The organism is Pseudomonas sp. B26(2017) (assembly GCF_002113045.1).
In the GTDB taxonomy this organism is placed as follows: Bacteria; Pseudomonadota; Gammaproteobacteria; order Pseudomonadales; family Pseudomonadaceae; genus Aquipseudomonas.
The window spans coordinates 230,687-325,224 of the sequence record NZ_NEJJ01000007.1; the positions used below are offsets into that span (position 1 = coordinate 230,687).

The following is a 94,538-nucleotide window of genomic DNA, read 5'->3' on the forward strand; positions in this document are numbered from 1 at the left end:
TCGTTCCCGGCCCTGATGCTGGCCCCGGTGAACTTCGACGCCCTGTACGCGCAAGAGCTGCAGCGCATGCAGGAATCCGGCGAGACTCCGACCGTTCAGTAAGCGGTGGATGCAACAACGAAAAAAGCGCCGTTACAGGCGCTTTTTTCTTGGGCGATCGTTCTCGCGTTGATCGTTCCCATGCTCTGCGTGGGAATGCCTCTGGGGACGCTCCGCGTCCAGTGACGCGGAGCGTCACGGGCTGCATTCCCACGCGGAGCGCGGGAACGATCCAGGACTGGCGCGTTACTTGAAGTCGTTCTGCCGCCACGCTTCGTATACGGCCACTGCCACGGTGTTGGACAGGTTCAGGCTGCGGCAGCCTTCGCGCATCGGCAGGCGCAGGCGCTGTTCGCCCGGCAGGGCGTCGAGCACCTCCGGCGGCAGGCCGCGGCTTTCCGGTCCGAAGATGAACGCATCGCCCGGGACGAACGCGGCATCGTGAAACGGCCGCGAGCCCTTCGTGGTGAAGGCGAACAGCCGTGGATGACCGAGGCTTTCCAGGCAGCTGGCCAGGTCGGCGTGGCGTTGCAGCGTGGCGTACTCGTGGTAGTCGAGACCGGCACGACGCAGGCGCTTGTCGTCCATCTCGAAGCCCAGCGGTTCGATCAAATGCAGGTGGCAGCCGCTGTTGGCGCACAGCCTGATAACGTTGCCGGTGTTCGGTGGAATTTCCGGTTGAAAAAGGATGACGTGAAACATGCACGGCTCCGAAGGTAAAGATGACGCGCATTCTACGCCGCAAGCGGATCCGCGTTCGAAACTATTCCCGCGGGTGATGGCTTCGCTGGCGATTGTCGGTGTGATGGTCGGGATGATGATCGGCCGTTTGACCACGCCTGACCCGACCGTTTTACAGCAGGTCGAGGTGATCGATGGGGGGCTGGCGGTCTGGTTCAACAACGAGCCGAAGCTGCACGGCGAGATCGTCGATGGCAGCGTTGCGTTGCTGTTCGAGGCCGAAGGCAAGGTGCAGAAAGGACAGCTCAAGTTCAACGGCAAGGACGTGAACTGGCGGACACGCTTGAGTGACGGGGGATTGTTGCTGACGCTGGTGGCGGCGCGGCCGCTGCAGGGCGACTGGGCCGGCCAGGCGGTCGATGACCGCTGGCGGCTGGAGATCCATCTCCGGGAGCAATAAAAGAGGGAATCCCCGGCCTGCCTGTACCAAGGTTCCCGAAACGGGCGGGCTCATCGCATCGCGTTCTGAGCCGGTGTAAAGAAGGAACCCCTGACCTGCCTGTATCAAGGGCCCCAAAAGGGTGGACTCGATGAGTCCGGTGTAAAGAGGGGAATCCCCGGCCTGCCTGTACCAAGGCCCCCGAAAGGGTGGGTGAATCGAATCACCTGATGGAGTTATTGCAGGGGGCGTGCCAGGTTTTCTCGTTTTGAAACAAAAAAGCCCGACACAATGACGAAGGCCCTGTAATACGGGGCCTTCGTCTTTTCACAGGATGGGATTTTCAGCGGTTTTCAGTGCAAGCCTGAGCCATTGGCCGTGCCCGATTACGGGTCACGGTGCCTTGCGGCGGTGCAGACTGGCGCTCAATCTCAGCCTTCATCACCCTCATCGTCATCCCCGCCATCAACCTTCATGCCGAGCTCCTTGATCTTGCGGGTCAAGGTGTTGCGGCCCCAGCCCAGCAGCACCGCAGCGTCACGACGACGCCCGGCGGTGTGCTTGAGTGCGGTCTCGATCATGATCCGCTCGAACGCCGGCACCGCGCTGTCGAGCAGGCTCGACTGACCGCGAGCCAGGGCCTGGTCGGCCCACTGGCGCAGCGCCTGTTCCCAGTTGGTCACCGGCGCCGAGTCTTGCGGCAGGCTCAACAGTTCCGGCGGCAGGTCGCTGATATGCACCTCGCGCCCGGACGCCATCACCGTGATCCAGCGGCAGGTGTTTTCCAGCTGGCGCACGTTGCCCGGCCATGGCAGGTTTTTCAGGTATTCCTCGGTCTCGCTTTTCAGCAGCTTCGGCTCGACCGCCAGTTCTTGCGCGGCGCGGCTGAGGAAGTGCTTGGCCAGGGTCGGGATGTCTTCGCGGCGATCCGACAGGCGCGGGATGTGGATGCGGATCACGTTGAGGCGGTGGAACAAGTCCTCACGGAATTTCCCGGCGTGAACCAGGGTTTCCAGATTCTGGTGAGTCGCGGCGATGATCCGCACATCAACCTTGACCGGCACGTGCCCGCCAACGCGATAGAACTCACCATCGGCCAGCACCCGCAGCAGTCGGGTCTGGGTGTCTGCCGGCATGTCGCCGATTTCATCGAGGAACAGCGTGCCGCCGTCGGCTTGTTCGAAGCGGCCGCGACGCAGGTTGGCCGCGCCGGTGAACGCGCCTTTCTCGTGGCCGAAGAGCTCGGATTCCATCAGGTCTTTCGGAATCGCCGCCATGTTCAGCGCGATGAACGGCGAGGCCGCGCGCGGGCTGTGGCGGTGCAGGGCGTGAGCCACCAGTTCTTTACCGGTGCCGGATTCGCCGTTGATCAGCACGGTGATGTTGGAATGGCTCAGGCGCCCGATGGCGCGGAACACTTCCTGCATCGCCGGCGCTTCGCCGATGATTTCCGGGGTGCGGGTCAGGGGCGGAGCGACTTCCAGGCCCTGTTGTTCCTGGGCGTGCTGGTTGGCGCGCTTGACCAGCGACACCGCTTCGTCAACGTCGAACGGCTTGGGCAGGTACTCGAACGCGCCGCCCTGATAGGAGGCGACAGCGCTGTCCAGATCGGAGTGAGCGGTCATGATGATCACCGGCAGCCGCGGGTGCTGCTCGCGGATCCGCGCCAGCAGGTCCAGGCCGCTGGCGCCGGGCATGCGGATATCGGAGATGATCACGTCCGGCTGCTGGCGTGCGAGGCGGCTCATCACGCCATCGGCACTGTCGAAGCTCTGGGTGGTCATGCCTTCCTGTTGCAGGGCTTTTTCCAGAACCCAACGGATAGAACGGTCGTCATCGACGATCCACACGGTTTCACTACGGCTCATGTCGATGTGGCTCCTTGTTCCAGTGGCAGAAAGATCGAAAACGTGGTGTGGCCTGGATGGCTGTCACATTCGATCAGGCCCTGGTGCTGGCTGATGATGTTCTGGGTGATGGCCAGGCCCAGCCCGGTACCGTCCGGACGGCCGCTGACCATGGGAAAGAAGATGGTTTCCTGGAGTTCCGCCGGAATGCCCGGGCCGTTGTCGATGATCTCGATCTTGGTCACCAGACGATGGCGGACGTGGCCGATGGTGAACTGGCGCATGGCGCGGGTACGCAGGCTGATGCGGCCCAGGCGCAGCTCGTTCTGGCTGCTGATGGCCTGCATCGCATTGCGCACGATGTTCAGCACCGCCTGAATCATTTGTTCGCGGTCGATCAGGACGTCGGGAATGCTCGGGTCGTAATCGCGCACCAGCGTGATGCAACCCTGGCTTTCGGCCTCGACCAGTTGGCAGACGCGCTCCAGCACTTCGTGGACATTGCACAGGGCCAGCGACGGCAGTTTGTTCGAACCGAGCATGCGGTCGACCAGATTACGCAGGCGGTCGGCCTCTTCGATGATCACGTTGGTGTAGTCGCGCAGGCTGTCTTCCGGCAGCTCCCGGGCCAGCAATTGCGCGGCACCGCGGATACCGCCCAGCGGATTCTTGATCTCGTGAGCCAGGCCGCGCACCAGCATCTTGCTGGTTTCCTGCTTCGACAACTGCGCCTCTTCCTTGGTGATCCGCAACAGACGGTCACGGGGATGCACTTCCAGCAGGAGCAGGGTCGCGCCGTTGCTGAGGATCGGCGTCACCGCGTAATCCACGGTCAGGGTCTGTCCGGTGAGAGCGGTGAGCATCGCTTCGCGCTTGGTGAACGGATGCGCCTGCTCCACCGCCTGGCGCAACGAGTTGAGCGCCTCGGTGGACTCGGTGAACAGCTCGCTGATGAACTGGCCATGGCTGCGCTGGCCGCTGATGGCCAGCAGCATCTCCGCCGCCGGGTTCATGTACTCGAGGCGCAATTCGCTGTCGAGCAGGATGGTAGCGGTGGTCAGGTTGTCGAGTAGCAAGCGATGCAGTGCGTCACTGATGGTCATGAGGACCTCTTTTGGAGCATGGCGCGCGCAGGGATACAGCGCTGATGCGAGGAAAATGCAAAAACCAAACCAAGGCTCCGAAAAGAAGCGTTCAACCCCTGAAACGGGCGTTTGACGCTCGTTTGCGTGGCAGTCAAACCGCTCTGGCGGGTACTTTCGAACCAAAATGGGTTGGAATGTGAGTACGGTGCAGCGTATTGCACCAATATAGTGCGCAAAGCTGAACGGCGTCAGAAGAAACGCAGGAAAGGGTTTTTCGGTTCGGCGGGTTTGTCTTTCAGCGGGCATTCCGGACGCACGCCATAGTCGGCGCTGACGCACGGTTTGACCTGACGCTTCTGGGCCAGAGAGATGCGTTGCATGTGGAACGGCTGGTTGGCGGTTTTCTCCACGGTTCGGCCCTGAGCGTCGAGGATCTCGACCGACAGATTGTGGCTGCCGCGATCGATATTGCTCAGCGGGAACACAGGACTCAGACCTGGTTCGCCGACGGCTTTGCCATCCAGCAGCAAGCGATACAGATGACCTCTTTGCAGGCCCGGCTCGCTGGTGACGCTGACGATCAGTTCGCCGGCGCTGCTGCGAATGGTCGCGTCCGGCTCGGGGATCAGCACGCGCAGCATGTCGTAGTGGAACAGCGGTGGTTCCGCAGATTTCTTCGACGGCGTGATCGTGGCGGCGCTGCTCGGATTCGAGGCCATGCGATTGCTGGTGGCCAGCGGCACGCGCTTGGCGTTGCCACGCGGCTGATCGGTGTAGACGCGATTGCCCTGTGCGTCGATGTAAGTGAACGCCTCGGCCGATGCGCCGAGCGCGATCAACGACAGGAACAAGGCAATCAATCCCCGCGTCATGGCTTGTGCACCCGCTGCACGGTGAACACTACCGCCGGACTCTGCTGAATGATCGCCTCGCCATTGATTACCTGCACCGCCAGCCGATGCTCGCCCCGGTCGACGTTCACCAGTTGCAGGATCGGCACGTTGCTCGGCTGGCCATAAGGCGCATCGTCCAAAAGCAGGCGCAATTGATGCGGCGGTTGCAGACGCGGCTTGATCAGCACACTGACCGTGAAGGTGCCGTTGTTGGCGCGCAGGGCTTCCTCGGTGGGCAGGCCGGTCAGCTCCAGCACTTCGTAGGCATTGCGCGCAGGCTCACGACTGACCGTATCGGTAGACGGCGCATTCGGTGCCTGAGGCTGGACGCTGTTGAGCGGCGGCAACTCCACCGCCTGCGCCTGCACGCCGTCCGGCGCGTGATCGCTGTACACCGTGTTGCCGCCGGCGTCGGTGTACTTGTAGATCTGCGCGGCGACGGGCAGGGCGATCAGCAGCAAAATATAGAGAAGGGTGCGACCCATGAAATCGACCGAAAACGAAAACGATGGGATGCAGCATAGGACAGTGGAGCGGGGAAGGCTCGGATGGAAAACATCCGGCCAATAAAAAAGGCCTCCTGAAGGAGGCCTCTCTTTTGTCACGCCGCGTAGCGCGGCGCTACCGGATCAGCAGCTGTAGTACAGCTCATATTCCAGTGGGTGTACGAAGGTGCGGACCTTGATTTCTTCTTCGGATTTCAGCGCGATGTAGGCATCGATGAAGTCGTCGGAGAACACGCCGCCCTTGGTCAGGAACGCACGGCCCTTGTCCAGCTCTTCCAGAGCTTCTTTCAGGCTGCCGCAAACTTGCGGGATTTCTTTCGCCTCTTCAGGCGGCAGGTCGTACAGGTTCTTGTCGGCAGCATCGCCTGGGTGGATCTTGTTCTGGATACCGTCCAGACCGGCCATCAGCAGTGCTGCGAAAGCCAGGTACGGGTTGGCAGCCGGATCCGGGAAACGTGCTTCGATACGACGGCCACGCGGGCTGTTGACGTAAGGAATACGGATCGAGGCGGAACGGTTGCGAGCCGAGTAGGCCAGCATCACCGGAGCTTCGAAGCCTGGCACCAGACGCTTGTAGGAGTTGGTGGCCGGGTTGGTGAAGCCGTTCAGGGCCTTACCGTGCTTGATGATGCCGCCGATGAAGTACAGGGCGGTTTCGGACAGGCCGGCATAGCCTTCGCCAGCGAAGGTGTTCTTGCCGTCTTTGGCGATGGACATGTGCACATGCATACCCGAACCGTTGTCACCGTACAGTGGCTTCGGCATGAAGGTCGCAGTGCGGCCGTAGGCATCGGCCACGTTGTGTACAACGTATTTCAGAGTCTGAACTTCGTCAGCTTTCTTCACCAGGGTGTTGAACTTGACACCGATTTCGTTTTGACCGGCGGTTGCCACTTCGTGGTGGTGAACTTCAACGGTCTGACCCATCTCTTCCAGTGCGTTGCACATGGCGGTACGGATTTCGTGGTCGTGGTCGAACGGCGGAACCGGGAAGTAGCCGCCTTTCACGCCTGGACGGTGGCCCTTGTTGCCGCCTTCCACGTCCTGGTCGGACATCCACGAGCCTTGCTCGGAGTAGATCTTGAACATCGAGCCGGAGATGTCGGACTTGAACTTCACTTCGTCGAAGATGAAGAACTCAGGCTCGGGACCGGCGAATACGGTGTCACCGATACCGGTGGTCTTCAGGTATTCCTCGGCGCGACGGGCAATGGCACGTGGGTCGCGGTCGTAGCCCTGCATGGTCGAAGGCTCGATGATGTCGCAGACCAGGATCAGGGTCGGTTCTTCGGTGAACGGGTCCAGAACGGCGGTTTCGTCGTCCGGCATCAGGATCATGTCGGAGGCTTCGATGCCTTTCCAGCCAGCGATGGAGGAACCGTCGAACATCTTGCCCGCTTCGAAGAAGTCGTCTTCCAGCGCATCGCGAGCCGGCATGGTCACGTGGTGCTGAGTGCCTTTGGTGTCCGTGAAGCGCAGATCAATCCACTTGACGTCATGATCTTTGATGAGTTGAACCGACTTCGACATAGTGTCCTCCGGGTGGCTTAGGGCGGGTAGTGGATGCCCTTAAATGTTGGTGATGCCGGCGCGAATACTCTGCCAAGGCAACCTGCCTCACAAGGGAGCAAATTGCATGCCAGTGCCCCAGCATGGGTTTTTTGCCCCAAATTCACGCTTCTAAAGATCGAAAGCGCCTTAATGGCGAAAATCTCGCCCTTTAATGTAGCGTTCAAATCGAAAAATGACCCGTTTTGGTGCGCGCAAAACCTTCTGCACATTAACTGGTTAAACCTTGAGCAATTTCCGCTATAATCCGCGCCCCCCTTTTTCGGCTGGCCCTGCGCGCGCTGTTTTCATGAAACTAATCGTTAAAGTCTTTCCCGAGATCACCATCAAAAGCCGACCTGTCCGGACGAAATTCATCCGCCAGCTGGCCAAGAACATCCGCACCGTGCTCCGCGACCTGGACCCGGCCGTGGTGGTGAACGGTGTGTGGGACAATCTCGAGCTGGAAACCCGCGTCACCGATCCCAAGGCCCTGAAGGAAATGGGCGAACGCCTGACCTGCATGCCGGGCATCGCGCACTTTCTGCAGATCGACGAGTACCCGCTGGGCGACTTCGACGACATCACCGAGAAGTGCAAGCAGCACTACGGCGACGCGCTGGCCGGGAAGATCTTTTCGGTGCGCTGCAAGCGTGCAGGCAAGCATGCGTTCAGCTCGATGGACGTCGAAAAATACGTCGGCAGCAAGCTGCGCCGTGAATGCGGTGCCGCGGGGATCGACCTGAAAGCGCCGGAAATCGAAGTCCGTATCGAAGTTCGCGACAAACGGTTGTTTGTGATCCACAGCCAGCACAATGGCATCGGCGGCTACCCGCTCGGTGCGCTGGAACAGACGCTGGTATTGATGTCCGGCGGCTTTGACTCGACGGTTGCCGCGTACCAGATCCTGCGCCGCGGCCTGATGACGCATTTCTGCTTCTTCAATCTGGGCGGTCGTGCCCACGAATTGGGCGTAATGGAAGTCGCGCATTTCATCTGGAAGAAGTACGGCAGCTCGCAACGCGTGCTATTTGTCAGTGTCCCGTTCGAAGAAGTGCTGGGCGAAATTCTCGGCAAGGTCGACGACAGTCATATGGGCGTCGTATTGAAGCGTATGATGTTGCGCGCAGCGTCGAGCATTGCCGAACGCCTGCACATTGATGCGCTGGTCACCGGCGAAGCGATTTCCCAGGTGTCGAGCCAGACGTTGCCGAACCTGTCGGTCATCGATTGCGTTACCGACAAACTGGTGCTGCGACCGCTGATCGTCGCCCACAAGCAAGACATCATCGACACGGCCGACCAGATCGGTACCGGTGATTTCGCCCGGCACATGCCGGAATACTGCGGCGTCATCTCGGTCAACCCGAAGACCGCCGCCAAGCGTGGCCGGGTCGAGCACGAAGAGCAGGAATTCGACATGGCGGTGCTCGAGCGTGCGCTCGCAAACGCCAGACTGGTGCCGATCGATCGGGTGATCGACGAATTGGGCCAGGATTTGCAGATCGAAGAAGTCAGCGAAGCGCTGGCCGGTCAGATCGTCATCGACATCCGCCACCCGGATGCCGCCGAGGATGACCCGCTGGAACTCGCCGGCATAGAGGTACAGACGATGCCGTTCTACGCAGTGAACGCTCGTTTCAAGGAACTGGACCCTACTCGCCAGTACCTGCTGTATTGCGACAAAGGCGTGATGAGTCGCCTGCATGCCCACCATTTGCTCAGTGAGGGGCATGCCAATGTGCGCGTTTATCGACCGAGCTAAGTGCCCGGGGCTGTTTGCCTGTGGCCTGCGTCACCGGCCCCCCGACACCGCCGTCAAGCTGTAACGGCCATGCCGGACACTACTGCTAATCGCTGCCAGGACTTGTCAGCAAACCGAATCCTCTGATCGAGATACACAAGTGATCGAAAATCTACGTAACATCGCCATCATTGCCCACGTTGACCACGGTAAAACCACCCTGGTAGACAAACTCCTGCGTCAATCCGGCACCCTGGAGCGCAACGAGCTCAACGACGAGCGCGTGATGGACTCCAACGACCAGGAAAAAGAACGCGGCATTACCATTCTGGCGAAAAACACCGCCATCAACTGGAACGGCTACCACATCAACATCGTGGACACCCCGGGCCACGCCGACTTCGGCGGCGAAGTAGAGCGCGTCATGTCGATGGTCGACTCCGTGCTGCTGCTGGTTGACGCTCAAGACGGCCCTATGCCGCAAACCCGTTTCGTGACCAAGAAGGCGTTCGAAGCCGGTCTGAAGCCGATCGTCGTGATCAACAAGGTCGACCGTCCGGGCGCGCGTCCTGACTGGGTTCTGGACCAGATCTTCGACCTGTTCGACAACCTGGGTGCCACCGACGAACAGCTGGACTTCAAAGTCGTCTACGCCTCGGCCCTGAACGGCATCGCCGGTCTGGACCACACCGAAATGGCCGAAGACATGACCCCGCTGTACCAGTCGATCATCGACAACGTTCCAGCGCCGGCCGTTGACCGTGACGGTCCGTTCCAGATGCAGATCTCCGCACTGGACTACAACAGCTTCCTGGGTGTGATCGGCGTTGGCCGTATTGCCCGTGGCCGCATCAAGCCGAACACCCCGGTCGTCGCCATCGACACCGAAGGCAAGCGCCGCAACGGTCGTATCCTGAAGCTGATGGGTCACCACGGTCTGCACCGCGTTGACGTCGAAGAAGCCCAGGCTGGTGACATCGTCTGCATCAGCGGTTTCGACGAGCTGTTCATCTCCGACACCCTGTGCGACATCAACACTGTCGAAGCGATGAAGCCGCTGACCGTCGACGAGCCAACCGTTTCCATGACCTTCCAGGTCAACGACTCGCCGTTCTGCGGTAAAGAAGGCAAGTTCGTGACTTCCCGCAACATCAAGGAACGTCTGGACAAAGAGCTGCTGTACAACGTTGCCCTGAAAGTTGAAGAAGGCGATTCCGCCGACAAGTTCAAGGTATCGGGTCGTGGTGAGCTGCACCTGTCGGTACTGATCGAAACCATGCGTCGCGAAGGCTTCGAGATGGCTGTGGGCCGTCCTGAAGTGATCATCCGCGAAGTGGGCGGCGTGAAGCAGGAACCGTTCGAAAACGTGACCATCGACATCCCTGAAGAGTCCCAGGGCAAGGTCATGGAAGAAATGGGTCTGCGTAAGGGCGACCTGACCAACATGTCCCCGGATGGCAAGGGCCGTGTGCGCCTGGAGTACAACATCCCGGCTCGCGGTCTGATCGGTTTCCGTAACCAGTTCCTGACCCTGACCAACGGCGCAGGCATCCTGACCTCGATCTTCGATCGTTACGACACCATGAAGTCCGGTCACATGTCCGGCCGTCAGAACGGTGTTCTGGTATCGGTTGAAACCGGCAAGGCACTGACCTACTCCCTGGAAACCCTGCAGGCTCGTGGCAAGCTGTTCGTGGAACACGGTCAGGAGATCTACAACGGTCAGATCGTGGGTCTGAACAGCCGTGACAACGACCTGGGCGTCAACCCTACCAAGGGCAAGAAGCTCGACAACATGCGTGCTTCGGGTAAAGACGAAACCATCGCTCTGGTTCCACCTGTCCGCTTCACTCTGGAGCAGGCTCTGGAATTCATCCAGGATGACGAGCTGTGCGAAGTGACGCCGAAGTCCATCCGTCTTCGCAAGAAGATCCTGGACGAAGGCGAGCGCACCCGCGCTGCCAAGAAAGCCAAGGCATAAGCTTTAGCCAGGCTTGAAAAAAACGCCCCCGGTCGAGAGACCGGGGGCGTTTTTGTTTGTCCGGGATTTGAATATCGCGTTCGGCGTCTGGGACGCGGAGCGTCCCGGGCTGCATTCCCACGCGGAGCGTGGGAACGATCAAGCAGGATCAGAAGCGTTCGATCGACCGCGAATTCTGCACCCGCTCCACTTCCTTTGGCTTGTAAGCGCAATATCCCGGGCGCGGGCCGATTTTCGGGTGGTTGCGGCAGGTGTCCGGGCGCTTGTCATAAATGGTGCACAGCCGGCTCTTGCGATCCAGGTAGTAGCAATCGTTGTTGCTCATGCGCTGGAGGGTGAAGATCCCCGACTTCTGGTTGAAGCGCTCGACCAGACCTTCCTTTTGCAGACGCTTGGCGATGTTCTTCGGCGGGTCGCCCAGTTCGAACTCGTCGACCACACCGATACGCACCAGATCCTTGATCTTGACCTCGACCGGCAGCGTGCAGCAGCTGGAGACGCACGAGCCGCACATCGGGGCCGAATATTTGGCCCAGGTATCGAGACGGTCGATCTCGGCTGCGGCGATCAGGTTGGGCTTCATCATCGGTGTTTACCAGGCGTGTGCATCAGGGCGCGCGATCATACCGGGACTGGTGGATTTTTGAACAACCTTTCGCCAGATTTTTTCTTCATGCGCAAGCATCGTCCAACAATTCGGCACGGCCCCTGCATTCATTAAGGCATTGCCCAAGGTATTGCCGGACGAAGTCTCACTCTCACGAAAAACTGCCGAACCAGAGCCCCTACCGTCGGTCAGACCGTCTAGGCTCTGACAATTCCCCGCTCGCTCGAGGTCCTATCGATGACTCAAGAACCACTAGTTCGCGAAGCAGAGGTGGCCGCATTCCGCGACGCCGTCCTGACCAAACTCACCTACGCGGTGGGCAAAGACCCGGATCACGCCTTCGACCATGACTGGTTCGAAGCCATCGCCCTGGCGGCGCGCGATCACATGGTCGAGCACTGGATGGACCACACCCGGCAGATCTACCGCAAAGGTCAGAAGCGGGTGTATTACCTCTCGCTGGAATTCCTTATCGGCCGCTTGCTGTACGACAGCCTGAGCAACCTAGGTCTGCTGGACGTCGCCCGTGAAGCGCTGACCGAACTGGGCGTCGATCTGGAGCGCATTCGCATCCTGGAGCCGGATGCGGCGCTGGGCAACGGAGGTCTCGGACGGCTGGCGGCGTGCTTCATGGAAAGCATGTCGACCCTCGGCATCGCCGGCCACGGCTACGGCATTCGTTATGAACACGGGTTGTTCCGCCAGGCCATCGTCGACGGCTGGCAGCAGGAACAGACCGAACACTGGCTGGATTTCGGCAACCCCTGGGAGTTCGAGCGGCCAGAGGTGGTCTATCCGATCGGCTTTGGCGGCAGCGTCGAGACCGTGACCGACAGCGAAGGCAAATCGAAACAGGTCTGGCATCCGGCGGAAACCGTGCGGGCCATCGCCTACGACACCCCCGTGGTCGGCTGGCGCGGGGCGAGCGTCAACACCTTGCGTCTGTGGCGGGCCCGGGCCATGGAAGACCTGCACCTGGAGCGCTTCAACGCCGGTGACCACCTGGGCGCCGTCGCCGAAGTGGCCCGGGCCGAAAGTATTTCCCGCGTACTTTACCCGGCGGACAGCACCGAAGCCGGACAGGAACTGCGCCTGCGTCAGGAATACTTCTTCGTCGCTGCATCGCTTCAGGATCTGCTGCGCCGTCACCGCAACATGCACACCTCGGTGCTGACGCTGGGCGATCACGCGGCAATCCAGCTCAACGACACGCACCCTTCGATCGCCGTCGCCGAACTGATGCGCCAACTGGTCGACGTCTACGACGTGGCCTGGGATGCGGCATGGCAAGTCACTGTCGATACGCTGTCGTACACCAACCACACGCTGCTGCCCGAAGCGCTGGAAACCTGGCCGGTGGGGCTGATGGAACGCATGCTGCCGCGGCACATGCAGATCATTTACCTGATCAACGCCCAGCACATCGATTCGCTGCGGGCCAAGGGCATCCACGATTTCGACGTGCTGCGCGCGGTGTCGCTGATCGAGGAAGACAACGGTCGCCGGGTGCGCATGGGCAACCTGGCGTTCCTCGGCTCCCACAGCGTCAACGGGGTGTCCGGGCTGCACACGCAACTGATGCGCAAAACCGTGTTCGCCGAACTGCACAAGCTGTATCCGGAGCGGATCAACAACAAGACCAACGGCATTACCTTCCGCCGCTGGCTGTACCAGGCCAACCCTGAACTGACATCGATGCTGGTCGATTCCCTCGGCCCGGACGTCCTGGATAACCCGGAACAGCGATTGCTCGATCTTGAGCCGTTCGCCGAACAACCCGCCTTTCGCAAAGCCTTCGCCGAGCAACGGTTGCACAGCAAAAAAGCCTTGGCGTACCTGATTCATGAAAGGCTGGGGATCGCGGTCAATCCGGCAGCGATGTTCGACGTGCAGGTCAAACGGATTCACGAATACAAACGTCAGTTGCTCAACCTCATGCATACGGTCGCGTTGTATCAGGCGATTCGCGCCGAGCCGGAAATCGACTGGGTGCCGCGCGTGAAAATCTTCGCCGGCAAAGCGGCGGCGAGTTATCACCAGGCCAAGCTGATCATCAAACTGACCAACGACATCGCCCGGGTGGTGAACAACGACCCGACCGTGCGTGGGCTGCTGAAAGTGGTGTTCCTGCCCAACTACAACGTCAGTCTGGCGGAAAGCATCATTCCTGCGGCGGACCTGTCGGAGCAGATATCCACTGCCGGTTTCGAAGCCTCGGGCACCAGCAACATGAAGTTCGGCCTCAACGGTGCGCTGACCATCGGCACCCTCGACGGTGCCAACGTGGAAATGTGCGAAAACATCGGCGCCGAGCACATGTTCATCTTCGGCCTCAGTGCCCAGCAGGTCGAAGCGCGCAAGCAGAACCACGAGTTCAGCGCCTTGCCGGATATCGCTGCGTCCCATCGCCTCAACGACGTGTTGCAGGCGATCCGCAGCGGGGTGTTCTCGCCAGACGACACGTCGCGCTACACCGGACTGATCGATTCGCTGGTGGATTACGACCGGTTCTTCGTCTGCGCCGATTTCGATTCGTACTGGGAAGCGCAGATGCGCGTCGATGCGCTCTGGCACGACGCCAATAACTGGTGGCGTTCGGCGGTGCTGAACACCTCGCGCATGGGCTGGTTCTCGTCCGACCGGACGATCCGCGAGTACGCCACGGATATCTGGAAGGCACTGGAGTAACTTTTAGCGACAAATGTGCGCCCGGCCCCACGATTGTTGGGCCGGGCCGATATACTGAGCCTTGGTTTCGCCCCGCCACGGGGCTGCTCAGGGATATCGACCATGCAATGGATGTTCATGTTGATCGGGCTTTTGCTCGGCTGGCTGCTCGACGAGTCGTTCAGCGATGCGCTGTTGGGCGCCTTGCTCGGGCTCGCCATCGGACAGGCGATGCGCATCGCGCGGCTCGGTTCACAGGCTGCCGAGCAACAGCGTCAGCTGGATCACGCGAAGATCGCGTTGCAGGGCGTCGAACAGCGTCTGTTTCTGCTGGAGGGCGCTCCGGCACATTCGCCGGCACCGGCGAGTGTCGCACCGGCCAGCGAAACGCTCGTTGAGCCTGTCACGGTATTTGAACAACCCTCTGGCGCAGAACCCGAGCTGATCTGGGAGCTGCCACCCGAACTCGAACCTGTCGCCGTCGCCGCCAGCGAAGCTGATCAGCCGCTGCCGGTCGATGCCTGGCGCCCGGAGCCCGTTACCCGCGAACCATCACCGCCTGCCGAACCTCGTGGCCCGAACCTTATCGAGCGCGGCATCAGGGCTGCGCGCAACTGGCTGTTCGGTGGCAATACCGTGCTGCGGGTCGGTGTGGTGCTGTTGTTCTTCGGTCTGGCCTTCCTGCTGCGTTACGCCACCGAAGGCATGGTGGTGCCGATCGAAATGCGTTACGCCGGGGTCGCAGCGGCGGCGCTGGGATTGCTGGCGCTGGGCTGGTGGTTGCGCCATCGCAACAACAGCTACGCCTTGATGCTGCAAGGTACCGGGATTGCGGTGTTGTACCTGACGGTGTTTGCGGCGATGCGTCTGCACCCGCTGCTTGATCCGTCTGCTGCGCTCGGATTGCTGGTGGCAGTGACGGTGTTTTCGGCCATTTTGGCGATCACTCAGGATTCCCTTGCCCTGGCCTGCGTCGCCGCGCTGGGCGGTTTCGCTGCGCCGATCCTGACTTCCACCGGCGCCGGTAACCATGTGGCGCTGTTCAGTTATTTCGCGCTGCTCAACGCCGGCATTCTGGCCATCGCCTGGTTCAAGGCCTGGCGCCTGCTCAACCTGATCGGCTTCATTGGCACCTTCGGCATCGGTTTCGCCTGGGGCCTGCGTTCGTACACGCCGGAACTGCTGTGGAGCACAGAGCCGTTCCTGATTCTGTTCTTCCTGATGTATCTGGTTATCGGCCTGCTGTTCGCCCGGCGCAAGCTGCTGGACATGCCGGACGCCCCGGCAGAAAGCGATCGCGAGGCGCTGCTGCACTGGTCGGCGCGCAAGGGTGATTACGTTGACGGCACCATGCTGTTCGGTCCGCCGCTGGTGGGTTTCGGTCTGCAATTCGCATTGATCCAGCATCTGGAATTCGCCGCCGCGTTCAGCGCATTGGCGCTGGGCATGATTTACATGACCCTCGCCCGGGTGCTGATGGGCGGCCGGGCGTTGCTGCTGGGCGAGACTTGCCTGGCGCTCGGGGTGATCTTCGCCAGTCTGGCGATTCCGCTGGGGCTGGATGCGCGCTGGACCTCTGCGGCCTGGGCGGTAGAGGGCGCGGGGATTTTCTGGCTGGGCTTGCGTCAGCACCGGCCGTTGGCCAGGGCCTTCGCGTTGCTGCTGCAACTGGGCTCGGCGCTGGCGTTTCTCAGCCAGTTACGCATTGGCCAAAGCAGTCTGCTCGACGGTGCGCCGTTGGGCGCATTGATGCTCGGCGCGGCGTTGCTGTTCAGTTTCTATCAATTGCGCAAGGCGTCGCCGGAGCAGACTTCGGCGTGGGAGCGTCAGGGGCAGCCGGTGCTGGCGAGTCTGGGGCTGACGTTCCTTTATCTGCTGGCACCGCTGTTCTTCTTCACGCAGGGCACGGCGATCAGTTGGGCATTGGCCGGACTGGTGACCTTGTTCGTTGGCTTGCGCCTGCAATCGCGCACGTTCCTGTTCTGCGCATTTGCCGTACAACTGCTCGGCGGGGTGTTGTTCCTGCTGCGCCTGCAAGGAGCAGGCGAGGATTCGGCGGCCGTGTTCAGCGCTGGCTGGAGCGGTTTGCTCAGCGCCTCTCTGATTGGTCTGGCGTTGATCGCCGGCATGCTGCTGGCGGCGCGTGACGAAATGGTGCGCAGCGATGTGCGGCTGTTGCGCGGTTTGTCGGTGGTGCTGCTGGCGGGGCTGGTGCTGGTCAATCTGGCGGTGTTGTTCGTGCTGCCGTGGCAAACCGCGAGTGCGGTGTGGGCGGCCAGTGGCTTGCTGATCATCTGGCTCAGTCTGTACCTCAGGCAGCGCGTGAGTTTTGTCTTCGGTCTGTTGTTGCAGTTGATCGGCGGCGCGGCGTTCTTGCTGGCCGGCCCCGAGTTGCTCGGGCCGTTGTCCAGCGAAGGCCTGCGACCGCTGGCCCATGGCGGTTTCTGGACGCCGCTGGTGCTGGGGCTGGCGGCGATGATCGGGGCGTGGCGCCTGCAACTGGGCAATCACGCGTCGGCGTTCGATGTGCTGAGTTTGCAGCGGTTGTCCGAAGTGTTGCTGGTGTGGGGCGCCGGTTGGTGGGCGCTGGCGTGGGTCAGTGAAGTGCTGCGGTTTGCGCCGCTGAATGTGCAGGCGACGCTGTTGCTGCTGGTCGCCGCGCTGAGCGTCGTGTTGTGGACGCTGTTGGCCTCGCGCCTGAACTGGCCGTCGCTCGGTCTGCTCTGCACCCTGCTGATGCCAGCGGCCGGTTTGGTGTTGCTCGCCGCGTGGCATTCGCGTTATCACCCGGCGGCGAATTTCGGCTGGCTGGCGTGGGCGGCGGTGTTCGTCGTGCATTTCATCAGCCTGCGGCGTCTGGCGCCCATGCTGCCGGCGCGGGCCTTGAGCATGGCGCATGTACTCGGTTGCTGGCTGCTGATCGGCGTGCTGGCGCTGGAATTGCGTTACGGCCTGCTGCTGTTGTCCGAGCAATACAACGCCTGGCGCTGGCTGGGCTGGGCGATTCTGCCAAGCGTGTATCTGTTGCTGATGGCCGCGCCGCGCAACTGGCCATGGCCGGTGGCGGCGTTCCCTCGTGAGTACCGTTTGTACGCGGCGGCGCCGCTGGCGGTGCTGATGCTGGTCTGGTTCTGGCTGGCCAATGGCATCAGCGATGGCAACGCCGAACCGCTGCCTTATGTGCCGCTGCTCAACCCGCTGGAATTGGGTCTGCTGTTTGCGTTGTTCGGTGTTTACGTCTGGTCGCGCAGCGCTGTTGCCGAGCTGTCGATCCGCCAGGATTACGCGGCTTACGCCACGCAACTGATTGCCGGTGTTTCGCTGTTCGCCTTCTGCACCGCGCTGGTCACCCGCGCCGCGCACCATTGGGCGGGGATTCCGTTCGAGCTGGATCTGCTGCTCGAATCGATGCTGGTGCAGGCCGGGTTGTCGATCGTCTGGACGCTGATGGCGCTGGGGCTGATGATCGGCGGGCACCTGCGCCATCGCCGCGAAGTATGGCTGATCGGCGCGGCGCTGATTGCGCTGGTGGTGGCCAAACTGATTTTTGTCGAATTGAGCAACCGTGGCGGACTGGCCCGGATCGTCTCGTTCATCGGCGTCGGCGTGTTGCTGCTGGTGGTGGGCTACTTTGCGCCGCTGCCGCCCAAACGCGCCGAAGCTGCACCGGCGGCGGACAAACCGGCCCCGGAAACCGAAGGAGTGTCGTCTTGAGTCGCAAGCTTAATCTCGGTTGGCTGTTGCTGGGGGTGGCCATGACGGCCGGCGCCCAGGAAAAACCGGCGGACTTCGCCGCGCAGGTGCCGTTGTCGGTCAGTGGCGCAGGCCCGTGGTATCGCCTCGAACTGCCGCTGAGCGTGCAGTTGCAGGCACGTCAGACCGATCTCAGCGATCTGCGGGTGTTCAATGCCGCCGGAGAGCCGCAGGCCTATGCCCTGGCCCGGGAATCAGCACAGACCCGCGACGACGGCCAGTTACATGACGTGAAGTGGTTCCCGCTGTACAACTCGGCGGATGCGACCGAGCGCGCGCCGAGCGTTCGCGTGCAATCCACCACCACCGGCACGCTAGTGGAAGTGCAGCCGTCCAGCCAGCTCGAAGCCGGTGAAGAAGTGCTGCGTGGCTGGCTGCTCGACGCCAGTGCGATCAAGGCGCCGTTGCAGCAACTGATCCTCGACTGGACCAGCGAGCGCGACGGCTTCCAGCGTTTCAGCATCGAGGCCAGCGACGACTTGCAGCACTGGCAAGCCTGGGGCGAAGGCCAGGTCGCGCGCCTGACCTTTGCCGACGAACGGGTCGAGCAACATGAAGTGGCGCTGCCGGGGCAATCGGCGCGGTATCTGCGTCTGCTGTGGGATTCCCCGGCCTCGGCGCCGGAGCTGACGTCGGCACAACTGAAAAGCAGCGACCCGCGTCACCTGCCGCTGCCATTGGTCTGGTCGCCGGCGCTGGCGGGCAGCAGCGGCAAGGTCGGGGAATACACCTGGCAGTTGCCGATGGGGCTGAACATCGAGCGGGTGCAGGTCGAACTGAAGCAGGCCAACAGTCTGGCGCCGGTGACGTTGTCGGGACGTCGCGAAAGCAGTCTGCCGTGGCAACCGCTGAGCAGCGGTCTGCTCTATCGCCTGACCCAGAATGGCCAGGACGTGCTGCAGAACGAATTGCAGCTTTACGGCCAGACCGTGCAGCAGTTGAAGCTCACGGTCGACGAACGCGGCGGCGGCCTCGGCGAACAGGCACCGAGCTTGAAATATGCGGTGCGCGCCACGCAGGTGATCTTCCTTGCCCGTGGTGAAGGGCCGTACAGCCTGGCGCTGGGCAATCCGACCGTGAAGACGGCGAACCTGCCGCTGACCACGCTGATTCCCGATTTCAAACCGGAGAAACTGGCCACGCTGGGCAAGGCCGCGGTGCAGGGCGAAGCGCTGGCGACCCAGACTTCGACGGCCACTGCGGCAGCGACCAGCGACACCAACTGGAAGAAATTCGGCCTGTGGGCGGTGTTGTTGCTCAGCGTGCTGTTTCTGGCGGCGATGGCCTTCAGTCTGCTGCGCAAGCCACCGGCCAAATCCTGAATAAGACGGGTGTGGTCGCTACACTCGTCGGGTTTCCAACTACGCTGAATCCGGTGCCTGAACTCTCCAGGTCCGATCACGTCTGATAGCAGGAATTGCACTCGACGCACGTTACCGGGCGTCATTGCTCGCTACGGTTTCAGACTCCCTGTAAACTGCGCGGGTTTTTAGCCCCCCATTCCACCGGAGCCGTCCATGTCCCGCGTTACCCTGAGTCGCTATTTGATTGAGCAGACCCGCAGCAACAACACTCCTGCCGATCTGCGTTTCCTGATCGAAGTGGTGGCGCGCGCCTGTAAGGAAATCAGCCACGCCGTGTCCAAAGGCGCCCTGGGCGGCGTTCTGGGCAGCATGGGCACGGAAAACGTGCAAGGCGAAGTGCAGAAGAAGCTCGACGTGCTGTCGAACGAAATCCTGCTCGAAGCCAACGAGTGGGGCGGTCACCTGGCCGGCATGGCATCCGAAGAAATGGACAACGCCTACCAGATCCCGGGCAAATACCCGAAAGGCGCCTACCTGCTGGTGTTCGACCCGCTGGACGGTTCGTCGAACATCGACATCAACGCCCCGGTCGGCACCATCTTCTCGGTACTGCGTTGCCCGAACGAATACCTGAGCCAGAACGAAGCCCTGAACGAAAAGGCCTTCCTGCAGCCAGGTACCCAGCAGGTCGCGGCCGGTTACGCGATCTACGGTCCGCAAACCATGTTGATCCTGACCCTGGGCAACGGCGTGAAGGGCTTCACCCTGGACCGCGAAATGGGCAGCTTCGTCCTGACCCACGAAGACATCACCATTCCTGAAAGCACCCAGGAATTCGCCATCAACATGTCCAACCAGCGTCACTGGGAAGCTCCGGTACAGCGCTACGTTTCCGAACTGCTGGCCGGTGAAGAAGGCCCGCTGAAAAAGAACTACAACATGCGTTGGGTCGCGGCGATGGTGGCCGACGTGCACCGCATCCTGACCCGTGGCGGTCTGTTCATGTACCCACGCGACAGCCGCGAGCCGTCCAAGCCGGGCAAGCTGCGCCTGATGTACGAAGCCAACCCGATGTCGTTCCTGGTGGAACAGGCAGGCGGCGCTTCCACCGACGGCCACCAGCGCATTCTCGACATCAAGCCTGAAGGCCTGCACCAGCGCGTAGCGGTGTTCCTCGGCTCGAAAGAAGAAGTCGCCCGCGCCACGGCTTACCACAAGGAATAAACCATGACCGCGCCCTGGCAGCCGTTGCTCGATTGGTGGTTCGGTCATGCCGAATCAGCCACTGAAGTTTCGGCGCAACAGGGCAAGTTGTGGTTTGGTAAGACAGACAGCCAGGACCTCGAAGCGCGTGAGCGTTTCGGGGTCTTTGTCGATCAGGCCCTCGCTGGCGGATTGACCGAGTGGACGCAACGTCCCGAAGGTTGGCTGGCGGTGGTGCTGTTGCTCGACCAACTCCCGCGCATGATCTTTCGCGATACACCCAAGGCTTTTTCCGGTGATCTACGGGCCCAGAAACTGGTTGCTCAGGGGATTGCTGCAGACTTCGATCGGCAGTTGAAACCGATCCAGCGACTCTTCATCTACCTTGTCTTCGAACACTGCGAAAACCTCGCGGTGCAGAATGAAGCCGTCTCGCGATTCATCGAACTGGTGGCAGAACAGCCGGAGGCGGAGCGCGGGGTGTTTGCCGACAACCTGGATTATGCCGAGCGGCATCAGAAGGTGATTGCCCGGTTTGGCCGGTTTCCGCATCGCAATGCGGTGTTGGGGCGGGAGTCTACGGTGGAGGAGTTGGAGTTTCTTTCGCAGCCGGGGTCGAGTTTCTGAGCTGCATCAGACTCAGGGATTGCCTTGAAGCAAACGCTTCATCAAGAGTGCAGGCAGGTTTTTTCTCGTATCGGCGATGATATGGATATAAATAGTCTGCTCTCGGACTTCATAAATAATGCGATTCAAACCAGAGATGACTTGCCGATATTGACCAAGGTTCAGTCTTTCTATTTCTTCGGGAATGGATCCTGAATAGGGTAAGGATGCGAGACTGCGAATAGCGACCTTCAAGCTGGCATAAGTGCTATGCCAGGTTTGAGGTGAGAACTGTTTGATGAGGTAGGTGCGAAGATCTTTGAGATCTGTTTCGGCGGACTGAAGAATAACGACCTTCAAACTCATTGGGGGTCGATCCTGTCCAGCTCTGCGAAAACGTCTTCAACGTCCCTGTACTTGCCTTCCTCAATTTCTCGATTTCCCATGGCAAGCAGTTTGAGCAGAGCCATTGTTTCTTCCTGCTCTTCAAAACTCTTGACGTCCATGACTACAAGCTTCGCTTCACCGTTCTGGGTTATCACCAGCGGCTCACGGCTTTCGCTAATCGTTTTGACGATTTCGGCGGTATGGCTTTTCAGGTAACTGATGGGTTTGATCTGGGATGAAAGCTTCACGGGCTGCGCCTCGCTCAGTGGACTAGGACCGAGTTTAGTCTTAATTCAGTCCTGAGTCAGGCCGAGGTGACAAGCGTGTTGTTCCGTCTTCGCGGGTTTACGCGCGAAGACAGCTTCGGACGCCTTAGATCCGGAAACTACCCACCAACTGCTTCAACCGCGCAGCCTGCTGCTCAAGATCCGCACAAGCGCGCAACGTCGCCTGCAAATTCTCGACCCCTTCCTGGTTCAGCGTGTTGATCTCGTTGATATCAACGTTGATCGACTCGACCACCGCCGTCTGCTCTTCGGTCGCGGTCGCCACCGACTGGTTCATGCCGTCGATTTCGCCGATGCGCTGGGTCACGCTGCCCAGACGTTCGCCGGCCTGGTTGGCGATGCCGACGCTGCTTTCGCTCTCACGCTGGCTCTCGGTCATGATGCCGACCGCCTGACGCGCACCGACTTGCAGCTCTTCGATCATGTTCTGCACTTGCTGCGCCGAATCCTGGGTGCGATGCGCCAGGTTGCGGACTTCGTCGGCGACCACAGCGAAACCACGACCGGCTTCACCGGCACGGGCTGCTTCAATGGCCGCGTTGAGCGCCAGCAGGTTGGTCTGCTGGGAGATGCTGGTGATCACTTCCAGAATCTGCCCGATGTTCACGGTGTTGCTGTTCAGGGTTTCGATGTTGCCGCAGGAGTCGCTGATCTTCGCCGACAATTGCTGCATCGCGTGGATGGTTTTATCCACAACCTGCTGGCCGTCTTCGGCCAGGCTGCGGGCGTCGCTGGAGTGTTGCGAGGCGAGGGCGGCGTTCTGGGCGATTTCCTGGGCGGCGGCGCCGAGCTGGTTGATCGCGGCGGCCACGCTGTTGGTGCGCGAGGCCTGCTGGTCGGAGTTGAACATCGACGAGTTGGACGCGGCGACTACGCGCAGTGCGACTTCGTTGACTTGCCCGGTGGCTGACGACACTTCGCGGATCGAGGTGTGAATGCGCTCGACGAAACGGTTGAACGACAAGCCCAGCGCACCGAATTCATCGTGGCCGTGGATGATCAGGCGTTTGGTCAGGTCGCCTTCGCCTTCGGCGATGTCATGCATGGCGCGGCCCATGGTCAGCAGCGGCTGCATCAACACACGGATCAGCATGCCGAGCAGGGCGATGATGATCACCACGGCGATGACCATGGCGATCAGCGCCGAGGTACGGAATTCGCTGAGCATCGAGAACGCGGTGTCCTTGTCCAGCACCAGCGCCACGTACCAGTCGGCCGACGGTACGCCGTTGACGTGGGTGAAGGAGATCAGTTGGGTCTTGCCGTCGAACTCGACTTCCTTCAGGCCCGGGCTGACTTTCGGCGCACCGTTGGGATAGGCCTCGGCCAGAGTCTTGAGCACCAGTTTGCTGTCCGGGTGGATCAGGATCTTGCCGTCGGCACTGACGATGAACGCGTGACCGTGGCCGCCGAAGTTCAGTGAGTTGATGATCGCGCTGACACTCGACAGATCAATGTCGGCGCCGGCCACACCGATCATCTGGCCCTGGCGCTGCACCGGCGTGGCCACGGTGATCACCAGTTTGCCCGACGAGGCGGCGATGTACGGTTCGGTGACGATGGTCTGTTGCGCAGCATTGGCTGCCTTGTACCAGCCACGGGCGCGCGGGTCGTAATCCGGCGCACGGTTGCCGGCCGGGACCGAGAACATCACGCCGTCGGCGCCGCCAAAGTAACTGAGCTGGAAGTTGCCGGTGTAGGCGGGCAGGTCGATGATGCGTTTCAGGCTGGCCGGAGTGTTGCCGTCGGCGACGACCTGTTGCGCCATCGATTGCAGCAACTGGATGCGGCTTTCCAGCCAGGTCTGGATGTTGCTGGTGGTCAGGCTGCCCAGTTCCTGCATCGACGCTTTGGTGCTGCTTTGCAGGGCTTCGCGCTGGCGATAGTCGTTGAACAAAATGAAACAGGCGAATGCAACGGCCACCACGAGGGCGGCAGCCAACAAGATCTTGTGGCTGAATTTCATGTTTCTGGTCATTAAGGGAGCTACCGCGAAGGGGCTGGTCAAGAAAGGGCGGCAATTTGCCACACTCTGGGGCTTTGCGCTGCTCTTATTTCGACCGCCGCGCGCCAAAGATTAGGCGCCTTTTGCGAAAGGCGACGAAATGCTCAACAGCTTTACAAACTGTCTGATTTATCGGCGAAAGCCGGACGAGCGGGTTAACAAATAGCCGGCCTGCCAGGGAACCAGACAGGGGTTTTCTCTTCTAAGCTTCTGGTTGGCGCCATGCCATCCCCCTTCCGCTCCAGGAGTTACACCATGTCGCTGCGATCTATCGCCCTGCTGTCGTTTTGCGTGCTGTTGGCTGCATGCAGCAAGGTCAATCAGGAAAACTATTCGAAGCTCTCGGCCGGCATGGCCAAGGCTGAAGTCGAGACGCTGCTCGGCAAGCCCACCGATTGCTCGGGCGCGCTCGGCATGTCCAGTTGCACCTGGGGCGACAAGAACAGCTTTATCAGCGTGCAGTACGCCGGTGACAAAGTGCTGATGTTTTCCGGCCAAGGCCTGAAGTAAACCGGGGCTCCGCGCCCACGGGAGAAAAACAATGAAGCGGTTATTGCTTGTCCTTTTGGCCGGCCTGGTATTGGCCGGCTGCGCCACGTCCGGTGAAGATCCGCTGGCGCCGAAGACGGTCAACAGTGTCAATCTCAAGCGTTACCAGGGCACCTGGTACGAACTGGCGCGTCTGCCGATGTATTTCCAGCGCAATTGCGCACAATCCGAAGCCCGATATTCCCTCAAGCCCGACGGCAATGTCGCGGTGTACAACCGCTGCCTGACGGCGGACTGGACGTGGGAAGAAGTCAAAGGCACGGCTTATCCACAGGTGCCGGGCAAGACCGACAAGTTGTGGGTCGAGTTCGATACCTGGTTCTCGCGTCTGATTCCGGGTGTGGCGAAGGGTCAGTACTGGGTGCTGTACGTCAGCGATGACTACAGGACCGCTCTCGTCGGCGACCCGAGTCGCCGCTATCTGTGGCTGTTGTCGCGCACGCCGACCGTCAACGGTGTAGTGCGTGAGGAACTGTTGAGCAAGGCGCGCCAGCAGGGTTACGACACCACGCGCCTGATCTGGCGTACGTCGGATCAGCAGATGGCCAAGACGTCCAACTGACTTCTCCTGTTCTGATCGTTCCCACGCAGAGCGTGGGAACGATCAGTAACAGAAGTTTGTGTCAGCCCAAAAGCTCTCGCAGGACCTGGGTAAAGGCGCGATTGCTGTCCTCCTCCCCGGCATGTCGCCCCTCGCGCACAACCCACTGACCGTTGACCAGCACATCGCGCACCTGACGGTCGCCACCGGCAAACAGCCAGCGATTGAGAATCCCGTCACCACTGGCCGTGGCCAGGTATGGATCGCTGCCATCGAGCACAATCCAGTCAGCCCGCTTGCCGACTTCCAGCGCACCGATCGGTTGGCCCAGCGCCTGAGCACCACCGTCGAGCGCCGCGTCATACAGCGTGCGCCCGACCATCGGCTGATCTGCGCCATACAAGCGGTTGCGCCGCTGATCGCGCAGGCGTTGGCCGTATTCCAGCCAACGCAATTCTTCCACCACGCTCAATGACACATGACTGTCTGAGCCGATGCCCATGCGCCCGCCCTGCGCGAGGAAATCCACCGCCGGGAAAATACCGTCGCCGAGGTTGGCCTCGGTGGTCAGGCACAGACCGGCGATGGCGCGGCTCCTGGCCATCAGCGTGACTTCTTCCGGATTGGCGTGGGTCGCGTGCACCAGGCACCAGCGCTGATCGACTTCGGTGTTTTCATACAGCCATTGCAGCGGGCGGCGACCGCTCCAGCTTAGGCAGTCGTCCACTTCTTTCTGTTGTTCGGCAATGTGGATGTGCACCGGGCATTGCTTGTCGCTGGCTGCCAGCACTTCGCTGATCTGCTGCGGGGTGACCGCGCGCAAAGAGTGGAAGCACAGGCCCAGCGACTGCGCCTTTTGCTGCGCGAGCAGGGGTTGCAGGCGCGATTGCAGTTTCAGGTAGTTTTCGGTGCTGTTGATGAAACGGCGCTGACCTTCGTTCGGCGTCTGGCCGCCAAAACCGCTGTGGCTGTAAAGCACAGGCAGCAATGTCAGGCCGATGCCGGCGGAACTGGCGGCCTGGCTGATGCGCAATGCCAGCTCGGCCGGGTCGGCGTACGGCTGGCCGTTGTTATCGTGGTGGACGTAATGGAATTCGGCGACCGAGGTGTAACCGGCCTTGAGCATTTCGATGTACAGCTGGCGGGCAATCACCCCGAGCTGGTCGGGGCTGATTTTTCCGACGAGCCGATACATCAGATCGCGCCAGGTCCAGAAACTGTCGTTGGGGTTGCCGGCCACTTCCGCCAGTCCCGCCATCGCTCGCTGGAACGCGTGGGAGTGCAGATTCGGCATCCCTGGCAGCAGCGGACCGCTCAGCCGTTGGGCGCCATCTGCGGTGGAATCGGCCTGGATTCGGGTCAACACGCCATCGGCGCTGACCTCGAGACGTACATTGTTGGCCCATCCGTTAGGCAGCAGCGCGCGTTCGGCAAAGAAGGCGGACATGGTTCGGCACCCCATCGTGTGTTATTTGTATATACATATACAGACGTTTGCCTGCCCGGTAAACTCCGGCAAGCTAGCAACTTTCATCCAATGAACAGGGATCCACCGTGCCGACTCCGCCTCCAGTCTCCCCGTTGGCCGCGAACATGGGCGACAGTCCGGCGCCCTTGTACGCCCGCGTCAAACAGATGATCACCCAACAGATCGACAGCGGTAACTGGCCGCCGCATTACCGCGTACCTTCGGAAAGCGAGCTGGTCAGCCAGTTGGGCTTCAGCCGCATGACCATCAACCGCGCGCTGCGGGAAATGACCGCCGACGGCCTGTTGGTGCGCATGCAAGGCGTCGGTACTTTCGTCGCCGAACCGAAGAGCCAGTCCGCGCTGTTCGAAGTGCACAACATCGCCGACGAAATCGCCTCCCGTGGCCATCGCCATACTTGCCAGGTGATCACCCTGGAAGAAGAGGCCGCCGGCTCCGAGCGCGCACTGGCGCTGGACATGCGCGAAGGGCAGAAGGTCTTTCACTCGCTGATCGTGCACTACGAAAACGACATTCCGGTGCAGATCGAAGACCGCTTCGTCAACGCGCTGGTCGCTCCGGAATACCTCAAGCAGGACTTCACCCTGCAAACGCCTTACGCCTATCTGAACCAGGTCGCGCCGCTGACCGAAGGCGAGCACGTGGTTGAAGCGATCCTCGCCGAAGCGTCCGAATGCAAATTGCTGCAGATCGAAAAAGGCGAGCCATGCCTGCTGATCCGCCGTCGTACCTGGTCGGGTCGTCAGCCGGTGACGGCGGCGCGCCTGATCCACCCCGGTTCCCGTCATCGTCTGGAAGGTCGGTTCCATAAATGAAAGAGTTGAAGGTTCTACGCGCCGAAGGCTACCCGCGCATGCCGTGGAAAAACGGCGGCGGCAGCACCGAGGAAATCACCCGTAACGCCGGCGCCGGCCTCGACGGTTTCGGCTGGCGTCTGTCGATTGCCGACATCGCCGAATCCGGCGGTTTCTCGACCTTCGCCGGTTACCAGCGGGTGATCACGGTATTGCAGGGCGACGGGATGTCCCTGTGTGTCGACGGCGACGATACCCGGCCGTTGTTACCCCTCGACCCGTTTGCCTTCAGCGGCGAGAGCCAGGTGTCCTGCACCTTGCTCGGCGGCGCGATCCGCGACTTCAACCTGATCTACTCGCCGCAGCGTTACAGCGCACGCCTGCAATGGCTGGACGGCGAACAGCGGTTTTTCAGTTCGGCGAGCACGGTGCTGGTCTTCAGCGTCAGTGAACGGCTGGAAGTCACGGTCGGTGGCGGCGCCTCGCAACTCGGCCGCCATGACTGCCTGCAACTGGACGGTAACACCGGTTTGACCGAGATTGCCGTCAATGCCGGTTGCTGCGTGATCGAACTGTCTGCGCGCTGATTCTCTCTACTGCTCGTTCGCGCCAGAGTGTGGGAACGATCTAACGATCAACGATCAAAAACCGCTGCTTTGAAAGCAGCGGTTTTTTTTCGTCCCGACGTTCCCGAAATGCGCACCAACTTGTTACCGAACGCCCCAGCGTGGCGCAAAGCCACGCTTTCGTAACAACCTGTCGCTGTCCTCAATCCACCCCGCGAAAAAATTCATGAACGCCGGAGCCCTTGATTCAGGCGCTCTGCAGACCTGTCCTGGATTTTTGTTGAACGGTCCTCCAACAAGTTGGCCGCTTGATTGCATATGCTTGTATGTACAAGTAAAGACGTATGCGTATGAGTCGATCGAGACTCTCCGCAGCGTCCACTGATTCGCTTGTCGCGCACTGAGGCGCACAGGCTGCTTGCCCACTGCCAGGGTTGGTTTGAATTGATCGCTGAGGAGTCTTTTTCGTGACTGACAACAAAACCACTACTTCTTCATTCACAAAGCATCGTGACGTCGAAATCCGCGCCGCCCGCGGCAACAAGCTGACCGCCAAGAGCTGGCTGACCGAAGCGCCGCTGCGCATGCTGATGAACAACCTCGACCCGGAAGTCGCCGAGAACCCGAAAGAGCTGGTGGTCTACGGTGGCATCGGCCGCGCCGCGCGTAACTGGGAGTGCTACGACAAGATCGTCGAGAGCCTGACCAACCTCAACGAAGACGAAACCCTGCTGGTGCAATCGGGCAAGCCGGTCGGCGTGTTCAAGACCCACAGCAACGCCCCGCGCGTGCTGATCGCCAACTCCAACCTGGTTCCGCACTGGGCGACCTGGGAACACTTCAACGAACTCGACGCCAAAGGCCTGGCCATGTACGGCCAGATGACCGCCGGCAGCTGGATCTACATCGGCAGCCAGGGCATCGTCCAGGGCACCTACGAAACCTTCGTTGAAGCCGGTCGCCAGCACTACAACGACAACCTCACCGGCAAGTGGGTACTGACCGCCGGCCTCGGCGGCATGGGCGGCGCGCAGCCACTGGCCGCAACCCTCGCCGGTGCCTGCTCGCTGAACATCGAATGCCAGCAGATCAGCATCGATTTCCGCCTCAAGACACGCTACGTCGACGAGCAGGCCAAAGACCTCGACGACGCGCTGGCCCGCATCGCCAAATACACCTCTGAAGGCAAGGCGGTTTCCATCGCCCTGTGCGGCAACGCCGCTGAAATCCTTCCGGAACTGGTCAAGCGCGGCGTGCGCCCGGACATGGTCACCGACCAGACCAGCGCCCACGATCCGCTCAACGGTTATCTGCCGGCCGGCTGGACCTGGGACGAATACCGCGCCCGCGCCAAGACCGAGCCAGCCGCTGTGGTCAAGGCCGCCAAGCAATCGATGGCCGTTCACGTCAAAGCCATGCTCGACTTCCAGAAAATGGGCGTGCCAACCTTCGACTACGGCAACAACATCCGTCAGATGGCTCAGGAAGAAGGCGTCGAAAACGCATTCGATTTCCCGGGCTTCGTTCCGGCCTACATCCGTCCGCTGTTCTGCCGTGGCATCGGCCCGTTCCGCTGGGCTGCACTGTCGGGTGATCCGCAGGACATCTACAAGACCGACGCCAAAGTCAAAGAACTGATCCCGGACGACGCCCACCTGCACAACTGGCTGGACATGGCCCGCGAGCGCATCAGCTTCCAGGGTCTGCCGGCGCGTATCTGCTGGGTCGGCCTGGGCCTGCGCGCCAAGCTCGGTCTGGCGTTCAACGAAATGGTGCGCAGCGGCGAGCTGTCGGCACCGATCGTGATCGGTCGCGACCACCTCGACTCCGGCTCGGTCTCCAGCCCGAACCGTGAAACCGAATCGATGCAGGACGGCTCCGATGCCGTCTCCGACTGGCCGCTGCTCAACGCGCTGCTGAACACCGCGAGCGGTGCGACCTGGGTGTCCCTGCACCACGGCGGCGGCGTCGGCATGGGCTTCTCCCAGCACTCGGGCATGGTGATTGTCTGCGACGGTACCGACGAAGCGGCCGAGCGTATCGCTCGCGTTCTGCACAACGACCCGGGCACCGGTGTCATGCGTCACGCCGATGCCGGTTACCAGATCGCCATCGACTGCGCCAGGGAACAAGGGCTGAACCTGCCGATGATCACCGGCAAATAAAGGGCTTTGGCTTTGTGTGGGAGCGAGCTTGCTCGCGAAGAGGCCGGCACATTCAGTATCTGTGCTGACTGACAAATCGCTTTCGTCGGATCGCCGCCCGGAGCAAGCTCGCTCCCACAGAAAAGCTGCCCTACAGAAGCTTAGTGAACAATCAAAACAATCCACAGAGGTTGAATCATGGCAGGCAACACCGATCGTGCAGGCAGTAAACCGTTGATCGAAAGGCGTTCGATCGACTACATCCCGGAAGCGGAAAGACACGGTCGTCTGTTCAGTCAGTTCACCCTGTGGATGGGTGCCAACCTGCAAATCACCGCGATTGTCACCGGGGCCCTGGCCGTGGTGCTGGGCGGCGATGTGTTCTGGTCGTTGATCGGTCTGCTGATCGGTCAACTGCTGGGCGGAGGGGTGATGGCGCTGCACGCGGCACAGGGGCCGAAGCTTGGCCTGCCGCAGATGATCTCCAGCCGGGTGCAATTCGGCGTCTACGGCGCGGCGATCCCGATCGTGCTGGTGTGCCTGATGTATCTGGGCTTCACCGCCACCGGAACCGTGCTATCGGGTCAGGCGCTGGGCCAGTTGTTCGGGGTCAGCGACACCGTCGGCATCCTGCTGTTCGCCAGCGTCATCGTGGTGGTCACGGTGCTCGGCTATCGGGTGATTCACTGGATCGGCCGGATCGCCAGCGCCATTGGTGTGATCGCTTTCGTGTACCTGTTCAGCCGTCTGATGAGTCAGGTGGACGTCGGCGCACTTCTTGAAATCCGTCACTTCAGCTGGAGCAGTTTCCTGCTGGCGGTGTCGCTTGCGGCCTCCTGGCAGATCGCTTTCGGCCCGTACGTGGCGGACTACTCGCGCTACCTGCCGAGCAAGGTGTCTTCGGTGAAAACCTTTTTCGCCGCCGGTGCCGGTTCGGTGATCGGCGCGCAGGTGGCGATGATCCTCGGTGTGTTCGCAGCCGCTTCGGCCAACGGGCAATTCGCCGGGCATGAAGTCGCTTACATCGTCGGTCTGGGCGGGACCGGTGCCACTGCCGCGCTGCTGTATTTCAGCATCGCGTTCGGCAAGGTCACCATCTCCACCCTGAACTCCTACGGCAGCTTCATGTGCATCGCGACCATCATCAGCGGCTTCCGTGGCCACCTGACGGTCACCCGGATGCAGCGCCTGGTGTTCGTGCTGGTGATCGTCGGCGCAGCGACCCTGATTGCGCTGCTCGGCCAGCATTCGTTCCTCGGTGCGTTCAAGTCCTTCATCCTGTTCCTGCTGGCGTTCTTCACGCCGTGGAGTGCGATCAACCTGGTGGACTACTACTGCATCACCCGCGAGCGCTACGACGTACCGGCGCTGGCGGATCCGAACGGTCGCTATGGCCGCTGGAACATCCTCGGTATCAGCGTTTATGTGTTCGGGGTGCTGGTGCAACTGCCGTTCATTTCCACCAAGTTCTATACCGGTCCATTGGTAGCGGCCCTGGGGGATGTGGATATTTCCTGGATCATCGGTCTCGTGCTGCCCGCAGCGCTGTACTACGTCTGCGCGAAAAAATGGCACGGCACCGTACCCGATCGACTGATTCTGCCCGTCGAGCAGAACAGCGTTGTACAACCTAAAACAAGCGGGGCCGGTCGCGCTGCGGCGCAGGCCTGATTTGGACGTGGACAGGGCTGGATGCCTCTTGACTGCCGTAAGCCAATTCATGATTAGGAGCGTCACAACAATGAAATCGAACAAGACCCTGCTGACCACATTGCTTTCCATGGGCCTGCTGGCCAGCGCTGGCGCGACACAGGCCGCCGGCTGGTGCGAGTCCGGCAAACCGGTGAAATTCGCCGGCCTGAACTGGGAAAGCGGCATGCTGCTGACCGACGTTCTGCAGGTGGTGCTGGAGAAAGGTTACGACTGCAAGACCGACAGCCTGCCGGGCAACTCCATCACCATGGAAAACGCCCTGAGCAGCAACGACATCCAGATCTTTGCCGAAGAATGGGTCGGCCGCAGCGAGGTCTGGAACAAGGCCGAGAAGGCCGGCAAGGTCGTCGGTGTCGGCGCCCCGGTGGTCGGTGCAGTGGAAGGCTGGTACGTGCCGCGCTACGTGATCGAAGGCGATGCCAAGCGCAAGCTGGAAGCCAAGGCGCCGGACCTGAAAAACATCGCCGACCTGGGCAAATACGCCGCCGTCTTCAAGGACGCCGAAGAGCCTTCCAAAGGCCGCTTCTACAACTGCCCGGCCGGCTGGACCTGCGAGCTGGACAACAGCGAAATGCTGAAAAGCTACGGCCTGGAAAACAGCTACACCAACTTCCGCCCGGGCACCGGCCCGGCGCTGGATGCGGCCGTGCTGTCGAGCTACAAGCGTGGCGAGCCGATCCTGTTCTACTACTGGACACCAACCCCGCTGATGGGGCAGATCGACGCGGTGAAACTGGAAGAAAAACCGGGCGTCGACAAGACCGTGACCATCAAGGTTGGCCTGTCCAAGACCTTCCATGACGAAGCCCCGGAACTGGTGGCCGTGCTGGAAAAGGTCAACCTGCCGATCGACCTGCTGAACCAGAATCTGGGCCGCATGGCGAAGGAACGTATCGAGTCGCCAAAACTGGCGAAAATCTTCCTCAAGGAACATCCTGAGGTCTGGCATGCGTGGGTGAGTGAAGACGCTGCCAAGAAAATCGACGCGGCGCTGTAGGTCGAATTCCTCCCGGCCAACCGAGAGGCGGGCCGGGGTATTCGCCGCAATCGCTTGATTGAGTTTCCTGATTGAGAGCCGCTTATGTTTCCCGAAAGCTTTACCTTTTCCATCGCCGACTGGGTCAACGGTTGGGTCGATGCGCTGGTCACCAACTACGGCGATGTGTTCCGCCATATCTCCGACACCCTGCTGTGGGCCATCGTCAATCTTGAAGGCCTGCTGCGCGCCGCGCCGTGGTGGTTGATGCTGGCCATCGTCGGTGTCGTGGCCTGGCACGCAACGCGCAAAGCCGTGACCACCGCCGTGATCGTCGGTCTGTTGTTCCTGGTCGGCGCTGTCGGTCTGTGGGACAAGTTGATGCAGACCCTCGCGCTGATGATGGTGGCGACGGTCATTTCGGTGCTGATCGGCGTACCGCTGGGGATTCTCTCGGCGCGCAGCAATCGCCTGCGTTCGGTGCTGATGCCGCTGCTCGACATCATGCAGACCATGCCCAGCTTCGTGTACCTGATTCCGGTGCTGATGCTGTTCGGCCTGGGCAAGGTGCCGGCGATTTTCGCCACCGTGATCTACGCCGCGCCACCGCTGATCCGCCTGACCGATCTGGGCATCCGCCAGGTCGACGGCGAAGTGATGGAAGCCATCAACGCCTTCGGCGCCAACCGCTGGCAGCAACTGTTCGGCGTGCAACTGCCGCTGGCCCTGCCGAGCATCATGGCCGGGATCAACCAGACCACCATGATGGCCCTGTCGATGGTGGTGATTGCCTCGATGATCGGCGCCCGTGGCCTGGGTGAAGACGTGCTGGTGGGCATTCAGACCCTCAACGTCGGACGCGGCCTGGAAGCCGGTCTGGCGATCGTGATTCTCGCAGTGGTCATCGACCGCATTACCCAGGCTTATGGTCGGCCACGGCATGAGGTGAGCAAATGAGCAACGCAACCGTGAGCAAGATCGAAGTCAAAAACGTCTTCAAGATTTTCGGCAACCGTGCCTCGGACGCTCTGGCGATGGTCGGCCAGGGCAAGACCAAGGATCAGGTGCTGAACGAAACCGGTTGCGTGGTCGGGGTCAATGACTTGTCCCTGAGCATCGGCACCGGCGAGATCTTCGTGATCATGGGCCTGTCCGGCTCCGGCAAATCGACGCTGGTGCGCCACTTCAACCGCCTGATCGACCCGACCAGCGGCGTGATCCTGGTGGACGGCGTGGACATCCTGCAATACGACATGGAAGCGCTGCGCGAATTTCGCCGGCACAAGATCAGCATGGTGTTCCAGAGCTTCGGCCTGCTGCCGCACAAGACCGTCCTCGACAACGTTGCCTACGGCCTGAAAGTGCGCGGCGAGAGCAAGCAGCTGTGCGCCGAACGCGCGCTGCACTGGATCAACACCGTGGGCCTCAAGGGCTACGAAAACAAATACCCGCACCAGCTCTCCGGCGGCATGCGCCAACGTGTGGGCCTGGCTCGCGCCCTGGCGGCGGACACCGACATCATCCTGATGGACGAAGCGTTCAGTGCACTCGATCCGCTGATCCGCGCCGAGATGCAGGACCAGTTGCTGGAGCTGCAAAAGACCCTGCACAAGACCATCGTCTTCATCACCCACGACCTCGACGAGGCCGTGCGCATCGGTAACCGCATCGCGATTCTCAAGGACGGCCGCCTGATCCAGGTCGGCACGCCGAAAGAGATCCTGCATTCGCCGGCGGACGAATATGTCGACCGGTTCGTGCAGCGCCGGGCGGCGGTGGTTTAAAGGTTTTACGGCAGGCTCGTTCCCACGTCGAGGCGTCGAACCGTCTGCGTGGGAATGCATACCGTGACGCTCCGCGTCACCATTGCGCAGGACTCCAGTCTTGCGTTGAGAGCGGGACGCGGAGCGTCCCAAGCGGCATTCCCACGCAGAGCATGGGAACGATCAAGTCCAAGAGGTTTTAGATGTCCCAGGCTGAAAAAATCGTTATCGCCGACGCTCCGATGCGTTGGCAGGATGTGGTCGCAGTCGCCCGTCACGGCGCGCAGCTCGAGCTGTCGGCGCAGACCTGGGCGCGCATTGAAAACGCACAGGGCATCGTCCAGCGCATCGTTGCCAGCGGCGAGCGCGCCTATGGCGTGAACACCGGTCTCGGTGCGCTGTGCAACGTTTCGCTGAAAGACGAACAGCTCAGCCAGCTGTCGCGCAACACCTTGCTCAGCCATGCCTGCGGCGTCGGCCCGGTACTGACCGATGAGCAGACGCGCGCGATCATGTGCTCGGCGATCCGCAACTACAGCCACGGCAAATCCGGTATTCATCGCCGGGTGGTCGAGGCGTTGCTGGCGCTGCTCAATCGCGGCATCACCCCGCAAGTGCCGTCCCAAGGTTCGGTGGGTTACCTGACCCACATGGCGCACATAGGTATCGCGCTGCTGGGTGTGGGTAATGTCAGCTATCGCGGGCACGTGATTTCCGCGCAGCAGGCGCTGGCCGAAGAAGGCCTGCAACCGGTGCAACTCGGGGCGAAGGACGGTTTGTGCCTGGTCAACGGCACGCCGTGCATGACCGGTCTCGGTTGCCTGGCGATTGCCGATGCCACGCGTCTGGTGCAATGGGCCGACGTGGTCGGCGCCATGAGTTTTGAAGCGCAGCGCGGTCAGATCACCGCGTTCGACGCCGAGATCATCGCGCTCAAGCCACACCCGGGCATGCAACAGGTCGGCGTCAATCTGCGTGCGCTGCTCGATGGCAGTGAAGTGATTGCGTCGAGCAAAGGCATTCGCACTCAGGATGCGCTGAGTATCCGCTCGATCCCGCAGGTGCACGGCGCCGCTCGCGATCAACTGCAACACGCGATCAAACAGATCGAAACCGAACTCAACGGCTGCACCGACAACCCGTTGCTGCTGGGCACGCCGGACGACTTCCGGGTGATGTCCCAGGCCAACCCGCACGGACAGTCGGTGGCGCTGGCGGCGGATTTGCTGGCGATCGCGATGGCCGAAATCGGCTCGATTGCCGAGCGGCGTCTGGATCGCCTGATCAACCCGCACGTCAGCGGTCTGCCGGCGTTTCTGGTGGCCAATCCGGGGGTGAACTCCGGGATGATGATCGTGCAATACGTCGCCGCGTCGCTGTGCGCGGAAAACCGCCAGTTGGCGCAACCGGCGGTGCTCGACAACTACGTCACTTCGGGTTTGCAGGAAGACCACCTGAGCATGGGCACCAACGCCGCGCTGAAGCTGCATCGCGCACTGGAAAACTGCACGCAGATCCTCGCCATCGAATACCTGTTGGCGGCTCAGGCCTTTGAATTCCTCAAGGAACAACGCTTCGGCGCCGGCACCGATGTGGCATGGCGACTGCTGCGCGAGAAGGTTCCGGCCTACGATCAGGACCGTTGGCTGGCGCCGGATATCGCCGCTGCCGCGAGCGTGTTGAAAGACCCGGAATTGCTGCACCACGTACTGCCGAATTTGCACTGACAATTACCCATACCAGCGTGCCAAGGCGCGGATCGTCCAAAAGACGAGAGGCGACGGATAACGGAATGCTCCGGAGCGACTGGTAGTTAATAACAATCTCTCAAAAGGAGCATTTAAATGACTGCGCTGAACCTGATCCCCGGCCAACTGAGCCTGGCCCAACTGCGTGATGTCTATCAGCAACCGGTCAAGCTGACTCTCGACAACAGCGCCTCGGCCCAGATCGAAGCCAGCGTCGCCTGCGTCGAGCAGATCCTCGCCGAGAACCGCACCGCCTACGGCATCAACACCGGTTTCGGCCTGCTGGCTTCGACCCGCATCGCCAGCGAAGACCTGGAAAACCTGCAGCGTTCGCTGGTGTTGTCACACGCCGCCGGCGTCGGCCAGCCGATCAGCGATGAGCTGGTACGTCTGATCATGGTGCTCAAGGTCAACAGCCTGAGCCGTGGTTTCTCCGGCATCCGTCGCGTGGTGATCGATGCGCTGATCGCGCTGATCAACGCCGAGGTTTACCCGCATATTCCGTTGAAAGGTTCGGTTGGTGCCTCCGGTGACCTCGCGCCATTGGCGCACATGTCGCTGGTGTTGCTGGGCGAGGGCAAGGCTCGCTACAAGGGCGAGTGGATGGACGCGACCGAGGCGCTGAAAGTCGCCGGTCTGACCCCGCTGACGCTGGCGGCGAAGGAAGGTCTGGCGTTGCTCAATGGCACTCAGGTTTCCACCGCATTCGCTTTGCGTGGTCTGTTCGAAGGTGAAGACCTGTTCGCCGGTGCGCTGGCGCTGGGCGGCCTTACAGTTGAAGCGGTGCTCGGTTCGCGTTCGCCGTTCGACGCCCGCATCCACGCCGCCCGAGGCCAGAAAGGCCAGATCGACACCGCCGCCGCTTATCGCGATCTGCTCGGCGAGCGCAGCGAAGTGTCCGATTCGCACCAGAACTGCGAAAAGGTTCAGGATCCGTACTCGCTGCGCTGCCAGCCGCAAGTCATGGGCGCCTGCCTGACCCAGTTCCGTCAGGCTGCCGAGGTGCTGGTCATCGAAGCCAACGCCGTGTCCGACAACCCGTTGGTGTTCGCGGCCGAAGGCGACGTGATTTCCGGCGGCAACTTCCACGCCGAACCAGTCGCCATGGCCGCTGACAACATGGCCCTGGCCATCGCCGAAATCGGTTCCCTGAGCGAGCGTCGCATCTCGTTGATGATGGACAAGCACATGTCGCAACTGCCGCCGTTTCTGGTGGCCAATGGTGGTGTGAACTCCGGCTTCATGATCGCCCAGGTGACCGCTGCGGCCCTGGCCAGTGAAAACAAGGCGTTGTCCCATCCGCACTCGGTGGACAGCCTGCCGACTTCTGCCAACCAGGAAGACCACGTTTCAATGGCTCCGGCCGCCGGCAAGCGCCTGTGGGAAATGGCCGAGAACACGCGCGGGATTCTCGCGGTGGAATGGCTGGCGGCGGTGCAGGGGCTGGACCTGCGCAATGGTCTGAAGACCTCGGCCAAACTGGAGCAGGCCCGAGGGATTCTGCGTCGCGAAGTGCCGTTCTACGAGAAGGACCGCTTCTTCGCGCCGGACATCAATGCGGCGACTGAACTGCTGGCATCGCGGGTTCTGACCGAACTGGTTCCGGCGAAACTGCTGCCGAGCCTTTAACCCCACCACTGATCGTTCCCACGTCGAGGCGTCGAACCGTCCGCGTGGGAACGATCACAAGACGAGGACTTGGGATGAAAACCCTCTGGCAACACTGCCACGTCGCGACCATGGCGCAAGGCGTCTACTCGATCATCAAGGATGCGGCCATCGTGACGTCCGGTGCGCTCATCGAGTGGATCGGCCCGCGCAGCCAATTGCCGTCCGGCGAATACCCGGCGGTCAATGACCTGCAAGGCGCGTGGGTCACCCCCGGCCTGATCGACTGCCACACCCACACCGTGTTCGGCGGCAACCGCAGCGGCGAATTCGAGAAACGCCTGCAAGGCGTTAGCTACGCCGAGATCGCAGCGGCCGGTGGCGGCATCGCCAGCACCGTGCGCGCCACCCGTGAAGCTTCGGAAGACGAGCTGTTCGCCAGCGCCGCCAAACGCCTGAAAAGCCTGATGCGCGACGGCGTGACCACGGTCGAAATGAAATCCGGCTACGGTCTCGATCTGGCCAGCGAGCGCAAGATTTTGCGGGTCATCCGTCGCCTCGCCGCCGAACTGCCGATCAGCGTGCGCAGCACCTGCCTGGCCGCTCACGCCTTGTCGCCGGAATACAAGGATCGCGCTGACGATTACATCGATCACATCTGCGCCGAAATGCTCCCGGCGCTGGCCGCCGAAGGCCTGGTGGATGCGGTGGATGCGTTCTGCGAATACCTGGCGTTCTCCCCGGAGCAGGTCGAGCGGGTGTTCATCACCGCGCAAAAGCTCGGTCTGCCGGTGAAGCTGCACGCCGAGCAATTGTCGTCGCTGCACGGCTCAAGTCTGGCCGCGCGCTATCACGCGTTGTCCGCCGATCACCTGGAGTTCATGGACGAAGCCGACGCCATTGCCATGGCCAAGTCCGATACTGTCGCGGTGTTGTTGCCGGGCGCGTTCTACTTCCTGCGTGAAACCCAGTTGCCGCCGATGGAAGCCCTGCGTAAACACAAGGTGAAAATCGCCATCGCCAGCGACCTCAATCCCGGCACTTCGCCGGCGCTGTCATTGCGCCTGATGCTGAACATGGCCTGCACCTGCTTCCGCATGACCCCGGAAGAAGCCCTGGCCGGCGCCACGATTCACGCGGCGCAAGCCCTGGGCATGGCCGAGACCCACGGTTCGCTGGAGGTTGGGAAGGTCGCGGATTTTGTCGCCTGGCAGATCGACCGCCCGGCGGATCTGGCGTACTGGCTGGGTGGCGAACTGGACAAACGCGTCGTGCGTCACGGCGTTGAATCAAGTCTGTAGGAGAGCGGTTGTGGATAAGGTTCTGAACTTCAAACAAGGTCGCGTACCGCTGCTGATCAGCATGCCCCACGCCGGTGTGCGCCTGACCCCGGCGGTCGAGGCCGGGTTGATCCCGGACGCGAAAAGCCTGCCGGACACCGACTGGCACATTCCGCAGCTTTACGATTTCGCCGCCGAACTGGGCGCCAGCACGCTGGCTGCCGAGTATTCGCGGTTCGTCATCGACCTGAACCGGCCATCCGACGACAAACCGCTGTACGCCGGCGCCACCACCGGTCTGTATCCGGCGACGCTGTTCGATGGCATTGCGTTGTTCAAGGAAGGCAAGGAGCCGTCGAAAGAAGAACGTGCGACGTATCTGGAGCAGATCTGGACGCCGTATCACCGCACCTTGCAGCAAGAGCTGGCGCGGCTGAAGGCCGAATTCGGTTACGCGCTGCTGTTCGATGCACACTCGATCCGCTCGATCATCCCGCACCTGTTCGACGGCAAACTGCCGGACTTCAACCTCGGCACCTTCAATGGCGCCAGCTGCGATCCACAACTGGCCACGCAACTGGAAGCGATCTGCGCCCGCCACGACGCTTACACCCATGTGCTGAACGGACGCTTCAAGGGCGGCCACATCACCCGTCACTACGGCAACCCGGCCGATGACATCCACGCCGTGCAACTGGAACTGGGCCAGTGCACCTATATGGAAGAGTTCGAACCGTTCCGCTACCGCGCCGATCTGGCGGAGCCGACGCGGGTGGTGTTGAAGGAGTTGCTGCAGGGGCTGCTCGCCTGGGGCAAAAAACACTACAACTGAGTCTGCTCTGATCGTTCCCACGCTCTGCGTGGGAATGCAGCCCGTGACGCTCCGCGTCACTGGACGCGGAGCGTCCCTTGAGGCATTCCCACGCGGAGCGTGGGAACGATCTGCAGTGAGTGAGCGGTCTGGGGGCGCAGCCAAACAGTCGCCACTGTGCAAATCCCGGTCGCCACAGTTCGTTTTTCCGTCTCGTCTGCTGCGTAATGTTTCGGCCACGGTGCAAGAAGACACCGATCCGAACAATAACCCGCTGCCGCACGAGACGATCCCACATGAAAAAACTGTTCATTCGTTGTGCGTTAATCCTCACCAGCAGTGCGCTGCTCAGCGCCGGCGCCATGGCTTCCGACGATGCTTCCTGCAAAACCGTGCGCATGGGCGTGGTCAACTGGACCGACGTGATCGCCACCAGCGGCATGGCCGACGTGCTGCTCAACAGCCTCGGTTATGAAAGCAAGCAGACCAGTGCGGTGCAGCAAATCATCTTCGCCGGCATCCGCGACAAGCGTCTGGATATCTTCCTCGGCTACTGGAAACCGGCGATGGACAAGAACATCGCGCCGTTTCTCGCCGCCAATCAGGTCAAGGTCATGGACAAGCCAAGTCTGGCGGACGCCCAGGCGACGCTGGCCGTGCCGGACTACGTCGCGGCGGCCGGGCTGAAAACCTTCGGCGACATCGCGAAATTCAAGGATCAGCTCGGCGGCAAGATCTACGGCATCGAGCCCGGCAGCGGCGCCAACACCACGATCAAGACCATGATCGAAACCAACCACTTCGGCCTGAAGGATTTCAAGATCATCGAATCCGGTGAGGCCGGCATGCTCGCTGCCGTGCAACGAGCGGTGAACCGCAAGGAATTCGTGGTGTTCGTCGGCTGGACCCCACATCCGATGAACATCAACATGAAGATCACCTACCTGACCGGCAGCGAAGACGTCTACGGTCCAAACGAGGGCGCCGCCACCGTCTCCACCGTCACCGCGCCGGACTACGCCGAGCGCTGCCCGAACGTCCATCGACTGCTGGAAAACCTGACCTTCACTGCGGCTCAGGAAAGCCAGTTGATGGTGCCGATCATGGAGCGCAAGACACCGCAGGAAGTGGCCAGGACCTGGCTGCGTGAGCATCCCGAAGACCTGCAACGCTGGCTGGCGGGGGTCAGCAGTTTCGATGGCAAGGATGGCGTGGCCACGGTTCAGGCCAGCCTGAAAAACTGATGGGCACTTATCCACTCTCGCCGTCGATGGCGGCGTTCGTCGCCAGGACCGAAGGCTTTGCCAGCGATGACAGCAGCCTCGGCGGGTTGCGCAAATCCTATGATGAGATGTGCCGCGCCTTCACGCCGGAACGGCCGGCGGGGCTGGAGGTGGTGGATTTCCAGTTGAGCGGGGTGGCGGTGCGTTCGTATCGCCCGCCCGTCCAGCCACCGGCCAGTGGCTGGCCGTGTGTGTTGTACCTGCACGGCGGCGGTTGGGTGGTCGGCGGGCTGGATTCCCACGATTTCATCTGCTGCGAGCTGGCCATGGCGCTCGGGGCGATGGTGGTCGCGGTGGATTATCGGCTGGCGCCGGAGCATCCGTTCCCGGCCGGTTTCGAGGATTGTCTGAGCGTCTGGCGCGCATTGCGCAGCGGGCCGTTCTGGTTCGATCCCGGACGGATGCTGGTGGCGGGCGACAGCGCCGGGGGCAATCTGGCGTCGGCGTTGTGCCTGGCGCTGCGCGATGCCGGCGAGCCGCTGCCGGGCGCGCAGGTCTTGATCTATCCGGGGCTGGGTGGCGACGAGCAGTTACCGTCTCGCAGCGAATGCGCCGATGGGCCGTTGCTCGCCAGCAGCGATGTCGATTGCTATCACGCCTTGTACCTGCGCGGCACCGCGCAGCCGAACGCTTATGCGATGCCGTTGCTGGCCGAGGACTTCGGTAGGTTGCCCCCGGCCTGGATCGCGGTGGCGCAGTTCGATCCGCTGCGTGACGACGGCGTGTGCTACGCCGAACGGCTGAACGCGGCGGGCGTCGACGCGACGCTGTACTACGGCGAAGGGCTGGTTCACGGCTGCCTGCGAGCGCGGCATCAGGTCGCCGAGGTCGATCGTCTCTTCGAGAACCTGCTGGGGTTCATGGCTGACAAATTGTGACAGCGCGCGGGCATGCTCATTGACGTAAATCGGGTTTATGATGCCGGACGGCAGAATAATAGAAGTCCCCCCAGGGATGACCTCGACCCCTTACGGAGCGCGCAATGCAGACTTTGTTTCCGCAGATCAAACCTCACGCACGGCACGATCTGGCCGTCGATGACACCCATACGCTGTACGTCGACGAAAGCGGTTCACCGGAAGGCTTGCCGGTGGTGTTCATCCACGGAGGTCCCGGCGCCGGGTGCGACGCCCAGAGTCGCCGCTACTTCGATCCGAACCTGTATCGCATTGTCACCTTCGACCAGCGCGGCTGCGGTCGCTCCACGCCCCACGCCAGCCTGGAAAACAACACCACCTGGGATCTGGTCGAAGACCTTGAGCGCATTCGCAAACACCTGGGCATTGATAAATGGGTGCTGTTCGGCGGTTCCTGGGGTTCGACCCTGGCGCTGGCCTACGCGCAGACTCACCCGGAGCGCGTGCATGGTCTGATCCTGCGCGGGATTTTTCTCTGCCGTCCGCAGGAAATCGAATGGTTCTACCAGGCCGGTGCCAGCCGTCTGTTCCCCGATTACTGGCAGGACTACCTCGCACCGATCCCGTTGGACGAGCGCGATGACCTGCTCAGCGCTTTCCACAAGCGCCTGACCGGCAACGACCAGATCGCCCAGATGCACGCGGCCAAGGCCTGGTCGACCTGGGAAGGGCGCACCGCGACCCTGCGCCCGAATCCGCTGGTGGTCGACCGTTTCTCCGAGCCGCAGCGCGCGCTGTCGATCGCGCGGATCGAATGCCACTACTTCACCAACAATGCGTTTCTTGAACCAGACCAGTTGATTCGCGACATGGGCAAGATTGCTCATCTGCCGGGCGTGATCATCCATGGTCGCTACGACGTGATCTGCCCGCTCGACAACGCCTGGGAACTGCATCAGGCCTGGCCGAACAGTGAGCTGCAGGTGATCCGCGACGCCGGCCACGCCGCGTCCGAACCGGGCATCACCGATGCACTGGTGCGCGCCGCCAGCAAAATGGCCCGGCGTCTGCTTGACCTGCCGCCTGAAGAAGCATGAAAGGTCTGCTGCAGCGCGTGAAAGGCGCGCGGGTCGAAGTGGCGGGCGAGGTGGTTGGCAGTGTCGATCAGGGGTTATTGGTGCTGGTGGCGGTCGAACCCGACGACACGCCGGCCAGCGCCGACAAACTTCTGCATAAGCTGCTTAACTATCGAGTGTTCAGTGACGCCGAGGGCAAGATGAATTTGTCCCTGACGGATGTGGGCGGCGGGTTGCTGCTGGTCTCTCAGTTCACCCTCGCCGCCGACACCAAAAGCGGGTTGCGCCCGAGTTTCTCGACCGCCGCCCCTCCGGCGTTGGGCGAGGAGTTATTCGACTATCTATTAAGCAAAGCGAAACAGATGCATGGCACAGTGGCATCAGGTAGATTCGGCGCGGATATGCAGGTGCACCTGGTCAACGATGGCCCGGTCACCTTCCTGTTACAGACATGAAAGCGCTTGAAACATCTTTTTAAGGGCTTTTCGACTGAAAACAGGGAATTTTCGCGATAAATACTTTGTTACCCCTGATGCGTTGTCACGCGGGCTACTAGATAATCGCGCGCTACGGGGATCAGCGTTCGTTGGTCCATTTTGACTTAGGTAGAGACTTGTCCGGATCCGATTGGGGAATCATTTTGACCCAGCGGAGTCGGAACAATGCTCGCCAACTTGGCAAGGGTGCCCTGAAAGGTCGGTTTTTTTGTACCGAATCCCTCACAGGCACTTCATCTGGCCGTTGGTTTATTGATCTGTTTTCGGCGAGGGTTGCTCGTGATTGTTAGTCCCTGTAATGCAGCAAAATTGTCTGCCAAACGCTTGCGCAGCGCTCTGGTAGCGGGCTCGGCAGTACTCTGCCTGCTCAGCGCCGGCCAGCTTTGGGCATTCAATCTTGACGATGTGTCGGCCAAGGCCAAAGAGCTGGCCGGGCAGAAGTTCGAAGCCCCGCGCAGCAACCTGCCAAACGAATTCCGTGAGATGAAATTCGCGGACTATCAGAAGATCCGTTTCCGCACCGAAAAAGCCGAATGGGCCGACCAGAAGACCCCGTTCAAGCTGTCCTTCTATCATCAGGGCATGCACTTCGATACGCCGGTGAAAATCAACGAAATCACCGCGAACACCGTCGAAGAGATCAAATACGATCCGAGCCGTTTCGATTTCGGCGACCTGCAGTTCGATCCGAAGGCTACCGAACAACTGGGCTACGCCGGTTTCCGTGTGCTGTACCCGATCAACAAGGCTGACAAGCAAGACGAAATCATGACCATGCTGGGCGCGAGCTACTTCCGCGTCGTCGGCAAGGGTCACACCTACGGCCTGTCGGCCCGTGGCCTTGCGATCGATACCGCTCTGCCGTCCGGCGAAGAATTCCCGCGTTTTCGCGAGTTCTGGATTCAGCAGCCGAAGCCGGGCGACAAGCACCTGGTGATCTTCGCCCTGCTGGACTCGCCGCGTGCGACCGGCGCCTACCGTCTGATCCTGCGTCCGGGCAGCGACACGATCGTCGACGTCAAGGGCCAGATGTACCTGCGTGACAAGGTCGGCAAGCTTGGCATTGCGCCGCTGACCAGCATGTTCCTGTTCGGCGCCAACCAGCCGTCGAAAGTGCTCAACTACCGTCGTGAGCTGCACGACTCCAGCGGTCTGTCGATCCATGCCGGCAATGGCGAGTGGATCTGGCGTCCGCTGAACAACCCGAAACACCTAGCCGTGAGCAACTTCAGCGTCGAGAACCCGCGTGGTTTCGGTCTGCTGCAACGTGGCCGTGATTTCAGCCACTACGAAGACCTCGACGACCGCTACGACAAGCGCCCAAGCGCCTGGATCGAGCCGAAGGGCGACTGGGGCAAAGGCACCGTCGATCTGGTCGAGATCCCGACCGCCGACGAAACCAACGACAACATCGTTGCGTTCTGGAGCCCGGAAAAACTGCCGGAGCCGGGCCAGCCGCTGGACTTCGCCTACCGCATGCACTGGACCATCGACGAAGCCGCGCTGCACGCGCCGGACAGCGCCTGGGTCAACCAGACCCTGCGCTCCACGGGTGACGTCAAGCAATCGAACCTGATCCGTCAGCCGGATGGCAGCGTTGCCTACCTGATCGACTTCGAAGGCCCGTCCCTGGCCGCTTTGGCCCCGGATGCGGACGTTCGCAGCCAGGTCAGCGTCGGCGACAACGCCGAACTGGTCGAGAACAGCGTGCGCTACAACCCGGAAACCAAGGGCTGGCGCCTGACCCTGCGGATGAAGATCAAGGACCCGAGCAAGTCCACCGAGATGCGCGCAGCACTGGTGCAGCCAGTGGTTACCGCTGATCTGGCCAAGTCTTCGGTGCCGACGTCCAATTCGTCGGTGGCCAAGGCCGACAAGGTTGCCGCCAAGCAACAAGAGAAAGCCGACAAGGAAGCCAAGGCCGCCGAGGCCAAACAGGCCGACGCCAAGCCGGTTGCAGATGCCAAGGACAAGGCCAACAAAGACGCCAAGCAGCCAGCCGCTGCGGACGCGGCCCCAGCCACACCGGAATCGGCACCGACTGAAGAAGTCCTGACCGAGACCTGGAGCTATCAGTTGCCTGCCGATGAGTAACTCTCAAGTACAGCCAGAGACTCTGTCCGAGTACCTGGCGCATCTGCCGATGACCGACGAGCAGCGCGCGGAACTCGCGGGCTGCCGGTCCTTCAGCGAATTGCATGAACGCCTGTCGTCCAAGACCTTTGACGCTCCGACCGAAGCCGCCCAGGCTTCGGTGGGCAAGCGCCTGATCCTGAGCACCGCCGAAGAGCTGCAAGACGCGGAAATGCTGGTGCTCGACGCCAGCGGCCGGATCAGCATGAAGGCCACGCCGCCGATCCGTCGGACCAAGGTCGTGCCGGAACCGTGGCGCACCAACATTCTGGTGCGTGGCTGGCGCCGCCTGACCGGCCGGACCAATCCGCCGAAACCGCCGAAGGACGCCAACGTGCTGCCGGCGGCGCGCTGGCGCACGGTCGGTTCGATCCGTCGCTACATTCTTTTGCTGCTGATGCTGGGTCAGACCATCGTCGCCGGCTGGTACATGAAAGGCATCATGCCGTACCAGGGCTGGTCGTTTGTCGATCTGGAAGAAGTCCTGCATCAACCGCTGCTGCAAACCGCCACGCAAGTGCTGCCGTATGCGCTGCAGACCAGCATCCTGATCATGTTCGGGATTCTGTTCTGCTGGGTGTCGGCCGGTTTCTGGACCGCGCTGATGGGCTTCCTCGAATTGCTCACCGGCCACGATAAGTACCGGATCTCCGGTAAAAGTGCCGGTAACGAGCCGATTCCGAAAGACGCGCGCACCGCGCTGGTGATGCCGATCTGCAACGAAGACGTGCCTCGGGTGTTCGCCGGCCTGCGCGCGACCTTCGAGTCGGTCGCGGCTACCGGTGACCTGGACCGTTTCGACTTCTTCGTCCTCAGCGACAGTAACGACACCGACATCTGCGTTGCCGAGCAGCAGGCCTGGCTGGACGTCTGCCGCGAAGCCAAGGGCTTCGGCAAGATCTTCTATCGCCGCCGTCGCCGCCGCGTCAAACGCAAGAGCGGCAACCTCGACGACTTCTGCCGTCGCTGGGGCGGTGACTACAAGTACATGGTCGTGCTCGACGCCGACTCGGTGATGAGCGGCGAGTGCCTGACCAGTCTGGTGCGCCTGATGGAGGCCACTCCGGACGCCGGCATCATCCAGACCGCGCCGCGCGCTTCGGGCATGGACACGCTGTATGCACGCATGCAGCAGTTCGCCACCCGCGTGTACGGTCCGTTGTTCACGGCCGGTCTGCACTTCTGGCAGCTGGGTGAATCCCACTACTGGGGTCACAACGCGATCATCCGCATGAAGCCGTTCATCGACCACTGCGCCCTGGCGCCGTTGCCGGGCAAGGGTGCGTTCTCCGGTGCGATCCTCTCTCACGACTTCGTTGAAGCCGCGCTGATGCGCCGTGCCGGCTGGGGCGTGTGGATTGCCTACGATCTGCCGGGCAGCTACGAGGAACTGCCGCCGAACCTGCTCGACGAGCTCAAGCGTGACCGTCGCTGGTGCCACGGCAACCTGATGAACTTCCGCCTGTTCCTGGTCAAAGGCATGCACCCGGTGCACCGCGCGGTGTTCCTGACCGGCGTGATGTCTTACCTGTCGGCGCCTTTGTGGTTCTTCTTCCTGGTGCTGTCGACCGCGCTGCTGGCGGTGAACACGCTGATGGAGCCGCAGTACTTCCTCGAACCGCGTCAGTTGTATCCGCTGTGGCCGCAATGGCACCCGGACAAAGCGATTGCGCTGTTCTCGACGACCATCGTGCTGCTGTTCCTGCCGAAACTGTTGAGCGTCATCCTGATCTGGGCCAAGGGCGCGAAAGAGTTCGGCGGCAAGTTCAAGGTGACTCTGTCGATGCTGCTGGAGATGCTGTTCTCCATGCTGCTGGCGCCGGTGCGGATGATTTTCCACACCCGTTTCGTGCTCGCCGCGTTCCTCGGCTGGGCTGCGACCTGGAACTCGCCGCAGCGTGACGACGATTCGACGCCGTGGAGCGAAGCGGTCAAGCGTCACGGTCCGCAGACCCTGTTGGGCTTCCTCTGGGCGCTGCTGGTGATCTGGCTGAACCCGAGCTTCCTGTGGTGGCTGGTGCCGATCGTCGGTTCGCTGATGCTGTCGATTCCGGTGTCGGTGATTTCCAGCCGCGTCGGTTTGGGCCTCAAATCCCGTGACGAGAGCCTGTTCCTCATCCCCGAGGAATACAATCCGCCACAGGCGCTGCTGGCCACCGATCAGTACACCCACGAAAACCGCTGGCACGCGCTGAACGATGGCTTCATCCGCGCCGTGGTCGATCCGCAGCAGAACGCCCTGGCGTGCTCGCTGGCGACCTCGCGTCACGGTGAGGCCGAGCCGATCGAATGGCTGCGTCAGGAACGTGTGCGTCACGCGATCAAGGTCGGCCCGGCCGGGCTGAACAACCATGAGCGCCTGCAACTGCTGAGCGATCCGGTGGCCCTGGCCCGTCTGCACGAGCAGGTGTGGGCCGAAGGCCACGCCGAGTGGCTGGACGCCTGGCGGGCCTCGGTGAAAGCTGATCCCCATGCGCCGCTGCTGCCGCTCAAGCCGGTGAGCTTGCAGGCGCAACCGGCCTGATGAAGAAACCCCGCGAAAGCGGGGTTTTTTTGCCTGCCGATTACTGACGCGGATCAATCGTTCCCCGCGTCGAACCGTCTGCGTGGGAATACAGGCCGGGACGCTCTGCGTCCCATCCGGCACCGACCGATCAAAAAACCTTGTGCAAACGAACGAGTGCGTTAGCATCCGTCCCCGAATTGGCGCACCCGGACACTCTTGTCCATTTCTGTCGTTTTTCGCGCTGCAAACGCAATGGTTTTGGGGACTTGAAGATGAAGAAGTATCTGTCGATGCTGCTGGTCGGCGTCACGGCACTGGTTGCAGTCAACGCGGCGCAGGCCGGCGCAATCGATGACGCGGTCAAGCGCGGCTCGTTGAAAGTCGGTATGGATCCGACCTACATGCCGTTCGAAATGACCAACAAGCGCGGCGAAATCATCGGTTTCGAAGTCGATCTCCTCAAAGCCATGACCAAGGCCATGGGCGTCAAGCTGGAACTGGTCTCCACCGGTTATGACGGGATCATCCCGGCACTGATGACCGACAAGTTCGACATGATCGGCAGCGGCATGACCCTGACCCAGGAACGCAACCTGCGCCTGAACTTCAGCGAACCGTTCATCGTGGTCGGCCAGACCCTGCTGATCCGCAAGGAGCTGGAAGGCACCATCAAGTCCTACAAAGACCTGAACAGCGCCGACTACCGCATCACCTCCAAGCTTGGCACCACTGGCGAGATGGTCGCCAAGAAGCTGATCTCCAAGGCCAAGTACCACGGCTACGACAACGAGCAGGAAGCCGTGCTCGACGTGGTCAACGGCAAGGCTGACGCCTTTATCTACGACGCCCCGTACAACGTGGTCGCGGTGAACAAGGTCGGCGCCGGCAAGCTGGTGTTCCTCGACAAGCCGTTCACCTACGAGCCGCTGGCGTTCGGTCTGAAGAAGGGTGACTACGACAGCATCAACTTCATCAACAACTTCCTGCACCAGATCCACGAAGACGGCACCTACGATCGCATCCATGACAAGTGGTTCAAGAGCACCGAGTGGCTCAAGGACATGGAATAAGGCCCGCCCGCTGATCGTTCCCACGCTTTGCGTGGGAACGCCGCCCGGGACGCTCCGCGTCCCTTCGCAAGCGTGACGCAGAGCGTCACAGGATGCATTCCCACGCAGAGCGTGGGAACGAGCGAATCAGAGAAACATTCAATGAAACAGAAAAAAGCCCAATGGCCCTGGCACGTCCTGACCGTGCTGGTGCTGGTCGGCCTGGCCGGCGCGCTGTATTACGCCACGTCGCTGATGTCCTACGAATGGCGCTGGAACCGTGTGCCGCAGTACTTCGCCTATCAGGCCGAGGAAACCCAGCGCGCGACCGATATTTCCACCGTCAGCGAACTGGTGCGCAAGGGCGGCAGCGCGCAAGTCACCCTGCGCAACGATGCCGGTGACGAGCAGCACCTGACCGTCGACGAAAACAGCCTGCAATTCGCCCAGGGCGACGATGTGGCCGAAGGCGACGTCGTGGGCGTGACGCGGCATTGGGCGGCGGGTCCGCTGTTGTGGGGCCTGTGGACGACACTTTGGCTGTCGGTGGTGTCCGGCGTGCTGGGTTTGTTGATCGGTCTGGCCACCGGGCTGTGCCGGCTGTCGAGCAACCCGACCCTGCGCGACCTGTCGACGATCTATGTCGAACTGGTACGCGGCACGCCGCTGTTGGTGCAGATCTTCATTTTTTATTTCTTCATTGGCACGGTAATGAACCTGTCCCGGGAGTTCGCCGGGATCGCTGCGCTGTCGCTGTTCACGGGCGCCTACGTGGCGGAAATCATCCGTTCCGGTGTGCAGTCGATTGCCCGTGGGCAGAACGAAGCGGCCCGTTCGCTGGGCCTGAGTGCCGGCCAGTCGATGCGTCATGTGGTGTTGCCGCAAGCGTTCAAGCGCGTGCTACCGCCGCTGGCCGGACAGTTCATCAGTCTGGTCAAGGACACTTCGCTGGTGTCGGTGATCGCCATTACCGAGCTGCTGAAAAGCGGCCGTGAAGTCATCACCACCTCGTTCTCGCCGTTCGAAATCCTGTTCTGCGTCGCCGGCCTGTACTTGTTGATCAACCTGCCGCTGTCGAAAATCGCCAGCCGGCTTGAGCGGAGGCTCGCGCAAAGTGATTGAAGTCCGCGATCTGGTAAAAGTCTTCGACACCCGTGGGCAAGTGGTGCGCGCGGTGGATAACGTCAGCACCGTTGTCGCCAAGGGTGAAGTGCTGGTGGTGATCGGTCCGTCCGGTTCCGGCAAGTCGACCTTCCTGCGTTGCCTTAATGGTCTGGAAGAATTCGATTCCGGTTCGGTGAGCATCGACGGCCTGCAACTGGTCGACCCGAAAACCGACATCAACGCCTACCGCCGCGAAGTCGGCATGGTGTTCCAGCATTTCAATCTGTTCCCGCACATGACCGTGCTGGAGAACCTGTGCCTTGCGCAGAAAGTCGTGCGCAAGCGCGGCCAGAAAGAAAGCGAAGCCAAGGCGTTGGCGTTGCTGGAGAAGGTCGGTATCGCCCAGAAGGCCCGCGAGTACCCGTCGCGCCTGTCCGGCGGTCAGCAGCAGCGTGTGGCGATTGCCCGGGCGCTGGCGATGGATCCCAAGGTCATGCTGTTCGACGAGCCGACTTCGGCCCTCGACCCGGAAATGGTCGGCGAAGTACTGGACGTGATGAAAAACCTGGCCGTGGAAGGCATGACCATGGTCTGCGTGACCCACGAAATGGGTTTTGCCCGGGAAGTGGCGGATCGGGTGTTGTTCTTCGATCACGGCAAACTGCTGGAAGATGCTTCGCCGACGGAATTCTTCGACGCGCCGAAGGATCCGCGAGCCCAGGCGTTCCTGCGACAAGTTCTCTAAACGCGACATCACCGATCGTTCCCACGCTCTGGGTGGGAATGCCGCTCAGGACGCTCTGCGTCCCTTCGCAAGCGTGACGCGGAGCGTCACAGGATGCATTCCCACGCAGAGCGTGGGAACGATCAAGCGTTATACCTTGAACCGGCCCACCAGCGTTTGCAGGTGAGTGCCCAAACGCGCCAGTTCGACGCTCGAGGCCGCCGTCTCTTCACTGGCCGCCGAGGTCTGGTCCGAGACGTCCCGCACATTCAGCACGCTGCGGTTGATCTCCTCGGCCACGGCACTCTGCTGCTCGGCCGCCGCTGCGATCTGCTGGTTCATCGCCTGAATCGCCGAAACGGTGCGGGTGATGCTTTCCAGCGAACCACCGGCACGTCGGGTCAGCTCGACGCTGCTGTCGGTCAGGGTGCGGCTGTTATCCATGATCGTCGCCACTTGCTGGGTGCCGTTCTGCAGGCCGACGATCAGCTCTTCGATCTCTTCGGTGGACTTCTGGGTGCGCTGGGCGAGGCTGCGCACTTCATCGGCCACCACCGCAAAACCACGTCCGGCTTCACCCGCGCGGGCGGCTTCGATGGCGGCGTTGAGGGCCAGCAGGTTGGTTTGCTGGGCCACGGACTTGATGACGTCGAGCACGCTGCCGATCTTGTCGCTTTCGCGCTTGAGTTCGCCCATGGCCTCGGTGGAATGGCCGACTTCGGCGGCCAGACGTTCGATCTGGGCGATGGCCTCGCCCACCACCTTGTCGCCTTCACGGGCCTGCTGGTCAGCAGCGACGGCCGCTTCCGAAGCTTCCTCGGCGTTGCGCGCGACTTCCTGCACGGTGGCGGCCATTTCGTTCATGGCGGTCGCGACCTGGTCGGTCTCGACTTTCTGATTGTTGACCCCGGCGCTGGTCTGTTCGGTCACGGCGGACAACTGTTCGGCAGCGCTGGCGATCTGGGTCACGCCGTCGCTGATCCCGCCGATCAGTTCGCGCAGGCCCTGGGTCATGCTCTGCATCGAACGCTGCAACTGACCGAGTTCGTCACGGCGCAGGGACACCAGATTGTGGGTCAGGTCGCCGGCGGCCACGCGTTCGGCGACTTTCAGGGTCTGCTCCAGCGGAATGATGATCTGCCGGGTGATCGCCCAGGCCGCGAGCAGACCGAAGGCCAAGGCCAGCAGGGTGGCAATCATCAGCATGTTTTTGGCGTGCGCGGCGTCGGTGTCGCGGACGATGGTCTGGGATTCGGTGAGTTTTTTGCTGACGTCGAGCAGGATGTCGCCCTGGGTCGACATGCGAGCCAGCGCCTTGGCGTTGTTCACCTGGGAGTCGCGGAACTGGCTGACGGCAGCGCGGTAAGTCTTCAGCGATTCGGTGGCCTGTTGCAGGTTGGCGATGTGTTGCTCGGGCAGTTTGCTCGGCAGGCTTTCCAGACTGTTCAGGGCGGCGGCGATGGCATCCAGCGCCGGTTGTTCGGCGTCGGCCTTGCCGCTGTAGGTGTAGCCGCGCACCTGATAGCGCGCCTGCTGCAGCAGTTTGCTCAGCTCGATCACGCTGTTGAATTGCGCAACGCTGTCGCCTTGCAGCAGGGATTTTTCGACTTCGCTGACCTTGGCCACGGCGTTGTCGGCGCTGGCGCCGAGTTTGCTGCGGGCGTCTTCACGCTGCACGGTGGCCTGGGTCATGTCGGCAAAGGCACGTTTGTATTCGGCGACTGCCGCCAGTTGCTGATCGATCAGGGCCACGTCGGACGGTTGCTCGATCATGCCGCGAGCGCTTTGCAGGCCGCTGTCGAGTTTGCCGAGCAGCTCGTTGACCGCGCCGGGGCCCTGTTCGCCACGGCGGGCTTCATAGTCCAGGCGCGCCAGGCGCAGGTCTTTGGTCAGCTCGTTGAGGCTGGAGATGAAACCGAGCTTGTCGCCCCGGCTGATGATTCCGCTCATGCCGGTCCAGCCGGTGAAGGTGATCAACAGGGTCAGCAGCAGCACCAGGCCGAAACCGATTCCAAGCTTACGTTTAACGCTGACGTTTCCAAGACTCTCGGCTAACCAACGGTACATGCGACGACTCCCCTCGGACCACTATTTGGACTTATGGAGAGTGTATCGGCCGCATGATGGCAATCTGTAACGCGATTTGTCTGGTGAAGGGCCTGGAACGGCAGTGTTCAGAACAGCCGGGCGAGCAGCGCAGTGACGGCGGTTTCGACCCGCAGGATACGCTCGCCGAGTTGCACCGGTTGCAGGCCGGATTTGGCCAGCAGGTCGATTTCGTAGGGAATCCAGCCACCTTCGGGGCCGATTGCCAGGGTTACCGGTTCGCTGAGCGCGCGGGGGCAAGGCGGGAAGTTGCCCGGATGGCCGACCAGACCGAGGGTGCCGTCGGTAATGGCCGGCAGGCGATCTTCGACGAACGGCTTGAAGCGCTTCTCGATGATGATTTCCGGCAGAACGGTATCGCGGGCCTGTTCGAGGCCGAGGATCAGTTGTTCGCGGATCGCTTCCGGCTCCAGGAACGGCGTCTGCCAGAAGCTTTTCTCGACCCGGTAGCTGTTGACCAGAATCACCTTCGACACGCCCATCGTCGCTACGGTCTGGAACACCCGGCGCAGCATCTTCGGGCGGGGCAGGGCGAGTACCAGGGTCAGCGGCAGTTTGGCCGGCGGTGGTTGGTCGAGGGTGACTTGCAGTTCGGCTTCGCCCGCTTCCAGACGCAGCAACTCGGCCGAGCCCATCAACCCGTTGATGCGTCCGACCCGCAGGCTGTCGCCGACTTCCGAGCGGTGGACTTCCTGCATGTGGGTCAGGCGCCGATCACGCAGCACGACACGGTCGGCCGCGATGAAGTCGGCTTCTTCGAGCAGCAGCAGGTTCATGGCTGAGTCGCTGGCGGCTGGTCGTTATGATCGTCGACGGTTTCTTCCGGACGCTCGCGCTTGCTCACCAGGCTGCCGAACAGGATGCCGACTTCGAACAGCATCCACATCGGCACGGCCAGCAGGGTCTGGGAGAAGATGTCCGGCGGGGTCAGGATCATGCCGACCACGAAGCAGCCGATGATCACGTACGGTCGGATCTTCTTCAGGTATTTGACGTCGACCACACCGATCCACACCAGCAGCACCACGGCCACCGGGATTTCGAACGCCACGCCGAAGGCGAAGAACAGCGTCATGACGAAGTCGAGGTAACTGGTGATGTCGGTCATCATTTCCACGCCGGCCGGGGTGGCCGAGGCGAAGAACTTGAAGATCAGCGGGAACACGAAGAAGTAGGCGAACGCCATGCCGGTGTAGAACAGCAGGATGCTGGAAATCAGCAACGGCACCGCGACGCGCTTTTCATGCTTGTACAGGCCCGGTGCGATGAACCCCCAGATCTGATGCAGGATCACCGGAATCGCCAGGAACAGCGAGACCATCATCGTCAGCTTCAGCGGCGTCAGGAACGGCGACGACACGTCGGTGGCGATCATCGTCGCGCCGGCCGGCAGGTACTGGCGCAGCGGCGTCGAGACGAAGGTGTAGATCTGCTGGGTGAAGGCAAACAGCCCGGCGAAGATGATGAAGATCGCCGCCACGCAACGCAGCAGGCGGGTGCGCAACTCGGTGAGGTGCGAAACCAGCGGCATGTGCTGGTCGTTTTCGGGGAGATCGCTCATGGGGCTCGCGGAGGCTGTGTTGGGTCGTGAGGGGCTGGCGTGGTTGGCGCAGCCGCAGGTGCTACGGGTTCGATCGGTTTCATGACCGGGGCAGCTTCAGCGGCTGCGGCAGAAACGTGCTCGACGCTCGCCGGTGCATGAATCGTTTGCTCAGCGACAGGCGGTGTTGGCGTCTGGTCTGCCGCCGGCTGCACGGGCGTCGGCTCCTGCTGAACCGGTGGCGTGAAGATTTTCCGCGCCTCCTGCTCCAGCGACAGGATGTGCTCGTTGTGCAGTTGCCGACGGATTTCGTCGGCACCGATTTCACGTTCAACTTCCTGTTTGATCGCGTTGAAGCTGCGCTTCAGCCGTCCGACCCACAGGCCGGCGGTGCGCGCAGCACCCGGCAGACGCTCGGGGCCCAGCACCAGCAGAGCCACGAGGCCGACGAGCAGCAGTTCAGAGAAGCTGATACCAAACATTAGTCAGTGCTCACACGTCTTTGCGGATCGGCTCTTCGACTTTCTGCGCCTGCACGTCGATGGTGTGCGGCGGGTTGGCCTGAGCAGTGGCTTGCGGCTGTACCGGTGGAACCGGCTGCGCAGGCGTGACGGTCGGATCGGCCGGCTTTTCGTCGTCGTTCATGGCCTTGCGAAAGCCCTTGATCGACTCGCCAACGTCGGTACCTAGGTTTTTAAGTTTCTTGGTGCCGAACACCAGTACCACGACCACCAGGATGACGATCCAGTGTTTCCAGTCAAAAATGCCCATGTTGCTGTTCCTCTCTAATAGTTGTTCAGGCGGACGGGCGCGAGGCTTTCTCGACGTGTCCGGACAGGCCGAAACGGCGATCCAGTTCATCCAGCACTGCCTGCGGATGCTGCCCCAGCTGGGCGAGCATGACCATGCTGTGGAACCACAGGTCTGCAGTCTCGTAGATCACGTCGCTGCAGTCGCCGCTGACGGCGGCGTCCTTGGCGGCAATGATCGTTTCGACCGATTCTTCGCCGACTTTCTCCAGAATCTTGTTCAGACCCTTGTGATACAGGCTGGCGACATACGAGCTGTCGGCGGCTGCGCCCTTGCGCTCTTCCAGCACCTGAGCGAGGCGGGTCAGGGTGTCACTCATGTTTGTGTCCTGCGGAGTAAATAGCGTGCGGGTCTTTCAGGACCGGGTCGACCGTTTTCCAGTCGCCGTTTTCGAAAACGCGGTAGAAGCAGCTTTGACGGCCGGTATGGCACGCGATGTCGCCGATCTGTTCGACCATCAGGATGATGACGTCGGCGTCGCAGTCCAGACGCATTTCATGCAATGTCTGTACGTGGCCGGACTCTTCGCCCTTGCGCCACAGCTTGCCACGGGAACGTGACCAATAGATGGCACGGTTTTCCGCCGCAGTCAGCTCCAGGGCTTCGCGGTTCATCCAGGCCATCATCAATACGCGTCCGGTCTTGTGATCCTGGGCAATCGCCGGCACCAGGCCATCGGCGTCCCACTTGATCTCGTCCAGCCAGTTTTTCATCTTCGACTCCGACAGCGAACCCACACTTCAATAGTCGGGTTCAGGCGTTGAAACAGTGTGCCAGCCGATCACGGAACTGGCTATCGGCGAACGACCAGATACAAGCCGACGGCCACCATGATCCCGGCAGGCCAATGCCCCAATTCGTTCAGCGGACCACCGGCAGCGAGGATAGTACCTCCCGCCAGATGCGCACTGCCGAGCAGACGCAGGAACCAATCGTCCTTGCGTTTTTTCCACGGTGGCGGCGGGTCGTTGGCGTGGGGCTGGGACATCCTTTCGAGCAGATCGCGGGCCATGTTGGCCAGGTGCGGCAGCTGTTCGAACTGGCTCTGGACGTTGCCGAGCAAGGCTTTCGGGCTGACGCGCTCGCGCATCCAGCGTTCGAGGAACGGCTGCGCGGTGTTCCACAGATCGAGGTCCGGGTACAGCTGACGGCCCAGGCCTTCGATGTTCAGCAGGGTCTTTTGCAGCAATACGAGTTGCGGCTGCACTTCCATGTTGAAGCGGCGCGCGGTCTGGAACAGGCGCATCAGCACCTGGCCAAATGAAATATCTTTTAATGGTTTTTCGAAGATCGGCTCGCACACGGTACGGATCGCCGCTTCGAATTCATTGAGCTTGGTTTCCGCCGGCACCCAGCCCGAATCGATGTGCAATTGCGCCACACGGCGATAGTCGCGCTTGAAGAAGGCGAACAGGTTGCGCGCCAGATAGTCCTGGTCTTCCGGGGTCAGGCTGCCGACGATGCCGCAGTCGATCGCGATGTACTGCGGGCTCCACGGATTGACGGTGCTGACGAAGATGTTGCCCGGGTGCATGTCGGCGTGGAAGAAACTGTCGCGGAACACTTGGGTGAAGAAGATCTCCACGCCGCGTTCGGCGAGCATTTTCATGTCGGTGCGCTGGTCGGCGAGGGTCGCCAGATCGGTCACCTGAATCCCGTAGATGCGCTCCATCACCAGCACTTTCGGCCGGCACCAATCCCAATAGACTTGCGGCACGTAGAGCAGCGGCGAGCCTTCGAAGTTGCGCCTCAACTGACTGGCGTTGGCTGCCTCGCGCAACAGGTCGAGTTCGTCGTAGATGGTTTTTTCATAGTCGCTAACCACGTCCACCGGGTGCAGCAGACGGGCGTCGGCGGAGACCTTCTCGGCGGCGCGGGCGAGGATGAACAGCCACGCCAGATCCTGGGCGATCACCGGTTTCAGGCCCGGGCGGATCACCTTGACCACCACTTCTTCGCCGGTCTTCAGTTGTGCGGCGTGTACCTGCGCCACCGAGGCCGAGGCCAGCGGTTCGACGTCGAAGCGGCTGAACACTTCACTGATCTTTTTGCCCAGTTGTCCTTCGATCAGCTTGACCGACAGCTGCGAATCGAACGGCGGCACGCGGTCCTGCAACAGCATCAGTTCATCGGCGATGTCTTCCGGCAGCAGGTCGCGGCGGGTCGAGAGGATCTGCCCGAACTTGATGAAAATCGGCCCCAGGTCCTGCAACGCCAGGCGCAGGCGTGCGCCACGGCTGAGGTCCAGCGGCTTGCGCGGGAACCAGCGCCACGGCAGGACGTAGCGCAGCGCCAGCAGGAACCACGGCAAAGGCAGATCGAACAGCAAGTCATCGAGGCGGTAGCGGATCACGACGCGCTGGATGCGCAACAGACGGCGGACGGCGAGCAGCTTCATGCGTTATCGCTTGGGTCGAGGGATCGGGAAAGGCGCTCGAAGCGCGCCTCGAGACGTTCCAGATCGAGTTTGATCCGGTCCAGTTCGCTGAAACGGGCTTCGGCTTCGCGCTGCCCGACGAGGGTGCGCGATTCTTCGGCCAGGTATTCAGCGAGGTTCTGGTTGAGGCTGGCAAATCCTTGTTGATACCAGCGGGCGCGGCTGCGCAGGTGGCCGCCGACCAGTTGCGTGGCGACAGGTCCCAGCCAGCGCGAGAGTTCGTACTCCCAGTCCAGCTCCAGGTCCTGCAGCACGCCCGCCAGCTCCAGCAGCACGCCGCTGTCGCCGTCGAGTTCGACTTCCGGCGCGTGCAGCACCGCGGTCTTGTCCTTGCTCAGGGCCAGTTTCACCAGGCTCGAGGCCGGGGCGCGCAGGGTGCAGTCGACGCCGGTTTCCCAGTGGGACGCCAGCATCAGGCCTTCGTCGCTCGGCAGGATGAACAGTTGCAGCGCCGGGCTGCGGCAATCCACGGCAATCACTTTGCCGGTCAGGTGCGCCAGTCTCGGCAGCGCCGTGCTGTCGAGACGCAGCACACGGTTGAGGCCGAGTTCGACGCTGGCGAGCAGCCCGGTCAGCAGCATCAGGGTTTGATGCCGCGGTGCAGGGCGACGATGCCTGCGGTCATGTTGTGATAGGTCACGCGGTCGAAACCGGCGTCGACCATCATCGACTTCAGGGTTTCCTGATTCGGGTGCATGCGGATCGATTCGGCCAGGTAGCGATAGCTTTCCGAGTCGTTGGTGATCAGCTTGCCCATCAGCGGCATGAAGGCGAACGAGTAGGCGTCATAGGCCTTGGACATCAGCGCGTTGGTCGGCTTGGAGAATTCCAGCACCAGCAGGCGGCCGCCGGGCTTGAGCACGCGCAGCATCGAACGCAGGGCGTCTTCTTTATGCGTCACGTTGCGCAGGCCGAAGGCGATGGTCACGCAGTCGAAATGGTTGTCCGGGAACGGCAGCTTTTCAGCGTCGGCCTGGACGAACTCGACGTTGCCCGACACACCGACATCCAGCAGGCGGTCACGACCGACCTTGAGCATGGATTCGTTGATGTCCGCGAGAACGACCTGACCGGTCGGGCCGACCAGGTGCGAGAATTTCTTGGTCAGGTCGCCGGTGCCGCCGGCGATGTCCAGCACGCGGTTGCCGGCGCGTACGCCCGAGAGTTCGATCGCGAAGCGTTTCCACAGACGGTGCATGCCGCCCGACAGAAGGTCGTTCATCAGGTCGTACTTGGCGGCCACGGAGTGGAAAACCTCAGCGACTTTTTCCGCTTTCTGGCTTTCCGGAACGTTTTTGAAGCCGAAGTGAGTGGTGGGTTCGGCATCGCTGCCTTTGCGCTGATCAGTCATATCGCTGTCACCAAAAGAGAATGCGCGACATTCTAATCCCCAAGCCATGCTTTGTCTTGGAATGGCTAAAGGTAAGATGGGCAACCTTCGGGACGATTTGCCGCAGTGGCGGTCAAGATTCGTTGCAGGCATTCATAGCCCCATTCAAAAAGCAGGAGTCATTCGATGGCCCATATCAGTGTTGAGCGTGCCCACAGCCTGGGCAAGGAAGCGGCCCGCGAGAAAGCCGACAAACTGGCGCAGAAACTCTCCGATCAATATGGCCTGGAGCCGCAGTGGTCGGGCGATGTCCTGAACCTCAAGCGTTCGGGCGTGAAGGGCGCGGTGCATGTGGCCGAGGATTCGATTCGGGTCGACGTGGAACTGGGTCTGATGATGTCGGCCATGAGCGGCATGATCAAAGCCGAGATCGAAAAGGCGCTGGATAAAGCGCTGGTCTGATTTCTGCCTGAAATGAAATCTCCCTGTGGGAGCGAGCTTGCTCGCGAATGCGGACTGTCTGCTGACTGAAATGTTGGCTGATACAACGCCTTCGTCGGATCGCCGCCCGGAGCAAGCTCGCTCCCACATTTGTTTTGTGGTGTGCCCACCTGTTTATGTCAGTTGTTAGGGTGCCGTTTCTAATTTTTCTCCCTACTTTGTGCCTGAGCCCGACACTCGTCAGGGCAGTTCCTCAAACCTTCCGCGCGTGAGGTGCACCATGGCCAAAGTCATTTTGAAGAAAAAAATCGACGCTTCGACTTCCGCTCTGAGCGACGTCAAATCCTATGCCCGCAAGATCTGGCTGGCAGGCCTGGGTGCCTACACCAAGGTCGGTCAGGAGGGCAGCGAGTACTTTCAAGAGCTGATCAAGGCTGGTCAAACTGTTGAAAAGAAAGGCAAAAAAGCCGTCACCGAAAAACTCGAAGCGGCCAACGCCGAGATCGATGATGCCAAGAGCGAAGTCAGCTCTTTCAAAGGCCGGGTCGAAGTTCAGCTCGACAAGGTCGAGAAGGCGTTCGACACGCGTGTCGCCAGTGCCTTGAATCGTATCGGCATTCCGTCTAAACATGACGTTGAGGCACTCTCTGCTAAGCTCGATGAGCTGACGGCATTGCTCGAACGCGTCGCGCGTAAATCTTAAGGAGAACGGGATGGCTGGTAAAAAGAACACCGATAAAGAAGGCAGCTCGTGGATCGGAAAAGTCGAAGACTATTCCCGCAAGATCTGGCTGGCTGGTTTAGGCGTGTACTCGAAGATCGACACTGACGGCAGCAAACTCTTCGATACATTGGTCAAAGACGGCGAGAAAGCCGAGAAGCTCACCAAGGCTGCAGTCGGCAAGAAAGTCGATGCTGCCAAGGATTCTGCAAGCTCGGCAAAATCGCGCATCAGCGGCGTGAAAGATCGCGCGCTGGGCACCTGGGATCAACTGGAAGGGGCTTTCGACAAGCGCCTGAACAGTGCGATCTCGCGCCTGGGCGTACCGAGCCGCAACGAGGTGAAGGATCTGCACAAGAAGGTCGATACCCTGACCAAACAGATCGAAAAACTCACCGGCCTGAAAGCTCAGCCTGTCGCGGCCAAAACCGCAGCAGCCAAGCCTGCGGCCAAAACCGCTGCCAAGCCACTGGCTAAAGCCGCCAAACCGGCCGCAAAACCAGCAGCCAAAACTGCTGCCGCCAAGCCTGCTGCGAAAGCCGCGGCCAAACCGGTTGCTGCCAAGGCCGCCGCCAAGCCGGCTGCAAAACCAGCCGCCAAACCTGCGGCCAAGCCAGCAGCGAAAACCGCTGCCGCCAAACCCGCTGCCAAGCCTGCCGCCAAACCGGCTGCGGCGAAAAAACCGGCAGTGAAAAAACCGGCCGCGCCGAAAGCCGCTGCGCCGAAAGCTGCAGCACCAAAACCGGTGACCACACCGCAAGCACTGGCAAGCACGTCGAACTCCGCCTCGGCTCCAACCCCGGCGCCTGCTCCGACTGCTGCATCGACTCCGTCGACGCCGACCAGTCAGTCCTGATTTTTCAGGGCTCAAGAAAACGCCCGGCCTGTGAAGGTCGGGCGTTTTTGTCTGGATGATTTGGAAGCCATCCTTCTCCTCAAAGGAGAGGGCTTTGGCGTTATTCGTGATCTTCGAGGTACTGCCGCGCCATTCTCTCCGTCGCCACCTTCACCGGCGGCAACAGGTGTGGCGCCACCAGCATCATGATCTGATACACCACCAGCCGCACTTCCCCTTCGCGATCGAGAATCCGCTGATAGTCCAGCGAGAACAGCAACGTCATGGTGATCTGCTCCACCAGTTGCCCCAGCGCCTGAGTGTCGCTGACCAGTTGCCCCGACGCCTTCAGCCGCGCCAGCAATGACGCCAGCGTGCGCTTGAGCACGTTGAGGAACTGGCGAATGCCCTTGGCGAGTTTCGGCAGACGTCCGGCCAGGTTCGACAGGTCCTGGAACAGGAAGCGATATTGCGCCAGCCGTTCGACGATCAGGTGCAGGAACAGCCAGTAATCCTCTGGCGCCAGTTCGACATCGGCGGGCGGGTCGAGCAGCGGGGCGAGGTCGTTCTGGAAACGCTCGAACAATCCGAGAATCAGCGGTTCCTTGCCGTGGAAGTGGTAGTAGAGGTTGCCTGGGCTGATCCCCATTTCATTGGCAACCTCCATGGTGGAGACGTTCGGCTCGCCCTTTTCATTGAACAACTGCAGGGCACATTCGAGGATCCGTTCGCTTGTTTTCATCCAGTCTTCTTAAAGGGCTTGAGTCAGTCAGCGCACACGCACATAGGTGCCGGGTGCCGCTTCCATCGGTGGATAATTGGCGTTGCCGAGGGGCATCTGGGTTTCGCGAAGGGTGCCGGAGCGCTGCTGCACCCACTCCAGCCATTGCGGCCACCAGCTGCCTTCGACTTTCCTGGCGTCGTAGTACCAGGCGCGCGGATCACTGCTGAGCTTTCCGTTCTCGACGTAATGGGCTTTCGGGTTGCCCGGCGGGTTGAGGATGCTCTGCACGTGACCGCTGTTGGACAGCACGAAACGCCGCTCACCGCCCAGCAACAGCGTCGAGCGATACACCGCATCCCACGGCGTGATGTGGTCGTTCATGCCGCCCACGCTGAAACTGTCGACCGTGACCTTCTGCAGATCGATCGGCGTGCCGCACACTTCCAGCCCGCCCGGATGGGTCAACGGGTTGTGCTTGAAGAAATCCAGAATGTCGCCGTGAAACGCGGCGGGCAGGCGGGTGCTGTCGTTGTTCCAGTAGAGGATGTCGAACGCCGGCGGCTCCTTGCCCAGCAGGTAGTTGTTGACGAAATAACTCCAGATCAGATCGTTGGGACGCATCCACGCGAACACCTTGGCCATGTCGCGACCGTCCAGCACGCCTTTCTGATAGGAGCGTCGCTTGGCCGCCTCGAGCGTTTGCTCATCGGCGAACAGGGTGGCCGGGGTGTTCATTTCACTGTCGAGCAGACTCACCAGATAAGTGGCGCTGGAGACCCGCCGCAACTGCCGCTTGGCCTGCAGATGCCCTTGCAGCGCTGCGATGGTCAGCCCGCCGGCGCAGGCGCCCACCAGGTTGACCTCGCGAGCGCCGGTGATCGCCCGGCAGATGTTCATGGCTTCTTCCACGGCTTCGACATAGGTCGAGAGGCCCCATTCGCGATGCCGCACATCCGGGTTGCGCCAACTGATCATGAAGGTCTGCAAGCCGTTCTTCAGCGCAAACTGGACGAAGCTGTTGCTCGGGCTGAGGTCGAAAATGTAGTACTTGTTGATTTGCGGCGGCACCACCAGCAGCGGTTTCGAATACTGTTTTTCGCTCATTGGCCGGTACTGGATCAGCTCGAGCATTTCGTTGCGAAACACCACCGAGCCGGTGGTGGTGGCGACGGTCTTGCCGACTTCGAAAGCCTGTTTGGTGACCTGGCGTGGCAGGCCGTCGTTGTGCAGCAAATCATCGAACAGATGACTGAGACCGCGCACCAGACTGTGGCCGCCGGAGTTGAACAGCTCCTTCACCGCCAGCGGATTGAGCAGGGTGTTGGAGGGCGCCACGGCGTCGTTGAGCAGGGTGAAGGCGAAGTGCGCGCGGGCGCGGTCGTCGTCGCTCATGCTGCTCTCGTCGATCCAGCTCTTGACCTGTTTCTGCCAGGCCAGATAAGCCTGAAGGCTGCGCCGATAGAACGGGTTCAGGCTCCACGCCGGATCGGCGAAGCGGCTGTCCTGCGGATTGGTCGGGTGCAGGGTTTCGCCGAGCAGCACGCGTCCGAGCGCGCCTCCCAGCTTCAAGGCGTGTTTTGCACTGTGGATCGGATTGCGCAGCCCGTAAGCCGCCACGCTGCGCAAGGTCGAGACCAGGTCACGACCGCGCAGGCCGGTCATGGCACTCTGTGCATTGATGAACACGGCGGGGCTGGGCACGACGCCCGTCGCTGGTTTGTCACGCATGACTCAACACTCCTTCGTCTTCAGGCCAGAAACAAACACACCGAACCAGAACACCATAGACGCTGTTGCGGGTTGTTGCCTGCGTGGCTCCCTGCCACGCACCTGTGCGGATGCGTTGCAAAACGCTCTCCAGAAATCCGTGCCGGGAGGGTTATCCGCCCAGCGGTGTCGGGTGCGGATGCATCACCGCACGCTGACGTTCCTCCTGGAGGAACTTCATGATGATCGGCGCCACCGCCTCGGCCCGGGTAATCAGGAACAGATGCCCGTCGTCGATGATGTGCAACTGCGCGTTGGGGATTCGCCAGGCGAGCATGCGCATGTTGATCAGCGGGATCAGCGGGTCGTCATCGCCGGCGAGTACCAGCGTCGGCTGGTGGATCTTGTGCAGCCAGTGAATGCTGGTCCAGCCCAGGCCTGCGAACAGTTGCCAGTAGTAGCCGAGCTTGCCCGCCGAGCGCACCTTGGCCGCATGGCTGGCGGCGAGTGTCGGGTCGCGACGGAACGAGCCGCCGTAGATCATCGGGGCGATGCGGATCACATGGGACGGCTGGATGTAGCGCCGTGGGCTGGCCATCATCCACAGCACTTTCGGCTTGCCCGGCACCATCACCGCACCGGCAGCGGTCGCCGCCAGCACCAGCTTCTTGCAGCGCTCGGGATAGTCGTAGGCGAACTGCTGCGCCAGTGCACCACCCCAGGACACGCCGATCACGTTGACCTGTCCGTAGTCGAGGTAATCGAGCATCCGTGCGGTGAGCTTCGCCAGCCCCGGAAAACGGTACGGTCGGCTCGGCGTCGAGGAACCGCCGACACCGGGCACGTCGAAGGCGATCACTTCCAGATCCGGATCCAGCGCCGCGACAAAAGGAAACACCAGCTCCAGGTTGGCGCCGATGCCGTTGAATATCAGCAAGGGCGTCAAGTGAGGCTTGCCGGGGCGGACCGCCGTGCGGATGGTCTGGCCATCGAGCTCGACGGTTCGAAAGATGAACGGGTGCGGCATGCTTCAAGGCCCTGTGGGTGAAATCTCTATCTCATCTTTAACTGTGGGAGCGAGCTTGCTCGCGAAAGCGGCGGATCAGTCGACTTCAATGTTGAATGTCAGTCCGCCTTCGTCGGAACGCCGCCCGGAGCAAGCTCGCTCCCACAGATGTCGGTTACCGCTCGTGAACGTAAGTGCCCGGCGACGCTTCGCCTGCCGGGAACGCCTTGTTGCCCAGCTTCGTCGGTGCCTTTTTCAATTCGCCCGAACGTGCTGCCTGCCAGGCTTGCCAATGCAGCCACCAGGAATCGGCATGCTTGGTCGAATTTTCCTGCCAGTCATCGGCATTGGCGGTCATTTCGTCGCTGGTCATGTAGCGCGATTTCGGGTTGCCCGGCGGGTTCAGAATGCTCTGGATATGCCCGCTGCTGGACAGCACGAACTCCACCTTGCCGCCAAACAGCTGCGCCGACTTGTAGCAGGACTTCCACGGCGTGATGTGGTCGTTGGTGCCGGCCAGCGAGAAGATGTCGGCCGTGACCTTCTTGAGGTCGATCGGCGTGCCGCACACTTCCAGTGCATCGGGGCGGGTCAATGGATTGTTTTTGAACATCTCGATCAGGTCGCCGTGGAACGCGGCCGGCAGTCGAGTCGTATCGTTGTTCCAGAACAGGATGTCGAACACCGGCGGCTCGTTGCCCAGCAGGTAGTTGTTGACCCAGTAGTTCCAGATCAGATCGTTGGGGCGCATCCAGGCGAAGACCTTGGCCATGTCTTTGCCTTCAAGCACACCGGCCTGATAGGAGTGCCGCTTGGCCATTTCCAGCGTCTGCTCGTCGACGAACAACGCGACGTCGCTGTCGAGCGTGGTATCGAGCACGCTGACCAGCAGAGTCAGGGCATTGACCTTGTTTTCACCCGTCGCGGCGTAGTGGCCGAGCAGGGCGGTGCAGGTGATGCCGCCGGAGCAGGCGCCGAGCATGTTGACGTCCTTGCTGCCGGTGATCGCGGTGACCACGTCAACCGCTTCCTTCAAGGCTTCGATGTAAGTCGAGAGGCCCCACTCGCGCTGTTCCTTGGTCGGGTTGCGCCAGCTGACGATGAAGGTCTGCACATTGTTGCGCAGGCAGAAACGCGCCAGGCTCTTGTCCGGGCTCAGGTCGAAGACGTAGAACTTGTTGATCTGCGGCGGCACCACCAGCAGCGGGCGCTCGTGCACTTGCTCGGTGATCGGCTTGTACTGGATCAGTTCCAGCACGTCGTTGCGAAATACCACCGCGCCTTCGGTCACGCCCAGGCTCTTGCCGACTTCGAACGCGCCCATGTTGACCTGGCTCGGCATGCCGCCGTTGTGCACCAGATCCTTGGCCAGATGCGAGAGACCGTCGAGCAAGCTCTTGCCGCCGGTCTCGAAGAAGCGTTTGACCGCCGCCGGGTTGGCCATGCTGTTGGTCGGCGCCATGGCTTCGGTCATCAGGTTGATCACGAAGTGGCCACGCGCGATGTCCTTGGGCGAGAGGCTGCTGTCGTCGATCCAGGCATGGAGTTCCTTGCGCCATGCCAGATAAGTCTGCAGATAACGTTTGTACAGCGGGTTCTGGCTCCACGCCGGATCGACAAAGCGACGGTCATCGCCCGCCGGTTGCAGTTCCGATTTGCCGAACAGCACGTTCTTCAGTTCGAGGCCGAACCGGGTGACGTGCGTGACGCTATGGATCGGTTGTTTGATGGCCTGGGTCAGCACCATTCGAGCAGAGGCCAGCAGATCCTTTCCGCGAAGCCCAACGACAGGATTCAGCCCCAGGGTGTTCTCCGAGGCCTGGTACTTCAAATCATCGTTATTCTTGTTACTCATCTACGACGCTCCATTGTCCTGAGACGAGTACCCGGTTTCTGCTGTGCAGTTCCACAGCCAATGCCAGGTACTACTGCTCGGGTGACCGTTGATTCTGCATAGCTGCTTTACAGTCGTAGAGCACTGCAGGGAACTTGCCAGTTCCATTGGTTACCCGAGATTGATTTTTTTCGCAAGCAGCCGATCCCGGGCCGCTTTAGCGGAGCATTCAAACAGATGAATCTAGAAAATGCCCTCTAAACAGTCCGAGCCGCGGACTAGAGCATCAGCTTGACGACGGACTGATCCGGGTCGCGGGTTTTGCCGGCGGCTTTGAGTTCGGCCAGATAATCCGCCCAGAGTGCGTCATAACGTCGCCCCAGCTCGTACAGGTAATCCCAGGTGAACAGACCGCTGTCGTGACCGTCGTCGAAGGTCAGTTTCAGTGCGTACTGACCGGCCGGTTCTACCTTGGTCAGGCCGACGTGCAGTTTGCCGAATTGCAGGATCGGTTTGCCGTGGCCCTGGACCTCGGCGGAGGGGGAGTGCACGCGCAGGAATTCGGCGGGCAGGGTGTATTCCTCGCCGGACGCGTATTTGAGCGACAGGGTTTTCGAGGCTTTGTGCAGTTTGATGTCGGTGGGGAGTTGGGTCATGGGCTGGCGTCCGAAGTGTGGGCGACCCTTAAGCAAATGTGGGAGCGAGCTTGCTCGCGAAAGCGGTGTGTCAGACAACATTGATATCGACTGACACGGCCTCTTCGCGAGCAAGCTCGCTCCCACAGGGTCCGCTACTACTGTAAGTATGGCTTACAGGATATAACGGGACAGGTCTTCGTTCTGCGCCAATTCGCCCAGGTGGCTGTTGACGTACTCGGCGTCGATCTGGATCGCCGTGTCATCGTGGGCGCTGGCCAGATCGCCGGCACTGAACGACACCTCTTCCAGCAGACGCTCGAGCAGCGTGTGCAGGCGACGGGCACCGATGTTCTCGGTCTTCTCGTTGACCTGCCAGGCGATCTCCGCCAGACGCTTGATGCCTTCGGGCTGGAACTGAATGTTCAGGCCTTCGGTTTTCAGCAGCGCGCAGTATTGCTCGGTGAGCGAGGCGTGCGGTTCACTGAGGATGCGTTCGAAATCCTGCGGGCTCAGGGCCTTGAGTTCAACGCGGATCGGCAGACGGCCTTGCAGCTCCGGCACCAGATCGCTCGGCTTGCTCAGGTGGAAAGCACCGGAGGTGATGAACAGGATGTGGTCGGTCTTGACCATGCCCAGCTTGGTGTTGACGGTGCAGCCTTCGATCAGCGGCAGCAGGTCACGTTGCACGCCTTCGCGGGATACATCGGCACCACCGACATTGCCGCGCTTGGCGACCTTGTCGATTTCGTCGATGAACACGATGCCGTGCTGCTCGACCGCTTCCAGGGCCTTGGCCTTCAACTCTTCTTCGTTGACCAGACGACCGGCTTCTTCATCGCGCACCAGTTTCAGCGCTTCCTTGACCTTGAGCTTGCGGGCCTTCTTCTTGCCCTTGCCCATGTTGGCGAACAGGTTCTGCAACTGGTTGGTCATTTCTTCCATGCCCGGAGGCGTGGCGATTTCGATGCCGGCCATTTCGGCGACTTCGATCTCGATTTCCTTGTCGTCCAGCTGACCTTCGCGCAGGCGCTTGCGGAACAGTTGGCGAGTGTTGGAATCCTGGGTCGGCGCTTCTTCGTTGCCGAAGCCCATGCGTGCCGGTGGCAGCAGGGCGTCGAGGATACGGTCCTCGGCGGCGTCTTCGGCGCGGTGACGAACGCGGGTCATTTCCTGCTCGCGCAGCATCTTGATTGCTGCATCGGCCAGATCACGGATGATCGATTCGACGTCACGGCCGACGTAGCCGACTTCGGTGAACTTGGTCGCTTCGACCTTGATGAACGGTGCGTTGGCCAGCTTGGCCAGGCGACGGGCGATTTCGGTTTTACCGACACCGGTCGGGCCGATCATCAGGATGTTCTTCGGGGTCACTTCAACGCGCAGCTCTTCAGGCAGCTGCATGCGGCGCCAGCGGTTGCGCAGGGCAATCGCGACAGCGCGCTTGGCATCGTCCTGGCCGATGATGTGGCGGTTGAGTTCGTGGACGATTTCGCGGGGAGTCATGGACATAATAATTGACGGTCCTCAAGCAGAAACAAGCCGTGGCACAGGGGCCGCGTCAGGCTTATTCAGCGAGATCCTGCTCCTCAATGGTCTGGGTGTGGTTGGTGAATACACAGATGTCGCCGGCGATGCCGAGAGCGGTCTCGACGATTTCGCGGGCCGACAGGTCGGTCTTCTTCAGCAGGGCGCTGGCGGCGGCTTGCGCATAGGCGCCACCGGAACCCATGGCGATCAGGCCGTCCTCGGGTTCGACCACGTCACCGTTGCCGGTGATGATCAGGGATGCGTCCTTGTTGGCGACCGCAAGCATCGCTTCGAGGCGGCTCAGGGAGCGGTCGGTGCGCCATTCTTTGGCGAGTTCGACGGCAGCGCGGATCAGGTGGCCCTGATGTTTCTCGAGCTGGCCTTCGAAACGTTCGAACAGGGTGAAGGCGTCGGCGGTGGCACCGGCGAATCCGGCAATGACTTCACCGTGGTACAGGCGACGAACTTTCTTCGCGTTGCCTTTCATCACGGTGTTGCCGAGAGAAACCTGGCCGTCGCCGCCCATGACGACTTTGCCGTGGCGGCGGACTGAAACGATGGTGGTCAAGGGAAGAGTCTCCACACTGCGGGGCGAAAATGCCTTATGCCCACTCATATGGGGGTGGTGGAGAGGATTTCAACTGCGGGGCGGGAGAGGGGACGAGCGGTGGTTTGCGCGGGGTCGTTCCCACGCAAAGCAGCGTGATCGTTCCCACGCTCCGCGCGGGAATGCCTCAACGGACGCTCCGCGTCCCTGCGGCAAGGGATGCGGAGGGTCCCGGGCTGCATTCCCACGCAGAGCGTGGGAACGATCAGTGGGGAGTTATCAGCGGCTCTGGCGTTGTTGTAACAACAGGTTGCTGAAGCCCGCGCCCGCCAGTTGTTTCTGGGCGGTGGTCAGTTGTTCGCGGTTGCTGAACGGGCCGACCAGTACGCGGTACCAGGTTTCATCCTTCACCGTCCCGGATTCAACCGCGACCGCCTGGCCGAGCAGAATGATCTGCGCGCGGACCTTGTCGGCATCCGTCTCTTTGCGGAACGAGCCGGCCTGCAGGAAGAATTTGGTCACCGGTGCAGCCTTGGTCACCGGTGGCGCTGGCGGCGGCGTGATCCCGGCCAGTGCCGCCTGCGCGCGCGCCGTGTCGATCTTCGCCGCTTCGGCCGGGGTCACCGGCGTGGTCGGGATCGCCGGCACTTGTGGCGTCGGCAGGGTTTTCTCCGGCACCGCGTCCGGCGGCACGATCACTTCCGATTCCGGCAGCAGGGTGTAGAAGTCGTACTTCGGCTTCACCGGTTGCGTCGGGCTCGGCGGGGTCTTGTTGGCCTCGGCGATCTTGGTGGCTTTCTGTTGTTGCTGTTGCTCGATTTTCTCGCGCTTGACCGTGTCGCTGCCCTTGCCCGGCTCCAGTTTCATCAGGAACACGATGAACGCGCCAACCGTCAGGCCGATGGCCATCCACAGCCAGCCCGGAATCGGCTGCTTCGCTGGAGCTTGGTAACGGCTGGCGCCACGCTTGGGTGCAGGTTTTTTCTTGGCAGCCAACTTACATGCGCTCCAGGGTTTCCAGGCCGAGCAGTTCCAGGCCTTGCTTGAGGGTACGGCCGGTCAGCGCGGCAAGGCGCAGACGGCTTTGCATTTGTGCCGGAGTTTCGGCGGCGAGGATCGGGCAGTTCTCGTAGAAGCTGGAGAACAGGCCGGCAACATCGTACAGGTAGGTGCACAGAGTGTGTGGCGTGCCCTTTTCCGCAACGTTGTTCAGCACTTCACCGAACTGCGCCAGTTTGGCCGCCAGTTCCTGCTCGTGCGCCGCTTCGAGGACGATCTGGCCGTCGACTTCGCTGAAATCCTTGCCCAGTTTGCGGAACACACCGGCCACGCGAGTGTAGGCGTACAGCAGGTACGGCGCGGTGTTGCCTTCGAAGTTGAGCATCAGGTCGAAGTTGAAGCTGTAGTCGCTGGTGCGGTGCTTCGACAGGTCGGCGTATTTCACCGCGCCGATGCCGACCACTTTGGCGATCGAGCGAAGTTCGTCTTCGGCCAGCGTCGGGTTCTTTTCCTTTACCAGGTTGTAGGCACGTTCCTGCGCTTCGGTCAGCAGGTCGATCAGCTTCACGGTGCCGCCGTCACGGGTCTTGAACGGACGGCCGTCGGCGCCGTTCATGGTGCCGAAGCCCATGTGCTCCATTTCCATCGGATGGGTCACGAAACCGGCCTTGCGCGCCACGGCGAACACTTGCTGGAAGTGCAGGGCCTGACGCTGGTCGACGAAGTACAGCGCACGGTCGGCCTTGAGTTTGCCGCTGCGGTAGCGCACGGCGGCCAGGTCGGTAGTGGCGTACAGGTAGCCGCCGTCGGCCTTGACGATGATCACCGGCAGCGGCTCGCCTTCGGCGTTCTTGAATTCGTCGAGGAACACGCACTGGGCGCCGTTGCTTTCAACCAGCATGCCGGCGGCTTTCAGGTCGTTGACCACGTTGATCAGGTCGTCGTTGTAGGCGCTTTCGCCCATCACGTCGGCCATGGTCAGTTTGACGTTGAGCAGTTCGTAGATCTTCTGGCAGTGCGACAGCGAGATGTCCTTGAACTTGGTCCACAGCGCCAGGCACTCGGCATCGCCGGCCTGCAGCTTGACCACCAGGCCACGGGCGCGGTCGGCGAATTCCGGGGACTCGTCGAAGCGCTGCTTGGCGGCGCGGTAGAAGTTTTCCAGGTCCGACAGCTCATCGCTGGTGATCGGGTTTTCCTGCAGGTACGCCATCAGCATGCCGAACTGGGTGCCCCAGTCGCCGACGTGGTTCTGACGGATCACGGTATCGCCGAGAAACTCCAGCACACGGGCCACGCCGTCGCCGATGATGGTCGAGCGCAGGTGACCGACGTGCATCTCTTTGGCCAGGTTCGGCGCCGACAGGTCGACCACGGTGCGTTGCGCCGGGCCGGCCTTGCGCACGCCGATGTGATCATCGGCCAGGGCGGCGTCGAGGCGCGAGGCCAGCGCCTGGGTGTTCTGGAAGAAATTGATGAAACCAGGGCCGGCGATTTCGGCCTTGGTGACGTTCTCGTCGGCCGGCAGGGCGGCGATGATTTTTTCTGCCAGGTCACGCGGCTTCATGCCCGCAGGCTTGGCCAGCATCATCGCGATGTTGCTGGCGAAGTCGCCGTGGGTCTTGTCCCGGGCGTTTTCCACCTGGATCGCCGGCGTCAGGCCTTCAGGCAACACACCTTCGTTGACGAGTTGGGTGAGGGCTTGTTGGATCAGCTGGCGAATGGTGTCTTTCATGGTCTTCTCTTTCGACCGCAAGCGCGGCGGCGCATCGATGCGCGGGTGGAAAAACTGGGCATTATCCGTTGCGAAGACGGGCTTGCCAACCTTAGCAGGCAGGATGTGGATGTGTGGTGACAATTCGTCAGCCATCGCAGGCAAGCCAGCTCCCACAAGAGCGATGCAATTTCCCTGTGGGAGCTGGCTTGCCAGCGATAGCAATCGATCAATCAATACAAGTCGACGGGGTCGACATCCAGCGACCAGCGCACCGCCCTGCCGCTTGGCATCTGTTCCAGCACCAGCAGCCAGCTCGCCAGCAATCGGTGCAGCGGCGCCCGGGCCGTGGCCTGCAACAGCAGCTGCGCGCGGAAGCGCCCGGCGCGGCGCTCCATTGGCGCTGGCACCGGTCCCAGCAGTTCGATCCCGCTCAGGTTCTGTTCGGCCAGCAAACGCTCGGCCTCGCTGCACGCTTCATCAAGAAAGCCTTCGGCCTGCCCCGGCTTGTGCGCTTCGGCGCGCAGCAGGGCGAGGTGGGCGAACGGCGGCAGGCCGGCGGCGCGGCGTTCGCTCAGGGCCTGCTCGGCGAAGGCGAAGTAACCCTGCTCGGTCAGTTGCACCAATAAAGGATGGTCGGCCAGATGCGTCTGGATGATCACCTTGCCCGGCTCTTCCGCCCGCCCGGCGCGTCCGGCGACCTGCACGATCAGTTGTGCCATGCGCTCGCTGGCGCGAAAGTCGCCGGAGAACAGTCCGCCGTCGGCATCAAGGATTGACACCAGCGTCACCCGAGGAAAGTGGTGACCCTTGGCCAACATCTGGGTGCCGACCAGAATGCACGGCTGGCCTTTCTGGATGGTGGCGAACAACTGGTTCATCGCGTCCTTGCGCGAGGTGCTGTCCCGGTCGACGCGCAGCACCGGATAGTCCGGGAACAGAATCGCCAGCCGTTCTTCGGCGCGCTCGGTGCCGGCGCCCACCGGCCGCAGATCGACCTTGTTGCACTTCGGGCATTGGCGCGGCACTCGCTCGACGTAACCGCAATGGTGGCAGCGCAATTCGCCATAGCGCTGATGCACGGTCATCCGCGCATCACAGCGCTGGCACTCGGACATCCAGCCGCAGTCGTGGCACAGCAAGGTCGGGGCAAACCCGCGGCGGTTGAGGAACACCAATACCTGCTGGCCGGCGGCGAGGGTCTGGCCGATGGCTTGTTGCATCGGTCCGGAAATACCACTGTCCAGCGGGCGACTTTTTACATCCAGGCGCAGGAATCGTGGCGGCTTGGCACCGCCAGCGCGTTCGTTCATTCGCAGCAGTCCGTAGCGACCGGTGTAGGCGTTGTGCAGGCTTTCCAGCGATGGCGTGGCGGAACCGAGCACGATCGGGATGTTTTCCTGGCGCGCCCGTACCAGCGCCAGATCCCGCGCGTGGTAGCGCAGGCCTTCCTGCTGTTTATAGGAACCGTCGTGTTCTTCGTCGATGATGATCAGCCCCGGATTCTTCATCGGGGTGAACAGCGCCGAGCGGGTGCCGATAATAATGTCGGCCTCGCCATCGCGGGCGGCAAGCCAGGCATCCAGACGATCACGATCGTTGACCGCCGAGTGCAGCAGGGCGATGCGCGCGTTGAAACGTTGTTCGAAACGGGCGAGGGTCTGCGGGCCGAGGTTGATCTCCGGTATCAGCACCAGCGCCTGCTTGCCGGCCTCGAGGGTTTCGCGGATCAACTGCAAATAGACTTCGGTCTTGCCGCTGCCGGTTACCCCGGCCAGCAGGAACGCGTGATAACTGTCGAACCCGGCGCGAATCGCTTCATAGGCGGCGCGCTGCTCGCCGTTGAGCGGCAGTTCGGGCTGGGCCAGCCAGTGTTCGTGGCGCGCGCCGGGGGCGTGGCGGCGCACTTCGACCTGCACCAGATCCTTGGCCAGCAGCAGATCGAGGCTGTCCTTGCTCAGCATCAGTTTGCTCAGCAACTGATGGGCGACGCCATGAGGGTGCTGGGCCAGCGTCGCCAGGGCTTCACGCTGGCGCGGGGCGCGGGCGATGCGCGGGTCATCAAGGCTGGCGCCGGGAGCCGCCGACCAGAAACGTTCCTGACGGGCCTCGGCCAGTTCGCCCTGACGCAGCAGCACCGGCAGCGCCCAGCTCAGGGTATCGCCGAGGCTGTGCTGATAATACTGGGCGGTCCACAGGCAAAGCTTGAACAGCGCCGGCGGCAGCGGTGCGGTGGCGTCGAGCAGGGCGAGCGCCGGTTTGAGCTTCTCCAACGGTACTTCGCTGGTGTCAGTGACCTCCACCAGAATCCCGATCATCTCCCGCCGGCCAAACGGCACCCGCAGGCGCATGCCCGGTTGCAACTGCGAACGCAGCACGCCGGCCGGGGCCCGATAGTCGAACAGGCGGCGCAGGGGCGAAGGCAGGGCGAGGCGCAGAATGGCGTCGGGCACGCGGGGGATTCTCGATAGCAACGATAAAAGGGATTGGTATTCAATCTGTGGGAGCGAGGCTGCTCGCGAAAACGGTGCGTCAGGCGGCTGATATGTTGCTGACAGATCGCCTTCGAGAGCAAGCTCGCTCCCACAGGGATCGCGCAATGGGCCGGGAGCCTAGCAGACGGTCGGTCTCAGTGACAGCTTGCGTGATCGGGATTGTCTGGTAGAATCCGCGGCCTAATTACGTGCGGTATTCAACAATCGTGTTGGATGGCGGCACGCCAGCTGAGGAAAAAACCATGAAAGCCGATATCCACCCGAATTACCCAGTAGTTGCAGTAACTTGCAGCTGCGGCAACAAGTTCGAAACCCGTTCGACCTTCGGCAAAGCCCTGGCGGTCGACGTTTGCAACGAGTGCCACCCGTTCTACACCGGTAAGCAGAAGACTCTGGACACCGGTGGTCGCGTTCAGAAGTTCGCCGACCGTTTCGGTGCTTTCGGCGCGAAAAAGGCCTAAGGCCCTTCATTCTGGAAAACCTCAGCGGATTTTCCGGTCTGATGAAAAAGGCGTCCCTTGCGGGCGCCTTTTTTGTGTCCGCGATTTGGCTCTCCGCCGCCCAGGCCTTCTGCCCGGCACCGTCTGGTCTGGACGGTGCCACGGTGCAGCGGGTGGTCGACGGCGACACCCTGCGCCTGAGCGACGGGCGCAATGTGCGGATGATCGGCCTTAATACGCCCGAACTCGGCAAGCAGGGTCGTAGCGACGAGCCGTTTGCAGTGGTTGCGCGCAAGCGTCTCGAAGCGCTGGTCGCCGAGAGCGACGGGCGGGTTGGTCTGCACCTTGGCACCCAGCCCAAAGACCATTACGGCCGAACCCTGGCCCACGTTTTCAGCGCCAAGGGTGAGAACCTCGAAGCGCAAATGCTCGCCGATGGTCTCGGTTTCCAGGTCGCGGTGGCGCCGAATGTCGATCTGATCGATTGCCAGCAAGCTGCCGAGCGCCGTGCGCGACAGGCCGGGCTCGGCCTGTGGAAGCGCTCACCTGTACTGAAAGCAGAGCAGATCGAGCGCTCTGGTTTCGCGCTGGTCAGTGGTCGTGTGAGCAAGGTTCAGCGCAATCGTGGCGGAATCTGGATCGAGTTGCAGGACAAGCTTGTACTGCGCGTTGCACCCAATCTGCTGGATCGCTTCGATGTCGCCGCTCTGCAGGCGTTGAAGGGCAAGCAGATCGAGGCCCGTGGCTGGGTGGTGGACCGTTCCCGGCGCGGTGGGCTGAAATCAGGTCAGGCGCGCTGGCTGTTGCCGTTGACCGATCCTTCGATGCTTCAGCCGTCCCGCTGAATAAAAAGTTGTAGACATTTTTTTTGTCGATTGTGAACAGTCCAGCCCTTGTACGCCGTGGCTCTTGGCCCAAAGTCGTAGGGCAGGGCGCTTGACAGGGGTGACCGGGCAGTCTTGTGGGGACTTTGCGAGGCGCGTATCCTCGCTGACCAGTCTGTCCAACAGTAAAAAGCGGAATGCCAAAATGTCTGATCTGAAAACTGCCGCTCTCGAATATCATGCCAATCCTCGTCCAGGGAAGCTGAGTGTCGAGCTCACCAAGGCCACTGCTACCGCCCGCGACCTGTCGCTGGCCTACAGCCCCGGCGTAGCTGAACCAGTGCGCGAGATCGCCCGCGATCCTGAACTGGCCTACAAGTACACCGGCAAGGGCAACCTGGTTGCAGTCATTTCTGATGGCACCGCGATTCTGGGTCTGGGTAACCTCGGCCCACTGGCTTCCAAGCCAGTCATGGAAGGTAAAGGCGTGCTGTTCAAGCGCTTCGCCGGCATCGACGTCTTCGACATCGAAGTCGACTCCGAAAGCCCGCAAGCCTTCATCGACACCGTAAAACGCATTTCCATCACTTTCGGCGGCATCAACCTGGAAGACATCAAGGCACCCGAGTGCTTTGAGATCGAACGCGCTCTGATCGAGCAGTGCGACATTCCGGTATTCCACGATGACCAGCACGGCACCGCGATCGTGACCGCTGCGGGCATGATCAACGCTCTGGAAATCGCTGGCAAAACCCTGGCCGACGCCAAGATCGTCTGCCTGGGCGCAGGCGCTGCCGCCATCTCCTGCATGAAATTGCTGGTGAGCATGGGCGCCAAGGTCGAGAACATCTTCATGGTTGACCGTACCGGCGTGATCCACGCTGGCCGTGACGACCTGAACCAGTACAAGGCCGTGTTCGCTCATCCTACCGAGAAGCGCACCCTGGACGACGCCATCGAAGGCGCTGACGTATTCGTCGGCCTGTCGGGCCCGAACCTGCTGAGCGCCGAGCAACTCAAGCGCATGGCGGCCAACCCGATCGTCTTCGCTTGCTCCAACCCTGATCCGGAAATCTCCCCGGAACTGGCTCACGCCACCCGTAACGACGTGATCATGGCCACCGGCCGTTCGGACTACCCGAACCAGGTCAACAACGTACTGGGCTTCCCGTTCATCTTCCGTGGTGCTCTGGACGTTCGCGCCAAGCGCATCAACGAAGAAATGAAGATCGCTGCCGCCAACGCCCTGAAGGACCTGGCCAAGCTGCCGGTGCCGAAGGAAGTCTGCGCCGCCTACGGCGTTGATGCGCTGGAGTTCGGCCGTGAGTACATCATTCCGAAGCCGATGGACGCGCGCCTGATCACCGTCGTCTCCGACGCCGTGGCCAAGGCCGCGATCGAGACCGGTGTGGCGACCCTGCCGTATCCGAAGAACTACCCGCTGAAAAGCGTGGATGACGTGTTCAACGGCTAAGTCGTTGTAGCGCATCAACCGAAAGCCCCGGCTCGTGAGAGTCGGGGTTTTTTTGTGCCTGTTGATTTTGGGGTGATCTTAAGGGCCTCTTCGCGGGCAAGCCCGCTCCCACAGGGTTTTGTGGTTACTGCGGGAGCGGGCTTGTCCGCGAAGAGGAGGGCCCGGACCACACAAAATGAACAGGCAATAAAAAGCCCCGCACTTCAATCGAAGGCGGGGCTTTTTAGCGGTTCAGGATCAGAACAGATCGATCGGCGCCTGCTCATCCGCCGGCAGCGGGCTGCCCGGCACGGTGCCATTGCCGATCTCGTTGACCGACGGCGGCGTGTCCTCGGCCTTGAACAGCTCGAAGTACGCACCCGGTGTGCTCGGCGAGGCTGCACGGCCGCTGACCGGATCCACCCGCAGGCTGAGGATGCCTTCCGGCTCTGGCTGGACGTGCGGCGGCTTGTCCTTCAGCGCGGCGCTCATGTAGTTCATCCAGATCGGCAGTGCCACGGTGCCGCCGAACTCCCGGCGACCGAGGCTTTCCGGCTGGTCGAAACCAGTCCACACGGTGGTCACGTAATCGGCGTTGTAACCGGAGAACCACGCATCCTTGGATTCGTTGGTGGTACCGGTTTTGCCCGCGATGTCGCTGCGGCCCATGGCTAGTGCACGACGGCCGGTGCCGAGCTTGATCACGTCCTGCAGCATGCTGTTGAGGATGTAGGTGGTACGGCCATCGACGATGCGCTCGGCGACTGCCGGTGCCTGCGGCACAGCGGCGCTGCCCGGTGTTTCACCCGGAACCGGTGCTGCGTCGACGGTGATCGATTGGGTCGCCGGTGCCGCGATGCCGTCGGTGGCCGCGCCGCCCTGCGGTACGGTCGGCGGGTTGGCGACGAAAAGCGTCTCGCCGTTGCGGCTTTCGATCTTGTCGATGATGTACGGAGTGATCTTGTAACCGCCGTTGGCGAAGGTGCTCCAGCCGGTGGCGATTTCCATCGGCGTCAGGGTCGCGGTGCCCAGTGCCAGCGAAAGGTTTGGCGGCAGGTCCTGCTTGTTGAAGCCGAAGCGGGTGATGTAGTCGATGGTCTTGCCTACGCCCATCGCCTGCAGCAGGCGGATCGAAACCAGGTTGCGCGACTTATAGAGCGCTTCACGCAAACGGATCGGGCCGAGGAACGTGTTGGTGTCGTTCTTCGGACGCCAGACCTTGTCCAGGTATTCGTCGACGAACACGATCGGCGCATCGTTGACCAGGCTGGCGGCGGTGTAGCCGTTATCCAGCGCGGCGCTGTAGACGAACGGCTTGAAGCTCGAGCCCGGCTGACGCTTGGCCTGCATCGCGCGGTTGTAGTTGCTCTGCTCGAAGGCGAAACCGCCGACCAGCGAACGGATCGCGCCGTTCTGCGGATCCAGCGACACCAGCGCGCCTTGTGCCTGGGGGATCTGGCTGAACTTAAGCGAATTGTTCGGCTGGCGTTGCACGCGAATCAGATCGCCGACCTGCGCCACATCCGACGGCTGACGCGGGTTGGCGCCCATGCTGTTGGTATTGAGGAACGGACGGGCCCATTTCATGGTGTCCCACGCTACGTGCTCTTCGCCGGTGCGGGTCAGTACCTGCAGGCCGTTCTTGTCGACCTGGGTGACGATGGCCGGCTCAAGGCTGCTGATGGTGCGTTGCTTGGTCAGTTCGGTGGCCCAGGCTTCGCGGGTCTTGCCCGGCAGGCGCGATTCAGGGCCACGGTAGCCGTGACGCTGATCGTAGGTCATCAGGCCTTCGTGCAGCGCGGTGTTGGCCATTTCCTGGAGGTTGCTCGGCACCGTGGTGGTGACGCGGAAACCTTCGGTGTACGCGTCGCTGCCGTAGCGGCCGACCATTTCCGCACGGGCCATTTCGGCGATATACGGCGCGTTCACTTCCGGGGTCGGCACGTGATAGCTGGCGTTCAGTGGCTCGTTGATCGCGGCGGTGTAGTCGGCTTCGGTGATCTTGCCGAGCTTGTACATGCGGCCAAGGATCCAGTCGCGACGCTCCTTGCTGCGCGCCGGGTTGGCCAGCGGGTTGAAGCGCGACGGGGCTTTCGGCAGGCCGGCGATCATCGCCATCTGCGCCAGGCTGACATCGCGGATCGACTTGCCGTAATACACCTGCGCCGCCGCCTCGATGCCGTAGGCGCGGTTGCCCAGATAGATCTTGTTCACGTACAGCTCGAGGATCTCGTCCTTGGTCAGCTGTCGTTCGATCTGCAGCGCCAGGAGGATTTCAGTGGTCTTGCGCGAGAAGCTGCGTTCGCTGGTCAGGAAAAAGTTTTTCGCCACCTGCATGGTGATGGTGCTGCCGCCGGACTGGATGTGCCCGCTTTTGACCAGTTGGGTCGCGGCGCGCATCAGGCTGCTCGGATCGACGCCGTAGTGATTGGCGAAGTTGTCGTCTTCAGCACTTAGTAACGCATTGATGAAATTGGGGGGAATGTCGGCGAAACGGATCGGTGTACGGCGCATTTCGCCAAATTCTGCGATCAACTTGTTGTCGCTGCTGTAGACCCGGAGCGGAATCTGCAACTGAATGCTTCTCAGCGCCTCCACAGATGGCAAACCCGGACTAAGGTAAAGAAACGCGCCGCTGAGACCTAAAAGCAGTCCGCAGAAAACGGCGACGATGGACCAACCGAAAAATTTCAGCAGACGAATCAAGGCTTTTGGACATCCACGGCAAAGAATGAATTGGGCGACAGGGTTCCGGTTAACACAGAACGACCCGCGCCGGCAGTAAAAAGCGGAAAAAAACGCTGGGCATTATAAGCACTTTTCCGCTGAGGGCGTCATTTGCGCTTCTGTCAAGACGGGGCGAGGGAACGCAATGCGCATTACAGAGTCCGTAACTCACGGATAGTCATAGGGAATTGGTAGTGCTAGGACTCTTCAATAAAAAGGCCAACACGTTACTGGGGATCGACATCAGTTCCACATCGGTGAAGCTGCTGGAGCTGAGTCGTCAGGGGGAGCGCTACCGGGTCGAGGCGTATGCGGTGGAGCCGTTGCCGGCGAGTGCCGTGGTCGAAAAGAACATCGCCGAGCTCGAGGGCGTCGGCCAGGCCCTGTCCCGGGTCCTGGTCAAGGCACGCACCGGGCTGAAAACCGTGGCAGTGGCGGTGGCCGGTTCGGCGGTGATCACCAAGGTCATCGAGATGGACGCCGGGCTGTCCGACGACGAACTGGAAAACCAGCTCAAGATCGAGGCCGATCAATACATTCCCTATCCGCTGGACGAGGTTGCCATCGACTTCGAAGTCCAGGGCGTCTCGCCGCGCAACCCCGAGCGGGTCAACGTGCTGCTGGCCGCCTGTCGCAAGGAAAACGTCGAAGTCCGCGAAGCGGCGCTCGCACTGGCCGGGCTGACTGCGCGGGTGGTGGATGTCGAAGCCTATGCGCTGGAGCGTTCGTTCGGCCTGCTGGCCACGCAACTGGCCGCGTCCCAGGACCGGCTGACGGTGGCCGTGGTCGACATCGGCGCCACCATGACCACCCTCAGCGTCCTGCACAATGGCCGGATCATCTACACCCGCGAACAATTGTTCGGTGGTCGACAACTGACCGAGGAAATCCAGCGCCGTTATGGTCTGACCCTTGAGCAGGCGGGGCTCGCCAAGAAGCAGGGCGGGCTGCCGGACGACTACGTCAGCGAGGTGCTTCAACCGTTTCGCGAGGCGCTGGTGCAGCAGGTGTCGCGTTCCCTGCAGTTCTTTTTCGCCTCCGGCCAGTACAACGCCGTCGACCACATACTGTTGGCCGGCGGCACGGCGTCGGTGCCCGGGCTCGACCGGCTGATCGAAGAGCGCCTGAACACCCCGACCCAGGTTGCCAACCCGTTTTCCGACATGGCCTTGAGCAGCAAGGTCAACGCCGGGGCCCTGGCAAGCGATGCGCCGGCCCTGATGATTGCCTGCGGGCTCGCGCTCAGGAGTTTCGACTGATGGCGCGGATCAACCTTTTACCCTGGCGCGAAGAGCGCCGCGAAGAACGGCGCAAACGCTTCCTGCTGGTCTTGATCGGTGTGGTGGTCGGTTCGGTGGGGGCAGTGCTCATTGCCGATCAGATCATCAGCGCCGCCATCGCCCGGCAGGTGGCGCGCAATGACTACATTGGCAAGCAGATCGAAGTAATCGACGAGCGGATCAAGCAGATCAGCGAGCTCAAGGCCCGTCGTCAGCAACTGGTGGAGCGCATGCGCATCATCCAGGACTTGCAGGGCAACCGGCAGATCAGCGGGCGGATCTTCGATCAGCTGGCGCGCACCTTGCCTGACGGGGTGTATTTCACCGATGTGAAAATGGTCGGCAAGACCCTGTCGATCAGCGGTGCAGCGGAGTCCAACAATCGCGTATCCGACCTGATGCGCAACCTCGACGCGTCCGATTGGTTCGACGCGCCCAACCTCAATGAAGTGAAAGCCACCACCGCCGGCCAAGTGGATCAGGCCAATGTCTTTCAACTGACCGTTCGCCAGACTCGACCCAGGCTCGAGGAGGGCGAGCAATGAAGCCGTCCGAGTGGCTGCAAAGCCTGCGCAATGTCGATTTCAACGACCTGGACACCAGCAACATCGGCTCCTGGCCGCCAGTGGTCAAAACTCTGGCCGGCGGGCTGTTGATGGTGCTGGTCCTGGCGCTTGGCTATAACTTTTACATCAGTGACCTGGAGAACCAGCTCGAGCTCAAGCGTGAGGAGGAGACGACTCTCAAGGAGCAGTTCGCGAGCAAGGCGCGCATGGCGGCTAATCTGGAGCTGTACACCCAACAGATGAAAGAGATGGAAAACTCGTTCGGCGTACTGTTGCGGCAACTGCCCAGTGACACCGAAGTGCCGGGGTTGCTGGAAGACATCACCCGCACCGGGCTGGGCAGCGGTCTTGAGTTCGAGGAGATCAAGCTGCTGCCGGAGGTCACCCAGCAGTTCTACATCGAGCTGCCCATCCAGATCACCGTGACCGGTGCCTATCACGACCTCGCGACTTTCGTCAGCGGCGTGGCCGGTTTGCCACGGATCGTCACCCTGCACGATTTCGAGCTGGCGCCGGCCAATCCCGAAGGCGGACCGAAGTTGCGCATGAGCATCCTCGCCAAGACCTACCGCTATAACGACAAGGGGCTGCAGAAATGAGCCCGGTCCATTTTATCGCCTTGTCGGCATTGGTATTGATGCTCGGTGGTTGTGGCGGCGATGACTTCAGCGACCTCGACGCTTATATGAATGAAGTGCGTCTGCGCCCGCCGGGCAAGATCGAGCCGACCCCGACCTTCCGCTCCTTCCCTACGTTCACCTATAGCGCTGCCAACCTGCGCAGTCCGTTTTCGCGCCAGTTGCGGGTCGACCTGGCCGGGCAGAAACATGGCTCGCGCGACGTAAAACCCGATCCCCACCGGGTCAAGCAATACCTCGAAGGCTTCAACATCGAGCAATTCGAAATGGTCGGCACGATTGCCAACGCCTCAGGTTCCTTCGCCCTGCTGCGTGGGGCGGGTGGCGTCCACAGGCTCAAGGTCGGCGATTATCTGGGCCGCAACGACGGGCGCATCGTCGCCATCAGTGCTTCACAAGTCGATGTGGTGGAAATCGTTCCGGATGGCCAGGGTGCCTGGCTTGAGCGGCCGCGCACCATTCCTTTGAAAGAGCATTCATAAGTGGAAGTCGAACAATGAACAGGATTTTCTCCACCCTCGGTTTTTCGCTATGGATAGCGCTGCTTTCGCCGATGGTACAGGCAGCCAATCTGAAGGCGCTGGACGTCGCGGCACTGCCGGGCGACCGGGTCGAGCTGAAGCTGTCGTTCGACGGCCCGCCCCCGCAACCTAAAGGCTACACCACCGATTCGCCGGCAAGGATCGCCCTCGATCTGCCGGGGGTGGCCAGTCAGCTGACGAGCAAGACTCGCGACCTGGGCAGCGGCAATGCCCGCACGGTCACGGTAGTCGAGGCCAATAACCGGACGCGGCTGATCATCAGCCTGACGCAACTGGCACCTTACGACACCCGGGTCGAAGGCAATACGGTGTTCGTGGTGGTCGGGCAAGGCAGCAAAGTCGCTGCACCGCGTACGGCGGCGCGTGCACCGCGCGCAGCACCTGTGGCCGCGCCAGTCCGCACGTTTACGCCGACTGCCAGAGCCATTCGCGGCGTGGATTTCCAGCGTGGCACGGCGGGCGAGGGCAATGTGGTCATCGATTTGTCCGACCCGGCCATCGCTCCGGACATCCAGGAGCACGACGGCAAGATCATGCTCAATTTCGCCCGTACCCAATTGCCCGAACCGCTGCGGGTACGCCTCGACGTCAAGGATTTCGCCACCCCGGTGCAGTTCGTCAATGCCGGTGTCAGCGGTGATCGGGCGACGATCACCGTCGAACCCAGCGGTACGTTCGAGTATTCCACTTACCAGACCGACAACAAGCTGACCGTCAGCATCCGCCCATTGACCATCGATGACCTGCAAAAGCGCAACGCCGACCGCAACAGCTACAGCGGCGAAAAGCTCTCGCTCAACTTTCAGGACATCGATGTGCGTTCGGTGCTGCAACTGATCGCCGATTTCACCAACCTCAATCTGGTGGCCAGCGATACGGTGCAGGGCGGCATTACCTTGCGCCTGCAGAACGTGCCGTGGGATCAGGCGCTGGATCTGGTGCTCAAGACCAAAGGCCTGGACAAGCGCAAGGTCGGCAACGTGTTGCTGGTGGCGCCCGCAGATGAGATTGCAGCGCGGGAACGGCAGGAACTGGAGTCGCAGAAACAGATCGCTGAGCTGGCGCCGTTGCGCCGCGAGCTGCTGCAAGTGAACTACGCCAAGGCTGCGGACATCGCCAAGCTGTTCCAGTCGGTCACCAGCGCCGAGGCCAAGGTCGACGAACGGGGTTCGATCACCGTCGATGAGCGGACCAACAACATCATTGCCTACCAGACCCAGGATCGCCTCGACGAGCTGCGGCGGATCGTGGCGCAACTGGATATTCCGGTGCGTCAGGTGATGATCGAGGCGCGGATCGTCGAGGCCAACGTCGACTACGACAAGAGCCTGGGCGTGCGCTGGGGCGGCTCGATCCAGAACAAGGGCAACTGGAACACTTCCGGGGTCAGCAACGGCTCTTCGACCACCATTGGCACGCCGGGCAGCACCAGCACCAACTCGCCGTTCGTCGACATGGGTACAGTCAACAACACGTCCGGGATCGGCATCGCATTCATCACCGACAACGTCTTGCTGGACCTTGAGCTGACCGCGATGGAGAAAACCGGCAACGGCGAAATCGTCTCGCAGCCCAAGGTGGTCACCTCCGACAAGGAAACCGCGAAAATCCTCAAGGGCACCGAGATTCCGTATCAGGAAGCCAGCTCCAGCGGCGCTACGTCGGTGTCCTTCAAGGAAGCGTCGCTGTCGCTGGAAGTGACGCCGCAGATCACCCCGGACAACCGCATCATCATGGAGGTGAAGGTCACCAAGGACGAACCGGATTACCTGAACAAAGTGCAGGATGTTCCGCCGATCAAGAAGAACGAGGTCAATGCCAAGGTGCTGGTGAACGACGGCGAGACCATCGTGATCGGGGGCGTTTTCTCAAATACTCAAAGCAAGGTCGTAGATAAGGTGCCATTTCTTGGCGATGTGCCGTATCTTGGCCGCCTTTTCCGGCGTGATGTGGTTTCGGAGAAAAAATCCGAGCTGCTGGTATTTCTCACTCCGCGTATCATGAATAACCAGGCGATTGCTGTGAGTCGTTGATTCTGTGCGAAATTTGATTCTTGTAGGACCGATGGGGGCTGGAAAAAGCACCATCGGCCGATTACTGGCCAAAGAGCTGCGCCTGCCGTTCAAGGATTCCGACAAGGAAATTGAACTGCGCACGGGCGCCAATATCCCGTGGATCTTCGACAAGGAAGGCGAGCCCGGCTTTCGTGATCGTGAGCAGGCGATGATCGCCGAGTTGTGCGCGTTCGACGGCGTGGTGCTGGCGACCGGCGGCGGCGCGGTGATGCGCGATGCCAACCGCAAGGCCCTGCACGAGGGCGGGCGGGTGGTCTACCTGCACGCATCTGTCGAACAGCAGGTCGGCCGCACCTCTCGCGATCGCAACCGGCCGTTGCTGCGCACCGCCAATCCGGAGAAAACCCTGCGCGATCTGCTGGCGATCCGGGATCCGCTCTATCGGGAAATCGCCGATCTGGTGGTGGAAACCGACGAGCGGCCACCGCGCATGGTCGTGCTCGATATTCTCGACCGCCTGGCGCAGCTTCCGCCCCGTTAAAGCATCGCTCGAAATGCGCTATCCTCGGCGTCCTGTCACAGCCCGCCGAGGTTGTGGCGGATGGCGTGCGAGCGGCGTCATACCCGCTACAGGCCGCAGACAACCAATAATTCAGGGCAGGACGCCTGCTTCCATCTTCACTGTGGGGACACATGCAGACACTCAAGGTCGACCTAGGCGAGCGCAGCTACCCGATTCATATTGGCGAAGGATTACTGGACCAGCCTGAATTGCTGGCCCCGCATATCCACGGGCGGCAAGTGGCAATCATCTCCAACGAGACCGTTGCGCCGCTCTATCTCGAGCGTCTGACCCGCAGCCTGGCGCAGTTCTCAGTGATTTCCGTGGTGCTGCCCGACGGCGAAGCCTTCAAGAACTGGGAAACCCTGCAACTGATCTTCGACGGCCTGCTGACCGCCCGTCATGACCGCCGCACCACGGTAATCGCCCTCGGCGGCGGCGTAATCGGCGACATGGCCGGTTTCGCGGCCGCCTGCTACCAGCGTGGCGTCGATTTCATCCAGATTCCTACCACGCTGCTGTCCCAGGTCGATTCGTCGGTGGGCGGCAAGACCGGGATCAACCATCCGCTGGGCAAGAACATGGTCGGCGCGTTCTATCAGCCGAACGTGGTGCTGATCGATACGGCGTCCCTGAAAACCCTGCCCGCGCGCGAGCTGTCTGCAGGCCTGGCGGAAGTCATCAAGTACGGCCTGATCTGCGACGAGCCATTCCTGACCTGGCTCGAAGACAACGTTGACGCCCTGCGCGCGCTGGATCAAACGGCCCTGACCTATGCTATCGAACGCTCCTGCGCCGCCAAGGCTGCGGTGGTCGGTGCCGACGAGAAGGAAACCGGCGTGCGGGCCACCCTCAATCTCGGCCACACCTTTGGCCACGCCATCGAAACCCACATGGGCTATGGTGTCTGGTTGCATGGCGAAGCGGTCGCCGCTGGCACCGTGATGGCACTGGAAATGTCCGCGCGCCTCGGCTGGATCAGCGAGCAGGAGCGTGATCGCGGCATCCGCCTGTTCCAGCGTGCCGGTCTGCCGGTGATCCCGCCGGAAGAGATGACCGAAGCCGATTTTCTTGAACACATGGCAATTGACAAAAAAGTGATCGACGGTCGCTTGCGCCTGGTGCTGCTGCGCCGGATGGGCGAAGCGGTGGTGACCGACGATTATCCGAAAGAGGTTCTACAGGCCACGCTGGGAGCGGATTACCGCGCTCTGGCTCAGCTTAAAGGTTAATAAGATTCCGATGACTAGTTTGCATGCCGACGAGGCGTTCCTCGGCCATTTCCAGTTAAGTCACGACCCTTTCGCGCCGCGGGTTCCGGGCTTCAAATTCTTCCCGGCCCAGCGCAAGCCGGTGCTGGGGCAGCTGCATCATCTGGCGCGTTACAGCCAGTTGCTGCTGGTGGTTACCGGCCCGCAGGGCAGCGGCAAGACCCTGCTGCGTCAGGCGCTGGTCGCCAGCACCAACAAGCAATCGGTGCAGAGCGTTGTCGTTTCCGCCCGTGGCGCAGGCGATGCAGCCGGCGTGCTGCGTCAGATCGCCCAAGCGCTGGACGTGGCGCAGGCCGAGGTCGGGGCGATTCTCGATCAGGTCGTACAGTTGGCGCTGACAGGGCAGGAAGTCTATCTGCTGGTTGACGATGCCGAGCAGCTCGACGAGTCCGCGCTTGAAGCCCTGATGGCGCTGGGCGCCGGCGCTCCGGAAGGCCGCCCGCATGTGTTCCTGTTCGGTGAGTCGTCGCTGATCGCCCAGCTCGAGGCTTTGCACCTTGAGGAAGAGCGCTTCCACGTCATCGAATTGCAGCCGTACACCGAAGAAGAAACCCGCGAGTATCTCGACCAGCGGCTGGAAGGCGCGGGCCGGGGTGTCGAACTTTTCACCGCGGATCAGATCTCTGATATTCACGAAAGCTCCGAGGGTTGGCCGGGCAACATCAACCAGGTCGCTCGCGATGCTCTGATCGAAGTCATGATTGCCAGCCGCTCCGCGGTCAAGCGTCCAAGTATGGGGTTCAACATGCCGAAGAAACACGTATTGGCGATTTCCGCCGTCGTTGTGGTCGCGGTCGCTGCCGCCTGGCTGATGCCGGGTCGCAACAAGGCGCCGACCACCGGTGCGCCGGCCAACGAGCAGGCGCAACTGCCATTGGGCCAGGGCACGCCGCAGGCGGGTGGCGCGCCGTCCGTCGAATTCAACGGCAATACCCAGCCGATGCCACTGCCGCTGGTCGGCAACTCGCAACCGGTGATGCGCGGTCCGTTGGCTGAAGCGGCTGGCGGCATTACCGAAGGCGACGACGGTGTGCCGGTCGAAGGTTCCAGCAACACGCCACCGACCGTGACCACCACTGCGCCACCGGCGGGCGTTCCGGCCGGTCCTGCGCCGACCCCGGTTCCGGTTCCGGCAGCCAAACCGACCCCGGCGCCAACCCAGGTCGCTACCGCCAAGCCTGCGCCAGCTCCTGCCGCTCCAGCGGCCAAACCGGCTCCTGCGCCTGCCAAGCCTGTTGCCGCCGCCAAACCTGCCGAGAAGCCGGTCACCGTCGCCAAGGCAGCCGGTGGCAGCTGGTACGCCGGTCAGCCGACCAGCAACTACGTGGTGCAGATCCTCGGCACCAGCTCCGAAGCGACCGCGCAAAACTTCGTCAAGGAGCAGGGCGGTGAGTACCGTTACTTCAAGAAAGTCCTCAACGGCAAGCCTCTGTACGTGATCACCTACGGCAACTTCGCCAATCGTGATGCAGCCGTTTCTGCCATCAAGGCCTTGCCAGCGAAGGTTCAGGCTGGTAAACCTTGGCCTCGCACTGTCGCCAGCGTCCAACAGGAACTGGCAACAACTCGCTGAAGATTCGGCGGCCTTACCCAGGCCGCCTCTCCAAGCACCTCAAAATTTCTACAAGTGCGCGCTTCCTTTCAGGTCGCGTGCCTTGTGGTGTCTGCGTCACAGTAGTCTTTGAGTCGTTGCGGTCAAAATTAAAAAAGTTTTGACTAGCACAGCAGATCGCTTTAAACCTTTCACAAATGCGACATGAATTTGCGACATTTCGTCGTCAAATTTGTGAGCCTCTGTGTCGCTGTGTACAATGACCACCCTTTTGCCCCCGCAAAGCCGGCGTACGTTCGGCGCGGCAAGCAAGTGGTTGAATTGAAAAGAAATTTGCCTCGACAAGAGGCAGCCTGGTGAGAAAGTGTCTATGAAAGCAGGTCTGTACCAACCAGATGAATTCAAGGATAACTGCGGTTTCGGCCTGATAGCCCATATGCAGGGCGAACCCAGTCATACCCTTTTGCAAACGGCCATCGAGGCCCTGACCTGCATGACCCACCGCGGTGGGATTAATGCCGACGGCAAGACCGGTGACGGTTGCGGTCTGCTGATTCAAAAGCCCGACGTGTTCCTGCGTGCCATTGCCCAGGAAACCTTCAGCGTCGAGCTGCCCAAGCAATATGCCGTGGGCATGGTCTTCTTCAATCAGGATCCGGCCAAGGCCGAAGCCGCTCGCGAGAACATGAACCGCGAGATCCTGGCCGAAGGCCTGCAACTGATCGGCTGGCGCAAAGTGCCGATCGACACCAGCGTCCTCGGCCGCCTGGCCCTTGAGCGCCTGCCGCAGATCGAGCAGGTGTACATCGGTGGCGAAGGCCTGAGCGATCAGGACATGGCGGTCAAGCTGTTCAGCGCCCGTCGTCGTTCGTCCGTGGCCAACGCCGCCGACACCGACCACTACATCTGCAGCTTTTCCCACAAGACCATCATCTATAAAGGCCTGATGATGCCGGCCGACCTGGCCGCGTTCTATCCGGACCTGGGTGACCAGCGCCTGCAAACCGCAATCTGCGTGTTCCACCAGCGCTTCTCCACCAACACCCTGCCGAAATGGCCGCTGGCCCAGCCATTCCGCTTCCTCGCCCACAACGGCGAGATCAACACCATCACCGGCAACCGCAACTGGGCCCAGGCCCGCCGCACCAAGTTCACCAACGATCTGATGGATCTGGAAGAACTCGGCCCGCTGGTCAACCGTGTCGGTTCCGACTCCTCGAGCATGGACAACATGCTCGAACTGATGGTCACTGGCGGCATCGACCTGTTCCGTGGCGTGCGGATGATCATCCCGCCAGCGTGGCAGAACGTCGAAACCATGGATCCGGACCTGCGTGCGTTCTACGAGTACAACTCGATGCACATGGAGCCGTGGGACGGCCCGGCCGGCGTGGTAATGACCGACGGTCGCTACGCGGTGTGCCTGCTCGACCGTAACGGTCTGCGCCCGGCGCGCTGGGTCACCACCACCAACGGTTTCATCACTCTCGCGTCGGAAATCGGCGTGTGGGACTACAAGCCTGAAGACGTGATTGCCAAAGGCCGTGTCGGCCCGGGCCAGATCTTCGCCGTGGACACCGAAACCGGGCAGATCCTCGACACCGACGCGATCGACAACCGTCTGAAATCCCGTCATCCATACAAGCAATGGCTGCGCAAGAATGCCCTGCGCATTCAGGCGACCATGGAAGACAACGATCACGGTTCGGCTTTCTACGACGTCGATCAACTCAAGCAATACATGAAGATGTATCAGGTCACGTTTGAAGAACGCGATCAGGTACTGCGTCCGCTTGGCGAACAAGGCTATGAAGCCGTTGGTTCGATGGGCGACGACACGCCGATGGCCGTGCTGTCCCAGCGCGTGCGCACGCCGTACGACTATTTCCGCCAGCAGTTTGCGCAGGTGACCAACCCGCCGATCGACCCGCTGCGTGAAGCGATCGTGATGTCGCTGGAAATCTGCCTCGGTGCCGAGCGCAACATCTTCCAGGAATCGCCGGAACACGCCTCGCGCGTGATCCTCAGCTCGCCGGTCATTTCCCCGGCCAAGTGGCGCTCGCTGATGAACCTCGACCGCCCGGGTTTCGAGCGGCAGATCATCGACCTCAACTACGACGAAAGCGTCGGTCTCGAAGCGGCGATCCGCAACGTCGCCGATCAGGCTGAAGAAGCCGTGCGTGCCGGTCGTACCCAGATCGTCCTGAGCGACCGCCATATCGCGCCGGGCAAACTGCCGATCCACGCCTCGCTGGCCACCGGCGCGGTGCACCATCGCCTGACCGAAAAAGGCCTGCGCTGCGACTCCAACATCCTGGTTGAAACCGCCACTGCACGCGATCCGCACCACTTCGCCGTACTGATCGGTTTCGGCGCCTCGGCGGTCTATCCGTTCCTGGCGTACGAAGTGCTGGGCGACCTGATCCGGACCGGTGAAGTGCTGGGCGACCTCTACGAGGTGTTCAAGAACTACCGTAAGGGCATCACCAAGGGTCTGTTGAAGATCCTGTCGAAGATGGGCATCTCGACCATCGCGTCGTATCGCGGTGCTCAGCTGTTCGAAGCCATCGGCCTGTCCGAGGAAGTCTGCGAGCTGAGCTTCCGTGGCGTGCCGAGCCGTATCAAGGGTGCGCGTTTCGTCGACATCGAAGCCGAGCAGAAAGCTCTGGCCACCGAAGCCTGGAGTCCACGCAAGCCGATCCAGCAGGGCGGTCTGCTGAAGTTCGTCCACGGTGGCGAATACCACGCCTACAACCCGGACGTGGTCAACACCCTGCAAGCCGCTGTGCAACAGGGCGACTACGCCAAATTCAAGGAATACACCTCGCTGGTGGACAACCGCCCGGTGTCGATGATCCGCGACCTGTTCAAGGTCAAGACCCTCGACAAACCACTGGACATCAGCGAAGTCGAGCCGCTGGAATCGGTGCTCAAGCGCTTCGACTCCGCCGGCATCTCGCTGGGCGCCCTGTCGCCGGAAGCTCACGAAGCCCTGGCCGAAGCCATGAACCGCCTCGGTGCGCGTTCCAACTCCGGCGAAGGCGGCGAAGACCCGGCGCGCTACGGCACCATCAAGAGCTCGAAAATCAAACAGGTCGCGACCGGCCGTTTCGGGGTGACCCCGGAATACCTGGTCAACGCCGAAGTGCTGCAGATCAAGGTTGCCCAGGGCGCCAAGCCGGGTGAAGGCGGGCAACTGCCGGGCGGTAAAGTGAACGGGCTGATCGCCAAGCTGCGTTACGCAGTGCCGGGCGTGACCCTGATTTCGCCACCGCCGCACCACGACATCTATTCGATCGAAGATTTGTCGCAGCTGATCTTTGACCTGAAACAGGTCAACCCGAATGCGCTGGTCTCGGTGAAACTGGTGGCTGAAGCGGGCGTCGGCACCATCGCCGCCGGTGTGGCCAAGGCCTATGCGGACTTGATCACCATCTCCGGCTACGACGGCGGCACCGGTGCCTCGCCGCTGACTTCGATCAAATACGCCGGTGCGCCGTGGGAACTCGGCCTTGCCGAAACCCACCAGACCCTGCGCGGCAACGACCTGCGCGGCAAGGTCCGGGTCCAGACCGACGGCGGCCTGAAAACCGGTCTCGACGTGATCAAGGCAGCGATTCTCGGCGCCGAGAGCTTTGGCTTCGGCACCGCGCCGATGATCGCGCTGGGCTGCAAATACCTGCGTATCTGCCACCTGAACAACTGCGCCACCGGCGTCGCCACCCAGAACGAGAAGTTGCGCAAGGATCACTACATCGGCACCGTCGACATGGTGGTGAACTTCTTCACCTACGTCGCCGAAGAAACCCGTGAGTGGCTGGCCAAGCTGGGCGTGCGTTCCCTCGAGGAGCTGATCGGCCGTACCGATCTGCTGGAAGTCCTCGAAGGCCAGACCGCCAAGCAGCATCACCTGGATCTGACCCCGCTGCTGGGCAGCGATCACATCCCGGCGGACAAGCCTCAGTTCTGCGGCGTCGAGCGCAACCCGCCATTCGACCAGGGCCTGCTGGCCGAGAAAATGGTCGAGATGGCGACATCGGCGATCAACGACCTCAGCGGCGCCGAGTTCGATCTGGACATCTGCAACTGCGATCGTTCGATCGGCGCACGGATCTCCGGCGAAATCGCGCGCAAGCACGGCAATCAGGGCATGGCGAAAGCGCCGATCACCTTCCGCTTCAAGGGCACTGCGGGTCAGAGCTTCGGCGTGTGGAACGCCGGCGGTCTGAACATGTACCTGGAAGGCGACGCCAACGACTACGTCGGCAAAGGCATGACCGGTGGCAAGCTGACCATCGTGCCGCCGAAAGGCAGCGCCTATAAGACTCAGGAAAGCGCCATCATCGGCAACACCTGCCTGTACGGCGCCACCGGCGGCAAGCTGTTCGCCGCCGGCACCGCAGGCGAGCGTTTCGCCGTGCGCAACTCCGGTGCCCACACGGTTGTGGAAGGCACCGGCGATCACTGCTGCGAGTACATGACCGGTGGTTTTGTCTGCGTTCTGGGCAAGACCGGTTACAACTTCGGCTCTGGCATGACCGGTGGTTTCGCCTACGTGCTCGACCAGGACAACACCTTCGTTGACCGGGTCAACCACGAACTGGTGGAAATCCAGCGGATCAGCGGCGAGGCGATGGAAGCCTATCGCAGCCACCTGCAGAACGTGCTGAACGAGTACGTCGCGGAAACCGACAGCGAGTGGGGTCGTGAACTCGCCGAGAACCTCGATGACTACTTGCGTCGTTTCTGGCTGGTCAAGCCGAAGGCTGCCAACCTGAAGTCGTTGCTTTCCAGCACCCGTGCCAACCCGCAGTGATATGCGCCTGAAGAGTTTGATGAGGTTTTAACAATGGCTGAACGTCTGAATAACGACTTCCAGTTCATCGATGTCGGGCGCAAGGATCCGAAGAAGAAACTGTTGCGTCAACGCAAGAAAGAGTTCGTGGAAATCTACGAACCGTTCAAACCCCAGCAGTCGGCCGATCAGGCCCACCGCTGCCTGGGTTGCGGCAACCCGTATTGCGAATGGAAGTGCCCGGTGCACAACTTCATTCCGAACTGGCTGAAGCTGGTGGCCGAGGGCAACATCCTCCAGGCCGCCGAGCTGTCGCACCAGACCAACACCCTGCCGGAAGTCTGCGGCCGGGTGTGCCCGCAGGATCGTCTGTGCGAGGGTGCGTGCACCCTTAACGACGGCTTCGGTGCGGTGACCATCGGTTCGGTCGAGAAGTACATCACCGACACCGCGTTCGCCATGGGCTGGCGCCCGGACATGTCCAAGGTCAAACCGACCGGCAAGCGTGTCGCGATCATCGGCGCGGGCCCGGCGGGTCTGGGTTGTGCCGACGTGCTGGTGCGCGGCGGCGTGACTCCGGTGGTGTTCGACAAGAACCCGGAAATCGGCGGTCTGCTGACCTTCGGCATCCCCGAGTTCAAGCTCGAGAAGACCGTGCTGAGCAATCGCCGCGAAGTCTTCACCGGCATGGGCATCGAATTCCGCCTCAACACCGAGGTCGGCAAGGACGTGACCATGGAGCAGCTGCTCGCCGAATACGATGCCGTGTTCATGGGCATGGGTACCTACACCTACATGAAGGGCGGTTTTGCCGGTGAAGATCTGCCAGGCGTGTATGACGCGCTGGACTTCCTGATCGCCAACGTCAACCGCAACCTGGGCTTTGAAAAGTCGCCGGAAGATTTTGTCGACATGAAAGGCAAGAAGGTCGTGGTGCTGGGCGGCGGCGACACGGCGATGGACTGCAACCGCACGTCGATCCGCCAGGGCGCCAAGTCGGTGACCTGCGCCTATCGTCGTGACGAAGCGAACATGCCCGGCTCGCGCAAAGAGGTGAAGAACGCCAAGGAAGAAGGCGTGAAATTCCTCTACAACCGCCAGCCGATCGCCATCGTTGGCGAGGACAAGGTCGAAGGCGTGAAAGTGGTCGAGACCCGTCTCGGCGAACCGGACGCCCGTGGCCGTCGCAGCCCCGAGCCGATTCCGGGCTCCGAAGAGATCATCCCGGCCGACGCCGTGGTCATCGCTTTCGGTTTCCGCCCGAGCCCGGCGCCATGGTTCGAGCAGTTCGAGATCCAGACCGACAGCCAGGGTCGCGTCGTTGCGCCCGAGCAAGGTCAGTACAAGCACCAGACCAGCAACCCGAAAATCTTCGCCGGTGGCGACATGGTGCGCGGGTCCGACCTGGTGGTGACGGCAATCTTCGAAGGCCGTAATGCGGCGGAAGGGATCCTGGATTACCTGGGCGTCTAAACCCGGATCCTGAAACAAAAGCAATAACTCTGTGGGAGCGAGCTTGCTCGCGAAAGCGGCCTGTCAGTCAACTTCAATGTTGGATGTACAGGCCTATTCGCGAGCAAGCTCGCTTGTATGCTGGTACTTGAAGGGAGGAGGAGGGACAAGGCTCGATTCTGACTGTTGGCGCAGTACAGATCCGTGGGAGATTTCG

General features: G+C 61.5%; 79 protein-coding genes and 2 pseudogenes (1 of these 81 cut by a window edge). 47 read left to right on the top strand and 34 right to left on the bottom strand.

Annotated features, from left to right (window positions below; genetic code table 11):
* On the top strand, positions 1-102 hold the final stretch of the coding sequence (gene secB / locus CAF79_RS12820; protein ID WP_007909233.1) for a protein-export chaperone SecB. 384 nt of this gene lie to the left of the window's left edge; 102 of the gene's 486 nt are visible here — the last part of the coding sequence; the start codon falls outside the window, past its left edge; it ends in the stop codon at positions 100-102.
* Between the two features lie 183 nt (positions 103-285).
* Here secB and CAF79_RS12825 read toward each other — a convergent pair whose 3' ends face one another.
* The gene (locus CAF79_RS12825; protein ID WP_007952520.1) at positions 286-741 is read right to left on the bottom strand and encodes a tRNA (cytidine(34)-2'-O)-methyltransferase; all 456 of its coding nucleotides are present in this window, start codon (positions 739-741) and stop codon (positions 286-288) included.
* Here CAF79_RS12825 and CAF79_RS12830 point away from each other — a divergent pair.
* Positions 740-1,180: a hypothetical protein gene (locus CAF79_RS12830; protein ID WP_085698064.1), complete on the top strand. Its 441-nt coding sequence runs from the start codon at positions 740-742 to the stop codon at positions 1,178-1,180. The two genes, CAF79_RS12825 and CAF79_RS12830, sit on opposite strands and share 2 nt — an antisense overlap.
* 410 nt (positions 1,181-1,590) lie before the next feature.
* Here CAF79_RS12830 and ntrC read toward each other — a convergent pair whose 3' ends face one another.
* The 5 genes from ntrC to glnA all read right to left on the bottom strand — a co-directional run bounded on the left by ntrC (position 1,591) and on the right by glnA (position 7,020).
* The gene (ntrC, locus tag CAF79_RS12835; protein ID WP_085698065.1) at positions 1,591-3,027 is read right to left on the bottom strand and encodes a nitrogen regulation protein NR(I); all 1,437 of its coding nucleotides are present in this window, start codon (positions 3,025-3,027) and stop codon (positions 1,591-1,593) included.
* Positions 3,024-4,109, bottom strand: coding sequence for a nitrogen regulation protein NR(II) (glnL, locus tag CAF79_RS12840; RefSeq protein WP_007952516.1), 1,086 nt, complete (start codon positions 4,107-4,109; stop codon positions 3,024-3,026). The genes ntrC and glnL overlap by 4 nt, the downstream gene beginning before the upstream one ends.
* 230 nt (positions 4,110-4,339) lie before the next feature.
* Positions 4,340-4,963, bottom strand: coding sequence for a DUF4124 domain-containing protein (locus CAF79_RS12845; RefSeq protein WP_085698066.1), 624 nt, complete (start codon positions 4,961-4,963; stop codon positions 4,340-4,342).
* Complete coding sequence (locus CAF79_RS12850) at positions 4,960-5,469, bottom strand: DUF4124 domain-containing protein (protein ID WP_085698067.1); 510 nt, start codon at positions 5,467-5,469, stop codon at positions 4,960-4,962. Before CAF79_RS12850 ends, CAF79_RS12845 begins: the two co-directional genes overlap by 4 nt.
* 144 nt (positions 5,470-5,613) lie before the next feature.
* Positions 5,614-7,020 (bottom strand): glutamate--ammonia ligase, encoded by a 1,407-nt coding sequence (glnA, locus tag CAF79_RS12855; protein ID WP_085698068.1) that lies wholly within the window; start codon positions 7,018-7,020, stop codon positions 5,614-5,616.
* 328 nt (positions 7,021-7,348) lie between these two features.
* On the opposite strand from glnA, the gene thiI reads away from it, so the two are divergent.
* Both thiI and typA read left to right on the top strand, forming a co-directional pair.
* A complete protein-coding gene (gene thiI, locus CAF79_RS12865) occupies positions 7,349-8,803 on the top strand; it encodes a tRNA uracil 4-sulfurtransferase ThiI (RefSeq protein WP_085684040.1) in 1,455 nt (484 codons plus the stop codon).
* 139 nt (positions 8,804-8,942) lie between these two features.
* Positions 8,943-10,763 carry a translational GTPase TypA gene (typA, locus tag CAF79_RS12870; protein WP_085698070.1) on the top strand — a complete coding sequence of 607 codons (1,821 nt, stop codon included), beginning with the start codon at positions 8,943-8,945 and terminating at the stop codon, positions 10,761-10,763.
* 148 nt (positions 10,764-10,911) lie between these two features.
* On the opposite strand, the gene CAF79_RS12875 is transcribed toward typA, so the two are convergent.
* Positions 10,912-11,349 (bottom strand): YkgJ family cysteine cluster protein, encoded by a 438-nt coding sequence (locus CAF79_RS12875; protein ID WP_007952500.1) that lies wholly within the window; start codon positions 11,347-11,349, stop codon positions 10,912-10,914.
* A gap of 258 nt (positions 11,350-11,607) precedes the next feature.
* Here CAF79_RS12875 and CAF79_RS12880 point away from each other — a divergent pair, with 258 nt between their 5' ends.
* The 5 genes from CAF79_RS12880 (at position 11,608) to CAF79_RS12900 (ending at position 20,924) form a co-directional block, all read left to right on the top strand.
* The gene (locus CAF79_RS12880; protein ID WP_085698071.1) at positions 11,608-14,058 is read left to right on the top strand and encodes a glycogen/starch/alpha-glucan phosphorylase; all 2,451 of its coding nucleotides are present in this window, start codon (positions 11,608-11,610) and stop codon (positions 14,056-14,058) included.
* A 102-nt stretch (positions 14,059-14,160) separates the two neighbouring features.
* Entirely contained in the window at positions 14,161-17,751 is a 3,591-nt protein-coding gene (locus CAF79_RS12885; protein ID WP_085698072.1) for a DUF2339 domain-containing protein, read from the top strand.
* Entirely contained in the window at positions 17,748-19,112 is a 1,365-nt protein-coding gene (locus tag CAF79_RS12890; RefSeq protein ID WP_085698073.1) for a DUF3999 domain-containing protein, read from the top strand. Before CAF79_RS12885 ends, CAF79_RS12890 begins: the two co-directional genes overlap by 4 nt.
* Positions 19,113-19,307: 195 nt before the next feature.
* On the top strand, positions 19,308-20,318 hold the full coding sequence (locus CAF79_RS12895) for a class 1 fructose-bisphosphatase (RefSeq protein WP_085698074.1): 1,011 nt from the start codon (positions 19,308-19,310) through the stop codon (positions 20,316-20,318).
* 3 nt (positions 20,319-20,321) lie between these two features.
* Positions 20,322-20,924, top strand: coding sequence for a DUF924 family protein (locus tag CAF79_RS12900; protein ID WP_085698075.1), 603 nt, complete (start codon positions 20,322-20,324; stop codon positions 20,922-20,924).
* Between the two features lie 12 nt (positions 20,925-20,936).
* Here the strand turns inward: CAF79_RS12900 and CAF79_RS12905 are convergent, their stop codons facing one another.
* The 4 genes and pseudogenes from CAF79_RS12905 to CAF79_RS29715 form a co-directional block, all read right to left on the bottom strand.
* A complete protein-coding gene (locus CAF79_RS12905; RefSeq protein WP_085698076.1) occupies positions 20,937-21,269 on the bottom strand; it encodes a type II toxin-antitoxin system RelE/ParE family toxin in 333 nt (110 codons plus the stop codon).
* Positions 21,266-21,538 (bottom strand): type II toxin-antitoxin system Phd/YefM family antitoxin, encoded by a 273-nt coding sequence (locus CAF79_RS12910; RefSeq protein ID WP_039764708.1) that lies wholly within the window; start codon positions 21,536-21,538, stop codon positions 21,266-21,268. The genes CAF79_RS12905 and CAF79_RS12910 overlap by 4 nt, the downstream gene beginning before the upstream one ends.
* A gap of 124 nt (positions 21,539-21,662) precedes the next feature.
* Positions 21,663-22,427, bottom strand: coding sequence for a methyl-accepting chemotaxis protein (locus CAF79_RS29710; RefSeq protein ID WP_371917923.1), 765 nt, complete (start codon positions 22,425-22,427; stop codon positions 21,663-21,665).
* A gap of 93 nt (positions 22,428-22,520) precedes the next feature.
* Positions 22,521-23,555: pseudogene (locus tag CAF79_RS29715) on the bottom strand (sensor histidine kinase); the annotation flags it as partial.
* Between the two features lie 282 nt (positions 23,556-23,837).
* Between CAF79_RS29715 and CAF79_RS12920 the strand changes: the two are divergent.
* Positions 23,838-24,092 carry a hypothetical protein gene (locus CAF79_RS12920; RefSeq protein WP_007952486.1) on the top strand — a complete coding sequence of 85 codons (255 nt, stop codon included), beginning with the start codon at positions 23,838-23,840 and terminating at the stop codon, positions 24,090-24,092.
* A 31-nt stretch (positions 24,093-24,123) separates the two neighbouring features.
* The gene (locus CAF79_RS12925; RefSeq protein ID WP_085698078.1) at positions 24,124-24,693 is read left to right on the top strand and encodes a lipocalin family protein; all 570 of its coding nucleotides are present in this window, start codon (positions 24,124-24,126) and stop codon (positions 24,691-24,693) included.
* Positions 24,694-24,754: 61 nt separating this feature from the next.
* On the opposite strand, the gene CAF79_RS12930 is transcribed toward CAF79_RS12925, so the two are convergent.
* Complete coding sequence (locus tag CAF79_RS12930; RefSeq protein ID WP_085698079.1) at positions 24,755-26,119, bottom strand: formimidoylglutamate deiminase; 1,365 nt, start codon at positions 26,117-26,119, stop codon at positions 24,755-24,757.
* 146 nt (positions 26,120-26,265) lie between these two features.
* Between CAF79_RS12930 and hutC the strand changes: the two genes are divergently transcribed.
* From hutC to CAF79_RS13030, 20 genes are all read left to right on the top strand, one after another.
* Complete coding sequence (hutC, locus tag CAF79_RS12935) at positions 26,266-26,976, top strand: histidine utilization repressor (RefSeq protein ID WP_170844914.1); 711 nt, start codon at positions 26,266-26,268, stop codon at positions 26,974-26,976.
* The gene (locus tag CAF79_RS12940; RefSeq protein ID WP_085698080.1) at positions 26,973-27,542 is read left to right on the top strand and encodes a HutD family protein; all 570 of its coding nucleotides are present in this window, start codon (positions 26,973-26,975) and stop codon (positions 27,540-27,542) included. The genes hutC and CAF79_RS12940 overlap by 4 nt, the downstream gene beginning before the upstream one ends.
* A gap of 446 nt (positions 27,543-27,988) precedes the next feature.
* A complete protein-coding gene (hutU, locus tag CAF79_RS12945) occupies positions 27,989-29,686 on the top strand; it encodes a urocanate hydratase (RefSeq protein ID WP_085698081.1) in 1,698 nt (565 codons plus the stop codon).
* A gap of 177 nt (positions 29,687-29,863) precedes the next feature.
* On the top strand, positions 29,864-31,336 hold the full coding sequence (locus tag CAF79_RS12950) for a cytosine permease (RefSeq protein WP_085698082.1): 1,473 nt from the start codon (positions 29,864-29,866) through the stop codon (positions 31,334-31,336).
* Between the two features lie 70 nt (positions 31,337-31,406).
* Positions 31,407-32,375, top strand: a complete 969-nt coding sequence (locus tag CAF79_RS12955; protein WP_085698083.1) for an ABC transporter substrate-binding protein — start codon at positions 31,407-31,409, stop codon at positions 32,373-32,375.
* A gap of 84 nt (positions 32,376-32,459) precedes the next feature.
* On the top strand, positions 32,460-33,311 hold the full coding sequence (locus tag CAF79_RS12960; RefSeq protein ID WP_085698084.1) for a proline/glycine betaine ABC transporter permease: 852 nt from the start codon (positions 32,460-32,462) through the stop codon (positions 33,309-33,311).
* Positions 33,308-34,138, top strand: coding sequence for a glycine betaine/L-proline ABC transporter ATP-binding protein (locus CAF79_RS12965; protein ID WP_085698085.1), 831 nt, complete (start codon positions 33,308-33,310; stop codon positions 34,136-34,138). The genes CAF79_RS12960 and CAF79_RS12965 overlap by 4 nt, the downstream gene beginning before the upstream one ends.
* A gap of 182 nt (positions 34,139-34,320) precedes the next feature.
* Entirely contained in the window at positions 34,321-35,844 is a 1,524-nt protein-coding gene (hutH, locus tag CAF79_RS12970; protein ID WP_085698086.1) for a histidine ammonia-lyase, read from the top strand.
* Positions 35,845-35,961: 117 nt separating this feature from the next.
* Positions 35,962-37,494, top strand: coding sequence for a histidine ammonia-lyase (gene hutH, locus CAF79_RS12975; RefSeq protein WP_085698087.1), 1,533 nt, complete (start codon positions 35,962-35,964; stop codon positions 37,492-37,494).
* A gap of 74 nt (positions 37,495-37,568) precedes the next feature.
* Positions 37,569-38,774, top strand: coding sequence for an imidazolonepropionase (hutI, locus tag CAF79_RS12980; protein ID WP_085698088.1), 1,206 nt, complete (start codon positions 37,569-37,571; stop codon positions 38,772-38,774).
* Between the two features lie 10 nt (positions 38,775-38,784).
* A complete protein-coding gene (hutG, locus tag CAF79_RS12985) occupies positions 38,785-39,585 on the top strand; it encodes an N-formylglutamate deformylase (protein ID WP_085698089.1) in 801 nt (266 codons plus the stop codon).
* A gap of 275 nt (positions 39,586-39,860) precedes the next feature.
* A complete protein-coding gene (locus CAF79_RS12990) occupies positions 39,861-40,808 on the top strand; it encodes a choline ABC transporter substrate-binding protein (RefSeq protein ID WP_085698090.1) in 948 nt (315 codons plus the stop codon).
* Positions 40,808-41,725 carry an alpha/beta hydrolase gene (locus CAF79_RS12995; RefSeq protein ID WP_085698091.1) on the top strand — a complete coding sequence of 306 codons (918 nt, stop codon included), beginning with the start codon at positions 40,808-40,810 and terminating at the stop codon, positions 41,723-41,725. Before CAF79_RS12990 ends, CAF79_RS12995 begins: the two co-directional genes overlap by 1 nt.
* Before the next feature lie 104 nt (positions 41,726-41,829).
* The gene (pip, locus tag CAF79_RS13000; protein WP_085698092.1) at positions 41,830-42,801 is read left to right on the top strand and encodes a prolyl aminopeptidase; all 972 of its coding nucleotides are present in this window, start codon (positions 41,830-41,832) and stop codon (positions 42,799-42,801) included.
* Complete coding sequence (gene dtd, locus CAF79_RS13005; protein WP_085698093.1) at positions 42,798-43,235, top strand: D-aminoacyl-tRNA deacylase; 438 nt, start codon at positions 42,798-42,800, stop codon at positions 43,233-43,235. Before pip ends, dtd begins: the two co-directional genes overlap by 4 nt.
* Positions 43,236-43,556: 321 nt before the next feature.
* Entirely contained in the window at positions 43,557-45,371 is a 1,815-nt protein-coding gene (locus tag CAF79_RS13010; RefSeq protein WP_085684400.1) for a glucan biosynthesis protein G, read from the top strand.
* On the top strand, positions 45,364-47,934 hold the full coding sequence (gene mdoH / locus CAF79_RS13015) for a glucans biosynthesis glucosyltransferase MdoH (RefSeq protein ID WP_085698094.1): 2,571 nt from the start codon (positions 45,364-45,366) through the stop codon (positions 47,932-47,934). Before CAF79_RS13010 ends, mdoH begins: the two co-directional genes overlap by 8 nt.
* A gap of 254 nt (positions 47,935-48,188) precedes the next feature.
* The gene (locus CAF79_RS13020; RefSeq protein WP_085698095.1) at positions 48,189-48,986 is read left to right on the top strand and encodes a transporter substrate-binding domain-containing protein; all 798 of its coding nucleotides are present in this window, start codon (positions 48,189-48,191) and stop codon (positions 48,984-48,986) included.
* Between the two features lie 141 nt (positions 48,987-49,127).
* Complete coding sequence (locus tag CAF79_RS13025) at positions 49,128-50,087, top strand: amino acid ABC transporter permease (protein WP_007952431.1); 960 nt, start codon at positions 49,128-49,130, stop codon at positions 50,085-50,087.
* The gene (locus CAF79_RS13030; protein WP_085698096.1) at positions 50,080-50,814 is read left to right on the top strand and encodes an amino acid ABC transporter ATP-binding protein; all 735 of its coding nucleotides are present in this window, start codon (positions 50,080-50,082) and stop codon (positions 50,812-50,814) included. Before CAF79_RS13025 ends, CAF79_RS13030 begins: the two co-directional genes overlap by 8 nt.
* A 129-nt stretch (positions 50,815-50,943) precedes the next feature.
* On the opposite strand, the gene CAF79_RS29720 is transcribed toward CAF79_RS13030, so the two are convergent.
* The 11 genes and pseudogenes from CAF79_RS29720 to ubiE all read right to left on the bottom strand — a co-directional run bounded on the left by CAF79_RS29720 (position 50,944) and on the right by ubiE (position 59,037).
* Positions 50,944-51,816 carry a methyl-accepting chemotaxis protein gene (locus CAF79_RS29720; protein WP_371917924.1) on the bottom strand — a complete coding sequence of 291 codons (873 nt, stop codon included), beginning with the start codon at positions 51,814-51,816 and terminating at the stop codon, positions 50,944-50,946.
* Positions 51,799-52,860: pseudogene (locus CAF79_RS29725) on the bottom strand (methyl-accepting chemotaxis protein); the annotation flags it as partial. The gene CAF79_RS29720 and the pseudogene CAF79_RS29725, both read right to left, overlap by 18 nt.
* Before the next feature lie 107 nt (positions 52,861-52,967).
* Positions 52,968-53,675 (bottom strand): 16S rRNA (uracil(1498)-N(3))-methyltransferase, encoded by a 708-nt coding sequence (locus tag CAF79_RS13040; RefSeq protein WP_085698098.1) that lies wholly within the window; start codon positions 53,673-53,675, stop codon positions 52,968-52,970.
* A complete protein-coding gene (tatC, locus tag CAF79_RS13045; protein WP_085698099.1) occupies positions 53,672-54,460 on the bottom strand; it encodes a twin-arginine translocase subunit TatC in 789 nt (262 codons plus the stop codon). The genes CAF79_RS13040 and tatC overlap by 4 nt, the downstream gene beginning before the upstream one ends.
* Positions 54,457-54,921 carry a Sec-independent protein translocase protein TatB gene (gene tatB, locus CAF79_RS13050; RefSeq protein ID WP_085698100.1) on the bottom strand — a complete coding sequence of 155 codons (465 nt, stop codon included), beginning with the start codon at positions 54,919-54,921 and terminating at the stop codon, positions 54,457-54,459. The genes tatC and tatB overlap by 4 nt, the downstream gene beginning before the upstream one ends.
* A gap of 10 nt (positions 54,922-54,931) precedes the next feature.
* Positions 54,932-55,210, bottom strand: coding sequence for a twin-arginine translocase TatA/TatE family subunit (locus CAF79_RS13055; RefSeq protein ID WP_007952423.1), 279 nt, complete (start codon positions 55,208-55,210; stop codon positions 54,932-54,934).
* 25 nt (positions 55,211-55,235) lie between these two features.
* The gene (locus CAF79_RS13060; protein ID WP_007952422.1) at positions 55,236-55,568 is read right to left on the bottom strand and encodes a phosphoribosyl-ATP diphosphatase; all 333 of its coding nucleotides are present in this window, start codon (positions 55,566-55,568) and stop codon (positions 55,236-55,238) included.
* Complete coding sequence (gene hisI / locus CAF79_RS13065; protein ID WP_007909357.1) at positions 55,561-55,962, bottom strand: phosphoribosyl-AMP cyclohydrolase; 402 nt, start codon at positions 55,960-55,962, stop codon at positions 55,561-55,563. The genes CAF79_RS13060 and hisI overlap by 8 nt, the downstream gene beginning before the upstream one ends.
* Positions 55,963-56,042: 80 nt before the next feature.
* A complete protein-coding gene (gene ubiB, locus CAF79_RS13070; RefSeq protein WP_085698101.1) occupies positions 56,043-57,647 on the bottom strand; it encodes a ubiquinone biosynthesis regulatory protein kinase UbiB in 1,605 nt (534 codons plus the stop codon).
* On the bottom strand, positions 57,644-58,267 hold the full coding sequence (locus CAF79_RS13075) for an SCP2 domain-containing protein (protein WP_007952419.1): 624 nt from the start codon (positions 58,265-58,267) through the stop codon (positions 57,644-57,646). Before CAF79_RS13075 ends, ubiB begins: the two co-directional genes overlap by 4 nt.
* Positions 58,267-59,037, bottom strand: a complete 771-nt coding sequence (gene ubiE, locus CAF79_RS13080) for a bifunctional demethylmenaquinone methyltransferase/2-methoxy-6-polyprenyl-1,4-benzoquinol methylase UbiE (RefSeq protein WP_007952418.1) — start codon at positions 59,035-59,037, stop codon at positions 58,267-58,269. Before ubiE ends, CAF79_RS13075 begins: the two co-directional genes overlap by 1 nt.
* Before the next feature lie 165 nt (positions 59,038-59,202).
* Here ubiE and CAF79_RS13085 point away from each other — a divergent pair, with 165 nt between their 5' ends.
* The 3 genes from CAF79_RS13085 to CAF79_RS13095 all read left to right on the top strand — a co-directional run bounded on the left by CAF79_RS13085 (position 59,203) and on the right by CAF79_RS13095 (position 61,034).
* Entirely contained in the window at positions 59,203-59,478 is a 276-nt protein-coding gene (locus tag CAF79_RS13085; RefSeq protein ID WP_007952417.1) for a polyhydroxyalkanoic acid system family protein, read from the top strand.
* 259 nt (positions 59,479-59,737) lie between these two features.
* On the top strand, positions 59,738-60,160 hold the full coding sequence (locus tag CAF79_RS13090; RefSeq protein ID WP_085698102.1) for a phasin family protein: 423 nt from the start codon (positions 59,738-59,740) through the stop codon (positions 60,158-60,160).
* 10 nt (positions 60,161-60,170) lie between these two features.
* A complete protein-coding gene (locus tag CAF79_RS13095) occupies positions 60,171-61,034 on the top strand; it encodes a phasin family protein (protein ID WP_085698103.1) in 864 nt (287 codons plus the stop codon).
* A 100-nt stretch (positions 61,035-61,134) separates the two neighbouring features.
* Here CAF79_RS13095 and CAF79_RS13100 read toward each other — a convergent pair whose 3' ends face one another.
* The 10 genes from CAF79_RS13100 to CAF79_RS13145 all read right to left on the bottom strand — a co-directional run bounded on the left by CAF79_RS13100 (position 61,135) and on the right by CAF79_RS13145 (position 74,162).
* A complete protein-coding gene (locus tag CAF79_RS13100) occupies positions 61,135-61,755 on the bottom strand; it encodes a TetR/AcrR family transcriptional regulator (RefSeq protein ID WP_085698104.1) in 621 nt (206 codons plus the stop codon).
* A 27-nt stretch (positions 61,756-61,782) separates the two neighbouring features.
* A complete protein-coding gene (phaC, locus tag CAF79_RS13105; RefSeq protein ID WP_085698105.1) occupies positions 61,783-63,465 on the bottom strand; it encodes a class II poly(R)-hydroxyalkanoic acid synthase in 1,683 nt (560 codons plus the stop codon).
* Positions 63,466-63,616: 151 nt separating this feature from the next.
* Complete coding sequence (gene phaZ, locus CAF79_RS13110; RefSeq protein ID WP_007952412.1) at positions 63,617-64,471, bottom strand: poly(3-hydroxyalkanoate) depolymerase; 855 nt, start codon at positions 64,469-64,471, stop codon at positions 63,617-63,619.
* 154 nt (positions 64,472-64,625) lie between these two features.
* Positions 64,626-66,305: a class II poly(R)-hydroxyalkanoic acid synthase gene (gene phaC, locus CAF79_RS13115; protein ID WP_085698106.1), complete on the bottom strand. Its 1,680-nt coding sequence runs from the start codon at positions 66,303-66,305 to the stop codon at positions 64,626-64,628.
* 257 nt (positions 66,306-66,562) lie between these two features.
* Positions 66,563-66,940 (bottom strand): gamma-butyrobetaine hydroxylase-like domain-containing protein, encoded by a 378-nt coding sequence (locus CAF79_RS13120; RefSeq protein WP_085698107.1) that lies wholly within the window; start codon positions 66,938-66,940, stop codon positions 66,563-66,565.
* A 153-nt stretch (positions 66,941-67,093) separates the two neighbouring features.
* On the bottom strand, positions 67,094-68,431 hold the full coding sequence (hslU, locus tag CAF79_RS13125; RefSeq protein ID WP_085698108.1) for an ATP-dependent protease ATPase subunit HslU: 1,338 nt from the start codon (positions 68,429-68,431) through the stop codon (positions 67,094-67,096).
* 55 nt (positions 68,432-68,486) lie between these two features.
* Positions 68,487-69,017 carry an ATP-dependent protease subunit HslV gene (gene hslV / locus CAF79_RS13130; protein ID WP_039772440.1) on the bottom strand — a complete coding sequence of 177 codons (531 nt, stop codon included), beginning with the start codon at positions 69,015-69,017 and terminating at the stop codon, positions 68,487-68,489.
* A 258-nt stretch (positions 69,018-69,275) separates the two neighbouring features.
* Positions 69,276-69,992, bottom strand: a complete 717-nt coding sequence (locus CAF79_RS13135) for an SPOR domain-containing protein (RefSeq protein WP_011332070.1) — start codon at positions 69,990-69,992, stop codon at positions 69,276-69,278.
* 1 nt (position 69,993) lies between these two features.
* Complete coding sequence (argS, locus tag CAF79_RS13140; protein WP_085698109.1) at positions 69,994-71,730, bottom strand: arginine--tRNA ligase; 1,737 nt, start codon at positions 71,728-71,730, stop codon at positions 69,994-69,996.
* Positions 71,731-71,942: 212 nt separating this feature from the next.
* Positions 71,943-74,162: a primosomal protein N' gene (locus tag CAF79_RS13145; protein WP_085698110.1), complete on the bottom strand. Its 2,220-nt coding sequence runs from the start codon at positions 74,160-74,162 to the stop codon at positions 71,943-71,945.
* A gap of 284 nt (positions 74,163-74,446) precedes the next feature.
* On the opposite strand from CAF79_RS13145, the gene rpmE reads away from it, so the two are divergent.
* The 3 genes from rpmE (at position 74,447) to CAF79_RS13160 (ending at position 76,942) form a co-directional block, all read left to right on the top strand.
* Positions 74,447-74,665 (top strand): 50S ribosomal protein L31, encoded by a 219-nt coding sequence (rpmE, locus tag CAF79_RS13150; RefSeq protein ID WP_085698111.1) that lies wholly within the window; start codon positions 74,447-74,449, stop codon positions 74,663-74,665.
* A gap of 41 nt (positions 74,666-74,706) precedes the next feature.
* Positions 74,707-75,489 (top strand): thermonuclease family protein, encoded by a 783-nt coding sequence (locus CAF79_RS13155; RefSeq protein ID WP_085698112.1) that lies wholly within the window; start codon positions 74,707-74,709, stop codon positions 75,487-75,489.
* A gap of 184 nt (positions 75,490-75,673) precedes the next feature.
* Complete coding sequence (locus tag CAF79_RS13160; RefSeq protein ID WP_085698113.1) at positions 75,674-76,942, top strand: malic enzyme-like NAD(P)-binding protein; 1,269 nt, start codon at positions 75,674-75,676, stop codon at positions 76,940-76,942.
* Positions 76,943-77,179: 237 nt separating this feature from the next.
* On the opposite strand, the gene CAF79_RS13165 is transcribed toward CAF79_RS13160, so the two are convergent.
* Positions 77,180-79,624, bottom strand: coding sequence for a penicillin-binding protein 1A (locus CAF79_RS13165; protein ID WP_371917925.1), 2,445 nt, complete (start codon positions 79,622-79,624; stop codon positions 77,180-77,182).
* Positions 79,625-79,842: 218 nt separating this feature from the next.
* On the opposite strand from CAF79_RS13165, the gene CAF79_RS13170 reads away from it, so the two are divergent.
* From CAF79_RS13170 to CAF79_RS13220, 10 genes are all read left to right on the top strand, one after another.
* The gene (locus CAF79_RS13170; protein ID WP_007952389.1) at positions 79,843-80,907 is read left to right on the top strand and encodes a pilus assembly protein PilM; all 1,065 of its coding nucleotides are present in this window, start codon (positions 79,843-79,845) and stop codon (positions 80,905-80,907) included.
* Positions 80,907-81,473, top strand: coding sequence for a PilN domain-containing protein (locus tag CAF79_RS13175; protein ID WP_085698115.1), 567 nt, complete (start codon positions 80,907-80,909; stop codon positions 81,471-81,473). The genes CAF79_RS13170 and CAF79_RS13175 overlap by 1 nt, the downstream gene beginning before the upstream one ends.
* Positions 81,470-82,093 (top strand): type 4a pilus biogenesis protein PilO, encoded by a 624-nt coding sequence (pilO, locus tag CAF79_RS13180; RefSeq protein WP_085698116.1) that lies wholly within the window; start codon positions 81,470-81,472, stop codon positions 82,091-82,093. The genes CAF79_RS13175 and pilO overlap by 4 nt, the downstream gene beginning before the upstream one ends.
* Positions 82,090-82,614 carry a pilus assembly protein PilP gene (locus CAF79_RS13185; protein WP_085698117.1) on the top strand — a complete coding sequence of 175 codons (525 nt, stop codon included), beginning with the start codon at positions 82,090-82,092 and terminating at the stop codon, positions 82,612-82,614. Before pilO ends, CAF79_RS13185 begins: the two co-directional genes overlap by 4 nt.
* A 14-nt stretch (positions 82,615-82,628) precedes the next feature.
* Positions 82,629-84,707, top strand: coding sequence for a type IV pilus secretin PilQ (pilQ, locus tag CAF79_RS13190; RefSeq protein ID WP_085698118.1), 2,079 nt, complete (start codon positions 82,629-82,631; stop codon positions 84,705-84,707).
* A 4-nt stretch (positions 84,708-84,711) separates the two neighbouring features.
* A complete protein-coding gene (gene aroK, locus CAF79_RS13195) occupies positions 84,712-85,230 on the top strand; it encodes a shikimate kinase AroK (RefSeq protein ID WP_011332081.1) in 519 nt (172 codons plus the stop codon).
* 152 nt (positions 85,231-85,382) lie between these two features.
* Positions 85,383-86,483, top strand: coding sequence for a 3-dehydroquinate synthase (aroB, locus tag CAF79_RS13200; protein WP_085698119.1), 1,101 nt, complete (start codon positions 85,383-85,385; stop codon positions 86,481-86,483).
* A gap of 10 nt (positions 86,484-86,493) precedes the next feature.
* Positions 86,494-88,095, top strand: coding sequence for an AAA family ATPase (locus CAF79_RS13205; RefSeq protein ID WP_085698120.1), 1,602 nt, complete (start codon positions 86,494-86,496; stop codon positions 88,093-88,095).
* A 349-nt stretch (positions 88,096-88,444) separates the two neighbouring features.
* A complete protein-coding gene (gene gltB, locus CAF79_RS13215) occupies positions 88,445-92,890 on the top strand; it encodes a glutamate synthase large subunit (protein ID WP_085698121.1) in 4,446 nt (1,481 codons plus the stop codon).
* A gap of 33 nt (positions 92,891-92,923) precedes the next feature.
* Positions 92,924-94,342: an FAD-dependent oxidoreductase gene (locus tag CAF79_RS13220; RefSeq protein WP_007909438.1), complete on the top strand. Its 1,419-nt coding sequence runs from the start codon at positions 92,924-92,926 to the stop codon at positions 94,340-94,342.
* Positions 94,343-94,538 lie beyond the last annotated feature (196 nt).

Coding starts and splice junctions, on each gene's coding strand:
- CAF79_RS12830 (WP_085698064.1), top strand. CDS start 740: ATGCACGGCTCCGAAGGTAAAGATGACGCGCATTCTACGCCGCAAGCG.
- CAF79_RS12825 (WP_007952520.1), bottom strand. CDS start 741: ATGTTTCACGTCATCCTTTTTCAACCGGAAATTCCACCGAACACCGGC.
- ntrC (WP_085698065.1), bottom strand. CDS start 3,027: ATGAGCCGTAGTGAAACCGTGTGGATCGTCGATGACGACCGTTCTATC.
- glnL (WP_007952516.1), bottom strand. CDS start 4,109: ATGACCATCAGTGACGCACTGCATCGCTTGCTACTCGACAACCTGACC.
- CAF79_RS12845 (WP_085698066.1), bottom strand. CDS start 4,963: ATGACGCGGGGATTGATTGCCTTGTTCCTGTCGTTGATCGCGCTCGGC.
- CAF79_RS12850 (WP_085698067.1), bottom strand. CDS start 5,469: ATGGGTCGCACCCTTCTCTATATTTTGCTGCTGATCGCCCTGCCCGTC.
- glnA (WP_085698068.1), bottom strand. CDS start 7,020: ATGTCGAAGTCGGTTCAACTCATCAAAGATCATGACGTCAAGTGGATT.
- thiI (WP_085684040.1), top strand. CDS start 7,349: ATGAAACTAATCGTTAAAGTCTTTCCCGAGATCACCATCAAAAGCCGA.
- CAF79_RS12875 (WP_007952500.1), bottom strand. CDS start 11,349: ATGATGAAGCCCAACCTGATCGCCGCAGCCGAGATCGACCGTCTCGAT.
- CAF79_RS12880 (WP_085698071.1), top strand. CDS start 11,608: ATGACTCAAGAACCACTAGTTCGCGAAGCAGAGGTGGCCGCATTCCGC.
- CAF79_RS12885 (WP_085698072.1), top strand. CDS start 14,161: ATGCAATGGATGTTCATGTTGATCGGGCTTTTGCTCGGCTGGCTGCTC.
- CAF79_RS12895 (WP_085698074.1), top strand. CDS start 19,308: ATGTCCCGCGTTACCCTGAGTCGCTATTTGATTGAGCAGACCCGCAGC.
- CAF79_RS12900 (WP_085698075.1), top strand. CDS start 20,322: ATGACCGCGCCCTGGCAGCCGTTGCTCGATTGGTGGTTCGGTCATGCC.
- CAF79_RS12905 (WP_085698076.1), bottom strand. CDS start 21,269: ATGAGTTTGAAGGTCGTTATTCTTCAGTCCGCCGAAACAGATCTCAAA.
- CAF79_RS29710 (WP_371917923.1), bottom strand. CDS start 22,427: ATGTTCAACTCCGACCAGCAGGCCTCGCGCACCAACAGCGTGGCCGCC.
- CAF79_RS12920 (WP_007952486.1), top strand. CDS start 23,838: ATGTCGCTGCGATCTATCGCCCTGCTGTCGTTTTGCGTGCTGTTGGCT.
- CAF79_RS12925 (WP_085698078.1), top strand. CDS start 24,124: ATGAAGCGGTTATTGCTTGTCCTTTTGGCCGGCCTGGTATTGGCCGGC.
- CAF79_RS12930 (WP_085698079.1), bottom strand. CDS start 26,119: ATGTCCGCCTTCTTTGCCGAACGCGCGCTGCTGCCTAACGGATGGGCC.
- hutC (WP_170844914.1), top strand. CDS start 26,266: ATGGGCGACAGTCCGGCGCCCTTGTACGCCCGCGTCAAACAGATGATC.
- CAF79_RS12940 (WP_085698080.1), top strand. CDS start 26,973: ATGAAAGAGTTGAAGGTTCTACGCGCCGAAGGCTACCCGCGCATGCCG.
- CAF79_RS12950 (WP_085698082.1), top strand. CDS start 29,864: ATGGCAGGCAACACCGATCGTGCAGGCAGTAAACCGTTGATCGAAAGG.
- CAF79_RS12955 (WP_085698083.1), top strand. CDS start 31,407: ATGAAATCGAACAAGACCCTGCTGACCACATTGCTTTCCATGGGCCTG.
- CAF79_RS12960 (WP_085698084.1), top strand. CDS start 32,460: ATGTTTCCCGAAAGCTTTACCTTTTCCATCGCCGACTGGGTCAACGGT.
- CAF79_RS12965 (WP_085698085.1), top strand. CDS start 33,308: ATGAGCAACGCAACCGTGAGCAAGATCGAAGTCAAAAACGTCTTCAAG.
- hutH (WP_085698086.1), top strand. CDS start 34,321: ATGTCCCAGGCTGAAAAAATCGTTATCGCCGACGCTCCGATGCGTTGG.
- hutH (WP_085698087.1), top strand. CDS start 35,962: ATGACTGCGCTGAACCTGATCCCCGGCCAACTGAGCCTGGCCCAACTG.
- hutI (WP_085698088.1), top strand. CDS start 37,569: ATGAAAACCCTCTGGCAACACTGCCACGTCGCGACCATGGCGCAAGGC.
- CAF79_RS12990 (WP_085698090.1), top strand. CDS start 39,861: ATGAAAAAACTGTTCATTCGTTGTGCGTTAATCCTCACCAGCAGTGCG.
- CAF79_RS12995 (WP_085698091.1), top strand. CDS start 40,808: ATGGGCACTTATCCACTCTCGCCGTCGATGGCGGCGTTCGTCGCCAGG.
- pip (WP_085698092.1), top strand. CDS start 41,830: ATGCAGACTTTGTTTCCGCAGATCAAACCTCACGCACGGCACGATCTG.
- dtd (WP_085698093.1), top strand. CDS start 42,798: ATGAAAGGTCTGCTGCAGCGCGTGAAAGGCGCGCGGGTCGAAGTGGCG.
- mdoH (WP_085698094.1), top strand. CDS start 45,364: ATGAGTAACTCTCAAGTACAGCCAGAGACTCTGTCCGAGTACCTGGCG.
- CAF79_RS13020 (WP_085698095.1), top strand. CDS start 48,189: ATGAAGAAGTATCTGTCGATGCTGCTGGTCGGCGTCACGGCACTGGTT.
- CAF79_RS13025 (WP_007952431.1), top strand. CDS start 49,128: ATGAAACAGAAAAAAGCCCAATGGCCCTGGCACGTCCTGACCGTGCTG.
- CAF79_RS29720 (WP_371917924.1), bottom strand. CDS start 51,816: ATGCAGAGCATGACCCAGGGCCTGCGCGAACTGATCGGCGGGATCAGC.
- CAF79_RS13040 (WP_085698098.1), bottom strand. CDS start 53,675: ATGAACCTGCTGCTGCTCGAAGAAGCCGACTTCATCGCGGCCGACCGT.
- tatC (WP_085698099.1), bottom strand. CDS start 54,460: ATGAGCGATCTCCCCGAAAACGACCAGCACATGCCGCTGGTTTCGCAC.
- tatB (WP_085698100.1), bottom strand. CDS start 54,921: ATGTTTGGTATCAGCTTCTCTGAACTGCTGCTCGTCGGCCTCGTGGCT.
- CAF79_RS13055 (WP_007952423.1), bottom strand. CDS start 55,210: ATGGGCATTTTTGACTGGAAACACTGGATCGTCATCCTGGTGGTCGTG.
- CAF79_RS13060 (WP_007952422.1), bottom strand. CDS start 55,568: ATGAGTGACACCCTGACCCGCCTCGCTCAGGTGCTGGAAGAGCGCAAG.
- hisI (WP_007909357.1), bottom strand. CDS start 55,962: ATGAAAAACTGGCTGGACGAGATCAAGTGGGACGCCGATGGCCTGGTG.
- ubiB (WP_085698101.1), bottom strand. CDS start 57,647: ATGAAGCTGCTCGCCGTCCGCCGTCTGTTGCGCATCCAGCGCGTCGTG.
- CAF79_RS13075 (WP_007952419.1), bottom strand. CDS start 58,267: ATGCTGCTGACCGGGCTGCTCGCCAGCGTCGAACTCGGCCTCAACCGT.
- ubiE (WP_007952418.1), bottom strand. CDS start 59,037: ATGACTGATCAGCGCAAAGGCAGCGATGCCGAACCCACCACTCACTTC.
- CAF79_RS13085 (WP_007952417.1), top strand. CDS start 59,203: ATGGCCCATATCAGTGTTGAGCGTGCCCACAGCCTGGGCAAGGAAGCG.
- CAF79_RS13090 (WP_085698102.1), top strand. CDS start 59,738: ATGGCCAAAGTCATTTTGAAGAAAAAAATCGACGCTTCGACTTCCGCT.
- CAF79_RS13095 (WP_085698103.1), top strand. CDS start 60,171: ATGGCTGGTAAAAAGAACACCGATAAAGAAGGCAGCTCGTGGATCGGA.
- CAF79_RS13100 (WP_085698104.1), bottom strand. CDS start 61,755: ATGAAAACAAGCGAACGGATCCTCGAATGTGCCCTGCAGTTGTTCAAT.
- phaC (WP_085698105.1), bottom strand. CDS start 63,465: ATGCGTGACAAACCAGCGACGGGCGTCGTGCCCAGCCCCGCCGTGTTC.
- phaZ (WP_007952412.1), bottom strand. CDS start 64,471: ATGCCGCACCCGTTCATCTTTCGAACCGTCGAGCTCGATGGCCAGACC.
- phaC (WP_085698106.1), bottom strand. CDS start 66,305: ATGAGTAACAAGAATAACGATGATTTGAAGTACCAGGCCTCGGAGAAC.
- CAF79_RS13120 (WP_085698107.1), bottom strand. CDS start 66,940: ATGACCCAACTCCCCACCGACATCAAACTGCACAAAGCCTCGAAAACC.
- hslU (WP_085698108.1), bottom strand. CDS start 68,431: ATGTCCATGACTCCCCGCGAAATCGTCCACGAACTCAACCGCCACATC.
- argS (WP_085698109.1), bottom strand. CDS start 71,730: ATGAAAGACACCATTCGCCAGCTGATCCAACAAGCCCTCACCCAACTC.
- rpmE (WP_085698111.1), top strand. CDS start 74,447: ATGAAAGCCGATATCCACCCGAATTACCCAGTAGTTGCAGTAACTTGC.
- CAF79_RS13155 (WP_085698112.1), top strand. CDS start 74,707: ATGAAAAAGGCGTCCCTTGCGGGCGCCTTTTTTGTGTCCGCGATTTGG.
- CAF79_RS13160 (WP_085698113.1), top strand. CDS start 75,674: ATGTCTGATCTGAAAACTGCCGCTCTCGAATATCATGCCAATCCTCGT.
- CAF79_RS13175 (WP_085698115.1), top strand. CDS start 80,907: ATGGCGCGGATCAACCTTTTACCCTGGCGCGAAGAGCGCCGCGAAGAA.
- pilO (WP_085698116.1), top strand. CDS start 81,470: ATGAAGCCGTCCGAGTGGCTGCAAAGCCTGCGCAATGTCGATTTCAAC.
- CAF79_RS13185 (WP_085698117.1), top strand. CDS start 82,090: ATGAGCCCGGTCCATTTTATCGCCTTGTCGGCATTGGTATTGATGCTC.
- pilQ (WP_085698118.1), top strand. CDS start 82,629: ATGAACAGGATTTTCTCCACCCTCGGTTTTTCGCTATGGATAGCGCTG.
- aroB (WP_085698119.1), top strand. CDS start 85,383: ATGCAGACACTCAAGGTCGACCTAGGCGAGCGCAGCTACCCGATTCAT.
- CAF79_RS13205 (WP_085698120.1), top strand. CDS start 86,494: ATGACTAGTTTGCATGCCGACGAGGCGTTCCTCGGCCATTTCCAGTTA.
- gltB (WP_085698121.1), top strand. CDS start 88,445: ATGAAAGCAGGTCTGTACCAACCAGATGAATTCAAGGATAACTGCGGT.
- CAF79_RS13220 (WP_007909438.1), top strand. CDS start 92,924: ATGGCTGAACGTCTGAATAACGACTTCCAGTTCATCGATGTCGGGCGC.